Genomic DNA, 114204 nt, shown 5'->3' on the forward strand with positions numbered 1-114204 from the left:
TGCCCATTTCGCCACCGAGGGCTTGAACTTCCGCGAGGTCTTCGGCACCGGCCTGGAGGCCGGCGGCGTGCTCTTGCCCGAGCGATTTTACTCCCTGCTCAACCCCTTGAAGCTGGCCGGCGTGGCCGCCCTGATCCTGGTCCTGACCCTGCTGGTCAGCCTCATGCCGGCCGTCAAGTCCGGACGTCTCAAACCCATCGAAGCGATCCAACACCATGCCTGATTCCGCCATCTTCCAGGCCCAGGGCCTGCACAAGCGATTCCAGCAAGGCGATGTGCAGGTGCATGCCTTGCGCGGCATCGATCTGCGCATCGATGCCGGCGAGTTCGTCGTGATCGCCGGGCCCTCCGGCTCCGGCAAGTCAACCCTGCTCAATCTGCTGGGCCTGCTGGACTCACCCTCCGAAGGGCAGCTTCTGTTTGGCGGGCGCGATGTCTCGCGCCTGTCCTCGAGCGAGCTGTCCGTGCTGCGCCGGGATGCCCTGGGTTTTGTGTTCCAGGCTTACAACCTGATGCCGGTGCTGAGTGCGCTGGAGAACACCGAGATGGTGATGGAGTTCCAGGGCGTGCCCGCAGCCGAGCGCCGCCAGCGCAGCATGCAGTTGCTGCAGCAGCTGGGTCTGGCCGAGCAGATGCACCGTTATCCCGACCAGCTCAGCGGCGGCCAGCAACAGCGGGTGGCGGTGGCGCGCGCCATTGCCAGCCGGCCGCGGGTGGTGATCGCCGATGAACCCACGGCCAATCTCGACTCGGCCACCGCAACTGCGCTGATGGAGCTGATGCAGGGGCTGAACCGCGATCAGGGCGTGAGCTTTGTGTTCAGCTCCCATGACCCTCTGGTGATCCAGCGCGCACGGCGCGTGATCCTGCTGCGCGATGGCCAGCTGGTCTCCGACCAGGCCCAGGACGCGGTGGAGCCCGGGGGTCGCGCCGAAGGGCGCGAGCCGCCACGGCGCGCGGCCTCGCCCTCGCCCGCACTGGCCTGAGTGCGATGGTGATGTTCGTGTTGCTGCTCCTCCTGCTCCTGCTTGCGCCCGGGGCAAGTCGCGCCGCGCCCCCGACCGAGGCGGCCAGCCTGCCCCCGTTGGAGGTGTCGCAGGATCGCGAGATGGCCAGCGAGCGCGGCGCCTTGCTCTGGCTGCGCGCCATGCAGCTGCGTCCTGAACTCGGCGTCCTGCCCACAGAGCGGCAGCATCTGCTCAATGCCCAGCTGCGCCTGCATGCGCAAGGCGGCGCCGGCAGCGCCGCACAGCCGCGCTGGACCCTGCATCTCGATGCCGAGCACTGGCAGGCTGAGAAGCGTGAGGACTGGGCCTGGCTGCGCCCCTCGCCGGACGTGCGTGCACTGGGATCGCCGCGGGCCCGCCTGGGCGCTCGCCATGCCAGCCGCCTGCAGCTGGACTGGGCCTATCTCAGCGCACGTCAGGCCGGCTGGCAAGCCAGCCTGGGCCGGCAGCCGATCAGCCGCGGTCTGGGCCGCATCTGGTCGGTGCTGGATCTGCATGCGCCGTTTCAGCCTCTGGATCTGGAGCGACTCTACAAACCCGGCATCGATGCCCTGCTGTTCGAGCAGAGCTTGAGCGAAGGCTGGAGCAGCCAGAGCCTGATCAGCCTGCACCGAGAGCCCACGCCGGACGGCAGCAGTGCAGCGAAGCAGCGGGAATGGCATGTGCAGCAAGGCCTGGCCTGGAGCCGCAGCTCCGACCTGGGCCAGCTCTGGCTGGCGCGCCGCGGCGGCCGCACCGTGATCGGCCTCGGCGCCCAACGACTGGACTTGGCCGGCGGCGATTGGTACCTGGAACTGCTCGCCCACCGCGGCGGCGCGGCGAGCGCCCCGGGCTGGCAGCAGCGCGCCTTGCTGGGCAGCCAATACCGGCTGCGCCCGGGCTGGCTGCTGAACCTGGAGCTGCTGCGTCAGAGCGCGCCGCAGAGCCCCGGCCTGCCCGCCCTGGGCCGCGGCCGGCATTACCTCGCGGCCGCACTGAGCTGGGAGGCCCACCCCCTGCTGCAAGTCGACCTGATGGGCTTGCACCAACGCGAGGACGCCAGCGGCCAGCTGCTGCTGGGCCTGAAGTGGCAGGTGCGCGAAGCCATGGAGCTGCGCGCCCATTGGAGCCGGCCTTTGAGCGGCGCGGCCAGCAGCGAGTTCCGCCAGCTCGGCCAGGCTTTGCAGCTGAGCCTGCTGATGCACCACTGAACACAAGGATTGCGAATGAAACTGGCCACGCTGAAGAAGCTGATCTTTGAGAAAAACGTGCTGTCCTTTCTGCGCCTGGGCGGGGAAACCCAGAGCCTGTACCGCAGCGCCTTCGCCAGCGCTGCCGATGCCTCGGGCCTGCTGAGCCTGCTGCACGAGGCGCCACGCGACAGCCACAGCATCGCGCAAGCCCTGCGCGTGGGGCCGGAGCGCCATCACGCCCTGCTGGCCTGGCTGGACTGCGGCCTGGGCGTGGGCGAGCTGGCCCTGCGCGGCGGCCGCTACCACCTCAAGGGCAAGCTGTCGCGCCTGCTGGCACGGCCGCGCAATGATGTGACCGCCGCCATGTTCGCCGAAGTGACGCGTTATCACTTTGACGCCATTCTTGCTGCACCGACGCGGCTGCGCGAGGGTCGCGCCTACACCCTGGACGATCAGGACGGCGCCTTGATTGCCCGTTCCTCACGCATCCTGGAGCCCTTCGTCGAAGAAGCGATCGACTGGGCATTTGCCCAGGACCCGCAGCCGCCACAACGCGTGCTGGAGGTGGGCTGCGGCGCCGGGCACTACCTGAGCTACATGCTGCGGCAATGGCCGCAGATGCGCTTGAGCGCCATCGACATGCAGGCCGAGGTGGTGGCCAGCGCACGCGCCCACCTCAAGGCGCAAGGCCTGCTGGAGCGCGTGTCGCTGCAAGAGGCGCAGCTCTTCGAGCTGGCGCCGCCGCCGGCCGGGCAGGGCTTTGACCTGATCACCTTGCACAACAACTTCTACTACTTCAAGACGGACGAGCGCCGGGCCTTGCTGGACCATGTGGCCGGTCTGCTCGCCCCTGACGGCCGTCTGTTGATCACCAGCAGCTGCCAAGGTGGCAGCCCGGCGGTGGCCGCCCTGCACCTGTGGTGGACCTTGTCCGACATCGACGCCGGCCTCCCTCGGCGCGACCAGCTGCTGGGCCTGCTGCAAGAAGCCGGCTGGCGGGACGCCACGCACCGCCAGCTGCTGCCCGGCGAAAGCTACTACGGCTTTCTGGCCCGCCGCCCCGCCCAAGCGCAATGACGAGGAGACCCCGATGAAACTGGACAGCCCGCTCGATCTGAGCCCCCGCCACGGCGACGGCAGCCCTCACGCCAACCGCCACCCCGACAAGCGCTGGGCTTGGCGCTTCTCCGCCTGCCACCACCTCAACGCCCAGCGACTGGGCGGAAAAGGCGCCCAACTGGCCCGGCTGCATGCCCTGGGTCTGCCCGTGCCCGACGGGCTGTGCATTCCCATCGAAGCCATGGACGAGTACGCCCAGCACAACGGTCTGGATCTGGACCGTGCCCTGGGCAGCGGCGATGCAGCGGTCTGGGCCGAGATGGCGGACAAGCTGCGCCAGGGCGAGTTTCCGAGCCACGCGATCAGCGAACTGGCCCTGGCTTACGAAGGCCTGGGCGCCGTTGCCGTGGCCGTGCGCTCATCGGCCTGTGATGAAGACGGCCACAGCCTGTCCTTCGCGGGCCAGCACAGCAGCTATCTGCAGGTGCAAGGAGTGCCCGAACTCCTGCAACGCCTGCGCTGCTGCTGGGCGTCCTTGTTCAATGCCGCGGCGCTGAGCTACCGGCGCCAACATGCGCAGGCGCTGGCCGGCGCGCGCATGGGGGTGGTGATTCAACGCATGGTGCCGGCCACGGCCAGCAGCTGCGCCGGCGTGGGCTTTGCACGCGATCCGCTGGCACCCGAGCTGAAACAGATGCGCATCGAAGCCTGCCGCGGACTGGGTGAGGGTCTGGTCTCCGGGCGGGTGCCCAGCGATGGCTATACCCTGGCGCTCGACGATCTGCGAACTCTGGGCGAGGACCTGGCTCACAAGCACAGCGCCTTGCTCTGGTCGCCCGAACATGCGCAGCTGCAGGTGCACAGCCTGCCCCAGGATCTGGCCACCGCAGCGGCGCTGGATGAGCCGGCGCGCAAGGAAGTCGGCGCCTTGCTGCTGCGCTGCTCGCGCCTGCTCGGCCAGCCGCAGGACATCGAGTGGGCGCGCGATGAGCAGGGCCAGCTCTGGCTGCTGCAAAGCCGTGCGATCACGACCTTGCAGACACTCGCACCGGACGAGGGGCCACAGCAAGGGCAGGCCGATGCGGCGCTGACCGACACCGTGCTCTGGTCACGCATGGACATCGGCGAGATCTTCACGGGTCGCATGACCCCACTGGGCATCAGCTTCGCCAAGCACTACCAGTACCAGGTGCACCGCGCCTGCGGTGCCGGCATCGGCTTGCTGGATCTCGGCGACCCCGATCACTACATGGGCTACTACCGCGGCCATGTCTACCTCAATGTGGCCTACACCGCCTACCTGCTGTCGCAAACGCCGCCGGGAATGGACCAGGCGCCCTTCCTGCACCGCTTCAGCAGCGAGGAAGTGGTGCTGGACGGCTACCGCAACCCCTACGGCCAGCGCCTGGGCGCGAGCGCGTGGCGCCGCCTGCAGAGCACGGGCTACTGGCTGTACAAAACCGCGCGCGAGCTGCTGGGCGCCCAGCGACGTGCGCGCCGGATGGTGGCCAGCCGCCACCGCGAGTACGCACGCGCACAGCAGATGGACCTGAGCCGGCTCAGTCGGGGCGAGCTGAACCAGGAGCTGCAACATGCCCTGGCCTATTTCAAGTCCATGCACATGGGCTACCTGCCCTTCTACATCAATGCCTTCACCCTTTACGGCGCATTGGAGGAAATGTGCACCAGCTGGCTGCCCGGGCGCGGCCTGCATCTGCAGAACCGGCTCAAGGGCGATATGTCCAATCTGCGCACCGTGGAATCGGCGCGCGAGCTGTGGCAGCTGACCCAGGCCCTGCAGGCCTACCCGGAACTGCCCGCGCTCCTGGATCGCACACCGGCCGAGCTGGCCCTGAGCACCCTGGCCGAGCATGCCCAAGGCCAGGCATTCCTGCGCGCGGAGTACGCCGCCTTCATGCGCGAGAACGGCGTGCGAGGCCACGAAGAAATGGAGCTGACGCACCCGCGCTGGGTCGACGACCCGAGCTATGTCTTCCAGATGATCAAGATCTATATGCGCCAGGGCTTCAGCGTGGATGAGCGCCTGGCCAACAACGATCAACACCGCTCGGTCGACACCGAGGCCTTGCTGGCCGAACTCTCGCCCGGCCGCCGCTGGCTGCTGCGCCGTGTCAGCACCCTGTACTGCGCCTGCAGCCGCCTGCGCGAAGAGACCCGCATGAGCATGATCACCTCGATCTGGCTGGTCCGCCGGGTGCTGGTGGAGCTGTGCCGCCGCCTGCTGGAGCAAGGCCAGTTGCGAGATATGAGCGACATGGCCTGGATGGAGTTCGCCGACATCCAGGCCTATCTCGAGGGGCGCCTGAGCGCCGAGCAAGCCTTTCCCCCTGCCGTGCTGGAGGCGCGCCGGCGTCGCCAACAAGCCTGGCTGCGTGACGGCGAACCTCCACTGACCTTTGTGGGCCCCCCGCCAGTGCGCCCGGCCACCGTGGCCACCGTGCGCGGCGACCTGACCGGCCTGGGCACCTCGCGCGGCGTGTTGCGAGCACGCGCCCGTGTGATCCTGGACCTGAACCGCCAGGCGCCCGAGCTGCAAAGCGGCGAGGTCATCGTCACCCATTTCACCGACGCCTCCTGGACGCCGCTGTTTGCCCTGGCCGGTGCGGTGGTCACGGATGTAGGCTCCATGCTCTCGCACAGCTCCATCGTGGCGAGAGAATTCGGTATCCCATCGGTGGTGAACACGCAGTTCGCCACCTCCAGCATCCGCAGCGGTGACTGGCTGACCGTCGATGGCGAACGCGGCCTGGTGGCCATTGAACGCCAGCACACCCTCGCAGAGGAGACCCCACCATGCCCGTTCTGATCGACCGCATTCGCCTGAGGTCCATCGACCACCGCGCCGCCTTCATCCAATGGGTGCAGGAGGTGGACTATGCCGCCTGCCAGGATCTCCCCAGCGTGCAACGCTTTCGGGTGTTTGCCTGCCCCGGCGGTGACGGCCTGGATTTCTTCGAGATCGTGGAGATCAGCAGCCTCGATGCGTTTGCGGCCGACACCTCCAGCCCCCTGTTCCAGAGCCTGGTCGCGCGCTTCGTGGAACTGGCCGAGCTGGGCGAACAGTTCTCGGGCGATTTGCTGGAGCCGGGATTTGAACGCCTTGAACGCCTGGCCTGAATCGCCGACATGGCTGGCAGCAGCAAGCGAGCCGCAGCGGGACACGCCGACGAGCTGCGAGCTGCTGCTGCATGCGCTGCCCGAGCCGCCCGATGCTGCATGGCTGGCCGCCCGACTGCATCCGCAGGAGCTGCAACGCTGGCGCGGCATGGCCTGGCCCAAGCGTCGGCGCGAATGGCTGGCAGGCCGCTTGTGTGCCAAATCCGCCCTGCGCCCCTGGTTGAGCGCCTCGGAGGCGGCACCAGACCGCCTGCTGATTGGCTGCGATGCGCTGTCGCGCCCTTGTCTGCCTGGCAGCCCGCTGCACCTGAGCATCAGCCACAGCCGCCGCCGGGCCATGGCCGCAGCCGACTCCGCGCCGCTGGGACTGGACACCGAACTGCACGAGGCCGTGCGCGCCCAGTCTCTGGAGATGCTCATCTCCGCGGACGAAAGCGCGCTCACGGCACAGCAGCTGGGCCTGAGCATCCACGAAGCCCGCACCGTGGTGTGGTGTCTCAAGGAAGCACGATTCAAATGCCAGGGCCAGGGCAGCTTTGTGAGCCTGGCCCAGGGCTGGCGGCTGGAGGGCTGGAGCAGCGACGCCCAACCGCGCTGGCGCCGCCAGTCGGCCTGGCCGCCGGCCCCGGCCGGGCGTCACTGGCACGTCCGATTGCACATCAACGAACACGAAGCCTGCGCCCTGGTCCACACCCGGCCTGGTGCAGCGCCGTTTGAGGAGAGCCGCCATGCATGCTGAGAGCCTGAAGCTGGCAGCGCAGTGGGAGCAAGAACTGGGCGATCCGCGGCAGAGCGATGCGCTGCTGTGCTTTGCCGACACCTTGCGTGAGGATGAGGCCGAAGTCTTCCCCCAACACAGCCTGGAACAGCTGCGGCGCCTGGGTCTGTTCGATCAACTGGTGCCAAGCCGCCTGGGCGGTCAGCTCCAGGAACCCGAGCGCATTCTGACCTTGTCTCGCATCCTTTCGCGCCGCGACCTGAGCACCGTGATCGCCTTCGGCCAGACCTTGCTCGGTTCCTTGCCAATCTGGCTGGCGGGCAGCCCCGCCCAGCAAGCGGCCCATGCACGCAGCCTCAGGGCCGGTGGGCTGGCTTGCCTGGCCCTGACCGAGCGAGCCCATGGCAGCGACATCCTCTCGACCGAGTTCCGCGTCGAAGCCGAGGCGGACGGGCAGCACCTGCGCATCCAGGGCGAAAAATGGCTGATCAACAACGGCAGCCGCGGCGCTTCAGCCACGGTGCTGGCCTGCCAGCACCACGCGGACGGTCGCAAGGAACTTGTGCTGCTGCGCCTGAGCCGCCCCGAGCCTGATGCCGACCCCAGCTGGCACAGCCTGCCCAAGAACGCCACGCATGGCATCCGTGGGGCCGACATCAGCGGCTTTGCATTGCAGGACCACCGTTGCCTGGCCGCCGATGTCAGCCTGCCGCGCCAGGAACCGGCCCTGAACCTGGTGCTCAAGACCTTGCAGATCTCGCGCATCCTGTGCGCAGGCTTTTCGCTGGGCGCCACCGACACCTTGCTGCGTCTCACCCTGGAGTTTGCGAGCCAGCGGCAGCTCTACGGCAAGACCGTCACGCAGATTCCCCCCGCCCGAGCCAAGCTGGCCCACAGCTACGCGCGCTTGCTGTGCAACGATCTGCTGGCCCAGGCCTGCACGCGAGCGATCGCTCGTCTACCCGCTGAATTGAGCGTTCTGTCGCCCATCTGCAAATACCAGCTTCCCGTCAGCTGCGAAGCGGTGGCCCGCGAACTGGCCCAGGTGCTGGGCGCCCGGCACTATCTGCGCAGCCAGGATGCGCTGGGCATGTTTCAAAAGATGGCGCGCGATCTGCAGGTGGTCAGCCTGTTTGACGGCAGCACGCAGGTCAATCTGGGCCTGCTCGCCGCCCAGCTGCGCCAATTGCAACCCACCCTGCTGCAATGCTGGCAAGAAGGCTCAAGCGCCCGCGAAGCGCTGCTTGAGGATGCGCGCGCCTTGTTGCGCAGCGAGGCCGCGGCCTGCGACTGGCCGGACAGCAAGGACCTGCGCCTGAGCAGCCAGGGCCAGGACCGTCTGATGCAGGCCTACCTGGTTTGGCGCCGCGAACCCGGTGCTTGTGAGGGCGCGGTCTCCGAGGAAGGCACCGTGGCGTCCGCCTTGCACGCCCTCGACCAGCGGCTGCAGCAATGCCTGAGCGAGATCGAACAGCATTTCTGGGTGCAGCGCCTGCCCGTGGACAGCTGCGCAGCGCAGCAACTGGCCGTGGACTACGCCCGTCTCTGGTCCGCTTGTGCGCTGGCCCTGGCCTGGTCATTCGCTCAGGAGTCCTCATCCACCGTGGCTGCACCACGGCTGGACAGCGATCTGCTGCTCGAAGGCTTGCGCCAGACCTTGCCCGACTTGCGCATCCCAGCCTGCGAAGCCCGCGATCAACGCCTGCTCGAAGCTGCCTTGTCTTGCGTGAAACAGCGCCGCCTGTTCTCGCTCTCGCCGCTGCCGGCTGCCTGGTAATGCCTGGGCCCGGAAGCAATCTCCACCTCTCGTAGCCTCCCTCAACAAAGGAAACTGTCGATGCGAATTCAACACACCCTGGTCGCCCTGGCCGCCCTTCTCTCCCTGCCCAGCGCCCAGGCCGGCTGGGATCCGGTGGTCACCGGTGGCCAGTACATCGTCACCGTGGAATATGGCGGTGGCAGCGTCAGCGTCAGCGAAGGCCGCAACCAGTACGGCCCCCTGGCCCGAACCGCCGGTGAGCTGCGCGCGATACCGTTTCAGATGGAAAACGGTCTCAACAGCTTCATGCGCAGCTATGCCAGCAGCAATGGCGTGAACTTCCAACGTGGCGCGCTCAGCGGCGATCTGCGTCTGCAGATCAGCCCGCAAGGCAATGGCCTGATGCGCACCACCCTCAGCGGTGTGAGCTACAACGCATGGACCCAGTTCTCGGGCAAGAAGTGGGGCATCATCCGCTTCAACTGCGTCAGCCACCTGTCCCTGGCGAACATCTCGGTGGGCGCGAGCTACAACGTCAGCAATGGGCAGGTGCCCAGCAGCAGCATCATGCTCGATGGTCAGCCGAACTCATCCACCGACTGCGATTCCAACCTCAGCTGGATCCTGCCGGTGGTCGGCAACTTCATCATCCGCAAGGTCGAAGGTCAGATCGACCAGGCCGTGCTGCAGGGCCTGCAAGGCACGCTGGGGCAAGGCAACCAAGCTCTGTTCTACGGGCGTGACAATCTGCAGCTCACCGGCCTGACACGCCTGATCTCGGCCGATCGCCAGGTCACCTTGCCAAACGGTCAGCAGTTCCCCATCGGCCAGTATGTACACAACAACCTGGCATATCTGCTGGGCAATGCACAGGTCACCGTGCAGCTGGGCAAGGGGGCCATCGTGCCCGACACCCATTGGGGCGGCGGCGAACCGGGCTACTACCAGGTCCAAGGCGATCACCTGAATCTGCAGATCTCCGTGCCCGGCCTGAGCTTCAGCGTGCGCCTGCACGAGCAGGTTCAGTTGGAATGGAACTGGAACGGCCGTTGCGGTCCCAACTCGGACATGACCTGCCACATTCCCTGAGCGTCTTCAGCTCAGTTCAGCAAACCCAGCAAGGCCGCCTGCACCACCGCAGCGGTCTTGTTGCTGGCGCGCAGCTTGGCCATCGAGTTCTTGATGTGGAAGTTCACCGTGTTCTCGGACACGGTCAGGATGGTGGCGATCTCTCCCGAGGTCTTGCCATCCGCGCTCCACTTGAGCACTTCCAGCTCTCGTATGCTCAAGGCCGCTTCGCGCCCGGGAGCATGGCGACGCTTCAAAAGCCGAGACAGGCTTTGATGCGCGACGCAGACCAACCAGCGCAGCTTGACTTCCTCCTGGTCCAGCCAGCGCTGTGACAGCGGCTCTTCGCTGCGCGCCAGAGTCAGCATGCCACCCACGCCGAAGGCATCGAGGCTGGACTGGGCCCAGCCATGACGCAAGCCATGGTCCTGGGCATCACGCCAGAGTTTCAGGGCGTTCACGAACACCGCGTCAGCCCAGACCAGAGGCTGCAGGCTTTGCCGACAATGCAGCACGGTCGGATCGATCTTGAGGTAGTTCTCCTGAGCATAGTGCTGTTGCCAACGGGCCGGATAGTTGTTCAGCATCACCGTCTTGGGATTGCTGAAGGAACGGGGGATGCGCATGCCATAGGCGCAATAGTCGAAGCCCAGGTCACGCGCAGCACCACCCAGCCGTTGCAGCATCATGTGCTCGCAATCGGCGTCATGCGCCACACGCAACAGTTCCTCCTGCCAAACTTTCATCGCTCCCCCAAAGCTGCTTCAGACACCCAAAAAATGGCTGCCCCAGCATACCTGGGGGTCTGAGCCCATCGCCATGTAAACCCTTACAGTTGCCCTGCCCCTTTCGCAAGCAGACGTAACGGCTGGGTCCAGCGCGCACCCGACGAAACGGCGGTCCATGATCCGGACGACCTCTGCGTGCAAGACAGTCGCATGAAGGCACGCTCGGAACGGGCTCCTTGAGCGCGAGGCTTCCCCCTAGAACGGCAGCTCGGCCTGCCGACCGGGACGATCGGCGGTGGCTCTAGCCTCCAGGCGCAGAAGCGCCAGCTTGGTATGCAAGCCCCCATGGGCCGAAAAACCGCCGGCCGCACTGCCACTGGCCAGGACGCGGTGGCAGGGCACGATGGGCGCAAAAGGGTTGTGGCCCTCGGCCTGCCCCACGGCGCGCGCGGCACCGGGCTGGCCCAGCTGCGCAGCCAGCTCGCCGTAGCTCAAGGTCTGGCCCAGCGGGATCAGGCGCGTCTGCGCGAGCACCTGGCGCTGGAACTCGGGCAGCGCGCTGTCGTCCAGCACGATGGCCAACAACTCCTGATCGTCGTTCAGCTGCCCCGACAGCAGGCGCTGTACGGCCCGCACGGCCGCGGCGATCGGGGGCGGCAATTGATCGGTCTCACGCCCGGCAGGAAAACGCTGGCGCAGACGGTCGCGACTCAGGCTGGGCGTGGCTTCGGGCAGCTGGCTGCCACAAACCCCGTGCTCATTCCAGGCAATGCCGCAACGGCCCAGGGCGGTGTCGAAGCCATGCAGCCAGATCATCGAGGCTTCAGGCCGCGGTGGCGCTGACACCGGCCTCGGCCGCCAGCTTCTCGGCCGCCTTCTCAGCGACATGAGCCGCCACGCCGATGCGCGCCTGCGTGGCGATCTCAGCCACGGCGCGGGGCGCCAGGGATTTGTACTGATGGTCGGACCAAATCTGGCGCCAGCGGCGCGAACCGGCCTGGCCGTTCCACAAGCCCAGGGCGTGGCGCATGGCCTGGGGCCAGCTGGCATAGGGGGCCGACGCGACATGGCGCTCCAGATAGAGCAGCCAGTCGGCCTCGACCTGCTCGCGCGACAAGGCCGGGTTGGGCGTGCCGAAGAAGCGGCGGTCCCAGTCCACCATCTGCCAGGGTTCGTGGTAGGCCTGGCGGCCCACCATCACGCCGTCCACATGCTGGAGCTGCTCGGCAATCTCCTCATCGGTCTTGATGCCACCGTTGAGCACGAGGGTCAGCGCAGGGAAGTCGCGCTTGAGCTGGTGCACCAGTTCGTAGCGCAGCGGCGGGATCTCGCGGTTCTCTTTCGGCGACAGGCCTTGCAGCCAGGCGTTGCGGGCATGGACGATGAAGACCTCGCAGCCGGCCTCGGCGATCTGGCCGACGAAATCACGCACAAAGTCGTAACTCTCAATTCTGTCGATGCCAATGCGGTGCTTGACCGTCACCGGGATGCTCACCGCATCGCGCATGGCCTTGACGCCATCGGCCACCAGGGCCGGCTCGGCCATCAGGCAGGCGCCAAAAGCGCCGCGCTGCACCCGCTCGCTGGGGCAGCCGCAGTTGAGGTTGACTTCGTCATAACCCCATTGCTCGGCCAGCTTGGCGCAGGCGGCCAGATCGGCCGGCTCCGAGCCACCGAGCTGCAAAGCAACCGGATGCTCTTCGGGGTTGAAGTCGAGATGCCGCGCTTGATCGCCGTGAAGCAGGGCGCCGGTCGTCACCATCTCGGTGTAGAGCCGGGTCTGGCGGGTCAGCAGGCGATGGAAGGTCCGGCAATGCCGGTCCGTCCAATCGAGCATGGGGGCGACCGAGAGCCGCCAGGGGCTGATCGCGGATGAGTCGGTCGAGGCCGGGAAAGCGGCGGGAGCAAAAGTGGGCGCGGTATTCACCGACCGATTATCCCAAAGCCCGCCTCCCCGGCGCCGAGCACCCTCGCCTTCAGGGTGTGAAACTCACGTTCAGGCTCAAGCCCGAGTAGGCGGCGTAGGCGTACAGGCCGATGTAAACCCAACCAGCCACCGGGCTGGCGATGCTGCAGGTCTCGGTGTTGGTCGAGCCATTCTTGCGGCAGCTGTAGCTGCTCAGGCTGGGTTGGCTGCCGTTCTGGGTGTAGAGATCCATATCGCCGCTGCCGCCACTGCCCTTGACGACCAGATTGCGCGCACCGCTGGGGATGGCAAGCTTGTAGTAACGCCAACTGCCTCTGGCGCCGCTGAGGCCGCTGACCGTCTGGCCGTTGCTGAGCACTGGCACGTTGTCGGCGCTGAGCACCAGGGGCTTGCTCAAGCTGTTGCTCTTGCCCTCGTTGTCGGTCACCGTCAGGCTGACCGTGTAGCTGCCGGCCGTCGCGTAGGCATGGCTGGGGTTGGCGGCGCTGCTGGTGGCACCGTCGCCGAAGTTCCAGCTGCGCGAGGCGATGCTGCCATCGGCGTCGCTGCTGCGGTCGGTGAAGCTGACGTTGAGGCCGTTGATGCTGGTGTCAAAGGCAGCCACCGGCGCCGTGCCGCCGCTGCCATCGCTGATGTTCAGGAACACCGCGCTGAGAGCGCCCCAGTTGCCCGCCGCGTCGCGGCCGCGCACATAGACCAGGTGCTTGCCGGGCGCCAGGCCGGTGGTGTCGAGGCTGGCGCGCACGGCTTCGCTGCTGCTGTTGAAGCTGCCGTCGCTGGCCTGAAGCGCACGCGGCGTGGCACCGGCCACCCAAGGCGGGGTGTCGATGTAAGCCTCGGCAGCGGACACGGCCTGGGTCGGCTCGGCACCATTGCTGTTGTTGTAGCGGCTGTCGTCCACGGTGGCGCTGAGGGCCACCTGGGTGCCCGTCGGCACGCCGCTGCTGCTGGCGTTGCCGGCCAGAGCGAGGCTCAGCACATCAGGCCCGGCCGGGGTTTGATAGGGCGTGCGCACCACCTTGGCGGCATAGATCAGGGCCGGCAGATTGCCGGGCAGCACGGTGCTGTTGTAGTAGCTGCATTGCTCGAAGAAGGCCGTGCCCAGCTCGAAGGTGAAGGCCGCCACACCGAGCTCACCGTAGCTCGGGCCATCGCTGGTGCCATCGGTCTCGTACAGGCTCAGCGAGCGCTGCGGCGTGTGGTTGTTCCAGTAGGCGAACTTGCGCCCCAAGGTGGCCAGTTGCTTGTCGTTGCCGGCCACCACCCCATTGGTGCCCCAGGGCCAGAGCAAGAGGCGACCGTGGCTGTGGATGTCCAGATGGATGCCCGAGGTGTCCAGCGGTGCGGCATCGGCGCGGTTGGGGCCACGGCGATCGGGCCAGAGGCTGCGGATGTAGGCCTCCACGGCCTGGGTCTCAGGCTCGGAGGCCGCGCTGGGACCGCGGTAGGTTTCGTTGCAGGCGCTGCCGCTGGAGCCTGCGCCATTGGTGCTGTTCCACTGGAATGTGAAGTTGCGGTTCAGGTCAGCACCGCGGCTGTTGCTGGTGGCGCCGCAGTAGGCGGTGTTGGTGTTCTTGCGCCAGAGCAGGCCGCTTTCCGCCTTCTTGCGGCCATCGGGGTTGGTGGCCAGCAAGAGGTGGATCTCGTGGTGATCGAGGATCCAGGTCGCGTCGGCATCGACGCCGTAGCCATTGACCAGACGCTTGGCGAACTCCAGCACCAAGGGGGTGGTCGTGTACTCGCGGGCATGGATGCCGGCATTGACGAAGAGGCGCGGCTTGTTGGTCGGGCCGGCGCTGTTGCCGAGCTTGAGCACGCGCAGATCGTAGCCGCCGCTGGCGCGGGTCTTTTGCCAGCTGTCGCCGATGTCCACCCAGCGTGCCAGCTGAGGCTTGGCCGCGATCAAGGCGTCACCCTCGGCAAACACCTCTTCCACCGTGGGATAGCAGCTGTAGCTGGGAATGCCGGCGAAACTGGGCACCAGCTCCTTGCCAAGGCTGCGGCGCCGCTCGGCCAGCTCGGCGCTTTCACGCGCGGCCTGGGCCTGCTGTTCGGGCAGCCATTGTTCATCGACCTGAAGGCGGAAACCCAGGGCGCGCAGTTCACGCGCCTCGTTCGCATCGGCCAGCACGACCAAGTAGCCCAGCTCGTACTTGGATTCCAGGGTGTCGAAGCGGCTGTGGGCAATGCCCTGGGCCAGGCGCAGATCCTTGAAGTAGGCCCGATAGACCGTGCGAAGGTTCTCGGCTGCAGACGCTTTGGCCGACGCCGGACTGGCGGGTGCATCATGCGCCTGCACCATGAACGACGGCGAGAGCAGAAGGCCGCTGAACAGCGAGGTCAGCAGCCAGACCGAGGGGCGAATTGCAGGCATCGAGCTTCTCCTTCGCGAACTGCCCATCCATGGGCCATGGATGGGCAGTGTGCGCAGCCGGCTGGGCCAACGCGCAAGGAGAAACCCTCAAATCGGGCCGAGGCTGTAAGGCCTTACAGGTTCAAGCGTTGGCGGCTTGCGAGGCTCAGAACAAGCCGCTGATGCGCCCCTGAGCATCGACATCGATGCGCTCGGCCGAGGGCACTTTGGGCAGACCTGGCATGGTCATGATGTCGCCGCAGATGGCTACCACGAACTCGGCGCCTGCCGCCAGGCGCACTTCGCGCACGCGCAGCACATGACCCTCCGGCGCACCGCGCAAGCTGGCGTCGCTGCTGAAGGAATACTGGGTCTTGGCGATGCAGACCGGCAGCTGGCCCCAACCGGCGTTCTGCCAGTCCTGCAGCTGGGCGGCGGCCTTGGGCTCGAACACCACCTCGCCGGCCCGGTAGACCTTGCTGGCGATGGCGCGGATCTTGTCGGCCAGCGGCAGCGCATCCTCGTAGATGCTGGCGGCGCGCGCCCCAGCCTGCTCGCACTGGGCCACCACGGCACGGGCCAGCTCGGCCGCACCGGCGCCGCCCTCGGCCCAGTGGGTGGCCAGCACGCAGCGCACACTTCGGGCCTGGCAATAGGCCTCGATCAGGGCGATCTCCTCGGCCGTGTCGGCGTCAAAGTGGTTGATGGAGACGATGGCCGGCAGGCCGTAATGCTGCTGCACGTTTTCGATGTGGCGGCCGAGGTTGGCCAAACCAACTTCCAGCGCCTGCAGGGTGTCACTGCCCGGCTTCTTCGCATCGGCGCCGCCGTGGTACTTGAGCGCCCGCACGGTGGCCACGATGACGGCGCAGCTGGGCTGCAGGCCGGCCTTGCGGCACTTGATGTCCATGAACTTCTCGGCGCCGAGGTCGGCGCCAAATCCGGCCTCGGTGACCACATAGTCCGCCAGCTTCAGCGCCGTTTGCGTCGCGATCACCGAGTTGCAGCCATGGGCGATATTGGCAAAGGGGCCGCCATGCACAAATGCTAGATTGCCCTCCAGGGTCTGCACCAAATTCGGCGCCAACGCGTCCTTGAGCAAGGCGGCCATGGCGCCATCGGCCTTGAGTTCGCGCGCGGTGACCGGGCGCTTGTCGGCCGTGCTGCCGATGACGATATTGCCCAGGCGGCGCTTCAGATCCTCCAGCGAGGTGGCCAGGCACAAGATGGCCATGACCTCGGAAGCCACCACGATGTCAAAGCCATCCTGACGCGGATAGCCATTGCCCGGGCCGCCCAAGGCCACGGTGATGTCGCGCAGGGCGCGGTCGTTCATGTCCACCACACGGCGCCAGCTGATGCGGCGCACATCGATGCCGAGCGCATTGCCATGGTGGATGTGGTTGTCGATCAAGGCGGCCAGCAGGTTGTTGGCCAGGGCGATCGCGTGGAAGTCGCCGGTGAAGTGGAGGTTGATGTCCTCCATGGGCACGATCTGTGCGCGGCCACCTCCGGCCGCGCCGCCCTTCATGCCGAAGCAGGGGCCCAGCGAGGGCTCGCGCAGGCAGATCATGGCCTTCTTGCCGATGTGATTGAGGCCATCGCCCAGGCCCACCGTGGTGGTGGTCTTGCCCTCGCCTGGCGGTGTGGGCGAGATCGCGGTCACCAGGATCAGATGGCCATTCTTGCGGCTGGCCAGGGCGGGCAGATGCTCCAGGCCCAGCTTGGCCTTGTAGTGGCCGTAAGGGCTGAGCGCCTCTTCTGGCAGGTCCAGCGTGCGCTGGGCCAGGGGCAGGATTTTCTGCAGGGTGGCGGCTTGGGCGATCTCGATGTCGGTGGGCATCTGCGGGCTCTTCGGTTGTGGCTGGCTCGGGTGACGCGCCAGCGCAGGGGCCAATGAAAAACGGCAAGGTCCGGTGGGACCTTGCCGCGCAGATTATGGCCTTGCCCCAAGCAGGGATCGTCTGTGCCTCGCCCTCAGTTCAGACCGGCCAAGGGGTGCTGATCCGCCGCCCAGACCGGGGCAAAAAACGCCTGGACCTCAGCGGTCGTGACTTCTTCGCTGCGCGCATGGCGCCAGCGCGGCGCGTGGTCCTTGTCCACGGCCAGGGCACGGATGCCTTCCACGGTTTCGCTCTCGGCCGCCGGCCTCAGGTGGAAGCAATGGTGCACCATCTCGCGCTCCATGCGCAGCTCCGCACCCAGACCCATGCCACGCGCGCGGCGCAGCTGTTCCAGCGTGACGGCCAGCATCAGCGGCGAGCGTTTACGCAAGATGGCGGCCGTGTGTGCGGCCCATTCGTCATCGCGCTCCGCCTCCAGCGAGGCCAGGATGGACGGCACATCGGGTAAGGCGAAATGGCGGTCGATGCGGGCGCGCTGCTTCAGATGATCGGCCGCCGGTGCCAGATCCACCTTGTCCATGACGGTCGCCACCACATGCTCGGCGCTGCTTTGCTGGCCGTGGCGGAAGGCCTCGATCAAGGCCGGGAAGGCGCTGCTCTGAACAAACACATCGCCCAGGCCCAGCTCGATGGCATCGCCCGCAGCGATGCCATGGCCGGTCAGGGCCAGCCATTCGCCGACATGGCCGGGGCATTGGCTGAGAAAGTAGCCGCCGCCCACATCCGGGAACAGGCCGATATTGGTCTCGGGCATGGCCAGGCGCGAATGCTCGTTCAGCACGCGCAGCTTGGCGCCCTGGCTCAAGCCCATGCCGCCGCCCATGACCACGCCATCCATCAAGGCGATGTAGGGCTTTTTGTAGTGGTGGATCAGGTGGTTGAGCGCGTATTCCTCGGTGAAGAACGCAGCCAGTGCCGCGTCGCCGGCATGGGCCGCCTGGTGGAAGAAGCGGATGTCACCGCCGGCGCAAAAAGCAGCCGGCTTGCCCTCGCGCGCCGCGCCCAGGATCACCACCGCCTCGATCTCGGGCGATGTCGCCCAGGTCTGCAGCAGCAAGGTCAGATCGCGGATCATGGCCAGGGACAGGGCATTGAGTGCTTGCGCCCGATTCAGGGTGATCAGGCCCAGGCAGCCATTGACCTCGGCCAGAACCTGGCCGGCGGATTGCAGTTCGGGTAGCAAGGGCGGCTTCATGCCTGTCTCCTGGAAACGTTGATGTTCAAGTGCGCGATTATCGTTCGCGCTAACGGCGGCTTGCTGCGGCATGGCCGGCCTGCTCGCGCCAGGCCAGCAGCTCGTTGCCCACCAGGGCCGCAAGCACCAGCCCGCCACCGAGCAAGGCAGCCGACGAAGGCTGCTCGCCCGCCCACAGCCAGGCCCAGAGCACGCCAAAGATCACCTCCAGCTGGGCCAGCAAGGCCACCTCGGGGCCGGACAGCACCCGCGTCAGGTGCACCACCAGCAAGCAAGGCAGGGCCAGCTGAAACGCGCCCAAGCTGGCGAGCAATCCGACGTCATGCCACGATGCCTGCAGCGGCCAAGCGAGCGGCAGCATACACAAAGCCGAGATCAGCGCACCGATCAGCACCGCCAAGGGCATGTCCGAGGCCGTCGACGTGGCAGGCGCATCGCCCGCCACCTGGCGCCCGGCATGCTGCATCAGGGACCAGTTGATGGCCGAGGCCATGGGCACGCCCAAGGCCACCACGATGCCCAGCCAAGCCAGAGGTGCTGTGGCCTGAGGCCCATCGCCGCCCTGCCCCATTTCGTGGCCGAACATCCAGGCGATGCCGAGGCTGGCCACGAGAATGGCCAGCCAGGTCCGCGCCGGCAGCCGGTGGTGCAGAAACACCCGCGCCAGCAAGGCGGTCAGCAAAGGGCTGAGCGCCATGGTCACCAGCACATTAGCCACCGTGGTCAGGCTGAGCGCCAGCATGAAGGCAGTGAACATCACCGCCCAGCACAGGCCCGAGGCCCAGACCATGCGCGGCGCCTGGCGCAGCTGAGCCAACAGCGCGGGCCCACGCAGCCAAGCCAAGCCGATCAGCAAAGCCAGGGCATTGAAGGCACTGCGCCAGAAGGTCAGCTCGAAGCCACGCGCCGCCTCCAGATGGCGCGTGACCACCCCCCCCGTGCTCCACAGCAGGGTGACCAGCACCATCAGAACCACAGCCTTGCGATGTGTCACGGCAGATGAATTGAGAGCGCCCCTGAGAGGGGCGCGGGCAACAGACTGACTGGAGCCCTCCTCTCGGAGGAGGGCTGCGCCCGGACTGAAACAGTCCTGAGGACTGTTTCAGCCTGGCAAAGGCCAGGTTCTCTGGCCCTGGCTGGGAGGAGCACAGTGAACTCGCTGGAGCGAGCTTCTCGCGCTTAGGAGCGCGAAGCTCGCTTGCGCTCGTTCTCGGTCAGGAAGCGCTTGCGCAGGCGCACGCTCTTGGGCGTGATTTCGACCAGCTCGTCGTCGTCGATGAAGTCCACGCCGTATTCCAGGGTCAGGTCGATCGGCGGGGTGATCTTGATCGCGTCTTCCTTGCCGCTGACGCGGAAGTTGGTCAGCTGCTTGGTTCGGGTGGCGTTGACAACCAGGTCGTTGTCACGGCTGTGGATGCCGACGATCATGCCTTCGTAGACCGGATCGTTGGGCTTAACGAACATGCGGCCGCGATCATCCAGCTTACCCAGGGCGTAGGTGAAGATTTCGCCTTCGTCCATGGAGATCAGCACGCCGTTCTTGCGGCCACCGATTTCGCCCTTGTGAGCTTCGTAGCCGTCGAAGATCGAAGAGATCAGGCCCGAACCACGGGTCAAGTTCATGAACTCGTTGGAGAAACCGATCAGGCCACGGGCCGGGATACGGTATTCCAGGCGCACGCGGCCATGGCCGTCCGGCTCCATGTTCAGCATTTCACCCTTGCGCAGACCCAGGGCCTGCATCACGCCGCCTTGGTGGGCTTCTTCCACGTCGGCCGTCACCAGCTCCATCGGCTCGCACTTCACGCCGTCGATGTCCTGGAACATCACGCGCGGCTTGGACACGGCCAGCTCATAGCCTTCACGGCGCATGTTTTCCAGCAGGATGGTCAGGTGCAGTTCGCCGCGGCCACAGACTTCGAAGATGCCGTCTTCGTCGGTTTCCTTCACGCGCAGAGCCACGTTGTGCTGCAGTTCCTTCTGCAGGCGGTCCCAGATCTGGCGGCTGGTCACGAACTTGCCTTCACGGCCGGCCAGGGGCGAGGTGTTGACGCAGAAATTCATGGTCAGCGTCGGCTCGTCCACCTTCAGCATGGGCAGCGGGCTGGGGTTGGCCGGGTCGGTCACGGTCACGCCGATGCCGATGTCCTCGATGCCGTTGATCAGCACGATGTTGCCGGGGCCGGCTTCGGTCACTTGCACGCGGTCCAGACCTTGGAAGGTCAGCACCTGGTTGATGCGGCCGTTGACGGACTTGCCGTCCGGGCCTTCCATCACGGCCACTTGCATGCCGGGCTTGATGGTGCCTTGGCTGATGCGGCCCACGCCGATGCGGCCGACAAAGGTCGAGAAGTCCAGGGCCGAGATCTGCAGCTGCAGCGGGGCGGCCGGGTCACCCGATTGCGCGGGCACATGCTTGAGCACGGTGTTGAACAGGGCGGACATGTCCGGACCCCACTGCTCACCGGGCTTGCCCTCTTCCAGCGAGGTCCAGCCGTTGATGCCCGAGGCGTACACGACCGGGAAGTCCAACTGCTCATCGGTGGCGCCCAGCTTGTCGAACAGGTCGAAGGCAGCGTTGATCACGGCATCCGGCTTGGCTCCGGGCTTGTCCACCTTGTTGACCACGACGATGGGCTTCAGACCCAGGGCCAGGGCCTTCTTGGTCACGAAGCGGGTCTGGGGCATCGGGCCTTCTTGGGCGTCGATCAGCAGCACCACACCGTCCACCATGCTCAGTGCGCGCTCGACTTCACCGCCGAAGTCCGCGTGTCCGGGGGTGTCGACGATGTTGATGTGGGTGCCTTCCCAGGACACGGCGCAGTTCTTGGCCAGGATCGTGATGCCGCGCTCACGTTCGATGGCGTTGTTGTCCATCACCGTGTCGACGACTTTTTCGTGGTCGGCGAAGGTGCCGCTTTGGCGCAGCAATTGGTCGACCATGGTGGTTTTGCCATGGTCAACGTGGGCGATGATGGCGATGTTACGAATCTGCTTGCTCATACGACACTTTCAAAAAATTCTGGACTTCAGGCGGCTGGTGTACCCATGAGGCTTTGCACCTCGGCGGGACTCAGCAGCCGGTCGGCGATCAGCTCGCCGGCCTGGACATGGGCGCTGCCTAGAAAGGCTTGCGGCTCGGGGCCGTAGACCCGCACATGCGGGGCATCGGCAGCGGCAACGCGGCGCCGCAGACCGGTGAGAAAGCGGGCGGCTTCGTCGCTGCTCAAACGCAGCTCGGGCCAGTCCGCCAACAAAGAGTCGGGTGGGCGCAGCAAGGCCTCGCGCTCGCTTTCGGTCAGCGCTGCCAGGGCGTCCAGGCTGATGGCCTGTTCCACCGACACCGGCCCTGAAGCGGTGCGACGCAGCGCACTCAATCGCGCGCCACAACCCAGCAAGCGACCCAGGTCTTCCGCCAGGGTGCGCACATAGGTGCCCTTGCTGCAGCGCACGGCAATCACCAGTTCATCATCCTGCCAATGCAGGATGTCGAGCGCGTGAATGGTGACCTGACGCGATGGGCGCTCGATGGTGATGCCGGCGCGGGCGTACTCGTACAGGGGCCGGCCTTCATGCTTGAGGGCCGAGTACATCGGCGGCACCTGGGTGATCTCGCCGCGCAGTTGGGCGCAAGCGGCCTCGATCTGTTCGCGGCTCAGCTTCACCGGGTGGCGCTCCAGCACCTCGCCTTCACCGTCGCCGGTGGTGGTGATCTCACCGAGCTTGAGGGTGGCGGTGTAGGCCTTGTCGGCATCCAGGCTGACCTGGCTGAACTTGGTGCCGGCACCGAAGCACAGCGGCAGCAGGCCGGTGGCCAGCGGGTCCAGCGTGCCGGTATGGCCGGCCTTTTCCGCCCGCAGCAGCCATTTGGCCTTTTGCAGCGCGTCGTTGCTGGACAGACCCAGCGGCTTGTCAAGCAGCAGCACGCCGTGCAGGGCACGGCGCGGTGTCTTGACGCGCTGGGGACGGGTGTTCATGGTGGACAAAGAATCAGGGCTTCTCGAAGTTCACTCGGCGCGGTCGGTGGGCTTGCTCGCTTCCGCGGCAGCGTCGCCCTCAGCGGGCGCCTCGTCATCGAGGGCGCGCGTGGCATTGGCCTTGTGGATCAGCGCGCTCAACTCGGCCGCGCGCTCGATGCTGCGGTCGTAGTGGAAGTGCAAGCTGGGCACGGTGTGGATCTGCAGGCGCTTGAACAGGCCGTTGCGCAGAAAACCGGCGGCTTCGTTCAAGGCTTCCGCGGTTTCGGTCGGATCGCCGACCAGCACCGAGAAGAACACCTTCGCATGCGCGTAGTCGGGCGTCACCTCGACGGCATTGACCGTGGCCATGCCGATACGGGGATCCTTGAGCTCGCGGATCAGCTCGGCCAGATCGCGCTGGATCTGGTCGGCCACGCGGAAGCTGCGGTTGGGGATGACTCGTTTGTGTCGCATCTCGGACTGCTCCTGTGCTGAGACTGCAGGCGGCGCCCCTCACAAACACAAACCCCGCCACTCTCGGGAGGGCGGGGTTTGCGCCGGTTGGGGCAACTCCGCTTTACAGCGTTCGCGCCACTTCCTTGACCTCGAAGAATTCCAGCTGATCGCCCTCGGCGATGTCGCTGTAGTTCTTCAGCTTGATACCGCACTCGAAGCCTTCGCGGACTTCGCGCACATCGTCCTTCATGCGCTTGAGCGTGTCGATCTCGCCGGTGTAGATCACCACGTTGTCGCGCAGCAGGCGGAAGCGTGCCGAACGGTTGACCACGCCCGAGGTGACCATACAGCCGGCAATGGTGCCGATCTTGGTCGCCACGAACACGGTGCGGATCTCGGCCATGCCGATGACTTCCTCGCGCTGCTCAGGAGCCAGCATGCCGGTCATCGCTGCCTTCACCTCATCCACGGCGTCGTAAATGATGTTGTAGTAGCGCAGATCGACGGCATTGCCTTCGGCCAGCTTGCGCGCACCGGCATCAGCCCGCACGTTGAAGCCAATGATGACGGCCTTGGAGGCGATCGCCAGGTTGACGTCCGACTCGCTGATGCCACCGACGGCGGCGTGCACGATCTGCACCTTGACTTCGGCGGTCGACAGCTTGAGCAGCGAAGAAGCCAGGGCTTCCTGCGAACCTTGCACATCGCTCTTGATGATGATGCCCAGGGTCTGCACATCGCCGGCACCCATGTTCTCGAACATGTTTTCCAGCTTGGCGGCTTGCTGACGCGACAGCTTGACGTCACGGTACTTGCCCGAACGGAAGGTGGCGATTTCACGGGCACGGCGTTCATCCGACAGCACCATGAACTCATCACCGGCCTGCGGCACTTCGGTCAGGCCCTGAATTTCCACCGGGATGGAAGGACCGGCTTCGGTCGCTGCCTTGCCGTCTTCGTCCAGCATAGCGCGCACGCGGCCATAGGTCGAACCGGCCAGCACCACATCGCCACGCTTGAGCGTACCGCTCTGCACCAGCACCGTGGCCACAGGGCCGCGGCCCTTGTCCAGCTTGGCTTCGATCACCAGACCCTTGGCCATGGAGGCCACCGGGGCCTTGAGTTCCAGCACTTCGGCTTGCAGCAGCACTTGCTCCAGCAGGCTGTCCATGCCCTCGCCCGTCTTGGCCGAGACCGGCACAAAGGGGGTGTCGCCGCCGAAGTCTTCCGGCACGACGCCTTCGGCCACCAGCTCGCCCTTCAGGCGTTCGATGTTGGCGCCTTGCTTGTCGATCTTGTTCATGGCCACGACCATGGGCACGCCCGCAGCCTTGGCATGGTGGATCGCTTCCTTGGTCTGGGGCATCACGCCGTCGTCCGCCGCCACCACCAGGATGACGATGTCGGTGGCGGTGGCGCCACGGGCACGCATGGCCGTGAAGGCCGCGTGACCCGGGGTGTCCAGGAAGGTGATCACGCCGCGCGGGGTTTCCACGTGGTAGGCACCGATGTGCTGCGTGATGCCGCCGGCTTCACCCGCGGCCACACGGGCACGGCGGATGTAGTCCAGCAGCGAGGTCTTGCCGTGGTCGACGTGACCCATGACGGTGACCACCGGTGCGCGGGGCAGCGCTTCGTGCTGCTGCTCGGCGCCAGCGCCCTCTTCTTCCAGGAAGGCATCGGGATCGTCCAGCTTGGCGGCAAAGGCCTTGTGGCCCATTTCTTCCACCAAGATCATGGCGGTTTCCTGATCCAGCTGCTGGTTGATGGTGACCATCTGGCCCAGCTTCATCAACTGTTTGATGACCTCAGAGGCCTTGATGGACATCTTGTGCGCCAGATCGGCCACCGAGATGGTTTCCGGCACATGCACCTCTTGCACCACCTGCTCCGCCGGGGCGACGAAGGTCGAGGTGCTGCTGCCACGGCGATCGGCGCCGCGGTCATTGCCGCGACGGCCAGCCGGGCCGCTGCGACCCGGCGCACGCCAGGCCGAGGACGGACGCGCACCGCCCGGAGCGGCCGGGCCGCTGGGCTTGGCGCCACGCTTCTTGGCATCGTCGGCCCAGCTGGACGACAGCTTTTCCGACTTGACCGACTTCTTGTCGCCCGGCTTGGCAGCACCGGCCGTGGCGGCGCCCGGCGCGGCAGGCGCGCCCGGGGTGCCCGGCTTCTTGTGGATGGTGCCCTTGATGCCTTCCTTGCTGGCTTCGACCGGCTTGGGCTCTTCCTTCTTCGCGACCATCACCTTCTTCGGTGCATTCATCATCGCGCGGATGGCAGCCGCCTCGGCCTCGGCGGCCTTGCGGCGGCGCTCCAGATCGACCTGTTTTTGCTTCTCTTCGGCGCCGACGTCCACGGCCTTGACCACGCGCAGGGCGGGCTTGGGCGCTTCAGCGGGAGCGGCTGGTGCAGCGGCGGCGACCGGGGCAGCCGCAGGGGCCTCCACCGGCGCTGCAGCGACCGGAGCCGGTGCGGGTGCAGCCACCGGAGCGGGTGCCGGCGCACGAGCAGCGGCAGCGGCGCGGTTGATGGCGGCAGCTTCCTTGGCAGCGGCTTCGGCCGTCTGGCGCGGGGCCTTGGCCTTGGCAGCCAGCTTGGCGGCCGCGGCTTCTTCAGCAGCGCGGGCGGCGGCTTCTTCAGCGGCACGGGCTTCTGCTGCAGCTTGTTCGGCCTTTTCCTTGCGGCGTTGCTCTTCGGCTTCGCGGGCGCGGGCTTCGGCTTCTTCGCGTTCCTTCACGCGGGCAGCCAGCTCCTGCTCTTGCTGGCGCAGGGCGGCAGCTTGAGCTTGGGCTTCTTCCTCGCGGCGGTGCAGTTCCGCTTCCTCGGCGGCAGCCGTGGCGGCGTCATCGACACCGGTGGCGTCGTCGCGCTTGACGAAGGTGCGCTTCTTGCGCACTTCGACCTGGATGGTGCGGGCTTTGCCGCTGGCATCGGCCTGCTTGATTTCGCTGGTCGACTTGCGGGTCAGCGTGATCTTCTTGCGATCGGCGCCGCCGGTACCGTGCGCGGTGCGCAGGTAATCGAGCAGACGTTCCTTGTCGGCTTCATTGAGCGCGTCATCGGGAGAAGACGTCTTGACGCCCGCAGCTTGCAGCTGCTCAAGCAGCGTGCTCGCAGGCCTATTAAGCTCTGCGGCGAACTGGGCGACGGTAGTCACAGCCATTGTTGGATCCTTAACTTATGCGTTCGGTGCTGGGCGAATGATTGGGCAATGCCGAGAGGCTGAATCGCCTCAGGCGTTGAACCAATGTTCGCGGGCCTTCATGATCAGAGCGCGGGCCGCACCCTCATCCATACCGGCCAATTCAACGAGCTCGTCGACGGCCAGGTCGGCCAGGTCGTCGCGAGTGTGGATGTCGCCATCCGCGAGCTTGGCGACCAGATCGGGCGTCATGCCTTCCAGGTCGCGCAGGTCTTGGGAAACTTCCTCGACCTTTTCTTCGCGGGCGATTTCCATGGTCAACAAGGCATCCTTGGCCCGGGTGCGCAATTCATTGACCGTGTCCTCGTCGAAGGCCTCAACTTCCAGCATTTCCTGCATAGGCACGTAGGCCACTTCTTCCAGGCTGGTAAAACCCTCGGCGATCAAAATATCGGCCACTTCGGCATCGACATCGAGCTTCTCGATGAAGAGCTTGCGGACCGATTCCGATTCCTGCTCATGCTTCACAGCCGATTCCTCGGCCGACATGATGTTGATGCGCCAGCCGGTCAGCTCGGAAGCGAGCCGCACGTTCTGGCCGCCACGGCCGATGGCGATGGCGAGATTTTCCTCGTCGACCACCACGTCCATGGCATGACGTTCTTCGTCCACCACAATGGACTGCACATTGGCTGGTGCCAGAGCACCGATCACAAACTGAGCCGGATCTTCCGACCACAGCACGATGTCCACGCGCTCGCCGGCCAGCTCATTGGTCACGCCGTTGACGCGCGAACCGCGCACGCCGACGCAGGTACCGATGGGGTCGACACGCTTGTCGTGCGAGAGCACGGCCAGCTTGGCGCGCGAGCCGGCGTCACGCGCGCAGCTCTTGATCTCCAGCAGGCCTTGTTCGATCTCAGGCACTTCCTGGGCGAACAATTCCTTCATGAACTCGGGGCTCGAGCGCGACAGCATGATCTGCGGGCCGCGCTGGGTCGGGTCCACGCCCAGGATCACGGCACGCACGCGGTCCCCGGTGCGCAGGTTTTCCTTGGGGATCATTTCCGAGCGCTTCAGGCGGCCTTCGATGCGGCCCGACTCGGCAATGATGTCGCCCTTGTCCAGGCGCTTGACGGTGCCAACGAAGATCTGCTCGCCGCGAGCCAGGAAGTCGTTCAGCAGCTGTTCACGCTCGGCGTCACGGATCTTCTGCAGGATGACCTGCTTGGCCGCTTGCGCACCGATACGGCCGATGGGCACGGATTCGATGGGCTCTTCGATATGGTCTTCCACCTCGATGTCAGGGATTTGCTCCTGGGCTTCGAACAGCAGGATTTCCGCATCGGGGTTTTGCAGGCCGGCCTCGTTGGGCACGACGTGCCAACGGCGGAATGTCTCGTACGCGCCGGAATCCCGGTCAATCGAAACGCGAATGTCGGCCTCGCCGCCACACAGCTTCTTGGTGGCCGAAGCCAGGGCGGCCTCGACCGCACCAAACACCACATCGAGCTCCACGCTCTTCTCGCGCGAAATCGCGTCCACCAGCATCAACAGTTCGCGGTTCATTGATCAGGACCTCCGTCAACCTTGTCATCCTTGCGTGCGGGCTTGGCGCGCGGCGGCTTCTTGGCCGGCGCGGGCTTCACACCACGACCCTTGAAGCTCACCACGGGCACCAGGCGGGCCTCGCGCACTTCTTCAAGAGAAAAATCCAGTGCCTGTTCGGCACCACCTTCACTGAACACCAGACGCCAGGCCTGGGTGTCGGCAAATGCAGCCAGCACGGCCAACGCTGCTGCCGGCTCGATCACGGCCACGCCATCAGGCGCAACCAGGGGGAACGGGTGGGCCAGCGGCTCGCCACCCTCGACCGGCTGCTGGGTCAGCACACCCTTGTATTTCTTGCGGCCTTGGAAAGGCATGCGCAGCGTGATTTCGATTTCCTCGCCGAGGAAGCGCGCATAGTCTTGCGGCTTCTTCAGGGGTCGATCGAGACCGGGCGATGACACTTCCAGGCGTTCGTAGGCGCAGCCTTCCACTTCCAGCAAATACTGCAATTGGCGCGTCACACGCTCGCAGTCATCCACGCTGATCAAGGCACCGGTCAGCGCCTCGGCGGGCAGTTTGTCGATGTACACGCGCAGCAAGCCCCCCGGACTGCGCTCGCAGTCCACCAGGTCGTAACCCAAACCGGTCACGGTTTTCTCAACAGCGTCTTGCCAATTCATGCGTGGTCTATCTTCGTTTCTCTCGCGGAGGCTGATCCGTACGGCGATTTCAAAAAGGACACGGAACGATCAAGCAAAAAAAATGGGCTGGATGAATCCGCCCATGTTCTTACAGCGCTGAAAACCGGCCTGCACTCCCTCACGAAGCACCCGCCTGTCGCACTGCCCGACCAGCTTATGAGATCCGGATCCGCCCCACTTGAACCACGCCTCATGACGTCGCCGCAAGCTGCCGCACCACAAACCCCCAGCTCGCCAGCCTCGCACTGTGCCTGCACTTGAAGCCAAGTCGCAAGCCGGTGTTTTTGCTAACAAACCGTCCGCCGTGTCCAACAGCGAAGCCGGGATTGTACTATGCAAGCACCATGCCTACAAGCGCGCAGCTTGCGAAGAGGCATTGGCATGCGAAAATCCCACGCTGATTTCAAACCTAGGAGCCACACATGGGATTTCTCGCAGGCAAGCGATTGCTGATCACGGGCGTGCTGTCCAACCGATCCATCGCTTATGGCATTGCAAAAGCCTGCCACCGGGAGGGTGCGGAACTGGCCTTCAGTTACCAAGGCGAGCGTTTCAAGGACCGCATCACCGAGTTTGCCGCCGAGTTTGATTCCAAACTGGTGTTTGATTGCGATGTATCCGACGACGCACAAATTGAAGCCCTGTTCAATCAATTGGGCGAGGCCTGGCCCGAGTTTGACGGCTTTGTGCATTCCATCGGTTTTGCCCCGCGCGAAGCGATCGCCGGCGATTTTCTCGATGGCCTGACGCGCGAGAATTTCCGCATCGCCCACGACATCTCGGCCTACAGCTTCCCGGCCATGGCCAAGCTGGCCGCCCCGCGCCTGCGCCCCGGCGCTGCGCTGCTGACCCTGTCCTACCTGGGTGCCGCACGCTTTGTGCCCAACTACAACACCATGGGCCTGGCCAAGGCCTCGCTGGAAGCCAGCGTGCGCTACCTGGCCCACTCCCTGGGCGCCAAGGGCGTGCGGGTCAACGGCATCTCGGCCGGCCCAATCAAGACCCTGGCCGCCTCCGGTATCAAGGACTTCGGCAAGCTGCTCAGCCAATTCGCCGCCAGCACCCCGATCCGCCGCAATGTGACGATCGAGGATGTCGGCAATGTGGCCGCCTTCCTGCTATCCGACCTGGCCGCCGGCGTCAGCGCCGAAATCACCTATGTGGACGGCGGCTTCAGCCATGTGGCGCTGAGCGAAGGCTGAGCCCTTCTCTCGGCAGCACGTGCCGGCCGAGCTCTCGGCTGGCAGCCGCAAGATAAAAAAACGGGACCCGCGGGTCCCGTTTTTTGTGCGTCGCCGCCGGATCAGCCCGCCGCCACGCAGTCCACGTAATAGCGCGAACGACCGTCTTCGCCCTTGTCTTCCACCAGGCCGTGCACATCGGTGGCAAAGCCGGGGAACTTGGCGTTGAAGTCGCGGGTGAACTTCAGATAGTCCACGATCTTCTTGTTGAAGCGCTCGCCCGGGATCAAGAGCGGAATGCCCGGCGGGTACGGGGTCAGCAACGAGGTGGTCACGCGGCCTTCCAGCTGATCGATCTCGACCCGCTCGGTGCGGCGGTGGGCGATGTGCGCAAAGGCATCGCTAGGCTTCATGGCCGGCTCGAGATCAGACAGATAGACCTCGGTGGTCAGACGCGCGATGTCGCCCTTGGCATAGGCCTCATGGATGCTCTGGCAGAGGTCACGCAAGCCCATGCGCTCGTAGCGCGGCTGGGCGGCGCAGAACTCCGGCAGGATGCGCCACAGCGGCGCGTTCTTGTCGTAGTCGTCCTTGAACTGCTGCAGCGCGGTCAGCAGCGTGTTCCAGCGGCCCTTGGTGATGCCGATGGTGAACAGGATGAAGAAGCTATACAGGCCCGTCTTCTCTACCACCACACCGTGCTCAGCGAGGAACTTGGTGACGATGGAAGCAGGAATGCCGGTCTCGGCAAACTTGCCGCTCATGTCCATGCCGGGGGTGATGATGGTGGACTTGATCGGGTCCAGCATATTGAAGCCGGCGGCGATTTCGCCGAAACCGTGCCAGGCTTCGTTGGCGCCCAGCATCCAGTCGGCCGGCTTGCCGTAGCCCTCTTCGGCCAGCTGATCCGGGCCCCAGACCTTGAACCACCAGTCCTGGTCGTACTCTTCGTCCACCTTGCGCATGGCGCGACGGAAGTCCAGCGCCTCAGAGATGCTCTCGGCCACCAGGGCCGTGCCGCCCGGGGGCTCCATCATGGCCGCCGCCACATCGCAGCTGGCGATGATGGAGTACTGCGGGCTGGTCGAGGTGTGCATGAGATACGCCTCGTTGAACAAATGCTTGTCCAGCTTGACGTTCTGAGAGTCCTGCACCAAGACCTGCGAAGCCTGGCTCAAACCGGCCAGCAGCTTGTGGGTGGACTGGGTCGCGTAGACCATTGCGGTCTTGGGGCGCACCCGGTTCTTTCCCATGGCATGGTAGGAGCCATAGAAGTTATGGAAAGCCGCATGCGGCAACCAGGCTTCGTCGAAATGCAGGGTGTCGATCCAGCCATCGAGCTTTTGCTTGATGGTCTCGGTGTTGTAGAGCACGCCGTCGTAGGTGCTCTGGGTCAGCGTCATGATGCGCGGCTTGACCGTCTCGGGGTCCACGCCCTTGAGTAGCGGATTCTTGGCGATCTTCTTCTTGATGGTCTCGGGCGAGAACTCGCTCTCGGGGATGGGTCCGATGATGCCGTAGTGGTTGCGCGTCGGCGTCATGAAGACCGGCACCGCGCCGGTCATGATGATGGAGTGCAAGATGCTCTTGTGGCAGTTGCGGTCCACCACCACCACATCGCCGGGCGCCACCGTGTGGTGCCAGACCATCTTGTTGGAGGTGCTGGTGCCATTGGTGACGAAGAAGCAGTGGTCGGCATTGAAGATGCGCGCGGCATTCTTCTCGGACGCAGCCACCGGGCCGGTGTGATCCAGCAGTTGGCCGAGTTCCTCGACCGCATTGCAGACGTCGGCGCGCAGCATGTTCTCGCCGAAGAACTGGTGGAACATCTGGCCCACGGGGCTCTTCAGGAAGGCCACGCCACCCGAGTGACCCGGGCAGTGCCAGCTGTAGGAGCCGTCTTGCGCGTAGTCCATCAGCGCCTTGAAGAAGGGCGGCGCCAGGCCATCAAGGTAGCTCTTGGCTTCGCGGATGATGTGGCGGGCCACGAACTCCGGCGTGTCCTCGAACATATGAATGAAGCCGTGCAACTCACGCAGGATGTCGTTGGGCAGATGCTGCGAAGTGCGCGTCTCGCCGTAGATGTAGATGGGGATGTCGGCGTTCTTGAAGCGGATTTCTTCGATGAACTTGCGCAGGCTCAGCACGGCCGGGTCCAGCTCGGGGCCGGGCGTGAACTCCTCGTCGTCGATGGACAGGATGAAGGCGCTGGCGCGGCTTTGCTGCTGCGCAAACTGACTCAGGTCGCCATAGCTCGTGGCGCCCAGGACTTCAAAGCCCTCTTTCTGGATCGCGTCGGCCAGGGCGCGGATGCCCAAACCCGAGGTGTTCTCGGAGCGATAGTCCTCGTCGATGATGACGATGGGAAAGCGAAAGCGCAGCATGTGAAAGCCTCCAGGGCCTGGGACAGAAAAACGAAAGGCGCGAAGTGTAGGGCCAAGCCAAGCCAGTGTGCGCCGCACGCCGGCCTTTGTCGCACAAACAGGACGCCCGCGGGCGCTTCCCGGTGTCTTTTGGCATCCCGACATGGGCCGTGGAAACTCAATTCGTCCGGGTCGGCGCCCTGCTCAGCAGGAGACATCCGCCGCCGTACACTCAGCGCGAAACACAGGCCCCACTTGCACCGCCAAACATGCCCCGAGCAAGCAAGCGTGGCCCCGATCATGGAGAGGGAGTGATGACATGGCTGTGAATTGGGCCACCGCCTGGTGGATTGCCTGCGGCGCGCTGGTCGCCGTGGAGCTGGCCACCGGCACGTTCTACCTGCTGATGCTTGCCCTGGGCTGCGCCGCCGGCGCCCTGGCCGCCCACCTGGGCTGGAGCGGCAGCGCGCAGATGATCTCGGCCGCCGCACTCGGCGGTACGGCCGTGGTGCTCTGGCACCTCAAGCGCTCGCGCAGCCCCAGCCCACCACCCATCAATGCCAACCCCGATGCGCATCTGGACATCGGTCAGGCGGTGGATGTTGCATCCTGGAACGCCCAGGGCCAAGCTCAGGTGCGCTACCGCGGCGCCGAATGGCAGGCCCGCTTCAGCGGCAAGGGCGAGCCTCTGCCAGGCCGGCACACCATCCGCGCCATCGAAGGCAGCTGCCTCTTGCTGGACCGCTGAACGATCCGCCTGCAGCGGCCGCTGCTGAGCTGTTTTCGTTTCCTTTCACTCTTTTTTCCTTCACATCGAGGCATTCATGGAAATCGCCCTGCTCCTGCTGGTCATCGCCGCCGTCTTCATCGTCCAGTCGATCAAGGTCGTGCCGCAACAAAACGCCTGGGTCATCGAGCGCCTGGGCAAGTACCACGGCACCCTCACCCCCGGCCTGAACTTTCTCGTTCCCTTTGTTGATCGCCTGGCCTACAAGCATTCGCTCAAGGAAATCCCGCTCGATGTGCCCAGCCAGGTCTGCATCACCAAGGACAACACCCAGCTGACGGTGGACGGCATCCTCTACTTCCAGGTGACCGATGCCATGCGCGCCAGCTATGGCTCCAGCAACTACATCGTCGCCATCACCCAGCTGGCCCAGACCACGCTGCGCAGCGTGATCGGCCGCATGGAGCTGGACCGCACCTTCGAAGAGCGCGATGTGATCAACAGCTCGGTCGTGCAAGCGCTCGACGAAGCCGCGCTCAACTGGGGCGTCAAGGTGCTGCGCTACGAGATCAAGGATCTGACGCCGCCGCCGGCCATCCTGCACTCCATGCAGGCGCAGATCACCGCAGAGCGCGAGAAGCGCGCCCTGATCGCAGCCTCCGAGGGCCGCCGCCAGGAACAGATCAACATCGCCACCGGCGAGCGCGAGGCCGCCATTGCCCGCTCCGAGGGTGAAAAGCAGGCCGAGATCAACAAGGCCGCCGGTACCGCGGCCGCCATCACGGCCGTTGCCGACGCCACCGCCGACGCCATCGGCAAGATCGCCGCCGCCATCCAGCAACCGGGCGGCGACCAGGCCGTGCAGCTCAAGGTCGCCGAGAAAGCCGTGGACGCCTACGCCCAGCTGGCCCAGAAGAACAACACCATGATCGTGCCGGGCAATATGAGCGAGGTCTCCGGCCTGATCGGCACGGCCATGGCCTTGCTCAAAGGCTCGAACGCAAAAAATTGAAGGCCAGCCGCCAGAAAACTCGAGCTTTTCGATTTTGGCTCTGAAAACTGCGCTATGATGGCGGGCTTCGGAGAGGTGGATGAGCGGTTTAAGTCGCACGCCTGGAAAGCGTGTGTGGGTTAATCCCCACCGCGGGTTCGAATCCCGCCCTCTCCGCCAGAAAGTCAGCAAAAACGGGCCCAAGCGGCCCGTTTTTCATTTCTGGCCGCCCGATGTGCAAACTCACTCATCGCTGTAGCTCCCCCCGCTTGAACATCCGCGACTTGCGAGCCCTCATGTTCGCTGCCGCAAACCTCACGCATCTCCCACTAACGCCCCGTCGGAACCAGGTCGGGGATGTAGATCGACGCGATGTTGTCGATGAACCTTTCCGGCGAAGCGCCCATCAGGTTGGTCAGCACGAGCACCGTCAGCTCATCCCGGGGGTAGATGAACACAGCGGCACGTGCGCCGCCGACCGGCGTCAGCGCAGGATGGGCGTCGCGCCGCGCCGAAGGCCAACCCAAACCGTAGCCATTGACGAGGGCATTGAAGCCGCGGATGGTGCCGTCCTTCTGCGCCTGCGGCTTCCAGAGCTGATCCAAGCTGTTGGCGCTGACCAGCTTCGTGCGCTGCAAGGCGATCACCCACTTGGCCAGGTCCGTCGCCGTTGACTTGACCCCGCCGGCCGCGTCCAGATAGGCCGTCATGGGCTCATGTCGCAGCAAAGGGACCTTGCTTCGCTCGACGCCGACCGTCTTCATCCCCTGAATTTGCAGCGCCAGGAAGCTGTAGAGCGAAGCCGCATCGGGCTCACCATCGATAGAAAAGTGGGTCCGCGTTAAACCAGCGGCCATGAACTGCCGTTCCCGAACGAAGTCAGCATACGACCGCTTCGTCAGCGTCTCGATCACCTTGCCGATCACCACATAGTTGGTCTGCGTGTAGCCAAACCGGGTCCCGGGCGGTGCGTCCAAGGGCCGGCTTTGCACCTTCTGCCAGGCCAGCTCCGGCGCGGCGCCGTCAATCGCTCGGAGGTTGTCATCGACGATCTCTGGAAGGCCCGACATGTGGGTGAGTGCATGCCGAACGGTCACCGCGCCCCAGGCACTTGGCAGCGACTCGAGGTAGGTCTTCAAGGGCGCGTCCAGATCCAGCTTTCCGGCTTCGACGAGCTGCATCACCGCCACACCCGCCAGGGCCTTGCTGATCGAATTGATCGGGAAGACGGTCTGCGGAGTCACCGGGACGGCACATTCCAGGGTGGCCAGGCCAAAGGCGCCGGTGAAGATGATGTTTTGGTTCTGGACGATGGCCACCTGAGCCCCAGGGATGCCACGGGCAGCCATCTCCGCCTGAATCAGACTCGAAACGGCGCGGGCCTTGTCGGCGGCTTCCTCCGTCGGTGATGAACGAGCAGTCGCACTGAAAAACAGCCCACACAAGGCCACGAGCAAGCCAACTACCGCGGAGTTTCTGGGCATCATGATCGAGGGGTTCCGTTCTTGTTGAAGTCGGCCAAAGGCAAGGGTTCGCGATCCGCTCGGTCAAGCATCTCGCGACATCTGCGGCTCGGCATGCCTCAATCCGACCAGATGCTCAAACAGCCGCCTGAACGGCGCCCAAGCCAACAGGGTCGAATGAAGCCGACCATGGCGCGGTGCTGGCGCGAGGCACATGGTTCCACCCCTACTCGTCACAGCGCCTGTGCCGGGCCGCTGTCGGCGGCGTCGCAAGGCCTGCGGGCGAAAGCCCCACCCTGTTGCGCGTCTAGCTTGGTACTTCCCGATGAAGTGCACCAGCGAGCCGTTCTGTCGGGACCTGCCTGTGCCCATGGCTTGCCAGCGCATGCGAGCACATCGCGTGAGCTTCACGATCCGCCGCCATCACGCCGCCATCACACCGGCGTGCTGCACGGCACCTGAGGCAGCTCGCAGTCCACCTGGACTTGAAAATGGCCCTTGGAGCAAGCCTCCACCCTCGCCTGCACCCCGTACACCCTCGCCAAGTTGGCCGGCGTGATGGCGTCGGCGGGCGCACCTGCCGCAACGGTCTGCCCCTCTTGTAGCAGCACCGCACCAGTGCAATGGCGCATCGCCACATTGAGATCGTGAAGCACGATCAGTACGGCCATATCGCGCTCAACAGCCAGAGAAGCGAGCAACTCCATCGTGCGCAGTTGATGGCGCAGATCCAAGGCAGAGAGCGGCTCATCCAGCAGCAACACCCGAGGCTGGCGCACCAGCGCTTGGGCCAAACCCACGAGTTGGCGCTGGCCACCCGACAAGGCATCCAAGTGCTGCAAGGCCAGAGTTTCGCAACCGAGTCTTCGCAGCACAGCCTCGACACGCTCCAGATCGTCGCTGCGGGCCACTCCATCAGCGCGCAGTGCCGTGAGCACCGCCTCCAACACGCGCAAATGCACGCCCCGCGGCAGCGCTTGCGGCAAGTAAGCCATCCGCGCCATGCGCTGCGCAAGCCCAAGCCGACGCAGTTCGACACCCTCCAGCTCGATCTGCCCCTGATAGCCCAGCAAACCAGCCAGCGCCTTCAACAAGGTGGACTTGCCGCTGCCGTTGGGACCTAGCAATGCGGTCAGGCTGCCTCCACCCAAGCGGGGCAGACTGACACCGCGCAACACAGGCCGCCCTCGGTAGCCCGCGCTGAGGTTCCGAACGTCCAGACTCATGCCACACCTCCACGTCGCAAGACGATGGCCAGAAAGAAGGGAACGCCCACCAGCGCAGTGACCACCCCCACAGGCAATGAAGCCCCCGGCAGGATCTGTTTGGCAGCAATCGCAGCGGCGGACAGCACCAGCGCCCCCACCAGGGCGCTGATAGGCAGGTAGAAGCGGTGGTCTTCCCCACACAGACGGCGCGCGATATGAGGCGCCACCAGACCGATGAACCCAATGGTTCCCACACAAGACACTGCAGACCCCGCCAGCAGAGCCACGCGAAACAGGCTGCCGCGACGCAGCCGCTGCACATCGATGCCCAGACTGGCCGCACGGTCCTCACCCAGACGCAGGGCGGTCAGCTTCCAGGCATCGCGCAGTGCCAAGGGCAAGCACAAGAGCAAAACCGCGGTGAGCCCCGCCACCTTGGGCCAATCCGCCCGCGCCAAGCTGCCCATGATCCAGAACACGATGGCCTGCAGGGTTTCAGGGGATGCCATGTATTGCAACAGCCATAACAGCGCATTGAAGCTGAACACCAGAGCAATGCCGAACAAGACAACACTGCCGGCGCTCATGCTCAGTCGTATCGCCACCTGATCCAACAACAGGGCGGCCAGCAAGGCGAACGCAAAGGCCGAGGCCGCCACCGACCAGGCGCTGCCCGCGCCCAGCACCAGAGCCAAGGCCGCGCCGAAGGCGGCGGCTTCCGACAAACCCAGGGTGAACGGGCTGGCCAAGGGGTTGTCCAACACGGTTTGCATCTCCGCGCCTGCCAGCCCCAGAGCGGCGCCCACGACCACCGCCATCAAGGCTTGCGGCAACCTGATGTCCCACACGATGACATGCTCGGCGTCCAAAACTGCGGCGCCCTGGATCGGCGCCATCAGAAGCTCAAGCAGGCGCGAAGCGCTCAGACCAGACGGGCCTGTCGTCAAGTCCCAGACAAAGCTCGCCACAATGGCCAGCACGATCCAGACGGCCATGCCTAGACGGCGCCGCAGCAGGATGGCATACGCGCCCCTCATGCCGAGATCCAGTACTGGCCGGTCGGCGCCATGCCCAAGAACTCGCGGTGCATCTGCTGCCAGGTGGCGCGCGCATCGACGGCAGCAAGCCGCTGGGGATGCAGCCATGCAGCCATGGCCTGCAGCATCACGACATGGTAGGGCGTGTTGTAGAAGTGATGCCAAACGCCATAAATACGCCCCGATCGCACAGCCGGCAGGCTGGCGATCTCGGGGCGGCGTCGCGCCACTTGCAGCAAGGACTCACGGGCCAAGGCTTCACTGACTTGGGCCCCCATGCGCAAACCCGGGGCGCTGGTCCCGGGATGCTGGTAGCCCGTAGCGACATACACCTCGGGCTTGCATGCAATCACCGCTTCCAGGCTGGCTTCACCCAGCGGCGTGGGGATGAGATCCGCACCGGCGTTGATGCCGCCGGCCATCTCGATCAGCTCGCCCAAACTGCCCCGGCCCGCCGTCAGCACGCCCGCTGAATCACCCGCGCGGGCGTCCAGCAAGACGCGTGGACGAAAGGCACTTCCAATGCCAGCCGTGAGCTCGGTAACACGGCGCGTCTGTGCCTCGTAGAAGGCGATGAACTTCTCCGCCCTCGCCTCGCGTCCCAATGCCTGGCCCAGCAAGCGCAAGCTCGGAATGGTATGGGCCAGAGGATGCTCGCGAAAGTCGATGAAGATCACGGGCACGCCGATCTTCTGCAGCTGTTCGACCAAGGGGTTGCGGCGCCCCGGACCATGGCCACTGATGCTGAAGATGGCCAGATCGGGGCGCAGCGACAACACCTTTTCAGGGCTGACACTGGCTTCGCTGGTTCCACCGATCTTGGCGATGCCGTCGATCTGAGGGAATCGCGCGCGGTACTGCTGGTAGGTCTGCGGATCGAAAGTTGACATATCGCCCTGCCAACCGATGACACGGGCCAGGGGTGGGTCTTCCAGCAGGGCCAGCGTGTAGAGCTGACGGCCTTCACCGAGCACAATTCGCTCGACCCTTTTGGGCAGCTCAACCTTGCGACCGGCGATATCGGTCACAAGCTGCGCGCGGACACATGCCGGCGCCATCAGGGTGGCCAGCAGCAGCTGGCGGCGAGAAATTTCAATGTTCATGGTCATGATCTGAAGCGCCGCGCTTCCAGTAGCCAGCGGCATACATCTGCTCACGCGGCCAGCCGCGTTCACTCAAAAGGTGTTGTCGCAAACCCCGCATCTGCGCGGACTCGCAAGCGATCCAGGCAAAGCCCTCTGACAAGTCAAGGCGACGAAGCTCCGCCAACAGCGCGCAGCCCTCGGGCTGACTTCGACGCTGCAGCCAGACCAGATCGAGCCCTTCATGCGCAGGCAGCTGAATGCGATCTTCCGCACGTCCGACCTCGATGCGCACGGTGACCCGTGCTTGCTGAGGCAGCCATTCCAGCCAGCGCGCAATCGCGGGCAAGGCGGTTTCGTCGCCGAGCAAGAGCCAATGCGCGTGGGCATTGGGGTCCAACACATGCGAGGCACGAGGCCCGGCCACGCCGACCTGATCACCCGGCTTTGCAGAAGCAGCCCAGGTGCAGGCAGGTCCGTCGCCATGCAGGACAAAGTCCAAGGTCAAGGTATGCCGCTGCAGGTCGAATGCGCGCGGCGTGTAGTCGCGCGCGACCGGGCGGACCGCACCGTCGGGAAAGGTCGCCCCCTTGTCGCTGAAGGTCGGCAAGACGGGCAGGGTCTCGCCTGGCGCCGGGAGCAGCAGCTTCACATGGTCATCAGGCATGGGGCTGACGAAGCCCTCGAGCTCAGGACCGCCCAAGGTGATGCGCCGCAGACGCGATGAGAGCGCCTCCACGGACAACACCTGCAACAGGCGCGCGCGCAGAGGGTGGTAGATCAGTTGGCTCATGGCGCCCCCAACAGTGCGATCAATCCCTCGGCCAGTTCGCTGCGCCAGTTCACATAGTCGTGCCCACCGGCAAACTCCCGGTAGATCACGCGATGACCGCGAGCCATGAGGACATCGCGCAGATGCCGATTGGTTTCGAGAATTCCGGGGCCGTCGGACGGGGCGCTTCGCTCCAGCAAGCCAGGTGACAGGTAGAAGACGACATCGCTGCGCGGGGCGGCGACATACTGGCGGGTCAGCCACTCGCCTTCCGCCGCATCGTCGAGCCCGCCAGCCACAAAGCCGGGCGGCCGCGCAGGAGCCCACCAGAACGAGCCCGACAAGCTCAGGACCCGGCCAAAGCGTTCTGGATGGCGAAGCGCCAACCAGGCCGAGGCCAGCCCGCCGTAGCTGGAACCGGCCACCACAGTGCGGCCGGCCTCGCGGGTGACGGGATAGCGCGCAGCCAGCCAGGGCAGCAACTCGCCGGCCATCATGTCTGCAAAGCGTGGATTGCAAGGCAGTTCTTCGGAGCGTGACTCGCGGGTCGGATTGCCCACCAACACGGCCATCAGCGGAGGAATGCGGCCCGATGAGATCAGGTTGTCCAGGATGGTCGTCGTGGGCACCCGTGTCACATATGCATCCTCATCGAACAGCAGCAGCAAGGGCAGTGCTTCGGCCGACTTTTGTGCCGGCAGATAGACCGTCAAGCGGCGCTCGTTGCCGAGCTGCTGGCTTTGAAAACGCAGATGCTCCACGCGCCCGCGAGGCACCTCGGCACGCGGCTCCAACCAAGGCTCTGGCGGTGCTCCAGGCAACTCCAGCAGCGAATGCTCCGCCTGGATGTTGTCAAAGCCTCCCAGCGCTGGCGTGCCGGCCGCCCAGCGACGCAGATTCAATGGGTCGGCCTGGACGCGCGCCAGAATGGCTCGGCGCTGCGCCTGCCGCCCCGCGCCTTTGAGCTGTGGCACATCGGGAGCCAGTTGATAGGCCAGCCGCGTTCCCGAATGCAATCGCACGCTGTAATGCCAGACATCCGTTCCAGGAAGGCGTGCGAAGCGCTCTTGATCGCCTTGACGCACCGGCCAGAACAGACGAACGCTGCGCGTGCTCGCATCCCCTCGCCACAAGAAGCTGACCTGCCACGATTGCGGATGGTCGGGGATGGGCTCAATCCACGGAGCGCCCGAGGCCTGGACGGCAGCCCAGAACGCAGGCGTTCCGGCACCCAGCTCATTGGCCAAGGCGCGCAACTTGGGGCTGGCCAGTGGCGCCTCAGGTGCGGCGACCTCAGGCAGCTGCGCTTCCAGCGGGCGTTGCTCAGTCAGCCAGACTCGTCCTTGCGATTGCGGACTGGCCAGCCCGGCTCGGTAGCGCCCCGACTGGAGAGCCACAAAGCGGAACTCCGACTCACCGGCCGGCGCCGCCTGGCGACGCAGCAGTTGTCCATCTGGAGACTGCAACTCCAGCACACCGGCCTCGGGGAGCTGGAGTGCGCCCACGATGTAGTCGCCCTTCACGGCATCAACGGGCAGTTGCTGGGCAGACACCGGCAGCACAGCGGCGAGCAGCAAAAGAATCAAGCAGGCCTTCATCAGAAGCGCACCGTGGCCGAGAGGTAGAAGCGGCGCCCGTCTTCGTTGAACTCGTTGCTGTTCTCCCGGTCCACGGTCGTATTGGCCAGATTCAACACGCCCACCCGCACCACCAGCGACGGGTTCATCGTCCAGCTGACGCTGCCATCCACGATGGCGTACGCCGCGGCTTGCTGCAGGTTCTGACCGTTGGCGGGTACGCTGATGTATTGCTTTCCGTTGAAGCGAGCAGACAGGCTCAGCGCCAGCGCAGGCAAAGCCTGCCAATCTGCGCCCAGATTGGCCACGTGTCTGGAACGGTAGGTCAGCGGCAGCGCGCTGACACCGCTGGTGTTCTTGGCGTCGGTGTAGCTGTAGTTGGCGCGGATATCCAGTGCCGAGCTGACTTTGAGTCGGCCGCTCAGCTCCGCACCTCGGCTGCGGACACTGGCAATGTTCTGGTAGCGGAACATGGGTCGGCCATCGGGCAGGAAACCGATGAAGTTGGCGTAGCTCGGGGCCAGCGTCTTGTTCGAGGTCCGGTTGGTGATGTCCAACATGTTCTTCAGCTGGGTGTCGTAAACCGTCAGGCCCAGATGCCAGCGGCCGCCATCAAAGGCTGCCCCAAGCTCCTTGCTCATACTGGTCTCCGGCTTCAGATCCCGGCTGCCGGTGATGTAGCAACCCGCGGTGGCGCTTCCACAAGACGGCGACCCCCAATCGGGGCTGTTGATCAACAACGTCGGGGCTCGGAACGCACGCGCCCAGCCACCACGAACGGTCCATCCTTTCGCCGGATGCCACACGCCATAGACACGCGGGCTGTGGTGCCCGCCGAAGTTCTCGTGGTCGTCGTATCGATCACCCAGCGTCAGGGTCAGCCCGGGCAGCACCGTGATCTCGTCCTCGAAGAACACCGCCTTCTGGCGCACGGCCGTGGAGGGGTTTGCGCGCGGCGAGCTGCCGGGAGCGCCGGCCAAGTTGGTGGGATCCCAAAGCTGCTCGTGACGCAGTTCAGCACCCAAGGTCAGGTTCTGTTCCCACAAGTCCAGCGGCAGGCTGAACTTGCCATCCAGCACCTTCACCTTGGACTTGTTGGGGTTGATCTGGCCCGTCACCGTGCCAGTCAAATTCTTGGAGTGGTCGCTGTAGAAGCGCAGCTCGCTGCGGCCGAACTCATAGCGGCCTTGGTGACGCAGCGACAAGGCGTCGCGTTCAAGCTCAAACCCCGCATGATCTCGGTGGCTGGTGTCCAGGTCCAGCGTCACCTGATGCAGCTCGCTGGGGCTCCACGCCAGTTGCCCGCTGATGTAGCGATTCTTCAGGCCCGGCAAGCCACTTTGGCGCACGCCATTGCCGGCGGCGGGGTTGAGTGCCGCATCGTCGGCCTCGCGCTTGTCGGCACCGCCCGAGAGCTTCACACCCAGCTGCTTGGCCATCAAGGGGCCGCCGACCGAGAAGCTGGCAATTCGGCTGTCGCCCGCCAGCCGGTTTTGCTGCTGGATCGCATCCAGCCGCGCACTGCCGCGCCACTGCGCACCGACCTTGCGCGTGATGACGTTCACCACACCGCCAATGGCATCGGAACCGTACAGCGATGACATCGGCCCGCGCACCACCTCGATGCGCTCAACCTCCTCAGCGGGCACCCAGCCCAGGTCGTAGTCATTGCCACGGAACACCGCCGAGCTCGAGTTGACGCGGCGCCCATCCACCAGGATGAGCGTGTAGGCATTGCCCAGCCCACGGATCTGTACGCCGGGCACACCGTTGCCGCCGCGTGTCAACGTGACGCCAGGCACGGAGCCGAGCAGCTCGGCCAGCTCGTGCACCGGGCGACGCTCCAGATCTGCGCGCGTCAAGATGGAGATGCTGGCCGGCGCTTCCTCCAGGCGCTTCTCAAGGGCAGATCCGGTGACCACCACCTCGGGGAGCTGGGTCGGCGCAGTCTGGGCGCAGGTCAGACTTGAGAGGGCCACGAGGGCAAGGGGACTGAGACGAAAAGTGGGCTTGAATGAGGTCATGAAAGAAGACGTGGCAAACTTGCGAATGAAAACGATTCTCATCCGCAATTATCCAAGCACCCCATGTCTGCAACCTTTGCGAGCACGCCTGATTTCTCTGCACCGCGGTCAAAACGCGGCGCACCCAACCGCGATCAGAGGAACGACCGCACCAGAGGCGCCCCATGGGTCACCGGACTGGTGGAACGTCGGGAACTCAGTTCGGGGCTGATTCTTCAGCGCATGCGCGTGAGAGATCTGGACGACCGTGAAACCCACGGCACGGTGCAACCCGGGCTCAAGATCGGCCTGGTCGTCGGCGGGCAGTCCGACTTCTCGCTGGGCCACCAGGACTTCCGGCTCGGCCCACAAACGGCCACGCCTTCCGGCGGCATGCTGGTCGCCATTGCCGAGCCCGACACCTATCTTCGTCGCGCCCATCAAGGTCAAGACGAACACAAACTGGTCTTGACCTTGATGCCGGAGTGCTGGGTCATGCAGGGCGAGGGCGACACCCAGATGCAGGCGCGCCTGCGCGCTTTTCAGTCCAGCCACCTGGCTCGACTGGATTGGCATCCATCGCCGCGAGCCCTGGGGCTGGCGCAGCAAATCGTGCACGCGCCGGAACATGCCGGCTTGATCGAGCGTCTGCAGCAGGAAGCGCGGGTCATGGAGATCCTGGCCGAGGCCTTGGCCACCGTGGGCGGCCAGGCACCGGCGAAGGTGGCCTTGAGCCCGCGCGACCATCGACGCCTTCGCGAACTGCAAGCTCGCGTTGATGCCGGAGAGTTTGACACCAGCAATCTGGGTGACATCGCCCTCACCGTGGGCATGAGCCCCAGCAGCCTGCAGCGCGCCTTCAAGGCCTTTGTCGGCGAAAGCCTGTTCGAGTACATGCGCGGCCGCCGCCTGGAGGCCGCACGGCTCTCGCTGGTGCACGAGGGGCTGAATGTCAGCCAGGCAGCCACACGAGCCGGCTACGGCAGCGCCGGCAACTTCGCCACGGCTTTCAAGAAGCGTTTTGGATACAGCCCCAAGACAGCGCGATCCAGATAGCCCCCCCTGCAATACCAGGGACAGACAAGTGGACGAGGCAGGATCGCCACAACGCAGGCCCACACACGCCTCAAGCCACGGGCAACGGCCACGCCAGCTCCTACGGCCGCGCGAGATCAGGCACAAAACAGGCTGTCGCTCCAACGAACGACAGGAAGCCCTGACACACGCGCCTGATTCCTAGTTTTCTGCGTCATTTCGCCCGGCAAGCCACTCAGGCTCTGCGTCGCAGAAGTACTTCCGACACATCCAAAAGCAAGCGCCACTGCCGCCACAATGGGCGCCCGACTTGTGCGAGCAAGACAGCTCCCCCCCTTTCCCCGCCCCGCCTCACTTCGCCTCACTTCGCCTGACTTCGCCTCGCCCCTCCCCGCCCTTGCCACCAACCGCCTGATGCAATCCTCCCCCACGTCGACCTCTCCACGCGCTGCAACGCCTTGGCTGGCCTACGCCTGCCTGGCCCTGAGCACCAGCCTGGTGGGCAGTTATGTAGGCCTGTCCAAAGTTCTCTTGCTGAGCTTTCCTGTGTTTCTTCTGGCCTGGCTGCGCTTCGGCCTCGCGGCCGTGCTGATGCTGCCCTGGCTGCGCCGCGGGCCCGGCGAGGCACCGCTCGACGGTCGGCACCGGCGCCTGCTGTTCCTGGAATCCTTTCTCGGCAACTTCCTGTTTTCCATCTGCCTGCTGTTCGGCCTGCAGCACAGCTCGGCCGTGGTGGCCGGCGTGATCCTGGCAGGCATCCCGGCCGCCGTGGCCCTGCTCAGCCGTGTGTTGCTGAAGGAACGTCAAACGGCGCGCGTCTGGGCCGGCATCGCGCTGGGCGTCGCCGGCATCGCCTTGGTGGCGCTGGAGCGTGCGACGGCCGGCAGCCCGGCGGCCAGCTCCTGGCTGGGCATCGGCCTGCTGCTGGGCGCGGTGTTCTGCGAGGCCAGCTATGTGGTGATCGGCAAAAAGCTCACGGCCCAGGTGTCGGCCAAGCGCATCAGTGCCTTGATCAACCTCTGGGGCCTGGCCCTGGTCACGCCGCTCGGCCTGTGGCAGGCGACCCGCTTTGATTTCAGCCAACCCACGCTGCCGATCTGGGTCCTGCTGCTGTTCTACGCGGCAGCCGCCAGCATGGTGACGGTGTGGTTGTGGATGAGCGGGCTGCGCAAGGTGCCGGCTGGCCAGGCGGGTGTCTTCATGGTCTTTCTGCCGGTGGCCACGGCCCTGGTCGGCCTGCTGCTCGGCGAGCACTTGAGCGGCGGGCAGGCCTGGGCCTACGGCCTGGCCCTGGCCGGCGTGCTGCTGGCCACCCTGCCCGGCCGCAGGCAGGGCTGAAACCAGCGCCGCAAGACCACAGGCCTGCTGGCACGTCAGCCCTGGGCTACAGTGCCCGGCATGAGCTCATCTTCTCCTTCCCTACGCATCGACTTCATCTCCGACGTGTCCTGCCCCTGGTGCGCGATCGGCCTCAAATCGCTGGAGCAGGCCGTGCAAAGCCTGCCGGAGTTGCAGGTGGATCTGCACTTTCAGCCCTTCGAGCTGAACCCGCAGATGGCGCCCGAGGGTGAGGAGATCAACGCCCACCTGGCGCGCAAATACGGCGCGGCGCCGGCCCAGCTGGAGCAAACCCGCGAAACCATCCGCCAGCGCGGCGCCGAGCTGGGCTTCACCTTCACCAAGGGCGCCCGTGACCGCATCTACAACACCTTTGACGCTCACCGCCTGCTGCACTGGGCCGGTTTGCAAGGCGGCCAGGCGCAGCGCGATCTCAAGCTGGCGCTGCTGAGTGCCTACTTCACCGAGGGCCAGAACCCCGGTGACCACGCGGTGCTGCGGCGCGCCGCCGAAGGCGTGGGGCTGGACGGCGAGGCCGCCGCCGCCGTGCTGGCCAGCGAGCAGTTCAGCACCGAGGTGCGTCAGCTTGAAGCCGAATGGCAGGCCGCCGGCATCAACTCCGTGCCCGCCATCGTCATCAACCAACGCCACCTGATTCAAGGCGGCCAGCCGCCCGAGGTCTTCGCCCAGGCCCTGCGCCAAATCGCCGCCACCGCCGAAGGAAGCCCCCGCTCATGAGCCACGACATCATCTTGCAGCAATGGCGTGCCGACGAAGCAGCGGTGCGCGCCCGCATTCGCCCGGAGAACGCCGGCATTGCCCGCCCGGAGCAGGTGCAGAGCCTGAGCGGCCTGCAAATCCTGCACGCGATGCTGGACGGCGAGCTGCCACCCCCGCCCATCTGCGACACCCTGGATTTCATGCTGGTATCCGGCGCTTTTGGCGAGGCAGTGTTCCAGGGCCAACCGAAGCGGCGCCACTACAACCCGCTGGGCACGGTGCACGGCGGCTGGTTTGCCACCTTGCTGGACTCGGCCCTGGGCTGCGCGGTCCACACCACCATGCCGGTGGGCCGGGCCTACACCACGCTGGAGTTCAAGGTGAATATGGTGCGCGCCCTGACCGAGCAGGTGCCCCTGGTGCGCGCCGTCGGCCGGGTGCTGCACAGCGGCCGCCAAGTGGCCACGGCCGAGGCCACACTGGTCGGCCATGACGGGCGCTTGTACGCCCATGCCAGCACGACCTGCCTGGTGTTTGAACGTCCGGCCTGAGTTTCAGGCTCAGGCTCAGGCGCGCAGCGCGGCAGCCTCGGCCGCCAGGCGCGTGATGCGCGCCCAATCGCCGGCATCGACCGCGTCCTGCGGGGTCAGCCAGGAGCCGCCGCAGACCTTCACATTGGGCAGGCTCAGAAACTGCGGCGCGGTCTCCAGGCTGATGCCGCCGGTGGGGCAGAACGCCACATCGGGGAAAGGTCCGCCCAGGGCCTTGAGCAAGTTCACGCCGCCCACGGCCACGGCCGGGAACAGCTTCAAAAAGCTGTAGCCGGCCGCATTGGCCTGCATCACCTCACTCGCGGTGGACACGCCGGGCAACAGGGGCAAGCCATGCTGCTGGCAGGCGGCGCCAATGGCCTCGGTGAAACCGGGGCTGACGCCGAACTGGCAGCCGGCGTTCTTGGCTGCCTGCACATCGGCCGCCGTGCGCAGCGTGCCGGCGCCGACGATGGCCTCAGGCACGGCGCGCGCCATGGCTTCCATGGCCTGCAGGGCGACCGGCGTGCGCAGCGTCACCTCCAGCACGCGCACGCCACCGGCCACCAGGGCCTGGGCCAGGGGCACGGCGTCTTCCAGGCGCTGGATCACGATGACGGGAATGACGGGGCCGTGCGCGGCCAGGGCCAGGGTGTTGGAGATGCTCATGGGCTAGAACCTTGTGGGGAATCGATACAAAAGGCGAGGCGGCAAGAAGTGGCGGATCAGAGCCAGCTGACGGCGCCCTCTTCCGCCGTGCGCACATTGCGGCGCAGGCCGGCGAACAGCTCACGGCCCAGGCCTTGGCCGTTCTGCGCAGCGTGCTCGGGCGTGATCTGGGCCTGCTCGCGGGCGGCCCATTCGGCCTCAGGCACCATGGCCAGGAGTTCGCCCGTGACGGCATCCAGACGCACCAAGTCACCATCGCGCAGCTTGCCCAGCGGGCCACCGGCCAGAGCTTCGGGCGAGACGTGGATGGCGGCCGGCACCTTGCCCGACGCACCACTCATGCGGCCATCGGTGACCAGGGCGACCTTGAAACCGCGACCTTGCAAGACGGCGAGCGGCGGCGTCAGCTTGTGCAGCTCGGGCATGCCATTGGCTTGCGGGCCCTGGAAGCGCACGACCACGACGACGTCACGCTCCAATTCGCCGGCCTTGAAGGCCGCCAGCATGGACTCCTGGTCGGCAAAGATGCGGGCCGGCGCTTCGACGATGTGACGGTCTTCCGGCACGGCCGAGACCTTGATCACGGCACGGCCCAGATTGCCCTGCAGCAGCTTCAGCCCACCGCTGGCGCTGAAGGGCGCACTTGCTCGGCGCACCACGCTCTCGTCGCCGCTCTCGGGGGCCAGATCGTGCCACTGCACGGCCTGGTTTTCGGCCAGATGCGGCTGGCGAGCGAAGGGGCGCAGCGAGTTGCCGGCCACGCTCAGCACATCCTCGTGCATCAAGCCGGCATCGAGCAGCTCGCGGATCACAAAACTGGGGCCACCAGCAGCCTGGAACTGGTTCACATCGGCCGCGCCGTTGGGGTAGACACGGCTGAGCAGAGGCACCACGGCGGACAGTTCGGAGAAATCGCTCCAGTCGATCAAGATGCCGGCCGAACGGGCTACCGCCACCCAGTGGATCAGGTGGTTGGTCGAGCCGCCGGTGGCCAGCAAGGCCACCATGGCATTGACGATGCAGCGCTCGTCCACCAGGCGGCCGATGGGCGTGTAGCGGGCCTTGGCGGTGATGGACAGGGCCGTGCGCACCGCCTCGCGGGTCAGGGCTTCGCGAAGCGGCTCATGCGGATGAACAAAGGCTGCTCCCGGCACATGCAAGCCCATGGCTTCCAGCAGCATCTGGTTGCTGTTGGCCGTGCCGTAGAAGGTGCAGGTGCCGGCGCCGTGGTAGGCGGCGGACTCGGCCTTGAGCAGCTCATCGCGGCCGACCAGGCCTTGCGCGAACTGCTCGCGCACCTTGGCTTTTTCATTGTTGGGCAGGCCGCTGCTCATCGGCCCGGCCGGCACAAAGACACAGGGCAGATGGCCGAAATGCAAGGCTCCGATCAGCAGACCCGGCACGATCTTGTCGCAGATGCCCAGCAGCAAGGCGGCATCGAAGACGTCGTGGCTCAGCGACACGGCCGTGGCCATAGCGATGGTGTCGCGCGAGAACAGGCTCAGCTCCATGCCGGGCAGGCCTTGGGTCACGCCGTCGCACATGGCGGGCACACCGCCGGCCACCTGCACCGTGGCGCCCTGGGCATGGGCTTCGGCGCGGAGCAGATTCGGGTAAGCCTCGTAAGGCTGGTGGGCCGACAACATGTCGTTGTAGGCCGTGACGATGGCCAGATGCGGCGCCTTCTCGGCCACGATGCGCAGCTTGTCGTTGGCCGGCATGGCCGCCACGGCATGGGCCACATTGGCGCAACCCATGCGCTCGATGCCGCGCTTGCGGCCCGCCAGTCGGTCGACACCGTCGAGGTAGGCGGCGCGGCTGGCAGCGCTGCGCGCGCGGATGCGTTCGGTGACGGCGATCAGGGTCTTGTTCATACAGTCGGCCGGTGTAACTCGGCGGCTTGAAAGTTGGTAACCATATTACAAGAACAAGGCGACCCGTGGGTTACATGCGAGGTACGGAACGCGAGCTTTCTCGCCGCCCCACCCGAGCCGCGCCCCTAAAGAAAAACGGCGCGCCACCCGAAGGCGACGCGCCGCGAAGAAGGCGAGTGGGCGCGACGGATCGCCCCCACATCGACATGCTTACCAGCCGATGTCTTGCAGCAGCTTGAAGGTGAGATCCTGCGGCACCATGGGCGACTGGGTCAGGTCGGCGCTGATGGCCGGTTCCATCAACAGATTGCGGGTGGCCGATGTATCAAAGTGAGACACCGACGAGCCGCCCTGGAAAGGATTCGGCGCGAACATCAGCAGACGGCCTGCAGCGTCGGTACCGGCGTAACGAGTCATGTCCAGAGCCAGCGAGGCGTACACGGCCGAAGTCGTGCGGGTGCGCTTGCTCAGTGCAGCCAAGAGAGCGGCACCGTCGGCTTGCGTGATGCGCACCGAGGGGATGGTGACCGTCGGGTCACTGCCGCCCAGGCCCGTGACGGTGCCGGGTGCGTTGTCGGCCACCAGCACGGCCTTGGCACCTGCGTTCTGCAGGTTCTTCACCTTGACGGTGAAACCGCAGGTACCGCGGCTGACCAGGGCGATGTTGTTGCGCACGGCGATGGCGTTCAGGCCCGTCACCGGTTCGCAGGCCAGATCCAGCGCACCCGTCGCGGTCACCACCGGCATGATCGCGCCCGTGATCGGGGTGGCGGTCAGGGCGGGGCCGAAGGAGGCTTCACCGACGGGATGGGCACCCGCGGTAGCGCCGGCTTGCGAGCCGCTCACATTGAGTGCGGGCACGCCAGCGCGCAGCACCTGAGGCGCAGCCGCGTTGGTCAGCGGACCGGTCCAGACCAGCTTGTCGCCGCTCAGGGCCGAAGCTTGACGCTCCGCATTGGTCATGTCCTTCCACAGCTTGCCGGTGGCCGTACCCATCAGGTAATGGTCCCAGATGGCCGGGAAGCCGCCGTTCTGCGCACCGGTGGAGCCGTTGGTGAAGGTTTGGAAACCGACGCCATGGCCCATTTCATGCAGCAGGGTCACGACGAAGTCGATGTTCGTGCCGTGATTGCTGTCCAGGCCCAGGTAGAAGAAGGTGCCGTCCAGGCAACCCGTCTTGCCCAGCTTGGCATTGAAGTTGGCGTTGATCTGAGCCGCACCGGCGGTGCCCTGGTAGGCGCCGGCAATCTTGTTGGCCAGCGCGTACGAATACCAGGTGTTGGCCTTCGGTGCGTTGGGGAAGTTGCGGAAGATCGAGGTGGCGCCAGCGCTGCCCAAGGTCGCCGAAGTGGCCGTGCAGGCCAGGTCGGTGAACTGCGCATTGATGACGATGGGCTGATTGCTGGTCAGCGTCGCACCCCAGATGTTGGCGGCATGCGTGAAGGCGATCAGGCGCTGCTCACCCAGGGTGGTGCCGGTGTTGCCACCGACCGGGTCAACCGGCGTCGGGTCATTGAAGCCCACACCCGGCGCATTCATGTTGTTGATGGTGATGATGGCCGCGGCTTGCGCTTGCAGGCTGGCACCCAGGAGGCCGGCGGCGATCAGCAGCGCGCCAGTGGCGAACTTGCCGCCGATGAATTTATTTGTGCTCATGTGCATGCACCTTTGCTGTCTTGCTGATGGACTTCTTGCCCTTGACGATGGCCTGTGCGGCTTCGGCGCCGGTCACACAGGCGGTCTCGATGGTGCCGTCCGGATTGCGCACGGCCACCGAGAAGGACTGGCTGCTTTCATCCAGCTCTTGCTCGACCGTGCCGTCGCGGTGGTACACCGGCGCCGGGTTGATCTTGCCGGTCAGCAGGCCGCGCGGTTGGCTGGCAGCGTTGCTCACGCGGCCGGCGGCGGCCTTGCCGCGCAGGGCCTGGGCTTCGGCGGCGGTCGGTGCACGCAGAGCGCCGGTCTCGGGGTCTTTGGCGACAGTCTGACTGGCCGCTTGGGCCAGACCAGCCACGGCCATCAAGGCCGCGGCGCTTGCAAGCCGCAGGGCTTGCTGGGTTTTCTTTTCAATCATGGCAATGTCCTTGTGTGGAGAGCCGAATCTGTGTTTCCGAGCTTGGGCAGCGAACGCTTGCGCCGGAGGCAGCGTTGCGGCCCCGGCGTTCTCAGTCTTGGCGGCGGCGCAGGAAAGCCAGGCCCAGCACGCCCAGACCCATCAGGGCGAAGCTGGCGGGTTCCGGCACGGCGCTGACGCTGACGCTGTCGATCGCAGCCAAATTGGCCGTGGCGGCGTCGCTGACGGCGTATTCGAAGGCAATGCGGCCGGTGGCAGCGCTCGGCAGGGCGAAGGTGTACTGCGTCCAGCCCGAGGTGCTCAGGGTCACGGTGCCCAGCAGACTGGTGAAGCTGGAGGTGGCGGCGTCCGCGCCTGCGTTGAAGTAGACCTTGACCGTGTCGGAGAAGCCTTCGACAGCTTCCGTGCGAGCAAAGAAGCTCACGGTGTTGGCGCCACCCAGGGTCAGCTCGGGGCTGATCAACCAGTTGGAAATGCTGCCGGCACCGGCGGCCGCGCTCAGGAAGTTGGCGGCGGCATAAGAGCCGTTGCCACCCGACTGGGCCGCGAAATACTCGGGCACGCCCTGGAACCAAGCCTGACCGGCGGGGCTGCTGTTGTTGGTCAAGGTCCAGCCGGAGGCGGCCAGGTTGTCAAAACCCTCGGTGTAGGTGTCAGCTTGCGCAGCAAGGGCCAGCGTCGCGCCGGCCAATCCCAACAAGCATTTTTTAGCTAGTTTCATAGGTTCCTCGTCTTCCCCTCGAAAGAGGTGTTGATCAGCCCTCGGCAGCAACACTGCTTGCGCGAGCGTTACAACCGAAGAACGTGATGGCAGCGTAGAACCCCGGTGATATTTCACATATGCGTACAAAGCCCTAAGCCCCCTCAGCCATGGGGGATGGGAAAACACGGAGGCAGGAATGGAAAAGGCAGCCGCTAGCGGCTGCCTTCGAAAGCAAGACCTGACCCTGTCTTGCGGTTGAAGCGGGTCCGGATGTGGCGGAGCTCACTCGCCCGCTTCACTCCCCCAGATACGCGGCACGCACCTTGGGGTCATTGAGCAAGGACTGACCCTCGCCCGTCATCGTCACCAGGCCCGACTCCATCACATAGCCCCGGTTGGCCAGCTGCAGCGCCCGGCTGGCGTTCTGCTCCACCAGCAGCACCGTCACGCCTTGCTTGTGGATGTCGTTCACCACTTCGAAGATCTTGTCCACCATGATGGGGGACAGGCCCATGCTGGGCTCGTCCAGCAGCAGCACTTTCGGCTTGGCCATCAACGCCCGGCCCATGGCCAGCATTTGCTGCTCGCCGCCGCTCATGGTGCCGGCGAGCTGGGCGCGGCGCTCCTTCAGGCGCGGGAAGATGCCGAAGATGCGCTCGATGTCGGCCTCGATGCCGGCCTTGTCGCTGCGCAGGTAGGCGCCCATCTGCAGGTTTTCGGTGATGGTCATGCGGGTGAAGGTGCCCCGCCCTTCCGGCACCATGACCAGGCCTTGCTTGACCAGGTCCCAGGGGCCTTGGCCCTTGATGCTCTGGCCCAGGTACTTCACGTCGCCGTCGGCCACCGGCTGCAGCCCGGTCACGGCTTTGAGCGTGGTGGTCTTGCCCGCGCCGTTGGCGCCGATCAGGCTGACGAGTTCGCCTTGGCGCACTTCGAAGTGCACGCCTTTGACGGCCTGGATGCCGCCGTAGGCGACCTTGAGTCCGCTGACTTCGAGCAGGATGTCTTGTTGTGGGTTCATGTGGGTGTCGCCTTGTTGCTGGTGATCCTGGGGCCGCGATCAGTGGGCTGCATGCCCGGCGCCCAGATAGGCTTCGATCACTTTCTCGTTGCGCTGCACGTCATACGGCGTGCCTTCGGCAATCTGCTTGCCGTAGTCCAGCACCGTGACGCGGTCGCACAGACCCATCACCAGCTTCACATCGTGTTCGATCAGGAGGATGGTGCGGCCGTCCTTGCGGATGCGGTCGATCAGCTCGCGCAGCACCACCTTCTCGGTGGCGTTCATGCCGGCGGCGGGCTCGTCCAGGGCGATCAGCTTGGGGTCGGTGGCCAGGGCGCGCGCGATCTCCAGCCGGCGCTGGTCGCCGTAGCTGAGCGTGCGGGCCTTGTATTCGGCGTACTTGCCGATGCCCACGTAATCGAGCAGTTCCTGGGCACGCTTGGCGATCGCCGCCTCCTCGGCCTTGAAGCCGGGGGTGCGGAAGATGGCGCCGATCAGGCCCGAGCCAGAGCGCACATGGCGCCCCACCATCACGTTCTCCAGCGCCGTCATTTCAGCGAAGAGGCGGATGTTCTGGAAGGTGCGCGCGATGCCGGTCTTGGCCACTTCGTGCACGGCGGTCGGGGCATAGGGCTTGCCGCCGAGCTCGAAGGTGCCGCCGTCCGGGGTGTACAGGCCCGTGATGACGTTGAAGAAGGTGGTCTTGCCCGCGCCGTTGGGGCCGATCAGGCCGTAGACCTGGCCTTTGTTGATCTGGATGCCCACGTCGGAGAGGGCTTGCAGGCCGCCGAAGCGCTTGGACACACCGGCGACTTTGAGCACCACATCTGCGTTGCTGTTGTTGTTGCTTGTCATGGCTTGTTTTCCTTTGCAGACCCGGTGTTCACTTCTGCGGCACCGGCGCGGCGCGGCCGTGCTCGGGCGCCGGCCACAGGCCGCGCGGACGCACCAGCATGATGCCGATCATGGCCAGGGCCACCAGCAGCTGGCGCAGGATGGAGGCGTCCAGACGCCCGCCCGTCATCTCCTGCAGCGGGCCGGCCGCGTAGCGCAGCACCTCGGGCAGGGCCGACAGCAGCAGCGCGCCCAGGATCACGCCAGGGATGTGGCCGATGCCGCCCAGCACCACCATGGCCACGATCATCACGCTCTCTTGCAGGCTGAAGGACTCGGGGCTCACAAAGCCCTGGAAGGCGCCGAACATGGAGCCCGACACCCCGCCGAAGGTGGCGCCCATGCCGAAGGCCAGCAGCTTCAGGTTGCGGGTGTTGATGCCCATGGCCTTGGCGGCGATCTCGTCCTCACGGATGGCCATCCAGGCGCGGCCGATGCGGCTGTTCTCCAGGCGATAGCAGATCAGCACACTGAACACCACCAGCACCAGGAAGAGGTAGTAGTACAGCGTCACCGAGGGGATGGCAAAGCCGAACAGCTCGGTGCCCTTGCCCAGGTCCAGGCCGAAGAAGTGGAAGGAGTCGATCTGGCCGATGCCGCGCGGGCCGTTGGTGATGTTGACCGGGTACTCCAGGTTGTTCAGGAACACGCGGATGATTTCACCGAAGCCCAGGGTCACGATGGCCAGGTAGTCGCCCCGCAGCTTCAGCGTGGGCGCGCCCAGCATGACGCCGAAGAAGGCCGCCAGCCCCGCCGCCAACGGGATCACCAGCCACAGCGGCGAGTGCAGCCCGTTGGGGAAGGCCATGCGGAAGGCCTCGAAGTTCTCGCTCAGGTGCGGGCTCGACAGCAGCGCGAACATGTAGGCGCCCACCGCGTAGAACGCGACATAGCCCAGGTCCAGCAGACCGGCGTAGCCCACCACGATGTTCAGGCCCAGGGCCAGCATCACGTACAGCAGCGCCAGGTCGATGATGCGCACCGGCCCGTTGCCGAACTGCTGCGCAATCAGCGGCACCACCAGCAGGCCCAGGGCCGAGAGCAGGAAGACGAAGAGTTTGTTTTGTTGTTGCATGGTCTGTGTCTCCTTGGGGCCTCAAGCCCGATCCGCCACGCGCTCGCCCAGCAGGCCCGAGGGCCGCAGCGTCAGCACCAGGATCAGCGCAATGAAGGCAAAGATGTCGGCATAGTGGCTGCCCAGCACGCCGCCGGTCAGGTCACCCAGATAGCCCGCACCGATGGCCTCGATCAGGCCCAGCAGCACGCCGCCCACCATGGCCCCGGCCAGGTTGCCAATGCCACCCAGCACCGCCGCCGTGAAGGCCTTCAGCCCCGGCATGAAGCCCATGGTGTGCTGCACCGTGCCGTAGTTGGCCGCCCACATCAGGCCGGCCACCGCGGCCAGCGCCGCACCGATCACAAAGGTGGTCGAGATGATGAAGTCGGGCTTCACGCCCATCAGGCCCGCCACCTTGGGGTTCTCGGCCGTGGCCCGCATCGCGCGGCCCAGCTTCGTGTGATTCACCAGCCACATCAGCGTGGCCAGAATCATCACCGTGGCGCCCAGGATCACACACTGCGTCACCGTGATCACCGGCCCGCCCAGATCGATCGGCGTGGTCGGCAGCAGCAGCGGGAAGGGCTTGGGATTGGGCTTCCAGATGATCATGGCCAGCGTCTGCAGCAGCAGCGACATGCCCATGGCCGTGATCAGCGGTGCCAGGCGCGGCGCATTGCGCAGCGGCCGGTAGGCAATCTTCTCCACCAAAAAGTTCAGCGTCGTGCACACCAGCACCGCACAGCCCAGCGCGATCAGCATCAGCGCCCAGCCCGGCAGCCCAGAGCCCGCCAGCGCGCTGATCACCGTCCAGCTCACCAGCGCCCCCACCATCAAAATCTCACCGTGCGCAAAATTGATCAGGTTGATGATGCCGTACACCATCGTGTACCCCAGCGCCACCAGCGCATACATGCTCCCGAGCACCAGCCCGTTGATGATTTGCTGGAAAAAAGTTTCCATAGATGTCGTCCTTTTTTTGTGTCGACTGTGGCGTCGAACTGGGCAGGAGGTTTGCAAGCGACATGCCAAAAATCACGATTTGCGGGTATTCACCGAGGGCCTCCCATGAAGCGGGAGGAGCCCGCAGACCGGGCGGCAAGCGCCCTCGGGCGGAATCCGACACCGGCTGCCGCCAGCCAGGGCGGAAATCCGCACAAGACCTGCTTGAACGCCGCGCCCCAGTGAGAACTCGGCGCCACAAGCCGCGGCCTTCGAGCTCCAAGTGGGCTCGCAAATTGGGCACACTACGCAGCCCGCAGGCTGCCACGCATGAATCCGCCCTCCTCGCTTCCCTTCCCCGCCTCCGCTGCCAGCACTGCAGCCAGCCCGGCCGCACGCCGCCGGCTGCAGCCCTGGGTGCTGGCCTGCGCCGGCCTGGCCCTGGCGGTGCTCGGCGCAGCCCTGGGCCAACGCCTGAGTGAGCGCGCCGGATTGGCCCAGCTGGCGGCGGTGGCCAATGAGCGTCTGGAACTCTACGCCGCGGGCCTGGAGGCCGAGCTGGGCCGGCATGCCTATCTGCCGGGCCTGCTCAGTGTCGACACCGATGTGCAGGCCTTGCTGGCCCGCCCCGACAGCGAGGCCTTGCGGGTGCAGACCCGGATCAAGCTGGCCCGTGTGCGGGTGCGCTCGGGCCTGAGCCTGGCCTTCATCAGCGATGCCCAGGGCCGGGTGCTGGCCTCCAGCAACAACTACAGCCCGCAGGGCTCGAGCGCCGACACAGAGACGGCCCAGGAGCCAGATGCCGAGGCGCGCCGCCTGGCGCTGCGCCTGGGCGAGCGCCTGCTCAGCGGGCCGGGTCAGTTTTTTGCCGCACATGAAGACAACGGCAGCAGCGACTACTTCCTCGTCCAGCCGCTGCGGCGCGCCGGCCAGCGCTGGGGTCAGATCGTGCTCAAGCTCAATCTCGCGCCGCTGGAGGCCACTTGGGTGGACCAAGGCCTGCGTTCGCAGGGCGAAAAGCTGCTGGTGGTCGATGGCCAGGGCGTGGTCATCATGTCCTCGGTGCCGACCTGGAAGTACCACATGCTGGGAAGTTCCGGTGCCGAGCAACGCGCCACCCTGCGCGCCAGCGGCCATTACGCGGGCACGCTGGAAGACACGCTGGGCCTGGACATGGAGGCGCTGAGCCAGCAGCAGAACGCCCTGGTGCAGCTCCCGTCCTGGGACCCGGCACGACCGCAGCAGCGCCACCGCCTGCTGGCGCAGGAGCTGGCTGTCGTGCCCCTGGGCTTGCGCCTGGTCACCCTGTCGGACCCCGCTGAAGTCTGGCGCCAGGCCCGCTTTGTCGCCTGGGGCGGCGCGGCCCTGGGCGCGGCGCTCAGCCTGCTGGCGCTCTATCTGCTGGCGCGACGGCGCGCCCATGCTGAGCTGGAGCGCCAGGTGAGCGAGCGCACGGCCGAGCTGCAGCTCAGCAATGCCGAACTCAAACGCCAGATCGCCCAGCGCCTGCAAGCCGAGGACGAGCTGATGCAGGCGGCCAAGCTGGCCGTGCTGGGCCAGATGTCGGCCGGCATCTCGCATGAGATCAATCAGCCCCTGACCGCCTTGCGCGCGCTCTCGCGCAACAGCTTGCTGCTGCTCGACAAGGGCCGCTACACCACCGTGGGCGAAAACCTGGGCGCGATTGACGCCATGGTCGAGCGCATGAGCCAGATCACCCGGCAGCTCAAGAGCTTTGCCCGCAAGGCGCAAAGCGCCAGCGCACCGGTTTCACTGGCCGCCGCGGTGGAAGGCGCGCGCGTGCTGCTGGGCCACCGCATCGAGGCCGAGCAGGTGCGGCTGGAGCTGGCCATCGCGCCGGAGCTGCGCGTCAACTGCGAAGCGAACCGCTTGGAGCAGGTGCTGATCAATCTGATGGCCAATGCCCTGGACGCCATGGCCGAACTGCCGCTCGCCGAAGACGGCAAGCCGCGGCCCCGCCATCTGCGCCTGAGCACCGCGCCGTTTGAGGACGAGAGCAAGAGCCCGGGTGAACGCCCGGGCCGCATCTGGGTGCGCGTCTGCGACAGCGGAGCCGGCATGGCGCCCGAGCAGATGGCGCGTTTGTTCGAACCCTTTTTCACCACCAAGCCGCCGGGCCAGGGCCTGGGCCTGGGCCTGGTGATTTCCGCCAAGATCGTGCACGAGTTTGGCGGCACGCTGCGCGCACGGCCGGCCGGCCGCAGCGATGATGTGGGCAGCCTGCCCGGCATGTGTTTCGAGTTCGACCTCGAGCTGGCGCCGGCCGACTACCGCTGACGCGCTCACCCATTCACCCGTTCACCTCTTCACCCGGAAAGCTACCTATCCATGTTCGAGGGATTCAAAGTCCTCTTTGTCGAAGACGATCCGCCGGTGCGGGCCAGCCTGAGCCAGACCCTGGAGCTGGAGGGCCTGGAGGTGCAGGCCTGTGCCAGCGCCGAAGAGGCCCTGCCCCATATCCAGGCCGGGGCGCAGCTGATCGTGGTCACCGATGTGCGCCTGCCCGGCATGGACGGCCTGGGCCTGCTCGACCATGTCATGGCCACCGACCCCGAGATCCCGGTGGTGCTGGTCACCGCCCACGGCGATGTGGCCATGGCCGTGCGGGCCATGCGCACGGGCGCCTACGATTTCATCGAGAAGCCCTTTGCGCCCGAACGTTTCCTTGACGCGGTGCGCCGTGCCCTGGACAAGCGCGTGCTGCGCGTGGCGGTGGACGAGCTGCGCGGCCAGCTGCAGCGGCGCAGCGGCATGGAGGCGGTGCTGCTGGGCAATTCGGCCGCCATGCAGCAGGTGCGGCGCCAGGTGCTGAACCTGGCCGACACCTCGGCCGATGTGATGATTCTGGGCGAGACCGGCACCGGCAAGGAGCTGGTGGCGCGCTGCCTGCACGACGAGAGCCGGCGCCGCGACCGCAACTTCGTCGCCATCAACTGTGGCGGCCTGCCCGAGGCGCTTTTTGAGAGCGAGTTGTTCGGCCATGAGCCGGGCGCTTTCACCTCATCGTCCAAGCGCCGCATCGGCAAGATCGAGCATGCCAACGGCGGCACCTTGCTGCTGGACGAGATCGAGACCATGCCCATGCTGCTGCAGATCAAGCTGCTGCGCGTGCTGCAGGAGCGGCGCGTCGAGCGCCTGGGCTCGAACGAGGAGCTGCCCATCAATGTGCGCGTGATCGCCGCCACCAAGGCCGATCTGCGCGCCCTGAGCGAACAGCAGCTGTTCCGCGGCGACCTCTACTACCGGCTCAATGTCGCCACCCTCTCACTGCCGCCGCTGCGCGAGCGGCGCGAGGACATTCCGCTGCTGTTCCAGCACTTCGTCAACCAGGCCTGCGCCCGCTACGAGCGCAGCGCGCCCGAGCTGAGCCCGCAACGCCTGCGCGAGCTGATGGCCCATGACTGGCCCGGCAATGTGCGCGAGGTGCGCAATGCGGCCGACCGCTTTGTGCTGGACATTGGCGGGTTCGAGGGCACCAGTGCACCCACGCCCGAACCGCAAGCCACCCTGGCCCAGCAGATGGACCAGGTGGAGAAGGCACTCATCGAGCAGGCCCTGCAACGCTGCCAGGGCAAGGTGCCGGCGGCCATGGAGCTGCTGGGCACGGCCAAGAAGACGCTGTACGACAAGCTGCACCGCCACGGAATCGACCTGGAACGCTTCAGATCGAACTGAAACGCTGACGGGCAAACTCAGCGGTACTGCGCCGGGTCCGGCGAATCGCTGGGCTGCTCAATCAGGCGCTGAAACGCAGGGCTCATAGGCAGGCGCAGATTCACTCCCGAGCCCGGCAGCGGGCTCTCGAACCAGCGCTGGTAGATGCGGCGGATCTCGCCGCTGCGGAACAAGGCCCGCAGAACCTCATCGACCAGCTGCTTGAAGCCCGGATCGCCCTGCGCCAAGCCCAGGGCATAGGGCTCGATCGAAAAAGACGCCTCGGAGATCAGGTAGTCCTGGGGCCGGCCGCTGCCGGCCAGCCAGGTGCGCAGCAGCACATCGTCCATGGCATAGGCCACGGCACGGCCGGTCTGCAGCAGGCGGAAGGCGTCCTTGTCGTCCTGGCCGACCAGGATCTTCATGTCCAGCTCGCGGGTCTGGTTGAGCTGGTGCAGGAACTGGATGCTGGTGGTGGCGATGGTGGACGCCACCGGCTGGCCGCGCAAATCTTCCACACTGCGGATCGGCTGCTGGCGCTTGGACAGCAGGCGGGTCTCGGCCACAAAAGTGGTCAGAGAAAACGCCTGGATGCGCTGGCGCTCGGCCGTGTGGGTGGTGATGCCGCACTCCAGATCGACCGCACCATTGGCCACCATGGGCATGCGGGTGGCCGAGCTGACGCTAACCATCTTGGCTTCCAGCTCCGGCAGCTGCAATCGCTTACGCACCGCCTGGACCACCCGCTCGCACAACTCGATCGAGTAACCCACCGGCTTGAGATCGGCATCGAGGTAGGAAAACGGCGCCGAGGCCACGCGGTAGCCCAGCACGATCACGCCCGTATCGCGGATCTTGCGCAGCGTGGGTGAACTCAGGGGCTCGGCCGCCCGCGCCGTCAGCAGCGACAGGCCGATCAGCAGGAGCAGAGCGAAAGACCGGAAAGGGAAGTTGGACATGAGGCGAAGTCGGAACAGAGGCCGCGGCAAGCTGCTGCGGAAAAGCTGCCGCGATTGTCACAGCTGCCGCGCGCGGCGCGAGGCTGTGGCAGGATGACTGCCCTGATGAGCCCTCACTTGCCTTCCCCCGATGCCGCCGCCCGTGATGCGGCATGGCGCGAAGTCCTGCCCCTGGAGCAGGCCCTGGCCGCCCTGCCCGCTCACAGCCAAGACTTGCTGCAAGAGGCGCGCAAAACGTGGTGCCGCGAACAAGGCCTGCTGCTCTTCGCCTACGGCTCGCTGATCTGGCGCCCGGGCTTTGAAGCGGCCGAGCAATGGCCGGCGCGGGTCCAGGGCTACCACCGCGCGCTGCGCCTGCGCAGCCTGTCCAACCGTGGCAATCGCGAACAACCCGGCCTGGTGCTGACCCTGCTGCCCGGCGGCAGCTGCCGCGGCCTGGTCTACCGGGTGGCGCCCGAGCACAGCGCGCGGGTCCTGGACGAGCTCTGGGTGCGCGAGATGGTGGTGGGCTCGTACACGCCGCGTTGGCTGCATTGCCACACAAAGGCCGGCCCCCGTTTGGCGCTGAGCTTCACGCTCAAGCGCAACAGCCCGGCCCGGGTCGGCCCGCTGGACGATGCCGCCTTGCTGCATATCCTGCGCCATGCTCGCGGCCGTTACGGCAGCACCCTGGACTATCTGCAGCGCTGCGTGCTGGGCCTGCGCGCGCACGGCATCCATGACCGCGAACTTGAGCGGCAGCTGCATCTGGCCGCCACCCACGGCCTGTGCGAAACCCTGGCGCGGATCAGGCGCTGACCTGGGCCTTGACCCGCTGCAAATCGGCCACGGTGTCGACATCGAGCAGCACACCGGGATCGTCTACATCCACCGCCTGCGAGGGGTACCGCGCCATGATGCGGCGCGCGCCCTCGTCGCCATGCAGATCAACCAGCTCGGAGAACAGCTCGGCACTGAAGCCCACCGGGTGGCCCTGGCGGCCGCGGTACTGGGCGTAGGCGACGGGATAACTGCTCAGCGCAACGGCCACCGCAGTCATGGTCTCAGGCCGCAGCAGGGGCATGTCGGCCGGCACAATCAACCAGCCTTCGGAATCGCCGCTGGCACTGACGCCGGCCGCAATCGAGTGGCCCATGCCCACGGGACTGGGGCGGCCTTGGCTGTCCAGCTCCGGCAGCACCACGACATCGCGCTCGGCCACCAGCTGCTCCAGGCTGCCGGCCAGGGCCGGTGTGGTCACCACCACCACCCGCAGCTCGGTCGCCAAGGCATGCGCCACGGTGCGGGCCAGCACCGTATCCAGCAGCGGGTCTTGGCCGGCACCCAGGCGCTGCGCCAGCTTGTGCCCTTGGCCGGTGAATCTCATGCCGCGTCCTGCCGCGAGCACGACGACAGCCGGTCGCCGATGTGTCATCAGATCAAATCCTTCAAAAAGCCCCTCGGCTCGGGCGCTGCCCGATCGACACGCCGGGCTGCACAGTGCCGCAAGCATGCCGCCCGGGCCCGGCTGTGCGCAATGGGGCCATCACTTAAGGTGTTCTACCGTCAGAGCAAGTACCAGCGCCCGCTCTGGGCCGATACTCTGCGCATGAACAGCAGCAACCACAGCAAACCCGAATCCCTGGCCGACCTGCGCAAGAGCTACGAGCAAGGCGAGCTTGACGAGGCCATGGCCGCGAACGAGCCCCTGAGCCAGTTCAAGCAATGGCTGGATCACGCCCTGGCCAGCCAGGTGCCCGAACCCAATGCCATGACCGTGGCCACGGTGGGCGCCGACGGCCGCCCATCCACCCGCATCGTGCTCATCAAGAGTTATGACGAGCGCGGCATCGTCTGGTTCACCAACTACCAAAGCCGCAAAGGCCAGGAGCTGGCAATCCACCCCTTTGCCGCCCTGCAGTTCCACTGGGTGGAGCTGGAGCGGGTGGTGCGCATCGAGGGCCGGGTCGAGAAGGTCAGCGACGAGGAATCGGACGCCTACTTCCACTCCCGCCCGTTGGACTCACGCCTGGGCGCCTGGGCCTCGCCACAAAGCCAGGTGATCAGCTCGCGCGGCGTACTGGTGGCCAACGCCGCCAAGGCCGCCGTGCAGCACGGCCTGAACCCCGCCCGCCCACCGCACTGGGGCGGCTACCGCCTGGTGCCCGAGCGTTGGGAGTTCTGGCAGGGGCGCAAATCGCGCCTGCATGACCGCCTCAGCTACCGCCTGCAGTCCGACGGTCAGTGGCTCAAGGAGCGCCTGGCCCCCTGAGCCCCTGCCACCTTAACAAGCTCGAGGCGGCGCTCGCTCAGAAGCGCAGCTGCAAGCCGGTGTGCAGGCTGCGGCCCGGCAAGGGGCTGAGCTCGCGGATGGTGGCCACCGAACTGGCGCTGTAGGCCAGTTGATTGCCCAGATTGTCGAGCTTCAGATACCAGAGCGCCTCGTTGTTGCCGATGCGCAGCTGGCGTGACAGGCTCAGCTTGAGCACACCGTAACCGGCCGTGGCATGGTCCAGGGCCGGCACACGGTTCTGCCGCGCACTCAAGCGCCACTCTGCGCGGGCCGTCCACGGGCCCTGGTTGGCGTCCAGCGCCAGGCTGGCGCGCAACGGCGCCAGACGAGGCAAGGCTTCACCAGTCTGCCGGTTGTGACCGCGCACGCCATCCAGCGTGGCCGAGACCGCGAACTGCGTGCCCGGCAGCAGCTGGGCCGGCAAATGCCAGTGACCTTCCAGCTCAAAGCCGGTCAGCACGGCCGGAACCGATTTGAAGGCATAGACCGGGAAGCGCTCGCCTTCGTCTTCAAACTCCTCACCCGTGGCGTCGAGGGCGATATAGCTGGCAAAGCGCGTGCGGTACAGGTTCAAGCGCACAAAGTTTTCGGCCTGCTTCCATTCCAGGCCAAAGTCCACACCCTTGGCACGTTCCAGCCCGAGATTGACGTCACCGCGCTCGTAGGCGCCGCTGGCCACATGCACGCCTTGCGCATGCAACTCATAGAACATGGGGGCGCGCTGGCTGCTGTTGACCTGGGCATTGAGGCTGAAGGCCTCGCTCAGGCGATAGCTGCCGCTCAAGCTCAGGCTGCGTGGCTTGAAGCGCTGGCTGCTGGCAGCGCCAAAGCGTGGCTCTTCGGCATCGGCCGCATCGCCAGCCGAGTTGACGCGCACCGTTTCCGCACGCGCGCCCGCCTCCAGGGTCAGCGGGCCGGCTGAGTATTGCTCCAGCAAGAAGACCGCACTGCTGCGCGTCTGCGAGCTGGGCACCAGGGCTTCAGCGCCGATGGCAGAGAAGTCGCTGCGCTCCATCTGCAGGCCCAGCATGCCCTTGACGGCAGCACTTGCGCCCCAGGGCGCATGCTCCAGCTCCAGGCGCAGGTCCTTGCCGCGGTTCTTGAACACCGTGCCCACCTCACCCGAGCCTTCCACCTCCTGATGTTGGTAGCGGCTGCTGCTGGCGTTCCAGCTCACCCGGCGAAACAGTTCGGCCGCGCCGCTGCCCGGGGCGAAACGCCATTCGCCGGCCGTGGCCGCGCGCTGGCGTTGCATCTGGATCTGCACATCGGGCTCGACCGTCACGCCGTAGTCGTTGTGATAGTCCTCCAGCGACAGCCCGGCATAGCCCTGGGCGAAGATGTAGGAACCGCCCACCGCGCCGCCGTGGCTGCGCGCCGCGGAGTTGCGCACCTCGGTGGCGCTTTCACCCTCGGCGGTGAAGCGCGGGGCGCTTTGGTTGGAGGCCCGACGGCCGGCCAGGTCGGCATGCCAGGCCCAGCCTTGGCTGCCCGAGCCGACACCACCGTCCAGCACCACGGCGCCGTTGCGCTCTTGCGCCGGGCCGCCGAAGCGCACTTCCGCCGCACCGCTCAAGCCGGGCTGCATGGCCTTGGGGATGCGGTTGTCCAGGGTGTTGACCACACCGCCGATGGCATTGCCGCCGTAGAGCAAGGCGGCCGCACCGCGCAACACCTCGACCCGGTCGATGACCAAGGGGTCGGTCGGCACGGCATGGTCAAAACTCAGGCTGGAGGCATCGACCGAGGCGCCGGAGTTGTTCAGCATGCGCACCCGGTCGCCATCCAGGCCACGGATGGTGGGCCGGTTGCTGTTGGGGCCGAAGTAGCTGGCCGAGACGCCGGGCAGGCCATCGAGGGTCTCGCCCAGCGAGGAGGCTCGGCGCAGGCTCAGCACATCGCCGCTGAGCGCGCTGTTGGCTTGGGTCAGCTGCTGGCTGCGCAAGGGGTTGCCGGTCAGTTGGACACGGCCCAGGTGCTCGGTGCTGCCGGCTGCGGACGGCGCAGCGGCCAGCGCGGCAGCGGGACCCGCCGTGACTGCAGTCTGAGATGGAGCGATCGAGGCTGTTTGGGCCTGGCTGGACAGACTCAGACACAGGAGTGCGGCTCCCAGGGCCAAGGGCCGCGGGGCAAAAACGGAAGCGGTGCTCATGATCGGAAAACTTTCTGGCGCTCGTGCCGGCGGTCCGCCTGCACGCGGACTCGTGGACACAAAACATGACCGGAGGAACGGGGCTCGGACAAACCCAGATGGGATGCGCGCGAAGCCCATCTCGATCCGAACGCAGGTCACAAAGACGGTCGCCGCTGAACACAGCGGCCAACACGCGGAACCTTGCGCGGTCGAGGCGAAAAAGGGAGTTCGCTCAGGCCACCGAAGGCGGGCCGCGGGCGGCGCGCTTCCAGTACGCCGCCAGGTGCAAGGACGCCACCGGAGCCGCATCGGGCCTCGCGAACACAGCGTCTTGAAGCGCCACCGCGGGCAAGGCCAGGGGCGCGTGGTCGTGGCTGAGCTGGTCAAGCAGCAAGCAAATCAGCTCGCCGCGTGTGTGACCCCAGCCCTCGCCGGACGTCATCCGGGCGGTCTGGGCATCCGACACAGCGCTGGCCGGCGCCAGCGAAGCCAGCGGCACCAGGGCTCGCGCGAAGCCGGCGCTGTGCAGCACCCGGTGCGATTGCCCCAGGCCCTGGAAGGCCAGCATCAAGGCCAGCAGCGCCCAGACCCGCCAGGCCTGCGCCTGCAGCCAGCGCAGCGCTGCGGCGCTGCGTGGTGGGGTCTGGGAGCTTCGGCTCATGGATTCAGTCGATGAAGTCCGGGCAGGCGCTCAGGGCGCGCCCAGCCCTTGGCCGCCGTTGATGCGGTAGAACAGGCCGTAAGGGTCGTCGCTGAGCACGGCCAGCACCCCTTCGACCAGCACCGGCTCCAGGGTGTAGCGCACCGGCTGCTGGGTGAAGACTTCAATCAAGCCCTCGGCACCGGCCGGCACGCAAAACGAGCAGGAGGTCGGCACCGATGACAACAAAAAGTGGCGCTGCTTGTCGCCCGGCTCCAGCGGCATCATGAATCCCTGAACCTTGACCTTCTTCTGGTTCAGCGCCTGCACCGGAGCGGGAAAGGTCGGCACCAGCCGGTTTTTCTCCGCCTTGGTGCTCACCGAGGACAGCAGGCTCCAGGACAGCACACCTTCGCGCTCCTGCAAAGGCTTGAAGGGACTGCGCGGGTCGTGGTAGCCCGGGCCTTGCCCGATGGCTGGCGCCTGCGCCTGCACCCCAGCGCAGCACAAGGCCAAGCCCAGCATCACAAGATGACGGCGGGCAGCAAGCGCAAAGCGGGATGGGCGGTTCACAAGCAGAACAGTTCGGTTCATGGCGATTCGGATCGAGTGCGGCATTGTGCCTGCAGCGGCATCGCTTCAGCGCGGCGCCTGCAGCAATTCACTGACATCCAGCCGGTAAGCGCGCCAGGCCGGCCAGGCCGAGGCCAGCAGGGCCAGCGCCGCGGCAAGCAGGGGCAGGCTCCACTCCCAGCTTGAGAACCAGGCGCCGGTCAGGCGCAGGCTCTGGCGCTCGGCCAGCACCCGGCCCAGGATCTCGCACAGACCATGCCCCAGGCCAAGGCCGATGACACAGGCCAGTGCCGCCAGAATCGCCGCCTCCAGCCCCACCAGCACCGCCACCCGCCACGGTGGCGCGCCCAGCATGCGCATCATGGCCAGATCCGCCTGCCGGGCCCGGACGGCATTGAGCAAGGCCACGAACACCGACAAGCCCGCCGCCAGCAGCAGCACCCACGCAAAGCCGCGCAAGACCTCGGTGCCCGCCCCCACCATGCGCAGCAAGCGCGCGGTTTCCAGCGCCGGCGCTGCCGCCTGCAGGCCCGGCTGGGCATTGACCCAGCGCGGCAGGCTGATGGCCGCCAGCGGGCTGCGATAGCTGAGCAGGATCAAGGTGACCTCCCGCTGGGCCTCATTCCTGTCCTCCGCCTCATGCGCCTCATGCGCCTCGCCATGGTGGGCCTCGTGAACCTGCCAGACGGAGGCCAGATCGGTCAGCACCAGGCGGTCGATCACGGTGCCTGTGGGTTTCAGGATGCCGGTCACGATGTAGCCGCTGCCCTCGTGCGCATCCCCCTGCTCGCCCAGGCCGTGGCTGCCGGCAAACGATGCGCCCAGGCCCAGGCCGGTGCGCTGTGCGACCTCGGCACCGAGCACGGCCTGCATCGGCCCGTTCCACGCCTGCCCCTGAGCCAGGCTGGCGCCGTACAGATCCAGATAGCTGCGCTCCGTGCCCACGATGCGAAAGCCACGCAGGCTGTCACCCAACGACAGGGGCACGGCGCGTGCGACCAGGGGCTGCGCACGCAAGGTCTTGAGTGTGGCCAGCGGAATGTTGCCGGTGGGCACATCGAGATGAAACACGCCCGAAAGCATGATCTGCATGGGGCTGCCTTTGGCGCCGACCACCAGATCGATGCCGGCCAGATCACGGCGCACACCCGCCTCGATCTGCTCGCTGACCAGGAGCACAAAGCTGATCGCCGCCAGGCCCAGGCTCAAGAGCAAGAGATTCAGGCCGGCCGTCAGTGGCTGCGCCCAGAGATACCGCCAGGCCAGGCGAATCAGGGCGCTCATGCCTGCACCTCGCCTGCGCGGCCCGCCGCCAAATCCAGCAGCGACCAATCCGCCCTGCCCGCCAGCGGCTGGACCAGACGGCCGTCGTGCGTGGCCAGGATCAAGCTGACGCCCTGCGCCGCAGCGACCTCGAGCAGCAAGTGCAAGACCTGCTGCGCATGGGCATCGTCCAGACTGGCGCTGGGCTCATCGGCCAGCAAGAGCGCCGGCTGCCGCATCAAGGCCCGCGCCAGGGCGACCCGCTGCGCCTGCCCCACGCTCAGCTGGTGCGGCAGGCGCGCGGCCAGGCCTTGCAAACCCAGCTGCTGCATCAAAGCCAAGGCACGCTCAGGCTGGGGCGGCAAGCCAGCGCTGATGAAGGGCAGAGCCAGGTTGTCGAGTACGCTGAGGCTGGCGCTGAGGTGCAGGCGCTGAGGCACAAAGCCGAGCTGCGCGCCGCGCCAGGCATCGCGCTGGCGCGCGCTCAAGGTGCTCAGCTCGGTACCGGCCATCTGGATGCGGCCCGCGCTCGGCGTCAGCAGACCGGCTATCAGGGCCAGCAAAGTGGATTTGCCGCTGCCCGAGGGGCCTCGCAGCAGCAAATGCCGTCCGGTCGGCAGCGAAAAATCAGGAAAAACGACGGGGCTGCCGCCACCCGCGTAGTGGTGGCTGAGCCCGGACCATTGAATGCTCATCGACGCCAAGCGCTCCGCAGGTGTTTGTGCACGTGATGCGTCAATCGGCCGGGCGCAGCAGGCGCGCAAAGGTCTTGCGGAACTTTTCGACCTTGCCGGCCACGACAAAGGCGCAGTAACCCTGGTCGGGGTTGCGGGCGTAGTAATGCTGGTGATAAGACTCGGCCGGCCAGTAGTTCTGCTCGGGCAGCAGTTCCGTCACCACCCGCCCATGGTGGGCGGCCTGGGCTTCGTCCCATACCTGGCGGGCTTGCGCCGCCTGCTCAGCTGAATGGGTGTAGATGCCCGATCGGTACTGCGTGCCGACATCGGCGCCCTGGCGATTGAGCGAGGTCGGGTCATGGATGACAAAGAACACCTCCAGCAACTCGCGCAGGCTGACGACAGACGGATCGAAATCGACGCGCACCACTTCCGCATGGCCCGTCTGGCCAGAGCAGACCTGCTCGTAGGACGGGTTCTCGACCGGGCCATTGCAATAGCCCGACTGCACCGCATGCACGCCGCGCACCTGCTCAAACACGGCCTCAGTGCACCAGAAACAGCCGCCACCGAGGGTGATGCGTTGCAAGGAGGTAGGAATGGGGCTGTTCATGGTGTCAGGTCGCGTCACAGCGAAGGTATGGGGGAGACAAACGAGTCGGCGCGAGCATAGCCGAGCCGACCCGCACTTGCCGACGACGGGCTCATGCCCACATGCAGCGATGATGCGCACCGGCGAAACAGAATCAATTCGACAACAGGTGTGGAAATCGAGGTGGAGCGAAGGTGGATTGGAGCTTGTTGACCCCAAACTTGAAGCCGCTGGCCATGAGCCTGGTGCAGGCACCCATGGTGTTCATGGCCCTGGCCATCGCAGGCGGCTGGCAGTTGCAAAAAGGACGCCGGCGTCGTGGCTGGCTGCTCCTGTTCGCGACCGTGATCGCGGTCTGGCTCAGTGGTTGCGAAGGCTTCGGACGTTTTTTGAGCCAGCAATTGCTGAACACCCCGCCCGCCCTGGACAGGGCGGAGATCGCCCGATTGCGCCAGCTGCAAGCCAAGGACGGCGGCGTGGCCGTGCTGGTGCTCGGCGGCGGTGCACGCCAGTGGGCGCCGGAATACCAGGGCCCCTCGCTCAATGAGCACAGCCAGCCCCGGCTGAGGCTGGGCATCTGGCTGTCACGGCAGATCCAGGCGCCGCTGGGCTTTTCGGGCGGCATCGGCTGGCAGGCGCGCGACCAGCTGCTCAGCGAAGGCCAGATCGCCCGCCGCGTCGCTTCCGATGAATTTCAACACCCCCTGTCCTGGATCGAAGACCGCTCGCGCGACACCCGCGAGAACGCCCGCTTCAGCTTCGACTATCTGCAGCAGCGCCAGATCCGCACCCTGGTGCTGGTCACGCATGAGCAGCATCTGCCGCGCGCGCTGCGCGCTTTTCGCGAAGCCATGAATGACAAGGGCGTGCCGGGCTCCATCACCCTGATCCCTGCCCCAGCCGGCTTGCGTCCGGACGGCCCATGGCGACTGAGCACCTGGTTGCCATCCAGCGAGGGCTATGCCCGGGTGCGCTATGTCATCTACGAGGCCATTGCCCTGGCCGCGGGCCACTGAAGCGGCGACGCCCAGCGGAAAACGTCAAGCCCAGAAGTAGAAACCCCTTCCAGGCCTGAACCGGGAAGGGGTGTGGTGGCTGACGCCACCGATGGGGCTCTCGGGGGATGTGCCCGAGGGCTCCTGGCGCGCAATGATTGCGCCAGAGGTTGTGCCTGAGACAGGCCTCCCAACACTAGGTGAGGCCCGGCTCGCTTTCAAGCCATCAAGCCCCGGACAAACCCGGGGCTGAGGATGTGAACAGGGTTTCAAACAGCTGATCGGCGCGCGCTTGCACCTCGGGCGTCATGACGATGCCCCGGCCCCACTCGCGGCTGGTCTCACCCGGCCATTTGTTGGTGGCATCCAGGCCCATCTTGCCGCCCAGACCGCTGACCGGCGAGGCGAAATCGAGGTAGTCGATCGGCGTGCTGTCCACCAGGGTGGTGTCACGCACCGGGTCCATGCGTGTGGTGATGGCCCAGACCACTTCCTTCCAGTCGCGGATGTTGATGTCCTCATCCACCACGACGATGAACTTGGTGTACATGAACTGCCGCAAAAAGCTCCAGAGCCCGAACATCAGCCGCTTGGCATGGCCGGGATAGGCTTTGCGAATCGAGATCACCGCCATGCGGTAGCTGCAGCCTTCGGGCGGCAGATAGAAATCAACGATCTCGGTGAACTGCTTTTGCAGAATCGGCACGAACACTTCATTCAGCGCCACACCCAGAATGGCCGGCTCATCGGGCGGCTTGCCGGTGTAGGTCGAGTGGTAGATCGGCTGCTCGCGCCTTGTCAGGCGGCTGACTTCAAACACCGGGAACCAATCCTGCTCGTTGTAATAACCGGTGTGGTCGCCGTACGGCCCCTCCAGCGCGTGCAGGTAGCCGCCCTTTTCTTTCAGCGGCACGCCGTCCTCGCTGGCACCGGTGAAGCCCGCAGCCGCCGGCGGGATATGCCCCTCCAGCACGATCTCGGCGCTGGCAGGCACTTGCAACATGCGGCCGGCTTCACCCACGCCGCTGTCCACCAGTTCGGTGCGTGAGCCCCGCAACAGTCCGGCGAACTGGTACTCCGACAAGCTGTCGGGCACCGGCGTGACGGCGCCCAAGATGGTGGCGGGATCGGCGCCCAGCGCCACCGCAATCGGAAACGGCTGCCCCGGATTGGCCAGCGCAAACTCGCGGAAATCCAAGGCGCCGCCGCGATGGGCCAGCCAGCGCATGATGAGCTGGCGCCGTCCGATCAGTTGCTGGCGGTAGATCCCCAAGTTCTGGCGCGCTCGCGGCTTGGGCACCGACTGCGGCCCCCGGGTGATGACCAAGCCCCAGGTGATCAGAGGGCCAATATCACCCGGCCAGCACGTCTGGATCGGGATGTCCTTGAGGTTGATGTCGGCGCCCTGAATCTGCACCTCCTGGCAAGCCGCGCGGCGCACCGTCTGAGGCTTCATGTCCCAGACTGCTTTCATCATCTGCAGCAAACGGCCGACGTCCTTGACGCCCTTGGGCGGTTCGGGCTCTTTCAGATTGGCCAGCACATGGCCGACCTGGCGCAAATCATCGAGGCTGTCGGCCCCCATGCCCAGGGCCACACGACGCGGTGTGCCAAACAAATTGCTGAGCACCGGCATGGTGTGACCGGTGGGTTGCTCGAACAAGAGCGCTGGTCCCTCGGCGCGCAAAACCCGGTCGCTGAGGGCCGTCATCTCCAAGACAGGGGAGACCGGCTGGCTCACCCGTTTGAGCTCACCCATGCCCTCCAAACCGCCAATAAAGTCGCGCAGGTCACGATACTTCATAACATCCAGTAATATAAAAACCAGTTAACAAGCTTGACGGGTTATTTTTGACCCTTAAAATCCGCCTACCCTGAACGTTCAGGGTTAACCCGTGTCTTCGCCTTCGGGAGGGTGAAGACGCCCCGCTGCCGATGGACGTCAGCCCCGGCGAAGGCCTGCAATCCGCAAGCCCCGCCACCTGGGCCGGCCCATTATCACTGCCACCTCTTGAGCCCCTGGCACCAGCCGGGATGCTTAATTCGTGGAAGAGAAGAAAGGAGTCGCATGACAGCGCGTCGTGATCTTTTATCCCTGACCCGCAGCACCGGAGCCGCTGCGTCCTTGTTCATCAAGGACATCGGCCAAGGCCTGCTGGTCGTCAGCCACAACACCCTGGCCCTGGTTGGCCTGGCCGTGGTGGCTGTGCTCCTGACCTTTGCCAGCCAGGCGGAACTGCGCCAGCAACTCGAAGGCCAGGCCCGTGGTTGGCTCCATGCCCGCCAAGAAGCCCGCAATATCGCCGATGGCAACACCTTGATCGGCAACGAAGAACCGGATGCGATCGCCCGCGCCACGGCGGTCGACCCCAAGGACCTACCTCGCCAGCAGGCCGCCATCGCCCAATGGGTGGCACGGCGCTACAAGGTTGCACCGGAACCCATCAGTCGCCTGGTTCAAGAAGCCTACGCGGTCGGCCAGCGCGCTCGGGTGGAACCGACCCTGATTCTGGCCATCATGGCCATCGAGTCGGCCTTCAACCCATTTGCACAAAGCACGGTGGGCGCCCAGGGTCTGATGCAGGTGATGACCCAAGTGCACAACGACAAGTACGAGGCGTTCGGCGGCAATTTCGCGGCCTTCGATCCGATCACCAATATGCGTGTCGGTGTTCAAGTGCTGAAAGAGTGCATCCAGCGAGCCGGCACGGTGGAGGAAGGCTTGCGCTACTACGTGGGTGCAGCCAATTTGCCCGACGAAGGCAACTACACCAGCCGAGTCTTGGCCATGCAGGAGCAACTCAAGGCCGTGGCCGCGGGCCGACCTGTACCCGCTCGCCCAGCCAGCACACCAATGGCTGTACCCAAGCTGCCGAGCGGCCCGGCCACGGTCGAGGACGAGCGCGTCGCCCAGCTGCACTGAGCGCAGCCTGCCCTGTGCTTTGGCGAAGCCGGCTTCCTCGGGAGCCCCTGGCGCTGCGGCTACACTGCAGCCTTCGCGCGACTGGCGATCAAGGAGGGCCAGGTGACCGAGCGTCACCGGCAGCCTGAGGTGGTGGACCACCGGGAAGCGCGAACGTCGATGGGCTGAACCCCACGCCGACTTCAGCCGTTCGCCTGGGCAGCTTGGTCTCGCTGATGCACCTGTTTCTTCAAATCGGTGCCCAGCCGGACGGGCACTCCACCTCTAGAGCACTGCCACCCCTATGTTTGACCGTAGCACTTCCACCCTCGCCCAAGTCGATCCGGATCTCTGGGCTGCCGTCCAGAACGAAAACCGTCGCCAAGAAGATCACATCGAGCTGATCGCCTCGGAAAACTACACCTCGCCCGCCGTGATGCAGGCGCAGGGCAGCCAGCTGACCAACAAGTACGCCGAAGGCTATCCCGGCAAGCGCTACTACGGTGGCTGCGAGTACGTGGACGTGGTCGAACAGCTTGCCATTGACCGCCTGAAAGAGCTCTTCGGCGCCAACTTCGCCAATGTGCAGCCCAACTCCGGCTCGCAAGCCAACCAAGGCGTGTTCTTCGCATTGCTGCAGCCGGGCGACACCATCATGGGCATGAGCCTGGCCGAAGGCGGCCACCTGACCCACGGCATGGCCCTGAACATGAGCGGCAAGTGGTTCAACGTCATCTCCTACGGCCTGAACGCCAAGGAAGAGATCGACTACGACGCCATGGAGGCCCTGGCCCGGGAGAAAAAGCCCAAGCTGATCATCGCGGGCGCTTCAGCCTACAGCCTGCGTATCGATTTCGAGCGCTTCGGCAAGATCGCCAAGGAAATCGGCGCCTACTTCATGGTGGACATGGCCCACTACGCCGGCCTGATCGCAGCGGGTGTCTACCCCAACCCGGTTCCGCACGCCGATGTGGTGACCTCCACCACCCACAAGAGCCTGCGCGGCCCACGTGGCGGCATCATCCTGTGCAATGACGAAGCCATTGCCAAGAAGATCAACTCCGCCATCTTCCCCGGCATCCAGGGCGGCCCGCTGATGCACGTCATCGCCGGCAAGGCCGTGGCCTTCAAGGAAGCGCTGACGCCCGAGTTCAAGGCCTACCAGGCTCAGGTGGTCAAGAACGCAAAGGTCCTGGCCGACACCTTGATCGAGCGCGGCCTGCGCATCGTCTCGGGCGGCACCGAGAGCCACGTCATGCTGGTGGACCTGCGCCCCAAAAACCTGACCGGCAAGGAAGCCGAGGCCATCCTGGGCGCCGCCCACATGACCTGCAACAAGAACGGCATCCCCAACGACCCGCAAAAACCCATGGTCACCAGCGGCATCCGCCTGGGCACGCCGGCCATGACCACGCGTGGATTCAAGGAAGAACAGGTGCGCGCCACCGCTCACCTGATCGCCGACGTACTGGACAAGCCGCATGACGAGGCCAACCTCGCCACCGTGCGCGAAAAGGTCGCCGCCCTGACGCGCGACTTCCCGGTCTACCGCTGAGCCTGATCCAGGCACGACACGCCGATGCGCTGCCCCTTTTGCAATCATGGAGAAACCCAGGTCGCCGAGACCCGGGAATCGGATGAAGGCGATGTGGTGCGCCGTCGGCGTCGCTGCCTGGGTTGCGACAAGCGATTCACCACTTACGAACGGGCAGAAATTGCCCTGCCCGTGGTGGTCAAGAAAGACGGCACGCGCGCGGACTTTGATTCCCGCAAGGTTCGCGCGTCCATGCAACTGGCCCTGCGCAAGCGCCCGGTCAGCATTGAGCAAATCGACGCCGCCTTGCTGCGCATCGAAGAAGCCCTGCTGACCAGCGGCGCCCGCGAATTGCCCTCAACCAAGCTCGGCGAGCTGGTCATGCGCGAACTCAAGCGCATCGACAAGGTGGCCTATGTCCGCTTCGCGTCCGTGTACCGCAGCTTTGAAGATGTGGACGAGTTCCGCCAGCTGATCCGCGAGATCTGAGCCGCTTTTTTGCCGCTATTAGCGCCTCGCGGCCTCACAACACCATCCCCCACCAAAGAGGGGGGGCACTCCCACCTCGGAGTGACAGAGATTCAGACCTGTACCTCCTAGATTGTGTCTATCGCGGCACATCAAGGAGTGACAAATGAACCGTCTGAATCAAAGCACCGGCATTCGAGGCGTATCCCTGATTGAAGCCTGCGTCACCCTCTCGATCGTCTCGACATTGACAGCGGTAGCTTTGCCGTCCCTGCAATCCAGCAAACGTGTTCAATCCCTCAAAGCTCTGTCGCAAACCCTCATGACGGACTTGCAGCAAGCCCGAGGAGACACCGTCTTGCTCGGCGCCTCCACGCATTTCAAGACCTCTTCGACAGCAGCGGGAAGTTGCTATGTCCTCTACGCTGGAGACGTCAGCGCCTGTGGCTGCAACGCGGACGGTCAAGCCTCCTGCACCACCGCCGGGCGACTGATTCGATCCCAGTGGGTTCAACGAAGCAGTGGCTTGACCATGCAAGCCAATGTCACGACTCTCAGCTTTCACAGCAGACAAGGCACCGTAACAAGCACAGGCCACATCGACGTGAGCAGCCAGCAAGGCGAAACTCTTCGCCATGTCATAGCCATCACAGGTCGTATTCGGACATGCTCGCCGAACGGTTCAATTGCCGGTAGCCCCACCTGTGCTTGAGCCCCCCCCCCTCAAGTGAGGGTCTGCAGACAAGCGGTTCAGCTCCCAGGACAAGCGGCAAAGTAGCGCCTTATTGCGCCTCTTGCGGTTTTCATAATGCACGCATGAGAACACCGCGCCGAAAAAGCCCAGCATTGCTAAGCCTTAGACGGCTCCAGACGGCCGGCTTTACCTTGATCGAGCTGATGCTGACTGTGGTCATCATTGCCATCTTGGCGGCTGTTGCACTACCCAGTTACAAAGAGTACGCGACTCGCAGCCGCCGATCGGAGGCGATCACCGCAATTTCAGCGGTGGTCCAAGCCCAGGAAAGATGGCGAGCCAATCGATCGTCCTATTCAAACTCCGTGACGGACCTGGTGGGATCACTTCAGATCCAACACTACGAGTTGACCTTGGAGGGGATTGGCGAAACGGGCAGCTACGCGACGGGGTATGTCGTGAAAGCTACGGCCAAATCCCGCGGTCTACAAAACAATGATTCCGATTGCCCGGTCATGATGGCAACAATGACAGGCGGGCAATTGACCTACTCCGCTCAAGCCGGACAAGTCAACACAACAAGCAAATGCTGGCCCAAATGAAGCACAAGCGCAACGGAGTGACGCTGGTTGAATTGATGGTGGTGCTCGTGATCCTCGGGGTCCTGGCCGCCCTGGCAGCTCCATCCATGGCCGATATGTGGAACAGGCGCCGAGTGGCTGCGGTTGCCGACGAAATTGCGAACGATTTGGCCTTTGCACGCTCTGAGGCGGTCGCGAAGGGCACCAACGTCCAAATCCATTACAAGAAATCGACAGACCTCAGTTGCTACACGGTCAACTATCGAGGCACTGTGGGTTTTTGCAACTGCCTTTCGACCACTGCCCCGGCTTGTGACCCCATCGACACAACGGCCACCGAAGTCAAGACAGTACAGATCCCCGGCAGCTTAGGTGTGACTTTCGAATCAACGGGCGCGACGGGTATCGGCGCCAATCGAATTGAGTTCACCTTTCCGCAGTTCACGCCCAACCCGGCTGACTTTTCAGTCCTGGTCAGTGGACGAAGGGGCGTCAGCTTGAAAGTTCAAGTGAACGCCATGGGTCGCATCAAGACGTGCTCACCCAATGGAACCATGCCCGGGGTTGCATCATGCTAGGTCGAAATCGAGCTTCAATTCGTAGCCGGCAACTTGGTCTCAGTCTGATTGAACTGATGGTCGGGGTCACCGTTGGCATGATCGTGATTGCTGGGGCCGGCATGATGATGACCAGCCAATTGGCGGATCACCGACGCCTTGTGCTGGAAACTCAAATTCAACAAGATCTTCGGGCTGCAGCAGACTTGATGCTCAGGGAGATTCGTCGTTCAGGGGCATGGACCATTCCGCAGAACGGCATCTGGGCGCCTGGCATGAGTTCAAGCCCGATTGAAAATCGGTATGCAGCATCACTGCGTGTGACCGGTGAAGACAATTCGCGAGTCTTGACTTACGCCTACGCCAAGCACAAGGAACGTACGGGCATTCCATCCGACCCGGCCGAAGACAACGCAGTTGATGACGACACAGAATCCTTCGGCTTCAAACTCGAAGGCGGTATGTTGCGCATGCGGCTCGGAGGCCGATGGCAGCCGATGACAGACTCCAACACCTTGTTGGTCTCTTCTTTCAATGTCAGCAGCAACGAGCAGACGGTCAGCCTGATCGACAGCTGCCCCGATCGCTGCGAGGGTGCGAGTGTCAACTGCCCGCCTCGTCAAATTCAAAGGCTCATCACCATCACATTGACGGGACAAGCGGCTCATGACAGCAATGTCGTGAGACAAGTGACCGTGAGCGGCAAAGCCCGCAACGATGAAATCACTGGGACTTGCTCATGAGGTCCATTTCAAACAAGCAACATGGCGCGGCGACTCTGGTCGTCGTGATGGTCTTGTTCTTGATCATGGCAATGATGGCTGCGTATGCCAATCGAAACATGGTCTTTGAGCAGCGAATTGCCAGCAACTACTATCGAGCCAATGTTGCAGTTGAAGCTGCAGAGGCTGGCATTGAGTGGACCTTGGGCATGCTCAATGGCATCAACATTGACGCAGCTTGCCGAAGCAGTGCAACTGCCACGACCAGTTTCCGGGATCGTTACCTGACTTCGATTCAGCCCGAAACCCGCGAAATCAACGTACTCGATTCAACAGGTGCTGTCGGGCATGCTGCCTGCGTTCGCAACAACGCAACGGGTACATGGACTTGCCAGTGCGCAAGCACAATGGTCTCTTTGACAGCATTCCCTTCAGTCACTGAGGCGGACAGCCTGCAACCAACGTTTTATGTCAGACTGGACCGGCGACCTGCCAACAGCGCGACACCGCCCCCACCCCCAAAACCAGGCACGATGCGCTTGCGAGCCATTGGCTGCAGTGGCAGCTCAATTCCCACCTGCGCCGATGTGCAAGCCAGCGCCCTCGCCATGCAGGGCCGATCTACGGTCGAGGCAGATATTGCCCTCGTCAGTGCGCTCAAGAACGCTCCCGCCAGCCCATTGACTGTGAAAGGCACGCTCACGGTCGACGCAGAGAGTCTCGGTTTGCACAATAGTGACCCACGTGCCAACGGCATGCTTTTGGTGACCGGCGAAGCCCGACCAAGCAGTCCGGCCTTACGCACGGACCGAATGAGCAGCCTGCCAGGCTCTGACCCCACAACGGCCATTTTGGACAATGACCTGAGCCTGAAGAATGCGCCTACGGGTCGCATGTTCTCCAGATATTTCGGCATGACGCTGCAGCAGTACCTGGATCAACCGGCCATGCGAAAGATCACCTGCCCGGAAGCAGACTGTGGGAGCGCCTTGGTCACCGCCTACGCGCGCGGCGTTCGCATGGCCTGGGTTGACGGCCCCGTCACCATTGCCAGCAACGTCACCTTGGGCAGCGTGGCCATGCCGATGGTGATCGTGGCGAAAGGCACGCTGACACTCGAGGGTCCCATGCAACTTACCGGGCTCATCTACGCTACGGGACAAGGACGCTGGGCCGGATCCAGTACTCAGCCCTCTCTGATCACGGGCTTGCTCATGCTAGAGGGCGGCCTCGAAGTCACTGGTCGGGCAGATATCTGGTATCACCCTTCGGTCGTCAATCAACTGAAAAATGCGACCGGCAGCTTTGTGCGCATGCCCGGAAGCTGGTGGAACTACTGATATGGGCGCACCGCATCATCATTCAAAGCCCACTCATTGGGCTCGACTCGTGAGGCCAGTCCAAGCCCCACCAGGTTCTTCTCAGTTCGGGGTGGCTTTGATTGAGGCCTTGGTGGCACTTCTCATCATGGCCTTCGGCATGGTTGCATTGATCGGCCTGCAAGGAACCATGCGCAGGGCTTCTGATTTGTCAAAGCAACGCAGCGAAGCCATGCGGATCGCCCAATCAGAGCTGGAACGTTTGCGCGACTTCTCCGTCGCAACCATCAACGCAAGCTCACCTGCTGGTACACGTGACTTTGCCAGCATCCAGAGCTTGAATGCATGCACCGGTGAAGAAGGCGAAGGCGCCTGCCTCCAATCGATCAATGTTGGAAACGCGAGCTACTCCATCAGCCGAACCGTCGGCGACTGGACAGAAGCGCTATCGGGTCAGACCCAGGCCCTCCCTCCCATGCGTAATGTTCAGGTCCGCGTGAGTTGGGTTGATCGCGCCGCTGGCGCACAGTTCGTGCAATTGGACAGCTTTATCTCCAAGGCAGAGACCTTTCTGAGTGGCTCATTGGTTGCTGCTCCTTCTGCCGGAGCGCTTCGCAGGCCAGGTGAGCGTGAAGCCAGCATCCCGGCCCAAGCCAAAGACCTCGGCAACAAGACCAGCGTGTTTGTGCCCGGCCCCACGGCGACGGTGGCTTGGGTGTTCAACAACCTGACCGGCGTGATCACCGGGCGTTGCACGGTGGCCATGGGCACATCGTCGAGCAGCCTGACCTTGCAAGACGTCGAGTCTTGTTCGAACAACACGGTGGGCTATTTGCTGAGTGGCACCATTCGTTTCTCGAACAGCCTCCGCCCGGACCCGGCCCATCCGGAAGGCTTTGCCTTGCCGCTGGATGTGGTGATCACCAACAGCCGGCTTGCCGACGCGATTGCGGCCCCGACCGTGCAGCAATGCTTCGACGATGCGCCGACCAGCCCCTCCTCGACCATGCCCTTCGTGAGCTACAACTGCTTCATCGAGCCCAACAACGGCACACCGAGAATCTGGTCCGGCCGGGCAGAACTCAGCGGCATCGAATTGACGGGAGCCAATGCCCGCAAGGTCTGCCGCTACAGCGCCGATTACGACGGCAATGGCAGCATCAGCAATGCGGAGCACCCGGAAAACTACGACGCCGTGAGCTCCTCGCTGGCGCGGCAGAACTTCCTGGTCATCAATGCCAGCGTGAGCCGCTGCCCGACTGGCGCAGCCGTCGATCCGGACAACGGCGTGTTCGTCAACAGCAACACCGAGCTCCAACAAGCGGCGCCCGCGCAACCCTGATCGAGAACCGCGCCCGTCTCTCGTCCTCGGCCATCGGCCTGAGTGACAATCACGTTTTGGTCGCGCGCCCTCAGGCGGCGGCCGCGCACGTGAGACAAGAGCAAGGACTGCAGTGTTCAAGAATTTGATGGTGTACCGCATCGGTGCGGATTGGCAGATCACGGTAGAGCAGATCGAGGAAAGCCTGGCGAAGTCCGTTTTCGTCGAGTGCGGCGCCACCCAGGCGCAGTCGCTGGGCTGGGCTTCGCCCCGCGGCGTTCCCCACGCCCCCCTGGTGGAAGACATTGGCGGCCACTGGCTGTTGAAGCTGGTGCTGGAGCAGCGCGTGCTGCCCGGCTCGGTGGTGCGCAAGCGCACCGATGAGCTGGCAGCCCGCGTCGAGCAGGAAACCGGCCGCAAGCCCGGCAAAAAGCAGACCAAGGACCTCAAGGAGCAGGCCACTCTGGAACTGCTGCCCCAGGCTTTCACCAAACAATCTTCCATCCGGGTCTGGATCGCGCCGGCTCAGCAGCTCCTGATGATTGACGCCGGCAGTGCCAGCCGGGCCGAAGAGGTGGTCACCTTGCTGGTCAAGGCACTCGACGGCCTGAACCTTCACCTGATCCAGACCGCCGAATCGCCCGCCATCTGCATGGCCGCCTGGTTGATGGACGGTGTGCCGCCCGAGGGCTTCACCATCGACCGCGAGTGCGAACTCAAGAGCGGCGACGAGATGAAATCCGTGGTGCGCTACGCCCGCCATGCGCTGGACATTGAAGAGGTGCGCCAGCATCTTCAAAGCGGCAAGGCCCCCACCCGCCTGGCCATGAGCTGGAAGGACCGTGTGTCCTTCATGCTCACCGACACCTTGCAAATCAAGAAGATCAGCTTCCTTGACCTCGCCTTCGAAGGCCGCGACACACCCGAGAAGGACGAGGCTTTTGATGCCGACGCCGCCCTGGCCACCGGCGAGCTGTGCAAGCTCATTCCCGAGCTGATCGACGGCCTCGGTGGCGAGCATGACTTCTTTGCCGCGGGTGCTGCATTGGCCGCCCTGCCCGCAAGCGCAAGCCCGAGCACCGACCCGACCGGCAGCGCATCTGCCAGCCAGACGCTCGAAACTGCGCCCTGGGACTGAGTGTTGAGCCACAGTGCCGCCCTGCCCCGCCCGACTCACCTGGCCTCAGCGCAGGACGCCATGCGCCATGCGCTGAGCCTGGCCGAGCATGCGATCGGCTTGACCGACCCCAACCCGCGGGTCGGCTGCGTCATCGTCGCGGCCGATGGGCGCCTGCTCGGCCAAGGCCACACCCAGGCTGCCGGCCAGGCCCATGCCGAGGTGATGGCCCTGCGCGATGCACACGCACGCGGCGAATCGGTCCTGGGCGCGACAGCCTACGTCACGCTTGAGCCCTGCGCCCACCACGGGCGCACGCCGCCCTGCTGTGATGCCTTGATCGCCGCCGGCCTGGGCCGCGTGGTCGCCGCCCTGGAAGACAGCAACCCGCAGGTGGCCGGCCAGGGCATGGCGCGGCTGCGCGCCGCTGGCGTGCAAGCCGAATGGGTAGAGGACGCCGCTCTCAGCACGGCAGCGCGCGAGCTGAACCTCGGTTTTCTCTCCCGCATGCAACGCGGCCGGCCCTTTGTGCGCATGAAGATGGCCGCCTCCCTGGACGGCCGCACAGCCCTGGAGAACGGCGTCAGCCAATGGATCACCGGCCCGGCCGCCCGCCAGGATGGCCATGCCTGGCGCAAGCGCGCGGGCGCCGTGCTCAGCGGAATCGGCACCGTGCGCGATGACGACCCGCGGCTCGATGTGCGCCTGGTCGACACCGTCTTGCAACCGATGCGCGTCATCGTTGACTCCCGGCTTGAAATATCGCCCGCGGCCCGATTGCTGCCGCCACCGGGTCAGGTCTTGCTCTGCCACGCGCTTGAATCGCTGGAAGGGCATGCAACGGCCGCTGCACTGCGCGAGAAAGGCGCCGAGTTGATCAGCCTTCCGGGCCCGGGTGGCAAGGTCGATCTGCCCGCCTTGCTCGACGAACTGGGCCGGCGCGGCATCAATGAACTGCATGTCGAAGCCGGGCACAAGCTCAACGGCTCCCTGCTGCGCGCTGGCTTGGTGGACGAACTCCTGGTCTACCTGGCCCCCCTGCTGCTGGGCCCGGGGCGCGAGCTGGCTGCCCTGCCCGCCCTGAACCAGCTCGACCAGGCCCAGCGCTGGCAATGGCAAGAATGCACGCCGATCGGCGAGGATCTGCGCCTGCGGGCCCGGCCGCTGCGCGATTGATGACCCCGCTCCAGTTGGAGCGGCCCTGCCCCGCCTACAATCGGGTTTATGCCCATATCTCCCGTCCCCGAGTTGGTGGCCGAGCTTGCAGCCGGCCGTATGGTGATCCTGGTTGACGAAGAAGACCGCGAAAACGAGGGTGACCTCGTGCTGGCGGCCGACCATGTCACGCCAGAGGCGATCAACTTCATGGCCAAGTACGGCCGTGGCCTGATCTGCCTGACCCTCACCCGCGAGCGCTGCGAGCGCCTACAGCTGCCGCCCATGGCCAGCCGCAACGGCACCAAGCACGCCACCGCCTTCACCGTCTCCATCGAGGCCGCCACCGGCGTCACCACCGGCATCTCGGCCGCTGACCGTGCGCGCACGGTTCAGGCCGCCGTGGCCCGCGGTGCCGAGGCGCGCGACCTGGTGCAGCCCGGCCACATCTTCCCGCTGCAAGCCCAGGATGGCGGCGTGCTGATGCGCGCCGGTCACACCGAAGCCGGCTGCGACTTTGCCCAGATGGCCGGCCTGACGCCCGCCGCGGTGATTTGCGAAATCATGAAGGACGACGGCACCATGGCCCGTCTGCCCGACCTGATCGAGTTCGCCAAGGAGCATGGGCTCAAGATCGGCACCATTGCCGACCTGATCGAATACCGCAGCCGCAACGAAACCTTGATCAGCCGCGTGGCCCAGCGCAAGCTGCAGACCGCCCAGGGCGAGTTCGATTGCAGCGTCTACACCGACCGAACCGGCGCCACCCACCTGGCCCTGAGCAAGGGACAGTGGTCGGCCAGCGACGAGGTGCTGGTGCGCGTGCACGAGCCCCTGTCGGTGCTCGACCTGCTGGACACCGGCTCCTGCGGCCACTCGTGGCCGCTTCCCGCCGCTCTGGCCGAGCTGCAAGCCGCCCCCTGCGGCGTGGCCGTGCTGCTGAATTGCGGCGAAGAAGCCGGCAGCCTGCTGGCACGCCTGCAAGCCACTGAGCCCGCCCAGCCACCGCGCACGGTGATGGATCTGCGCACCTACGGCGTGGGCGCGCAAATCCTGCGTGAACTCGGCGTGCACAAGATGCGCCTGCTCGGCAGCCCGCGCCGCATGCCCAGCATGACCGGCTACGGCCTGGAAGTCACCGGCTTCAAAGCCGCCACCCCTAACTCCTGAGAAGAGCGCACACCATGCAAGGATCGGACAAAGGCCACGCCGCGGCTCAAGCCTCGCTGAACGGGCAAGACTTGCGCATCGGCATCGTGCAGGCCCGCTTCAACCACGCCATCACCAGCCGCCTGGCGGATGCCTGCGTGGCCGAGCTCAAGGCCCTGGGCGTGGACGAAAAGCACATCCGCCACGTCACCGTGCCGGGCGCCCTGGAAGTACCCATCGCCCTCAATGCCATGGCCGACAGCCAAGACTACAGCGCCCTGGTGGCCCTGGGCTGCATCATCCGTGGTGAGACCTACCACTTCGAGCTGGTCGCCAACGAGAGTGGCGCGGCCATCACGCGCGTGGGCCTGGACAACCAGATCGCCATCGCCAACGCGATCCTGACGGTCGAGAACGAAGAACAAGCCTGGGCACGCGCCGAGGAAAAAGGCCGCGACGCGGCCCGTGTGGCGGTCGAGATGGCCAATTTGATGGAAGACCTGCAGTGAACACGAACAACAAGAGCGCGACAGCCGCCACCCCGAGCCCCAGCAAAAGCGCCAGCGCCCCGCGCAAGCGCGTGCAGCCCAAGTCAGCACGCCGCCGCTCGCGCGAAGCGGCGCTGCAAGGCCTGTATCAGTGGCTGATCACCGGCGATGACGTCGGCACCATCGACGCCCACATGCGCGAACAGCAAGACTTCGACAAGGCCGACCGCGCCCATTTCGATGCCCTGCTGAACGGATGCATCCTGGAAGCTCCCGATCTCGACGGCGTGCTGGCGCGCCATGTGGACCGCAAGACCACCGAGCTCTCGCCCATCGAGCACGCCGTGCTGATGATTGGCGCCTACGAGCTCAAGCACTGCATCGACATCCCCTACAAGGTGGCCATCAACGAAGCAGTGGAGCTGGCCAAGGCCTTTGGCGGCACCGATGGTCACAAGTACGTGAACGGCGTGCTGGACCGCGCCGCCGGTGATCTGCGCCCGCTGGAAGTGAGCGCGCGTGGCAAGTCCGGCAGCGGGAGTTCCGCTTCGAAATGAAGCTGGCCGGCCGACTCGACCACATCGAGCCTTTCTATGTGATGGAGTGCAGCAAGGCTGCCGCCGAGCTGGCGCGCAGCCCCATCTGCGACCCGGCGCAGGGCGGCCGCCCCATGGTCTTTCTGAACATCGGCGAGCCCGACTTTGGCGCGCCCGCGGCCGTGCAAGCAGCGGCGCAGGCGTGCATCAGCGCCGGCCGCACCCAATACACCCCGGCCACCGGCCTGCCCGCGCTGCGTCAGGCCCTGTCCGATTGGTATGGCCAGCGATGGGGTCTGACGATCGCGCCCGAGCGCATCGTCATCACCGCCGGTGCTTCGGCGGGCTTGCAGCTGGTCTGCCAGGCCTTGTTCGAGGCGGACGATCAGGTACTGATGCCCGACCCCTGCTACCCCTGCAACCGGCATTTCGTCGCTGCGGTGGACGCTGAGGCGGTGCTGCTACCCGCCGGGCCCGAGCAACGTTTTCAGCCCAGCCCGGCCCAGGTGCGAGACGCCTGGACCGCGCAGACCCGAGGCGTGCTGCTGGCCTCGCCCAGCAATCCAACTGGCACCTCGATCGAACCCGAAGCCTTGCGCGAGATCGTGGCCACCGTGCGCGCGCGCGGCGGCGTGACCATCGTCGATGAGATCTATCTCGGCCTCAGCCAGGACGCTCGCTTCGAGCACAGCGCACTGGCGCTGGGCGAGGACGTGATCTCGGTCAACAGCTTCTCCAAATACTTCAGCATGACCGGCTGGCGCCTGGGCTGGTTGGTGCTGCCGCCCGAACTGGTAGCACCGATCGAGAAACTGGCGCAGAACCTCTTCATCTGCCCCAGCAGCATTGCCCAACATGCCGCCCTGGCATGCTTCGAGCCCGACAGCCTGGCGATCTATGAACAACGCCGCGCGGCCTTCCGCGAACGGCGCGATTACATCGTGCCGGCGCTGCAAGCCCTGGGCCTGCGCGTGCCGGTGATGCCGGACGGCGCTTTCTACGTCTGGATGGATGCCTCGGACTTCTGCTCGGAAAACTGCAGCAGCTGGGAGCTGGCCTTTGATCTGATGCGCAGCGCCCAGATCGCCCTGACGCCCGGCCGCGACTTCGGCCGCAGCGGCAGCGAACATTGGCTGCGCCTGTCCTACGCCAGCAGCATGGACGATCTGCGCGAGGCCGTGGCCCGGCTGGCCGAGCAACTGCCGCGTTACCGGATCGCATCCGCATGAGCTCGAAGGACATGAACCCTGACGCAGGCGCCGTTGCACCCGTTTTTGAACATGGCCTGCGCGTGTACTGGGAAGACACTGATGCCGGTGGCGTGGTGTTCTATGCCAATTACCTGAAGTTTTTCGAACGCGCCCGCACCGAATGGCTGCGTCGCCTGGGCTTTGGCCAGGAGGCCATGCGCCATGAATCGGGCGTGATGTTCGTGGTCGGCCAGACCTCGGTGCGCTATCTTCGCCCGGCGCGGCTGGATGACTGGCTGTTCGTCACCGTCGAGCCACGCGAGCTCGGTCGTGCGAGCATGCTGGTCTTTCAGCAGGCCTTCATTGAAGGACCAGAGGGCCGCCGCCTGCTTGCCGAAGGCGAGATCCGCATTGGCTGCGTGGCCTCCCAGCTGTCCGCCGAGCGCGGCATCGCCGAATTCAAACCCTGCCGTATTCCTGCCTCGGTGATCGAGGCGCTCCAAAAACCTGTTGTGGCTCTATGAACCAAGACCTTTCCATCGTCGCCCTGATCATGCACGCCAGCCTGGCGGTGCAGCTGGTGATTGCTGCCTTGCTGACCGTGTCGCTGGCCAGCTGGAGCGTGATCTTCAGCAAGCTGATCTCGCTCTCGCGCATCAAGAAGGGCAATGAGGATTTCGAGCAGGAGTTCTGGTCGGGCAAGAACCTCAACGAGCTCTACACCGCCGTCAACGGCAAGACCGGTGGCGCGCCGCTGGAGCGCATCTTCGCCTCGGGCATGCGCGAGTTTCTGAAGCTGCGTGAGCGTCGCGTGGTCGAACCCACTGCCCTGCTCGACGGCTCGCGCCGCGCCATGCGCGCCAGCTTCCAGCGCGAGATGGACACCATGGAGAGCAACCTCTCCTTCCTGGCCTCGGTCGGCTCGGTCTCTCCCTACGTCGGTCTTTTTGGCACCATCTGGGGCATCATGCACGCCTTCGTCGGCCTGTCGAATGTGCAGCAGGTGACACTGGCCACGGTGGCGCCCGGCATTGCTGAAGCCCTGGTGGCCACGGCCATCGGCCTGTTCGCTGCCATCCCTGCCGTGCTGGCCTACAACCGCTTCGCGCGCCAGATCGACCGCAGCGCCATCACCCTGGAATCCTTCATCGAAGAGTTCTCCAACATCCTGCAGCGCAACGCCACCCTGCCCGCCCAGCCGGCCGGCCCGGCGCGCTGAGCACGCGGAGCCCGCCACCATGGCCGCCGTCTCCTCGCGCAGCGGATCTCGCCGCCGCACCATCAATGAAATCAATATGGTGCCCTTCATCGACGTGATGCTGGTGCTGCTGATCATCTTCATGGTCAGCGCGCCGCTGATCACCACCGGTGTGGTGGACCTGCCCAGCGTGGGCAAGAGCCGCCAGCAACCCGAGCATGTGATCCACGTCATCGTCGGCCCGGACGAAAAGCTCAAGCTCAAGCTGGACCAGGAAGAGCCGCAAGCCCTGACCCTCAAGCAACTGCCCGAACGCGCACGGCAAGCCCAGGGCGCCCAGAGCAACACGCCGGTCGTGATTTCGGCTGACAAGAACGTCAAGTACGAAGCCGTGGTCAAGGTGATGGATGTGCTGCAAAGCGCCGGCATCCAGCGCGTGGGCCTGGCCGTGCGCAATGGCGGCAATAACAGCAGCAGCGGGAACCCTTGATTCGGCCATGAGCAGCCTGCCCCTGGGTGCCCGCCACCTGCATGATCCCCTGCGCCCGCCGGCCCCGCCCGGCATGGGCCGCGGTTTTGCCTTCGCCCTGATCGCCCACGCGGCCCTGCTGGCCGCGCTCAGCGCGGGCGTCAGCTGGCGCACGCAGGACCCGCCGGCCTTTGAGGCGGAGCTGTGGTCCGCCGTGCCGCAAGCCGCCGCGCCCAAGCTGGTCGAGCCGGAGCCGGAACCCGAGCCGCCCAAGCCTGAACCCAAGCCCGAGCCCAAGGTCCAACAGCCCAGCCCCGAAGAACTCCAGGCCGAACGCGATGCCGAGATCGCCATCGCCAAGGCCAAGGAGAAAAAGAAGCTGGAGGCCGAACGGCAGCGCCTGGCCGAACTGGAAGCCGAGCGCAAAAAGCAGTTGGCCCTGAAGGAAAAGGAAAAGCTCGAACGCGAGCGCGAGAAGCAGCTGCAGGCCAAGCGCGAAGCCGAAGACAAGCTCAAGAAAGAGAAGCTCGACAAGCAGCTCAAAGACAAGCAAGCCAAGGCCGAAGAAGCCAAACGCGAAGCCAAGCTGGAGGCGCAGCGCCAGGAGAACCTGCGCCGTATCCAAGGCATGGCCGGCGCCAGCGGCGGCCCCAGCGCCACGGGCACCGCGCTCAAGAGCTCCGGCCCCTCAGCCAGTTATGGCGGCCGCATCAAGGCGCGCGTGCGCCCCAACATCATCTACACCGACGCCCCGAGCGGCAACCCAGTGGCCGAGGTGGAGGTGCGCACCGCCCCCGATGGCACCATCATCGCCCGCAAGCTGCTCAAGCCCAGCGGCGATGCCGAGTGGGACAAAGCCGTGCTGCGCGCCATCGACAAGACCGAGACCTTGCCGCGCGACACCGACGGCCGCGTGCCGCCGGTTCTGGTGATCAGTTTCCAGCCGCGCGAATGAGGGGGTGGGTGATGGTTCAGGCGCGCGCCACCCGGCGTGCACCCAACCAGGCGTCCAGCGACCAGGGGCCGGCGCCCCAAAGCGCCAGCATCAGCAACAAGGCGCCCCAGAGCTGATGGCCCAGCAGCGCGGCCGGAGCGATCTCGCTGAGGCTGAGCACGGCCATCACATTGACCACGCTCAGGCCCAGGGCGGCGAATCGGCCGCCCAAACCGAGCACCAGCAACACGGGCAAAGCCAGCTCACCCGCCGTGCCCAGGTAGGCTGCCAGCTCCGGCGGCAGGAGCGGCACCTGGTACTCGTCCTCGAACAGCGCCAAGGTCACCGACCAATCGCGGAGCTTGGTCAAGCCCGAGAGGAAAAACACCTGTGCAACATAGAGTCGGGCCAAGAGACTGGCCAGGCCCTGGGCCTGAAACTCAATGCCGTACAACAGTACGTTGACACGGTCGGGCTGCCCGGTCGCGGCCGGCACGCGCCGCGGACCGGCATCCATCAAGAAACACAAGGCCGAACGCAGGCCATCCATCCACTGAGTCGCCATGAGCGCCTCCTTTCGGGAAAAAAATGAGGGTCGTGTTCGAGCGCGATGGCTCGCCTTAAGGTCGAGCCAGTAAACGCACCGAACTGAGGCAGTGGCGTTCCAAGGCCCGCTGCAACCAGACCGTAAAGTCAAAGCATGGGTCCGCCGCTTGCGCAGCCTCCAGCGCCTGCTCCAGGCTGCACGCCTGCAAAAGCGCGCGCGTGAATGCCGCTTCGGCCACACTCAGAACTTGCGCCTCAACACGCCAAAAGGGCCGCCACAACAAAACCGGCGTGGGCGTGGCGTCGACAGACCCGTCATTTGGAACAGGCCCACCCTGCCATGCGTTCCAAGCAGCCGCACTCAAGTCCAGGAGCCGGGAGCCGGCTCGCAGGACCACCGTGTAGTCAGCGGGCGATTCGGTGGCCATCAGCTGCAAGGACTCTGCATCCAAGCCGTCATCAGGCCCTCGCTCCAAACCGTGGGCCGCCCACTCCAGCTGCGCCAATTCCAAGAGCGAGGCGTCCATGCCCTCCTGCTCGGCCAGGAAGTCAGGCAAGACCTGACCCCACTCGCCGAGATCACCCCGTTGCGGCGGGCGCTGGCGCCAGCATTCCCAAGCCATGGCCGCAAACGAAGACTCGCCCAACACTTCGCGCAGGCGTGGAAAGGCTTGGGCCAGCACCTTGTCGGCCATGACCTGGGCATTGAGTTGATAGGCCAGCAGGCCCCGATCGACGCCGCCTTTCAAACCCGGCGGCGCCGCCAGACTCTCGGGCAATGCGCGAGCGGCCAGGGATGGCGGCGCGGTCAAAGCCTGCAGCAAGGCCTGCTGACGCTGTAGAAGCTGATCGAGACTCATGGACACAAGATCCGCATTTCCTGACGCGCGCGCGCTACCTCGCCCAGCAAGACGGACAAGTCAGGAATGTCGTTGTCCCATTCCACCAGGCTGGGCACCGGTCCAAAACGCTCGATGGCCGCGCGGTACACCTGCCAGACTGCTTCAGAGACGCGACTGCCATGGTCATCGATGACCACGTCAGGCAGCTCCAAATGACCCGCCAGGTGAATCTCGCCGACCGCATCGACAGCAATCTCCTGCACCCAGGCAATGGCGCGCCGTGCCGCTTCGTCCGGCGGGGCGCCACTGTTGCGGGCATTGACCACCAGATTGTTGACATCCAGCAGCATCCTGCAGCCGCTGCGCCGGCACAGCTCATTGAAAAACTCGGGCTCGGACAGCGCCGATGCGCCGTCTGCCTGCCAGGCCAGATAGGCACTGAGGTTCTCGACCAGAATCGGCCGGCGCAAGCGCTCCTGCACTTGCTGCACATGGCCGATCATCAAGTCCAGGCTGACGCGATCGAAGGGAATGGGCAGCAGATCGGCTGCATGCATCAGGCCTTGCTGCGCGCCATTCCAAGGCGCCCGGGTGAAGGCTGCATGGTCAGACACCAGAAGGGGATCGACCCGCTCCACCAGATCGGCCAAGCGATCGAGGTGCCAAGGGTCCAGCCCACACGCCGAACCCAGCCCCAAGCCCACCCCGTGCAGACTGAGGGGCAGGCGTTCCCGGCCGGCCAGCAAGACCTGCAGGCTCGCGCCGCCCTCGGCAAAAAAATTCTCGGAATGGACCTCAAGAAAATCCACGTCCGAGGCGCCGACCTCACCCGCCAGTACGGCATCGTAATGAGGCTGTCGCCAGCCCATGCCCACGGTGCCATGCTTCATCTTGACAAGAAGGCGGGTGCTGCCGGACAAGTTGCCGACTGAATCACTTCTTCAGCTTGGCCTTGGCCTCCTCGGCACTGAGGCCGTTCTGGGACTTGCAGCTGCCCTTGGCCACGTACTTCCACTCCTCCACGGCCATGTCGACCTTGGACTGACCCGCACAGGAATGTGAGCCACTGAGGTTGGCGCAGTCGTTTTCTCCGGCTTTGGCAATGCCGTAGCACTTTTCCTTGGCGGCCTTTTCCTGCGCGGCCGCCTGGCCGACCAAACCCACGGCGAACACGGCGGCCAAGGCGGCGGATACCACTTGCTTGCTTTGCATAAGAAGAACTCCTGAAGACTGAGATGAATGAAACCGAACGAGACCGCAGTGCGGACTCAGCGGCATCTTGCCTGCCGCCCACGTCTGTCGCAAGCAAGGGATCCAGGATTACAGCCCCGAGCAGAAATAAATCAGGCGATGCTGCCGGCGCTGACATGCAGGTCTTGACTCACATGCAGGGCCGCCTGCAATGCCAGGCGCAAGCCCTGCTCCATGGTGGCCAGGCTCATGCTGGGCATGGGGCTGTGCCGAGCCGCCTGTTCCGGCAGCATGGGGATGTGCATGAAGCCGCTGCGCACGGGATGGCCCGCCAAGGCATGCTGCAAGCCGAAGAAGACGTGGTTGCAGACAAACGTGCCGGCGGTTTGCGAAACCCCGGCCGGCACGCCGGCTTCGCGCAGGGCGGCACACATGGCCTTGATGGGCAGGGTTGAAAAGTAGGCGGCAGGTGCGCCGGGGATCACGGGCTCGTCGATGGGCTGCGCGCCCGCATTGTCGGGAATGCGGGCATCGTCGACATTGATGGCCACGCGCTCCAGCGACAACTCGGCCCGGCCTGCGGCCTGTCCGAGTGCCAGCACCAGGCTGGGCTGAAGCTCGTCCAGCGCTTGCTGAAGTTCGCGCAAGGCCTCGCCAAACACACAGGGCAGACGACGCGAGACCACCCGGTGGCCCGAGAGCAGCGCTCCGTCCAGGGTCTGGGCCAGCAGCCAGGAGGGGTTGATGGACTCGCCACCAAAGGCATCAAAGCCAGTCAGAAGAATGCAGGGATGGCTCGGCGGAAGGTGGGGCATGAAACAAATCCGTGGCATGGATGGCGATCTGGGCAGGGATTGTGAGGCCTTGTGTGAAGCGCGCCGCACAGGACACTGAAACCGCTCGGTGCCCCAGCGTCGAAGCGAGCGGGAGGAAAAAACAAAGAGAATGTGGCAGGCTGGGCTAATCGCGGCTTGCCGACCAAGCCAGCGGCTTTAGCATTCAAGGCGCGCGCAGCGCGTCTCGCGTCAGCGGACGCGCCCTGACTCGCACCTAGCCCTCATTGGAGAGTTTTCAGCATGACCGATCTGTCCACCCCACTGCCCTGGCCCCATGAGAGGGCCGGCTCCAGTGCGGGCGAGGGCTTGGCGCCCCAGCGCCCCCAAGGCCGGGCCGCCGATGGTTTCGCATGGCCGATGCCGCCTTATGCCGCCTACCCTCAGGCCACGCCGCAGTTGTCGGCCGAACCCTGCGAGATCCTGGGGCTGAACAACAGCCGCACCGCCGGCCATGTGATCCTTGTGGCGCCGCATGAGCGCCTGGCGCAGATCAATGTGCCGCCGGCACGCAGCGCCATGCCGCTGAAGTTCAGCCAGTTCCGGGCCATCAAGCTGCTGCGGCCCATCACCGTGCCGCCGCGCTCGCAGACCACCGAGGATGTGCTGCGGCTGGACCACCGCCCGCGCAGCGAGTTCAAGCTGCACTTCGTCGGCGGAGGCGAGTTGCGCGGCATCACCATCGGCCATGGCCATGATGACCTGGGCCTCTTTCTCTTTCCGCCGCTGAGCGACAGCGACGACTCGGTGCTGCGCGTCTTCATCCCACGCGAGGCGCTGGAGCACTTCGAGATCGGCGAGCGCATCGGTGACCTGCTGATCAAGGAACAACTGGCCACCTCCGATCAGGTGGAGGAAGCCGTCAACGAGCAAAGCCATCTGCGCTCGCGCCGCGTCGGCGACATCCTGGTGGCCCAGCAGATCGTCACCGCCGACCAGCTGATCCAAGCCATCGACCAGCAAGCCCGCATGCCCATGGTGCGCATCGGTGAGGCCCTGCTGGCCCTGGACCTGATCACACAAGACCAGTTGGAACAGGCCCTGCTGCAACAACGCGATGACCGTTCGGTGCCGCTGGGCGAACTGCTGGTGCGCAAGGGCGTGGTCACACGGCAGGCCTTGCAGTCGGCCCTGGCACGCAAGATGGGCTATCCGCTGGTGGACGTGACCAACTTCGCGTTCGAGCCCGATGCCATCGTCAAACTGCCCTATGCAGTGGCGAAACGCCTGGAGGTGCTGCCCCTGCTGCTGCGCGACGGCCGCCTGATCGTGGCCATGGAAGACCCCACCCGGCGCGATGCGCTGGACGAGGTGGAGTTCATCTCCCAGCTCAAGGTCACGCCCACCCTGGCCAAGGTCGGATCGCTGAGCTTTGCCATCCACCAGGCCTACGAGCGCTACGGCTCTGAGTCCCTGGGCCGCGCCACCGATGCGGGGCCAGGCGGGTTCCAGATCGACTTCAGCCTGGACAAGGCTGACAAGCTGATCGAAACCCTGGAGCGGGAGGGCCAGGAGCGCAATGTCCGCGAAGACGAGCAACCGATCGAGCAAAGCGACAACTCCCTGGTGCGCCTGATCAACACCATGATCCTCGACGCCAGCAACCAGGGCGTGTCCGACATCCACATCGAAACCCACCCGGGCAGCGAGAAGGTCAAGATCCGCTTCCGCCGCGACGGTGTGCTGCACCCCTATCTGGAGCTGCCGCACACCTACCGCAATGCCATGATCGCCCGCATCAAGATCATGTGTGAGCTCGACATCTCCGAGCGCCGCAAGCCGCAGGACGGCAAGATCAACTTCGGCCGCTTCATGCCGCAGTCCAAGCTGGAGCTGCGCGTGGCCACCATCCCGACCAACAACAATCTGGAAGACGTGGTCATGCGACTGCTCTCGTCTTCCAAGCCCCTGCCCCTGGCCAAGCTGGGCCTGAGCGAATCCAACCTCAAGAACCTGCAGGAAGCGGTGGCCCGACCCTACGGCATGGTGCTGTGCGTGGGCCCGACCGGCTCCGGCAAGACCACCACCTTGCACTCGGCCCTGGCCCACATCAACACGCCCGAACGCAAGATCTGGACGGCCGAGGACCCGATCGAAATCACCCAGGCCGGCCTGCGCCAGGTGCAGGTCAACCCGCGCATTGATTGGACCTTTGCCAAGGCCTTGCGCGCCTTCCTGCGCGCCGACCCGGACGTGATCATGGTCGGCGAGATCCGCGACCACGAAACCGCCGAGATCGCGGTCGAAGCTTCGTTGACCGGCCATATGGTCATGTCCACCTTGCACACCAACAGCGCGGCCGAGACCATCACCCGCCTGCTGGACATGGGCATGGACCCCTTCAACTTTGCCGACTCCCTGCTGGCCGTGCTGGCCCAGCGCTTGGTGCGGCGGCTGTGCCCGTCTTGCCGTGTGGGCGAGCCCTTGAGCAGCAGCGACCAGGAAGAGTGGCTGGACGATTACCTCCACGTCTTTTCGCCGGAGCAGCGCCCCGACCGGGCCGCTCTGCTGGCTGACTGGCAGGCCCGCTTCGGCATTGGCGGAGAACTGCTGCATTTCCACAGCCCGGGCTGCGAAAAATGCGACTTCAGCGGCTTCAAGGGGCGCGCGGGGCTGCACGAATTGCTGGTCGTCAGCAAACCGATCCGGCGCCTGATCCAGACCGGTGCACGCGCCGAAGAACTGTTCCAGGCCGCATTGAACGAAGGCCTGCGTTCGCTGCGCCAGGATGGCATTCTGAAAGTGTTGCAAGGCACCACCACAATGGGCGAAGTGCGCGCAACCAGTAACGCCTGACATACGTTTTTCAAATATTGTTACTTCAAATTGGGGGGCTGAGCCTGCTTACCCAATCTTCCCCGCTTGTCAGCCCCTGACGCTTGGACCATAGTCGACCGTCAAATAATGCACACAGGGGTAGGTTTTGTTTTCATCCCAAATCGCGCGGGGCACCGCCTCCGCGCACAGCCAGGCTCTACACCACAGCACCATTCAAAGCTCGCACGAACGCTGCCAGATGTTCGGTCTGCAGCCCCAGCAAGCCCCCGATCTCCACCGCATTGAAGGCAGCCGGCTGAACGAGCTGCTGCATCGCAATGCCCGGCTCTGCGCCCAGGCCTTGCCGCTGATGGAGATGCTGTACGAGCAGCTCAGCCATGCACAAAGCATGGTGCTGCTGACCGACGCAAGTGGCGTGGTGCTGCATTCGCTGGGCGACCCCGGTTTTCTGGCCCGTGCCCAGCAAGTGGCCCTGGCGCCGGGTGCGCAATGGGCCGAGGCCACGCAAGGCACCAATGCGGTCGGCACCACCTTGATGACCGAGCGCCCCACCCTGGTCAATGGCGCCGAGCATTACCTGCGCTCCTTGCAGTTCCTGACCTGCTCGGCCGCGCCCATCTTCGACCACAAGGGCGCCTTGCTGGGCGTGATCGACGTCTCGAGCGACCGCCGCAGCTACCACCCCCACACCCTGGCGCTGGCCCGCATCTCGGCGCGCATGATCGAGAACCAGTGGTTCAATGACAAGTTCAGCCAGAACCTGCGCCTGCACCTGCATGCCAGCCCACAGCGACTGGGCACCCTCAACGAGGGCGTGCTGGCCTTGGGCGACGACGGGCAACTGCTGGGAGCCAACCGGCGCGCCCTCGACCTGCTCAACCTGCCCTCAACCGCCTTGCGCCGCCTCGATCTGCAACAGCTCTTCGGCCTGAGCCTGGGCGAGCTGTTCGAGCTGAGCCGCCGCCAGGCCGAGCCGGCCATGAGCCTGATGCTGCACCCTGCGGCGGGTGTCAAGGAAGGCTCGGCCTTGCTCTACGGGCGCCTGAGTCCCGGCGCCAACGGAGCTGCGTCACCGATGCAGTTCGCGGGCACTCCCGCTGCCGTGGTCCCCGTGGGCGCCCACCCGACGCCAGTGGTCCTTGCCGGCGATGCCATGGCCGTCCGGCAGGCCTCGGCCTTGCCACCGGCCGCCGAGGGACACAGCGGCTTCGAGAGCGACACCGCCTTCAGCCCTTTGCTCAGCGACGGCGCCTCAGTCTCTGGCATGGTGCCGGCCGATGCACTGACGCTGCGCGAGTCAGAGATGCGCATGATTCTCCAAACGGTGCAGAACTGCCAGGGCAATATGGCGCTGGCAGCACGTCAGCTGGGCATCGGCCGCAGCACGCTCTACCGCAAGCTCAAAGGCGTGAGCACCGATCTGCGCCCTGGGCTCTGAGAAGCTGAAGGCCGGAGCTCCTGCCCCCCGGCCTCGCGCGCGCGAGCCTCGGTCGCTCGGGCTCCGTGCCGCCAGACCAACACGCCATGGGTGGCCGGATGGGCCTGTGACCGCACAGCAGGCCGCTGAGGTGCGGGCAGGGACACCACGAAGGGGTCGCTCACGAAGGCCTTCCGCCGTGTACAGACGTCTCGATGGAGTCGCCAGACCTGCCCTCAGCGCGAAAGCTCACATGGCCTTGAACAAATGCACATAGGCCCGGCTCACCGGCAGCTCGCGCGCCTGACCCTTGATGCGCACGAACAGGCGACTGACCTCGTCACGCCGGGTGCCGGCCAGATGCCGCAAATTGATGATGGTCGAGCGGTGAACCTGCCAGAACTGCTCAGGGTCGAGCTGCTCAGCCAGCTCGACGATGGGCGTGCGGATCAGATGCTCGGCCTCGGCCGTCTGCACGACGGTGTACTTGTCATCGGCATGGAAGAACAGCACTTCTTCAACCGGAACCTGGTGCATCAACTCCCCTTGCCCAGCCCGCACATAACGCAATCGCGGGGCGGGCACAGCGCCGGCTGAGCCCCCCTCGCTGCGGACCATCAGCTGGCGCAGCACGCCGGCCAAACCGGCATCCGTCAGTGGCTCGGCCGCAGCAGCAGCGGCTGCGTCTTGCGCCAAGCCCGCCCGCACGCGCTCCAGAGTGCGGGCCAGGCGCTCGGACTTGAGGGGCTTGAGCAGGTAGTCGAGCGCGGCATGCTCAAACGCCTCGACGGCGTACTCGTCGTAAGCCGTGACAAACACCACCCGGGTCTTGCCCTCGATGCCTTGCGCCACCTCCAGACCCGTCAAGCCCGGCATCTGAATGTCGAGAAACGCGAGCTCAGGCTGCAGGGTTTCAATCAGGCGGGCGGCCTCGCGTCCGGTGCGTGCAAGCGCCAGAACCTCCAGCTCCGGCCAGAGCCGGCTCAGTTCGGACTTCAGGTGTTCGGCCAGATGAATTTCGTCGTCCGCGATGATGGCGCGCAGGCTCATGCTGCTGATCCTTGATCTTTAGGCTGGATGGGGAGGGAGAGCAAGGCGCGGCAGCCGGCCTCGTCGATATGCAGATCCAAACTGGCGCGCGCGCCATGGCGGGCCGCCAGCCGTTCACGTACGTTCTTGAGGGCGATGCCATGCCCTTGCTGGCTGCGGCGGGGCTTGGCCAGCAGGCCGAGACCATCGTCCTGCACCAGCACCTTGAGGCTTGTTCCCTCGATCCAGGCGCGCAGTCGCACCTCGCCGCCTTCATCCTTGGGTTCGATGCCGTGGACGATGGCGTTCTCGACCAGGGGCTGAAGCAGCAGCGGAGGCAGGCGCAACTGCTCGGCCGCGGGCTCGGCCTCCACCACAAAGCGCAGGCGGTCGCCCATGCGGATCTGCATCAGGGCCAGATAGCTGCGCACGGCTTGCAACTCGGTGCCCAGCAGGCAACTGTCCTCACGCAGGGCGGCAAGGCTGGCACGCAAATGGTCGGTGAAGTGTTCCAACATGGCCAGGGCCTGGTCCGGCGCCGGCTTGATCAGGCTTTGAACCGCCGCCAGGCTGTTGAACAAAAAATGCGGTTCGATCTGCGCTTGCAGGTGCAGCAGGCGGGCCTCGGTGGCCTGCAACTCCAGGGCCTGGCGGCGGCGCACCTGGTGGTCAATCGCCCAGCCAATCAAGACGCCCACCAGCGAGACGAAAAGAAACTGGCTCAGGCCACGGGTGCTTTCCAGCGGCGTCGAGACCTGCAACTGCATCCACCAGCCCAGGCCCTGGGCGAACAGCACCATGCCCAAAAGAATACAGGCCACCGGGATCAGACTGAAGAACAGCCCCGCCCGCCAGCCCCCTTGTTGGATTGCATCGAGCCGGGCTTGCGGCTGCGTCAGTTCGATGAGCCGGTACACGCCGTGGATCAAGAAGGCGATGCACAAGCCATTGAGCCAGCTGAAAGCCAAGTTCGGCGCGCTGACTGTGGCGCTGCCAAACAGCACGGCCAGAATCAGGAAGAGACTGGGGAAAGCCAGGCCTATGCCGGTTGTGATCAAAGCCCGGGCCCAGCCGGCTTCGTCACGCTGCTTGTAAAGACGGAAGTAGCGACGGGCGGCATAGCGCAGCTCTGCGCTGAAGGAATTGGTTTTCATGGAGGGACGGTTCAGCTTGAACATGCGCTGAAGCTTAGGGCGCGAGTGTCCCCCAAAAGCCTTTCCTGCGATGAGTGGCAAGACAGGCCGCCGAACGGCAAGCCGGGGCCGTCAATGGTCGCGGCGCAGGCTTGCCCTTCCCCACTGGCCCGGCTTGCACTCACATCGCCTTGAACAGATGCACATAGGCCCGGCTCACGGGCAGCTCGCGCTCATGGCCGCGCATCTTTAGCAAAAGCCGCGCGTTGTCGTCACGGCGGGTGGACAGCAGGTGGTCCACATTGATCAGCGTGCCGCGATGCACCTGCCAGAAACGCTGCGGGTCCAGCTGGCTGGCCAGCTCCATGATCGAGCTGCGGATCAGGTACTCGTGCGCTGCGGTGCGAACCAGGGTGTATTTCTCGTCGGACTGCAGGTACAGGATGTCCTCGACCGGGATGATGTGCGTGCTGCTGCCGTGACTGGCTCGCAGATGGCGCAGCGTCGGCTGAACAGGGCGAGCGCTGGGCATCAGTTGAGCCAGCAGCTTGGCCAGTTGAGCGGCATCGGCTTGCGACGAAGGCGCCGGCATGCCACCTTCGTCGCCTACAGGCCAAGGCGCGCCCGGACGGCCCGCCAAGGCACGGCGCAAGCGGTCCACCGTCAGCTGCAGCCGCTCAGCCCGAACCGGCTTGAGCACGTAGTCCACTGCTTCGTGCTCGAACGCGTTCAGCGCGTGTTCGTCATAAGCGGTCACGAACACGACGCGGGTCGCGCCTTCGATACCCTGGGCCACCTCCAAGCCGGTCAGCCCGGGCATCTGGATGTCCAGGAAGGCGATGTCGGGCTGCAGCCGTTCAATCTGCTCGGCCGCAGCAAGACCATGCTGGACCGCGGCCACAATCTCCAGCTCAGGCCACAGCTCATGCAGCCGATCCTGCAGCACGCGCAGCAGATGAGGTTCGTCGTCGGCAAGCAGGGCGCGAGGGCGAGTCATGGCGTCAATGTTCATCGGATTCAGCTCAATCTCGGGGTCATCAGATGGCGGGCGCCGATTGAGGGTGCAGACGGGGCAAGTTCAGGCGCACCTGCGTGCCATGTCCGTCCGTTCTCGCCTGCAGTTGCAAACTGGCCCCAGGGCCGTAGGTGGCCCGCAGCCGCTCACGGATATTCTTCAGGGCCACGCCGCTGCCTCGGCGCTGACGCTGCTGCGCAGCAGCAAGGCCGATGCCATCGTCATCGATCTCGAGGCACAAACCCGAGCCGTCCATGCGGGCGCGCAAGCAAAGCTGGCCTCCATCAATCTGCGGTTCCAAGCCGTGGTGAATGGCGTTTTCAATCAAGGGCTGCAAAAGCAGAGGCGGGATGCGGGCGGTGCGCACCTCGGCCGGTATGTCCAGCTGCCAACGCAGGCGTGTACCCATGCGGCACTGCATCACGGTCAGATAGCTTTGCACCAGGTCGAGTTCCTCGCCCAGGCTGACGTCTTCGGCGCGCATCTGCAGCAGGCTGGCGCGCAGATAGTCGGTAAACGCATCCAGCATGCGCTTGGCCAAGGCCGGCTCATAGTCGATCAAGCCCTGCACATTGGCCAAGGTATTGAATAGAAAGTGTGGCTCGATCTGAGCCTGCAAAAGCCGCAGCTGCGCCTCGGTCATCTGCTGGCGAACCTTGTGAGCCTGCAGTTGGGCGCGCAATCGCCACCAGCTCAGGCCGGCCAGCAAGGTCCCGCAGATCAGGAAGGTGATCACCAGACCGAAGTTGGGCCATCGAGGTCGGGCCAGGCTGCCCTTGGCCACGGAACGCATCAGGACATCGAGCAGAATCAGACCGAGCAAGCTGCACAGCGCAGGCAAGCCGATGTAGACCAGCCAGCGCGATCGGCCCACGCCGTCACGCCACTGTCGGAGTCGCTCAGACGGAATGAGCCAGCCCAAAGCGATGAAGCTGCCCTGCAACAGCCCCATGATGATGCTGCCCGTGAGCATGGACCACAAAAAATTGGGCGACCACCACCCCATGCGCAGCAGATTGCCGCTGAACAAGGCTGCCAAAAGAACGATCAAGCCCCCCACGCTGGCACCCGTGAGGGCGATCAGTGGCCAATGGACGTACCCGGGCAAACGGCGAGGTGCGCCGATGTGCCAAAGGTCGTCAAAAGCGGTGCTGACCGTGTGCCGCCACGCATTGCTCAGTGGATTCATGCACGGCAGTTTAGGCAAGAGGCGATCATAGGCGGGCCGGCGTGCGATCGGTGGTTTCAAACCGGAACGAATCGACGAGCCGGCGTCTCGAACGCAGGCCCGCGTGCGAAGCGTTCTGTTGCCGGAAGAGCCGACATCAAGCCTGCCTACAATCCACCCTCCACGCGACGCTTGGCGCCGCTGGCACCCACGCAATTCCGGCGTACCGCGCTCAGCGCTCGCCCATCTCCCGCCCGTCAACTTCAGGCAGAAGCACAACACATGCAAGTTCACGCATCCATCTTCAAGGCTTACGACATCCGTGGCGTCGTCGGCACCTCCTTGAACGAAGACCTGGCCGAACATCTGGGCCGCGCCTTCGGCACCGAGGCGCGCAAGCTGGGCGAAAAAGCCGTGGCCGTAGGCCGTGACGGCCGCCTGTCCGGCCCCAGCTTGGTGGCCGCCTTGATCCGTGGTCTGCAGTCCACCGGCCTCGATGTGGTGGACCTGGGCGCCGTCACCACGCCCATGCTGTATTACGTGGCCGCCACCCGCAGCAAGCATGGTTGCAGCTCCGGCATCATGGTCACCGGCAGCCACAACCCCAAGGATTACAACGGCTTCAAGATGGTGCTCAAGGGCGCCGCCGTCTACGGCGAGCAGATCCAGGGCCTGCGCCGCCGCATCGAGGCCGAGGACTACACGGTCGGCCAGGGCCGGGTCGGCCAGATGGACATCATCCCCGAGTACAGCCACCGCATCGTGCGCGATGCCAAGCTCAAGCGCCCGATGAAGATCGTGGTCGATTCCGGCAACGGCATCCCCGGCGCCTCGGCCCCGGCCATCTTGCGCGCCCTGGGCTGCGAGGTGATCGACATCTACTCCAAGGTCGATGGTGACTTCCCCAACCACCATCCCGATCCCTCGCGCCCGGAAAACCTGGACGACTTGAAGCGCATCGTCCACGCCACCGATGCCGAACTGGGCCTGGCCTTCGACGGCGATGGCGACCGCCTGGGCGTGGTCACCAAGGACGGCACCATGATCATGCCGGACCGCCAGATCATGCTCTTCGCCGCCGAAATCCTCGGCCGCAAGCCCGGCTCCGAGATCATCTTCGACGTCAAATGCACCCAGCGCCTGGCGCCCTGGATCCGTGAGCATGGCGGCCGCCCGCTGATGTGGATGACCGGGCACTCCCTGGCCAAGGCCAAGCTCAAGGAAACCGGTGCGCCGCTGGCCGGCGAGCTCTCGGGCCACATCTTCTTCAAGGACCGCTGGTACGGTTTTGACGACGCCATGTACACGGCTGCCCGCCTGCTGGAGATCCTGTCCAAGGTGGCCGACCCCAGCGCCGTGCTGAACGGCCTGCCGAACAGCTTCAACACCCCCGAGATCAATGTGCCCTGCGCCGAAGGCGAGCACCACGAGGTGGTCAAGAAGCTGCTGGAAGTGGCCGAGTTCCCCGGCTCCAAGGAGATCGTCACCATCGACGGCCTGCGCGTGGAGTACGAAGACGGCTTCGGCCTGGTTCGCCCCAGCAACACCACGCCGGTGCTGGTGCTGCGCTTCGAAGGCCAGACGCCCGAAGCCCTGGCCCGCATCGAGCATGACGTGCTGGCCCAGCTCAAGCGCGTCAAGCCCGACGCCACCTTCGCCGCCGGCCATTGACCCAGGGTTTGGGTTCCCCCGAGGCTGCGCGCTTGGAAGCCACCCTGGCCGCTCGCCTGGCGCTGTGGCTGTACGGCGGCGTGATGCGCCTGCTCACGCCGGCCTACCTGCTGCGCCTGTGGCTGCGTGGCCGGGCCGAGCCGCTTTACCGGCGCTTTCTGCGCCAGCGTCTGGGCATCTACCCTGCCCATGAGCATCCCCGCCCCGGCTGGGTCTGGGTGCATGCCGTCTCGCTGGGCGAAACCCGGGCCGCGGCGGCCCTGATCGACGCCCTGCGCCGCGCCCAGCCGGGGCTGCGCCTGCTGCTCAGCCACAGCACGGCCACCGGCCGCGAAGCCGGTGTGGAGCTGCTGCGCAATGGCGACGCCCAGGTCTGGCTGCCTTTTGACACACCGGGGTCGGTGCGCCGTTTCCTTCAGCACTGGCAGCCCGGCGTCGGCGTGCTGATGGAAACAGAAATCTGGCCTTGCCTGCAGGCCGAGGCGACACGGCGCGGCCTGCCCATGGTGCTGGCCAATGCCAGGCTGTCGGCTCGCAGCCAGCGGCGCGGCGAGCGCCTGCGCGCCCTGCTCCACCCGGCCGCTCAGCGCCTGAGCCTGGCCCTGGCCCAGACCGAGGCCGATGCCGAGCGCCTGCGTGCCAGCGGCGTGCCGCGCGTGCAGGTGGCCGGCAATCTCAAATTCGACATGACCGTGGACGCTGTGCTGCTGGCCCGCGGCCAGGGCTGGCACGAGGCCCTCGGTCGGCCGGTGATTCTGGCCGCCGTCACCCGCGAGGGCGAAGAAGCCCTGCTGCTGAAGGCCTGGCAGTCCCAGAGCGCCGCACTGAAGGCGGCCGGCCGCCCCCTGCTGCTGATCGTGCCCCGTCACCCGCAGCGTTTTGATGAGGTGGCCCAGGCCATCGGCAACGCCGGCCTGCGCCTGGCGCGGCGCAGCCAATGGGCCGATGCGCCCGGCCCGGAGGCGCTGGCGGCCGATGCCTGGCTGGGTGATTCCATGCGTGAGATGGCGCTCTACTACGGCCTGGCCGATGTGGCCTTGCTGGGCGGCAGCTTTGCGCCTCTCGGCGGCCAGAACCTGATCGAAGCCGCCGCCTGCGGCTGCCCCTTGCTGATGGGCCCGCACACCTTCAATTTCGCTCAGGCGGCCGAGTTGGCCGAGGCGGCCGGCGCGGCCCGTCGCCAGCCCGACCTGGCCCAGGCCTTGAGTGCTGCGCTGCACCTGTGCCAACAGCCCGACGATGCCGCGGCCATGCGGCAGCGCGCGCTGGCATTTGCGCAAGGCCACCGCGGCGCCGCCACACGCATGGCCGCCGACATCTTGGCACTCGAGCCTGCACCTTTGGCCTGAAAGGCGAGCGCCCCCGTTTGCTGTGCTTGATCGGCGCCGACCCGTTGCCGGATGTGCGCTTCGTCATGCCGGCGTCAGCCGCTTTGGCCTACATTTGTGTTCCGCACTCGCAGACGAAACATGAGGCGGGCGGCAAGGGAGCACAATGCGATCCACACCTGGGCAGGGCCACCCCCACTCCGATTCGCTGAAAGCGCCGGCCACCGCTGGTGGCCCGGCAGGCCTGCAGCGACCGCCCGCCCCGTTGTCGCCCCCAGCCCCCCCAGCCCCCCCAGCGGCCCCCAACAGCCAATTCCGCCTGACCCGCTACTTCTCCCTGGTCTCGCTCGGCCTGATCGCTGCCGTCGGCCTGCTGCTCACCTTGAGCATGCGTGCACAAATGCAACGCGAGCTGATCCACATGGCCGAGCGCCGCAACGAGGCGATGACGGCCGTGTTCATCAACGCCCTCGGTGCGCAGCTGAGCCCTCTGCTGGCGGCAGACTTGCCCGCCGACCCAGATAGCCTGCGCACCATGATCGAGGCCCATGGTCTGCACGCACAGGCCCGCGCCCTGATGCGCAATGCCGACATCATCAAAATCAAGCTCTACAACCGCGCCGGCCTGACGGTCTATTCCAGCAGCGCCGCTCAGATCGGCGAGAACAAGCGCGACAACGGCGGCTTTCAGTCGGCCCTGGCCGGCCGCACGGCCAGCGCGCTGGTTCATCGCGACAGCTTCGACGCCTTCGAGGGGCAGCGCGCCCAGGTCGACCTGATCAGCAGCTACATGCCCATACCGCCCGCGCCTGGCCAAAGCGCGCCACAGGGCGTGATCGAGCTCTACCAGGACGTCACGCCCTTCGTAGAGCGCCTGGCCGCCCTGCACCGCCGCCTGGTGCTGTTCGGTTTCGGGCTGATGCTGGGCCTCTACGGCCTGCAGCTGCTGCTGGTGCAGCGGGCGCAGGGGATTCTGCGCCGCCAGGCGCAGGCGCTGGAGGACGCCAACCGGGTGCTGGACCAGCGCGTGCAAGACCGCACCGAAGAGCTGCGCGCCGCCCTGGCCCGGCTGGAACACCTGGCCCACCACGACCCGCTGACCGGTCTGCCCAACCGCCTGCTGTGCCATGAACACCTGCGTTATGCCATCGCCAAGGCGCAGCGCCAGCAGCGGCAGCTGGCCGTGCTCTTCCTCGATCTGGATCGCTTCAAGGAAGTCAACGACATGCTGGGCCACTCTGTCGGTGACGACCTGCTGATCGAGGTGTCGCGACGCCTGGGCGCCCTGGTGCGCAGCAGCGATCTGCTGGCCCGACTGGGAGGGGACGAGTTCGTCTGCGTGCTCGAAAGCGAGGACGCGCTGCTGGACGCCCCGGTGGTGGCCGACAAGCTGATCCAGACCCTGTGTCGACCGATGGAGCTGCAAGGCCATGAGGTGCAGGTCTCGGCCAGCATCGGCATCGCCCTCTTCCCCAGCGATGGCACCACGGGCGAGGAGCTGGCCCGCGCCGCCGACACCGCCATGTACGAAGCCAAGCGCGCCGGCCGCAACCGCTTCCATTTCTACCGCCCCGAGCTGACCCAGGCCGCGCTGGCCCGCGCTCATATGGAACGCCTGCTGCGCCGCAGCCTGGAGGGCGGCGAGATGAGCGTGCATTACCAAAGCAAGTTCCTGGCACAGGCTTCCGACGGTGTTGACGAAGCAGGCCCCTGCTGCGGGGTCGAGGCCCTGGCACGCTGGCACAGCTCGGAGCTGGGCGCGGTGCCGCCGGGCCGCTTCATCGCCCTGGCCGAGGAGAGCGGTTTCATCAACGAGCTGGGCGCTTGGGTGCTGCGCCGCGCCTGCGAGGACATGATGGCCTGGCGCGCCGCCGGCCTGGTGCTGGACCATGCGTCCGTCAATGTCTCGGTGCGGCAGCTGGAGCGCGGCGATTTTGTCGAGCTGGTGCGCGAGACCCTGGCCACCACCGGCTTGCCGCCCCGGGCGCTGGAGCTGGAGATCACCGAATCGGTGATCATGAATGCCGACAACGCCCTGGCCACGCTGAACGATCTGCATGCGCTGGGCGTGCAGCTGTCCATCGACGACTTTGGCACGGGCTATTCCTCGCTGGCCTACCTCAAGCTGCTGCCGATCCAGACGCTCAAGATCGACCGCTCCTTCGTGGCCGGCATCGCTCAGGCCGGTGCGCAAGCAGGCGACAGCGCCATCATCGAAGCCGTGATCGGCCTGGCGCGCAGCCTGGGCCTGAACACCGTGGCCGAAGGCGTGGAAACCCCCGAGCAGCTGGCTGCCCTGCAAGCTCTGGACTGCGCCCAGGTGCAGGGCTTTTTGTTCAGCCGCCCGGTCAGCGCCGAGCAGCTGCAAAGCCAGCTGCAAGGCCGCAGCGCTAGCGCCGGCAGCCCCAGCCCCGCCAGAACCGCCTCAGTCTGAGCGGGTCGGCTCGCCTGCCGGCGAGGCTTGCAGCAAGGCCTGCAGGCCCGCCTCGTCCAGCACCGTCACCCCGAGCTCTCGCGCCTTGTCCAGCTTGGAGCCGGCCTCTTCACCTGCGACCACGTAGTGGGTCTTCTTGGACACCGAGCCGCTGACCTTGCCGCCTGCGGCTTCGATCAAGTCCTTGGCCGCGTCGCGCGACAGGGTCGGCAAGGTGCCGGTCAGTACCAGGGTCTTGCCGGCAAGAGGCTGCGGGCCGGCCTGGGCGGCCGCACCCTCGCCCTCGTCCCAGCTGAGGCCGGCCGCGCGCAGCTGCTCGACCACCTCGCGGTTGTGCGGCTGGGCAAAGAAGGTGTGGATGCTCTGCGCCACGATAGGGCCGACATCGCGCACCTGCAGCAGCTGCTCGACGCTGGCATCCATCAAGGCGTCGATGCGGCCGAAATGACGGGCCAGGTCCTTGGCCGTGGTCTCGCCGACCTGGCGGATGCCCAGGCCGAACAGAAAGCGCGCCAGGGTCGTGCGCTTGCTTTTCTCCAGCGCGTCGACGATGTTCTGGGCGCTCTTCTCGGCCATGCGTTCCAGGGCGGCCAGCTTGGCCACGCCGAGCTTGTACAGGCCCGGCAGGCTCAGCACGATGCCGGCATCGACGAGCTGGTCGACCAGCTTGTCGCCCAGGCCCTCGATGTCCACCGCACGCCGGCTGGCGAAATGCAGCAGGGCCTGCTTGCGCTGGGCCGGGCAGGAAATGCCGCCGCTGCAGCGGTAGTCCATGCCACCGCGCTCGCGCAGCGCTTCGCTGCCGCAGACCGGGCAGCTGCGTGGCATGCGGAAGTTGGGCACATAACTGGCGCGGGCCTGGGCCAGACGACCGACCACCTCGGGGATCACATCGCCGGCGCGGCGCACGATCACCTGGTCGCCGATGCGCACACCCTTGCGCCGCAGCTCGAAGACGTTGTGCAAGGTCGCGTTGGACACCGTGGTGCCCCCCACGAACACCGGCTCCAGCTTGGCCACCGGGGTGAGCTTGCCGGTGCGGCCGACCTGGATCTCGATGTCGTTCAGCCGCGTCAGCTGCTCCTGCGCCGGGTATTTGTGGGCCACGGCCCAGCGCGGCTCGCGGCTGACAAAGCCCAGGCGCTGCTGAAGCTCCAGGCTGTTGATCTTGTAGACCACGCCGTCGATGTCGAAAGGCAGGGCATCGCGCTTGGCGCCCATGGCTTGATGAAAGGCCACCAGGCCTTCGGCGCCCTGCACCACCGCCCGGTCGGCGCAGACCGGCAAGCCCATCTCGGCCAGGGCGGCCAGCAAGCCGCTGTGCGTGGGCGGCAGGGCCCAGCCCTGCACCTCGCCCAGGCCGTAGGCAAAAAAGCTCAGCGGCCGCTGCGCCGCCAGGGCCGGGTCGAGCTGGCGCACCGCACCGGCAGCGGTGTTGCGCGGGTTGACGAAGGTCTTGTCACCGGCGGCGCGCTGGCGCTCGTTCAAGGCCTCGAAGTCGTCGCGGCGCATGTACACCTCGCCGCGCACCTCCAGCACCGGCGCCGTGATGCCACGCAGGCGCAGCGGGATCTGGGCCACGGTGCGGATGTTCTGGGTCACGTCCTCGCCGGTCTCGCCGTCGCCGCGCGTGGCTGCCTGCACCAGCAGGCCCTGCTCGTAGCGCAGATTGATGGCCAGGCCGTCGAACTTCAGCTCGGCCGCGTACTCGACCGGCGCGGCCGCCTCGTCGAGCTCAAGCTGCTTGCGCACGCGCTGGTCGAAGCTGAGCGCGCCCGAGGCCTCCGTGTCGGTCTCGGTGCGGATGGAGAGCATGGGCACGGCATGGCGCACCGGCGCAAAACCATCCAGCACCTGGCCGATCACGCGCTGTGTGGGTGAATCGGGCGTCAGCAGCTCGGGGTGGGCCGCCTCCAGCGCCTGCAGCTCCTGGAACAGCTTGTCGTACTCGGCATCGGGCAAGGCCGGCGCATCGAGCACGTAGTAGAGGTGGGCATGGTGGTTCAGCGTGTCGCGCAGTTCAGCAGCGCGGGCGGCCGCTGCATTGACAGCAGCGGCGGGGCTGGCCGCCTCGGCGGACAGCGGGGAAAACAAATCGTGGGGCGTGGAACTCATGGTGTGGATTGTGGCTGAGCGAGGCCTGCCTCTCCGCCTGGTCGTGCAGCGCCCTGCCGCAGATGTTCGGCCACCACCCTGGCCAACCAGTCCATCACCACGCGCACCCGAGCCGGCAACTGGCGCCGGTGGGCGTAGAGCAGGGTCAGCGGCATGTCCGGCGCACGGTAGCCGGGCAGGACTTCACGCAGCAGGCCCTGATCCAGCAAGGCCTGCACGCCCACACGCGGCGCCTGAATCAGGCCCAGGCCGGCCAGGCAGGCGGCCTGGTAGGCCTCGGCGTTGTTGACCGTGAGTGCGCCCGCCATGGCCTGGCGCTGCAGTTGGCCGCCGGCGTCCAGGTACTCAAAACCACTGCTGCGCGCGCCCAGCACCGAGACGTAATGGACCAGACGGTGCTGGCGCAGATCGTCCAGACCCTCGGGCTCGCCGTGGCGGGCCAGATAGGCAGGGCTCAGGCAGTTGACCATCGTCAGCAGGCCCAGCGGACGCGCCTGCAGCCCCGCCTCGGCTTGGCCCAGCGGGCCGACGCGCAGGACGCAATCAAAACCTTCACGGACCAGATCGACACGGCGCTCGGTGCTGCCGAACTCGATCTCCAGCTCCGGGTGAAGCGCCAGCAGCTCGGGCAGGCGTGGCATCACGATCTGGCGCGCCATGCCGGTGGACATGTCCAGGCGCAAGCGGCCACGCAGCGATTGCGGACTCGCCTGGCGAAACATGCCGTCCAGCTCGTCCAGATCGGCCAGCACATCCTTGGCCCGCTCGTAAAAGAGCTGGCCGTCCTGGCTCAGCTGCACGCGGCGTGTGCTGCGATGCAGCAGCCGCGTGCCCAGCCGCGCCTCCAGCTGCTGGACCGCGGCCGACACGCTGGCCTTGGCCAGACCCAGGCTGGCCGCAGCCTGGGTGAAGCTGCCGGTCTCCACCACACGGCTGAAGACCTGCATTTGCTCCATCGGATTCATCGCGGGGCCCCTTGCATTGTCTTTGTTTGGCGAACAGTCATTCCTCAGAAGAGCAGTTTATCGAAGTCAGGGCTTTCAATAAGCTTCGCTCACGCTCTGTTCTGGCAGCAAGCCGCAGCGGCAGCAGCACCAGCAGCAGCGACAAAGAGCCCGACCGGGCATTCGACCATTCACCGAGACGCATCCATGCACACCCGCACCCCTTCCCCCCGCCCGCCCATCACCCTGATCACCGGCGGCAGCCGAGGACTGGGCCGCAGCAGCGCCCTGCACCTGGCCGCTCAGGGCCACGACATCATCCTCAGCTACCACAGCCGGGCCGACGAAGCGGCCCGCGCCGTGGCCGAGATCGAGGCGCTGGGCCGCCGCGCTGTGGCTTTGCAGCTGGACACCGGCCGCAGCGAAAGTTTTGCCAGCTTCGCCGCCGCCGTGCAGACGGTGCTGGCCCAGACCTGGCAGCGCGAGCACTTCGACCACCTGATCAACAACGCCGGCATGGGCGTCTACGCCAGCCTGATGGACACCACCGAGGACCAGTTCGACGAGCTGTTCCGCGTGCATTTCAAGGGTGTGTTCCTGCTCAGCCAGACGCTGCTGCCGCTGATCCGGGACGGCGGCCGCATCCTCAACATCTCCAGCGGCCTGACCCGTTTCGCCCTGCCCGGCTATGGCGCCTACGCCGCGATGAAGGGCGCAGTGGAAGTGCTGAGCCGCTACATGGCCAAGGAGCTGGGCCTGCGCGGCATCGCCGTCAATGTGCTGGCGCCCGGCGCCATCGAGACCGATTTCGGCGGCGGCGTGGTGCGCGACAACGCCGATGTCAATGACTTCATCGCAGCGCAGACGGCCCTGGGCCGGGTCGGCCTGCCCGACGATATTGGCGGCGCGATCACCGCCCTGCTGAGCGAAGGCAGCGGCTGGATCAACGGCCAGCGCATCGAAGCCTCAGGTGGCATGTTTCTCTGAATGAGGCGCGCTGCGCGCCCAGCCGGGGCGGACCGAGCGCAAGATACGGGTGGGCCGGCGCCGGCCAGCCCCTATCATGCCGGCTCGCTGGCCCGTCGCCGGCCATGGAAAACACCGGCACGAGATGATGAAGCCCAAGGATTTGATCGAACTGAGCCTCTTGGCCGCCATCTGGGGCGCCTCGTTTTTGTTTATGCGGCTCGGTGCGCATGAGTTCGGCCCGGTACCCATGGCCACCATGCGGGTGCTGGGCGCCAGCCTCTTTCTGCTGCCGCTGCTGACCTTTCGTGTCGGCCTGGCGGAGCTGCGCCAGCACTGGCGGCCGCTGATGGTGGTGGGCCTGCTGAACGGCGCCCTGCCCTTTGCGCTTTACGCCTACGCGGCGCTGTCGATCACGGCCGGCCTGTCCAGCATCCTCAACGCCACCACGCCGCTCTGGGGGGCGATGGTGGCCTGGGTGTGGCTGGGTCAGCGCCTGGATTTCAGCCGCCTCTGCGGCCTGGCCCTGGGCTTTGCGGGCGTGGTGTTCCTGGCCTGGGATCAAGCCAGCTTCAAGCCGGGCGGCAGCGGCTGGGCCATCCTGGCCTGCCTGCTGGCCACCCTGTGCTACGGCATCGTCGCCAACTTCAGCAAACGCTATCTGAACGGCCTGAACCCCTTGACCGTCGCCACCGGCAGCCAGCTCACCGCTTCGGCCATGCTGCTGCTGCCCGCGCTGTTCACCTGGCCAGAGCGCATGCCCAGCGGCCAGGCCTGGCTCAGCGTGGCCATGCTGGCGGTGCTGTGCTCTGGCGTGGCCTACATCCTCTACTTCCGCCTGATGCAGCGCGTGGGGCCCACCAACACCATCGCCGTGACCTTTTTGATCCCGGTGTTCGCGGTGATCTGGGGCTATGTCTTCCTGGCCGAGGCCTTCACCCTGCACATGGCCATGGGCTGCGCGATCGTGCTGCTGGGCACGGCGCTGGCGGTGGGACTGATCCAGCTGGGCCGCAAAGCTGCCCCGGCCGCGGGCTGAGCGACCCTCATCGAAGCGGCTGAATCAGCCGCCGCTCTCGATCGCCGGCACCGGCGGCACGCGCGCGATCATGACCTGGTCGACTCGGTGGCTGTCCACATCGACCACCTCGAAGCGCCAGCCGGCCCAGAGCACCTGGTCGGTGCGCTTGGGGATGCGGCGCAGCATCACCATCAGGAAACCGGCCAAGGTGTCGTACTGGCCGGCATGGGGCAGGATGTCCAGCTCCAGCGCACGTTGCACCTCGGTGATGGGGGTGATGCCGTCGGCCAGGAAGGAGCCATCCTCGCGGCGCACGATCTGCTCCTCGTCGTAGGAGGTGACCAGGCTGCCCATGACCGTGCTCATCACATCGTTGAGCGTGATCACGCCCACCACCAGGCTGTATTCGTTGACGATGACGGCAAAGTCCTCGTGCTTTTCGCGGAACTGCATCAACACCTCGGACAGGGTCAGGCGGTCCGGCACGATCAGCACCTTCTTGACCAGGCCTTCCGCGCGCAGGGCGATGGGCTCGTCGCGCAGCACGCGCTGGAACAGATCGGTGGCGTCCACATAACCCACCACCTGGTCGATCTCGCTCTCGCAGACCAGATAGGTCGAGTGCGGATCATCGGCAATGCGGTTGCGGATCAGGGTGTCATCGTCGTTGATCGAGAAGAACACCACCCGCTCGCGCGTGGTCATGGCACTCTCGACCGTGCGGGTGTCCAGCTCGAACACGTTCTCGATCACCTGCTGCTCGGCGTCCGCCACCACACCGGCCTGGTTGCCGGCCTCGGCCAGGGCCAGGATGTCGGCATGGGTGATGCTGTTGTCGCGCGCAGCCGGCAGGCCCATCACGCGGATCAGGCCCTCGGTCAGCACGCTGAAGACCCAGGCCAGGGGCTTGAACAAGGCCACCAGCCACTGCATGGGGCCGATCACCGCCACCGCCATGCGCTCGGGCTCGTTCATGGACAGGCGCTTGGGCACCAGATCGGCCAGCACGATGAAGAGCGAGGTGATGGACGCAAACGAGAGGCCAAAGCCCAAGGTCTGGGCCAGCTCGGGCGCCACCAGATAGCCCAGCATGGCGGCGAAATGCGGGGTCAAGGCCCCTTCGCCGACAATGCCGCCGAGGATGGCCACGGTGTTGATGCCGATCTGCACCACCGTGAAGTAGTGGCCCGGCTGCTCCTGCACCGCCAGCACCTGCTCCGCACGCCCATCGCCCTCATCGGCCAGCTGACGCAGCTTCATCCGCCGCGAGGCGGCGAGCGCCATTTCGGCCACCGAGAAAAAAGCGCTGGCGGCGATCAGGGCGGCGATGAAAAGCAGGTTGCTGAGCAAATTGGGATCCTTGGGTCGGGGTTGGCGATGGGCTGCGCTGGGCGGCGCTGCGCTCGAAGCCTAGCTGAACAGACGGCGCGCCGCCAGCGTGCCAGCCGCCAGATCACGCGAAGCCAGGGCACGGTAGAGGGTGCTGAGCTCCTGGCCGATGCTGGCGAAGGCGTGCAGATTGAGGATGTGGCCGCGGTCATCGCAGACATCGGCCTCGATGTCGCGGGCCAGGCCGCGTGCAGCTTCCTGCCAGCTGGCGAAGGGTTCCAGCGCTTCCGGCGTCTGCGGCACATCGAGCGACAGGGCCAGGTCGCGCAGCGAGGACTGCTGCGGATCTTCGGCCAGCGCAGCCTGGGAATCAAAGCTCAGCGAGAGGATGGGCGGCGCGCCCTCTTCCGCCGCCGGCAGCACCAGGCGCCCGGGCATGGCGCCCGGCACAAAGCCGTGGCGCAAGGCCATCTGCTGCACATAACCGAGGGTCCAGGCGGCATTGCGGGCGCGCAGGACCACGGCCAGCTGGGCATCATGGGCGCTGGCAAACTGGTCCAGCTCGCGCGCGCGGCTGACCACATCGAGCATGTCGGGGAACTGCACAAAGGCCCCAATGCCATCGGCGAAACCCTGGACCTTCTGCACAAACTCCGAATACTCGATCTCGTTCATCGCGCCGTTGCGGTTGGCCATCTGCACGCCGGCCTGGAACTCGCCGTAGCGCTGGCCGGCCAGGGGCAGCTCCCACTCGCCGCTTTCGGCGTTCAAGCCCTCGATGTGAAAGGGCTTGGTGCCCGCGCGGCGGCTGCCCGGCAGGTGGGAGGTGGCCATCTCGCCGCTGATGGGTGCGTCCAGGGTGATGGTGGCGATGGCGTCGATCAAGGCATCGATGCGGGCCGAGGGCTTGCGCGGCGGGCGGCTGACGGTCGGCAAGGCCTCATCCAGGCCCGCCCCCGAGGGCTCGGCCGCGGCGGCGCCGTCCAGGCCAGGCTCCTGGCGCTGGCCGTCCATGACCGGCTCTTTCTGCGGCTCGGCGCGGCGCGGGCCGGCCTTGCGGGCGCTCCAGGCGCCGTGGCCCACCACACCGGCCAGCACCAGGCCGCCGAGGATGGCCAGCATTTCGGTCAGGCTCATGCGCAGGCTCCCCGCTCAGCGCGCCAGCCCGCAAGCTGCGCCCGCATCCAGTTCTTCGTCACAGTTGTCGCTTTCTGCTGCTGCATCTTCTCGCTGCTCATCCTCTTCAGGCCTCGGCCATGGCCAGGGCCTTGTCCATGTCCACCGCCACGATGCGGGACACGCCTTGTTCCTGCATGGTCACGCCGATCAGTTGCTCGGCCATTTCCATTGCAATCTTGTTGTGCGAGATGAAGAGGAACTGGGTTCCGCTGCTCATCTCGGCCACCAGCTTGGCATAACGCTCGGTGTTGGCGTCATCGAGCGGCGCATCCACCTCGTCCAGCAGGCAGAACGGCGCCGGGTTGAGCTGGAAGATCGCAAACACCAGGGCGATCGCCGTCAGCGCCTTTTCGCCACCCGACAGAAGGTGGATGGTGCTGTTCTTCTTGCCCGGCGGCTGGGCCATGACCTGCACGCCGGCGTCGAGGATTTCATCGCCCGTCATCACCAGCTTGGCCTGGCCGCCGCCGAACAGGGTCGGGAACATGCGGCCGAAATGGTGGTTGACCTGATCAAACGTGGCGCCCAGCAGATCGCGGGTCTCCAGGTCGATCTTGTGGATGGCGTCTTCCAGGGTCTTCATGGCCGACATCAGGTCGGCGCATTGCGAATCGAGGAAGGTCTTGCGCTCGCGCGCCGACGTCAACTCATCGAGGGCAGCCAGGTTGACGGCACCGAGCGAGGCAATCTCGCGGTTGATGCGGTCGATCTCGCCCTGCAGGCCGTAGAGCTTGACCTGGCCTTGCTCGATGCCCTGGGCCAGGGCCTCCAGGTCCACCTCGGCCGCGACCAGTTGCTCCATGAACTGGGCACCGCCGAGCTGGGCTGCCTGTTCCTCCAGCTGCAGCTTGGTGATGCGGTCGCGCAGCGGGTCCAGGCTGCGCTCGAAGGTCAGGCGCTGCTCGTCTGCCTTGCGCAGGCGCAGGCTCAGGTCGTCGTAGTTGCTGCGCACGGCGGCCAGGGCCTGCTCGCGCTCCATCTTCAAAGCCAGCGCATCCTGCAGACCAGCCTGTGCGGCGGCATCGTTGAGCGTGTCCATCTCGCGCTGCAGGCTCTCGGCCGAGGCGGTGTTGGTGTGCACCTGTTGCTGGGCGGTTTCGATGGCGCGCTGCAGCTCGGCCCGGCGCGAAGCGAGGGCGCGGGCGCTGTACTGAGATTCCTGCGCGCGGCGCTCCAGCGCCCGCAGCTGCTCACGCGCCTCGCCGAGGCGGCGTTCGGCCAGGATCACCGCCTCGTCCAGCTCGGCATGGCGCTCCTGCGTGGTGGCCAGCTGCATGTCCAGCTCTTCGAAGCGAGCTTCGCCGGTGACACGGCGTTCCTGCAACTCCTCGGCCTGGGCATCGATCTCGGCCAGCTCGCCTTCCAGCTGGCCGCGCCGGGCGCTGGCCGCCTCGCTTTGCTGGGTCAGGCGCAGCAGCTCGACGTGGAGCTGGTGGGCGCGATTCTGCGCCTCGCCGGCCTCGCGGCGCAGCAGCACCAGGCGCTGCGAGCCTTCGGTGTAGGCGGCTTCGGCGCGCACCAGGGCGCTCTTGGCCTCTTCGGCAATCAGGGTCTGGGCGCGCAGTTCCAACTGCAGCTGCTCGATTTCCTGCGCACGGGCCAGCATGCCGGCCTGCTCGGAATCGGGCGCGTAGAAGCTGACCGCAAACTGGCTGACCGCATGGCCGGCCGGGGTCATGATCAGCTCGCCATGGGTCAGGCGGGCGCGCTGGGCCAGGGCCTCTTCCAGGCCGGCCGCGGTGTAGACACCCTCCAGCCAGTCGTTGAGCAAGGCCTTGAGGCCGGCGTCGTCCAGGCGCAGCAGATCGCTGAGGCGCGCCAGGGTTTCGTGGGTGTTGGCAATGGCAGCGGCCGGCGGCGAGTAAAAGGCCAGCCGGGCCGGGGGCGCATCGGCGGCAAAAGCCTGCACCGTTTCCAGGCGGCCGACCTGCAGGGCGCTCATGCGCTCGCGCAACGCGGCCTCCAGGGCGTTCTCCCAGCCCGCTTGAATATGGAGTTTGGTCCACAGTCCTTGCAGGCCATCCAGGCCATGCTTGGCCAGCCAGGGCTTGAGCTTGCCCTCGGTCTG

General features: G+C 65.7%; 100 protein-coding genes, 1 tRNA gene and 1 riboswitch (2 of these 102 cut by a window edge). Of the genes, 48 read left to right on the forward strand and 53 right to left on the reverse strand.

The features are described 5' to 3' along the window. The 9 genes in view from OOB33_RS16995 to OOB33_RS17035 are tightly spaced (at most 60 nt apart) and all read left to right on the forward strand, a layout consistent with a single transcriptional unit that may run on beyond the window. On the forward strand, positions 1 to 223 hold the final stretch of the coding sequence (locus OOB33_RS16995; protein WP_102769463.1) for an ABC transporter permease. It extends 1067 nt beyond the left edge of the window; 223 of the gene's 1290 nt are visible here — the last part of the coding sequence; its start codon lies off the left edge, out of view; it ends in the stop codon at positions 221 to 223. Then, positions 216 to 986 (forward strand): ABC transporter ATP-binding protein, encoded by a 771-nt coding sequence (locus OOB33_RS17000; RefSeq protein WP_102766777.1) that lies wholly within the window; start codon positions 216 to 218, stop codon positions 984 to 986. Before OOB33_RS16995 ends, OOB33_RS17000 begins: the two co-directional genes overlap by 8 nt. A gap of 17 nt (positions 987 to 1003) precedes the next feature. Next, entirely contained in the window at positions 1004 to 2197 is a 1194-nt protein-coding gene (locus tag OOB33_RS17005) for a hypothetical protein (RefSeq protein WP_133155103.1), read from the forward strand. 15 nt (positions 2198 to 2212) lie between these two features. Beyond that, positions 2213 to 3256, forward strand: a complete 1044-nt coding sequence (locus OOB33_RS17010; RefSeq protein ID WP_102766779.1) for a class I SAM-dependent methyltransferase — start codon at positions 2213 to 2215, stop codon at positions 3254 to 3256. Between the two features lie 13 nt (positions 3257 to 3269). Further along, positions 3270 to 6065 (forward strand): PEP/pyruvate-binding domain-containing protein, encoded by a 2796-nt coding sequence (locus tag OOB33_RS17015; protein ID WP_102766780.1) that lies wholly within the window; start codon positions 3270 to 3272, stop codon positions 6063 to 6065. Next, on the forward strand, positions 6053 to 6376 hold the full coding sequence (locus tag OOB33_RS17020) for a hypothetical protein (RefSeq protein WP_271009541.1): 324 nt from the start codon (positions 6053 to 6055) through the stop codon (positions 6374 to 6376). The genes OOB33_RS17015 and OOB33_RS17020 overlap by 13 nt, the downstream gene beginning before the upstream one ends. After that, complete coding sequence (locus OOB33_RS17025) at positions 6360 to 7115, forward strand: 4'-phosphopantetheinyl transferase family protein (RefSeq protein WP_271009542.1); 756 nt, start codon at positions 6360 to 6362, stop codon at positions 7113 to 7115. The genes OOB33_RS17020 and OOB33_RS17025 overlap by 17 nt, the downstream gene beginning before the upstream one ends. Next, a complete protein-coding gene (locus tag OOB33_RS17030; RefSeq protein WP_271009543.1) occupies positions 7105 to 8871 on the forward strand; it encodes an acyl-CoA dehydrogenase family protein in 1767 nt (588 codons plus the stop codon). The genes OOB33_RS17025 and OOB33_RS17030 overlap by 11 nt, the downstream gene beginning before the upstream one ends. A gap of 60 nt (positions 8872 to 8931) precedes the next feature. Next, on the forward strand, positions 8932 to 9942 hold the full coding sequence (locus tag OOB33_RS17035; protein ID WP_271009544.1) for a hypothetical protein: 1011 nt from the start codon (positions 8932 to 8934) through the stop codon (positions 9940 to 9942). Positions 9943 to 9953: 11 nt separating this feature from the next. Here the strand turns inward: OOB33_RS17035 and OOB33_RS17040 are convergent, their stop codons facing one another. The 13 genes from OOB33_RS17040 to rimP form a co-directional block, all read right to left on the reverse strand. Next, the gene (locus tag OOB33_RS17040; protein ID WP_271009545.1) at positions 9954 to 10667 is read right to left on the reverse strand and encodes an autoinducer binding domain-containing protein; all 714 of its coding nucleotides are present in this window, start codon (positions 10665 to 10667) and stop codon (positions 9954 to 9956) included. 237 nt (positions 10668 to 10904) lie between these two features. Beyond that, a complete protein-coding gene (locus OOB33_RS17045; RefSeq protein WP_271009546.1) occupies positions 10905 to 11465 on the reverse strand; it encodes a methylated-DNA--[protein]-cysteine S-methyltransferase in 561 nt (186 codons plus the stop codon). A 7-nt stretch (positions 11466 to 11472) separates the two neighbouring features. Further along, on the reverse strand, positions 11473 to 12486 hold the full coding sequence (gene dusA, locus OOB33_RS17050; protein ID WP_442953048.1) for a tRNA dihydrouridine(20/20a) synthase DusA: 1014 nt from the start codon (positions 12484 to 12486) through the stop codon (positions 11473 to 11475). 139 nt (positions 12487 to 12625) lie between these two features. Then, a complete protein-coding gene (locus tag OOB33_RS17055) occupies positions 12626 to 14950 on the reverse strand; it encodes a M14 family zinc carboxypeptidase (protein ID WP_271009547.1) in 2325 nt (774 codons plus the stop codon). A 145-nt stretch (positions 14951 to 15095) separates the two neighbouring features. After that, on the reverse strand, positions 15096 to 16772 hold the full coding sequence (locus OOB33_RS17060; protein ID WP_271009548.1) for a formate--tetrahydrofolate ligase: 1677 nt from the start codon (positions 16770 to 16772) through the stop codon (positions 15096 to 15098). Between the two features lie 134 nt (positions 16773 to 16906). Then, positions 16907 to 18028, reverse strand: coding sequence for an enoyl-CoA hydratase/isomerase family protein (locus OOB33_RS17065; RefSeq protein WP_271009549.1), 1122 nt, complete (start codon positions 18026 to 18028; stop codon positions 16907 to 16909). Positions 18029 to 18077: 49 nt separating this feature from the next. Beyond that, complete coding sequence (locus OOB33_RS17070) at positions 18078 to 19022, reverse strand: DMT family transporter (RefSeq protein WP_271009550.1); 945 nt, start codon at positions 19020 to 19022, stop codon at positions 18078 to 18080. Positions 19023 to 19207: 185 nt separating this feature from the next. Further along, positions 19208 to 21031: a translational GTPase TypA gene (gene typA, locus OOB33_RS17075; protein WP_271009551.1), complete on the reverse strand. Its 1824-nt coding sequence runs from the start codon at positions 21029 to 21031 to the stop codon at positions 19208 to 19210. Between the two features lie 26 nt (positions 21032 to 21057). After that, complete coding sequence (gene truB / locus OOB33_RS17080) at positions 21058 to 22005, reverse strand: tRNA pseudouridine(55) synthase TruB (protein WP_171828834.1); 948 nt, start codon at positions 22003 to 22005, stop codon at positions 21058 to 21060. Positions 22006 to 22035: 30 nt separating this feature from the next. Beyond that, positions 22036 to 22461 (reverse strand): 30S ribosome-binding factor RbfA, encoded by a 426-nt coding sequence (gene rbfA, locus OOB33_RS17085; protein WP_102766793.1) that lies wholly within the window; start codon positions 22459 to 22461, stop codon positions 22036 to 22038. Positions 22462 to 22564: 103 nt separating this feature from the next. Next, positions 22565 to 25609, reverse strand: coding sequence for a translation initiation factor IF-2 (gene infB / locus OOB33_RS17090; RefSeq protein WP_102766794.1), 3045 nt, complete (start codon positions 25607 to 25609; stop codon positions 22565 to 22567). Positions 25610 to 25678: 69 nt separating this feature from the next. Beyond that, positions 25679 to 27157 (reverse strand): transcription termination factor NusA, encoded by a 1479-nt coding sequence (nusA, locus tag OOB33_RS17095; protein WP_102766795.1) that lies wholly within the window; start codon positions 27155 to 27157, stop codon positions 25679 to 25681. Then, positions 27154 to 27819 carry a ribosome maturation factor RimP gene (gene rimP, locus OOB33_RS17100; RefSeq protein ID WP_271009552.1) on the reverse strand — a complete coding sequence of 222 codons (666 nt, stop codon included), beginning with the start codon at positions 27817 to 27819 and terminating at the stop codon, positions 27154 to 27156. Before rimP ends, nusA begins: the two co-directional genes overlap by 4 nt. Before the next feature lie 443 nt (positions 27820 to 28262). Here rimP and fabI point away from each other — a divergent pair, with 443 nt between their 5' ends. Then, positions 28263 to 29042, forward strand: coding sequence for an enoyl-ACP reductase FabI (fabI, locus tag OOB33_RS17105; protein WP_171828832.1), 780 nt, complete (start codon positions 28263 to 28265; stop codon positions 29040 to 29042). A gap of 101 nt (positions 29043 to 29143) precedes the next feature. Here the strand turns inward: fabI and OOB33_RS17110 are convergent, their stop codons facing one another. Beyond that, complete coding sequence (locus tag OOB33_RS17110) at positions 29144 to 31405, reverse strand: arginine/lysine/ornithine decarboxylase (RefSeq protein WP_271009553.1); 2262 nt, start codon at positions 31403 to 31405, stop codon at positions 29144 to 29146. A 298-nt stretch (positions 31406 to 31703) separates the two neighbouring features. Here OOB33_RS17110 and OOB33_RS17115 point away from each other — a divergent pair, with 298 nt between their 5' ends. The 3 genes from OOB33_RS17115 (at position 31704) to OOB33_RS17125 (ending at position 33282) form a co-directional block, all read left to right on the forward strand. Next, entirely contained in the window at positions 31704 to 32132 is a 429-nt protein-coding gene (locus tag OOB33_RS17115) for an NfeD family protein (RefSeq protein WP_271009554.1), read from the forward strand. Positions 32133 to 32208: 76 nt separating this feature from the next. Then, positions 32209 to 33123: an SPFH domain-containing protein gene (locus tag OOB33_RS17120; protein WP_102766800.1), complete on the forward strand. Its 915-nt coding sequence runs from the start codon at positions 32209 to 32211 to the stop codon at positions 33121 to 33123. A gap of 69 nt (positions 33124 to 33192) precedes the next feature. After that, positions 33193 to 33282, forward strand: a tRNA-Ser gene (locus OOB33_RS17125). Positions 33283 to 33431: 149 nt separating this feature from the next. Here OOB33_RS17125 and OOB33_RS17130 read toward each other — a convergent pair. The 7 genes from OOB33_RS17130 to OOB33_RS17160 all read right to left on the reverse strand — a co-directional run bounded on the left by OOB33_RS17130 (position 33432) and on the right by OOB33_RS17160 (position 42220). Continuing rightward, positions 33432 to 34589: a serine hydrolase domain-containing protein gene (locus OOB33_RS17130; RefSeq protein ID WP_271009555.1), complete on the reverse strand. Its 1158-nt coding sequence runs from the start codon at positions 34587 to 34589 to the stop codon at positions 33432 to 33434. 410 nt (positions 34590 to 34999) lie between these two features. Then, entirely contained in the window at positions 35000 to 35791 is a 792-nt protein-coding gene (locus OOB33_RS17135; protein WP_271009556.1) for an ABC transporter ATP-binding protein, read from the reverse strand. Next, positions 35788 to 36810 (reverse strand): FecCD family ABC transporter permease, encoded by a 1023-nt coding sequence (locus OOB33_RS17140; protein ID WP_271009557.1) that lies wholly within the window; start codon positions 36808 to 36810, stop codon positions 35788 to 35790. Before OOB33_RS17140 ends, OOB33_RS17135 begins: the two co-directional genes overlap by 4 nt. Beyond that, positions 36807 to 37913, reverse strand: a complete 1107-nt coding sequence (locus OOB33_RS17145) for an ABC transporter substrate-binding protein (protein ID WP_271009558.1) — start codon at positions 37911 to 37913, stop codon at positions 36807 to 36809. The genes OOB33_RS17140 and OOB33_RS17145 overlap by 4 nt, the downstream gene beginning before the upstream one ends. After that, the gene (locus tag OOB33_RS17150) at positions 37903 to 38685 is read right to left on the reverse strand and encodes a siderophore-interacting protein (protein ID WP_271009559.1); all 783 of its coding nucleotides are present in this window, start codon (positions 38683 to 38685) and stop codon (positions 37903 to 37905) included. The genes OOB33_RS17145 and OOB33_RS17150 overlap by 11 nt, the downstream gene beginning before the upstream one ends. Then, on the reverse strand, positions 38682 to 40250 hold the full coding sequence (gene fes / locus OOB33_RS17155) for an enterochelin esterase (RefSeq protein WP_271009560.1): 1569 nt from the start codon (positions 40248 to 40250) through the stop codon (positions 38682 to 38684). The genes OOB33_RS17150 and fes overlap by 4 nt, the downstream gene beginning before the upstream one ends. An 11-nt stretch (positions 40251 to 40261) precedes the next feature. Then, positions 40262 to 42220, reverse strand: a complete 1959-nt coding sequence (locus tag OOB33_RS17160; RefSeq protein WP_271009561.1) for a TonB-dependent receptor domain-containing protein — start codon at positions 42218 to 42220, stop codon at positions 40262 to 40264. A gap of 693 nt (positions 42221 to 42913) precedes the next feature. Here OOB33_RS17160 and OOB33_RS24600 point away from each other — a divergent pair. The 4 genes from OOB33_RS24600 to OOB33_RS17180 all read left to right on the forward strand — a co-directional run bounded on the left by OOB33_RS24600 (position 42914) and on the right by OOB33_RS17180 (position 45888). Then, positions 42914 to 43300, forward strand: a complete 387-nt coding sequence (locus OOB33_RS24600) for a helix-turn-helix transcriptional regulator (protein WP_442953049.1) — start codon at positions 42914 to 42916, stop codon at positions 43298 to 43300. A 393-nt stretch (positions 43301 to 43693) separates the two neighbouring features. Beyond that, entirely contained in the window at positions 43694 to 44617 is a 924-nt protein-coding gene (locus tag OOB33_RS17170; RefSeq protein WP_271009563.1) for a DMT family transporter, read from the forward strand. Between the two features lie 60 nt (positions 44618 to 44677). Then, positions 44678 to 45355, forward strand: coding sequence for a DsbA family oxidoreductase (locus OOB33_RS17175; protein ID WP_271009564.1), 678 nt, complete (start codon positions 44678 to 44680; stop codon positions 45353 to 45355). Continuing rightward, positions 45352 to 45888: a PaaI family thioesterase gene (locus OOB33_RS17180; RefSeq protein ID WP_102766811.1), complete on the forward strand. Its 537-nt coding sequence runs from the start codon at positions 45352 to 45354 to the stop codon at positions 45886 to 45888. Before OOB33_RS17175 ends, OOB33_RS17180 begins: the two co-directional genes overlap by 4 nt. A gap of 15 nt (positions 45889 to 45903) precedes the next feature. On the opposite strand, the gene eda is transcribed toward OOB33_RS17180, so the two are convergent. The 9 genes from eda to OOB33_RS17225 all read right to left on the reverse strand — a co-directional run bounded on the left by eda (position 45904) and on the right by OOB33_RS17225 (position 55104). Then, a complete protein-coding gene (gene eda / locus OOB33_RS17185; protein ID WP_271009565.1) occupies positions 45904 to 46536 on the reverse strand; it encodes a bifunctional 4-hydroxy-2-oxoglutarate aldolase/2-dehydro-3-deoxy-phosphogluconate aldolase in 633 nt (210 codons plus the stop codon). 56 nt (positions 46537 to 46592) lie between these two features. Continuing rightward, the gene (gene edd, locus OOB33_RS17190; protein WP_271009566.1) at positions 46593 to 48410 is read right to left on the reverse strand and encodes a phosphogluconate dehydratase; all 1818 of its coding nucleotides are present in this window, start codon (positions 48408 to 48410) and stop codon (positions 46593 to 46595) included. 210 nt (positions 48411 to 48620) lie between these two features. Further along, positions 48621 to 50066: a PA domain-containing protein gene (locus tag OOB33_RS17195; RefSeq protein ID WP_102766814.1), complete on the reverse strand. Its 1446-nt coding sequence runs from the start codon at positions 50064 to 50066 to the stop codon at positions 48621 to 48623. Next, a complete protein-coding gene (locus OOB33_RS17200; protein ID WP_102766815.1) occupies positions 50053 to 50484 on the reverse strand; it encodes a post-PEP-CTERM-1 domain-containing protein in 432 nt (143 codons plus the stop codon). Before OOB33_RS17200 ends, OOB33_RS17195 begins: the two co-directional genes overlap by 14 nt. A gap of 91 nt (positions 50485 to 50575) precedes the next feature. After that, positions 50576 to 51205 (reverse strand): choice-of-anchor J family PEP-CTERM protein, encoded by a 630-nt coding sequence (locus OOB33_RS17205; protein WP_171828815.1) that lies wholly within the window; start codon positions 51203 to 51205, stop codon positions 50576 to 50578. Positions 51206 to 51482: 277 nt separating this feature from the next. Further along, positions 51483 to 52208, reverse strand: coding sequence for an ABC transporter ATP-binding protein (locus OOB33_RS17210; RefSeq protein WP_102766817.1), 726 nt, complete (start codon positions 52206 to 52208; stop codon positions 51483 to 51485). Between the two features lie 39 nt (positions 52209 to 52247). After that, a complete protein-coding gene (locus tag OOB33_RS17215) occupies positions 52248 to 53045 on the reverse strand; it encodes an ABC transporter ATP-binding protein (RefSeq protein WP_102766818.1) in 798 nt (265 codons plus the stop codon). A gap of 28 nt (positions 53046 to 53073) precedes the next feature. Beyond that, complete coding sequence (locus tag OOB33_RS17220; protein ID WP_271009567.1) at positions 53074 to 54159, reverse strand: ABC transporter permease subunit; 1086 nt, start codon at positions 54157 to 54159, stop codon at positions 53074 to 53076. A 21-nt stretch (positions 54160 to 54180) separates the two neighbouring features. Then, positions 54181 to 55104 carry a branched-chain amino acid ABC transporter permease gene (locus OOB33_RS17225; protein ID WP_102766820.1) on the reverse strand — a complete coding sequence of 308 codons (924 nt, stop codon included), beginning with the start codon at positions 55102 to 55104 and terminating at the stop codon, positions 54181 to 54183. A gap of 309 nt (positions 55105 to 55413) precedes the next feature. Here OOB33_RS17225 and OOB33_RS17230 point away from each other — a divergent pair, with 309 nt between their 5' ends. Together OOB33_RS17230 and OOB33_RS17235 are read left to right on the forward strand one after the other, a co-directional pair. Beyond that, positions 55414 to 57381 (forward strand): sensor histidine kinase, encoded by a 1968-nt coding sequence (locus OOB33_RS17230; RefSeq protein WP_271009568.1) that lies wholly within the window; start codon positions 55414 to 55416, stop codon positions 57379 to 57381. A gap of 51 nt (positions 57382 to 57432) precedes the next feature. After that, the gene (locus OOB33_RS17235) at positions 57433 to 58779 is read left to right on the forward strand and encodes a sigma-54-dependent transcriptional regulator (RefSeq protein WP_102766822.1); all 1347 of its coding nucleotides are present in this window, start codon (positions 57433 to 57435) and stop codon (positions 58777 to 58779) included. A gap of 17 nt (positions 58780 to 58796) precedes the next feature. Here the strand turns inward: OOB33_RS17235 and OOB33_RS17240 are convergent, their stop codons facing one another. Further along, complete coding sequence (locus OOB33_RS17240; RefSeq protein WP_271009569.1) at positions 58797 to 59717, reverse strand: amino acid ABC transporter substrate-binding protein; 921 nt, start codon at positions 59715 to 59717, stop codon at positions 58797 to 58799. Positions 59718 to 59822: 105 nt separating this feature from the next. On the opposite strand from OOB33_RS17240, the gene OOB33_RS17245 reads away from it, so the two are divergent. Then, entirely contained in the window at positions 59823 to 60515 is a 693-nt protein-coding gene (locus OOB33_RS17245; protein ID WP_271009570.1) for a gamma-glutamylcyclotransferase, read from the forward strand. Here the strand turns inward: OOB33_RS17245 and OOB33_RS17250 are convergent. After that, the gene (locus OOB33_RS17250; RefSeq protein ID WP_243392706.1) at positions 60505 to 61083 is read right to left on the reverse strand and encodes a nucleotidyltransferase family protein; all 579 of its coding nucleotides are present in this window, start codon (positions 61081 to 61083) and stop codon (positions 60505 to 60507) included. The two genes, OOB33_RS17245 and OOB33_RS17250, sit on opposite strands and share 11 nt — an antisense overlap. Before the next feature lie 222 nt (positions 61084 to 61305). Between OOB33_RS17250 and pdxH the strand changes: the two genes are divergently transcribed. Beyond that, complete coding sequence (gene pdxH / locus OOB33_RS17255) at positions 61306 to 61968, forward strand: pyridoxamine 5'-phosphate oxidase (RefSeq protein ID WP_271009571.1); 663 nt, start codon at positions 61306 to 61308, stop codon at positions 61966 to 61968. A gap of 37 nt (positions 61969 to 62005) precedes the next feature. On the opposite strand, the gene OOB33_RS17260 is transcribed toward pdxH, so the two are convergent. The 6 genes from OOB33_RS17260 to msrA form a co-directional block, all read right to left on the reverse strand. Then, positions 62006 to 64141: a TonB-dependent receptor gene (locus OOB33_RS17260; protein ID WP_271009572.1), complete on the reverse strand. Its 2136-nt coding sequence runs from the start codon at positions 64139 to 64141 to the stop codon at positions 62006 to 62008. Positions 64142 to 64355: 214 nt separating this feature from the next. Continuing rightward, positions 64356 to 64784, reverse strand: a complete 429-nt coding sequence (locus OOB33_RS17265) for a hypothetical protein (RefSeq protein WP_271009573.1) — start codon at positions 64782 to 64784, stop codon at positions 64356 to 64358. A gap of 30 nt (positions 64785 to 64814) precedes the next feature. Further along, entirely contained in the window at positions 64815 to 65357 is a 543-nt protein-coding gene (locus OOB33_RS17270; protein WP_271009574.1) for a DUF3299 domain-containing protein, read from the reverse strand. A 45-nt stretch (positions 65358 to 65402) separates the two neighbouring features. Further along, entirely contained in the window at positions 65403 to 66620 is a 1218-nt protein-coding gene (locus tag OOB33_RS17275; RefSeq protein ID WP_271009575.1) for an FtsX-like permease family protein, read from the reverse strand. After that, complete coding sequence (locus tag OOB33_RS17280) at positions 66617 to 67294, reverse strand: ABC transporter ATP-binding protein (protein WP_271009576.1); 678 nt, start codon at positions 67292 to 67294, stop codon at positions 66617 to 66619. Before OOB33_RS17280 ends, OOB33_RS17275 begins: the two co-directional genes overlap by 4 nt. A 40-nt stretch (positions 67295 to 67334) precedes the next feature. Next, on the reverse strand, positions 67335 to 67889 hold the full coding sequence (msrA, locus tag OOB33_RS17285; RefSeq protein ID WP_271009577.1) for a peptide-methionine (S)-S-oxide reductase MsrA: 555 nt from the start codon (positions 67887 to 67889) through the stop codon (positions 67335 to 67337). Between the two features lie 185 nt (positions 67890 to 68074). Between msrA and OOB33_RS17290 the strand changes: the two genes are divergently transcribed. Next, positions 68075 to 68884 (forward strand): YdcF family protein, encoded by an 810-nt coding sequence (locus OOB33_RS17290; protein ID WP_271009578.1) that lies wholly within the window; start codon positions 68075 to 68077, stop codon positions 68882 to 68884. A gap of 205 nt (positions 68885 to 69089) precedes the next feature. Here OOB33_RS17290 and OOB33_RS17295 read toward each other — a convergent pair whose 3' ends face one another. Then, the gene (locus OOB33_RS17295; protein ID WP_271009579.1) at positions 69090 to 70667 is read right to left on the reverse strand and encodes a UbiD family decarboxylase; all 1578 of its coding nucleotides are present in this window, start codon (positions 70665 to 70667) and stop codon (positions 69090 to 69092) included. 264 nt (positions 70668 to 70931) lie between these two features. Between OOB33_RS17295 and OOB33_RS17300 the strand changes: the two genes are divergently transcribed. The 19 genes from OOB33_RS17300 to tolA all read left to right on the forward strand — a co-directional run bounded on the left by OOB33_RS17300 (position 70932) and on the right by tolA (position 87218). Beyond that, positions 70932 to 71786 carry a lytic transglycosylase domain-containing protein gene (locus tag OOB33_RS17300; protein WP_271009580.1) on the forward strand — a complete coding sequence of 285 codons (855 nt, stop codon included), beginning with the start codon at positions 70932 to 70934 and terminating at the stop codon, positions 71784 to 71786. Positions 71787 to 71853: 67 nt separating this feature from the next. Further along, positions 71854 to 71993, forward strand: a riboswitch (ZMP/ZTP riboswitch). A gap of 76 nt (positions 71994 to 72069) precedes the next feature. Then, positions 72070 to 73320: a serine hydroxymethyltransferase gene (glyA, locus tag OOB33_RS17305; RefSeq protein ID WP_171828788.1), complete on the forward strand. Its 1251-nt coding sequence runs from the start codon at positions 72070 to 72072 to the stop codon at positions 73318 to 73320. 24 nt (positions 73321 to 73344) lie between these two features. Beyond that, positions 73345 to 73788 (forward strand): transcriptional regulator NrdR, encoded by a 444-nt coding sequence (gene nrdR / locus OOB33_RS17310; RefSeq protein ID WP_102766835.1) that lies wholly within the window; start codon positions 73345 to 73347, stop codon positions 73786 to 73788. A 145-nt stretch (positions 73789 to 73933) separates the two neighbouring features. Then, positions 73934 to 74479, forward strand: coding sequence for a GspH/FimT family pseudopilin (locus OOB33_RS17315; RefSeq protein WP_271009581.1), 546 nt, complete (start codon positions 73934 to 73936; stop codon positions 74477 to 74479). A 104-nt stretch (positions 74480 to 74583) separates the two neighbouring features. Beyond that, entirely contained in the window at positions 74584 to 75063 is a 480-nt protein-coding gene (locus tag OOB33_RS17320; RefSeq protein WP_271009582.1) for a type IV pilin protein, read from the forward strand. Further along, a complete protein-coding gene (locus OOB33_RS17325) occupies positions 75060 to 75620 on the forward strand; it encodes a GspH/FimT family pseudopilin (protein ID WP_271009583.1) in 561 nt (186 codons plus the stop codon). Before OOB33_RS17320 ends, OOB33_RS17325 begins: the two co-directional genes overlap by 4 nt. After that, positions 75578 to 76342 (forward strand): prepilin-type N-terminal cleavage/methylation domain-containing protein, encoded by a 765-nt coding sequence (locus OOB33_RS17330; RefSeq protein ID WP_271009584.1) that lies wholly within the window; start codon positions 75578 to 75580, stop codon positions 76340 to 76342. The genes OOB33_RS17325 and OOB33_RS17330 overlap by 43 nt, the downstream gene beginning before the upstream one ends. Next, complete coding sequence (locus OOB33_RS17335) at positions 76339 to 77661, forward strand: PilX N-terminal domain-containing pilus assembly protein (RefSeq protein ID WP_271009585.1); 1323 nt, start codon at positions 76339 to 76341, stop codon at positions 77659 to 77661. Before OOB33_RS17330 ends, OOB33_RS17335 begins: the two co-directional genes overlap by 4 nt. A gap of 112 nt (positions 77662 to 77773) precedes the next feature. After that, the gene (locus OOB33_RS17340) at positions 77774 to 78982 is read left to right on the forward strand and encodes a type IV pilus modification PilV family protein (protein WP_271009586.1); all 1209 of its coding nucleotides are present in this window, start codon (positions 77774 to 77776) and stop codon (positions 78980 to 78982) included. A 112-nt stretch (positions 78983 to 79094) separates the two neighbouring features. Then, a complete protein-coding gene (locus OOB33_RS17345) occupies positions 79095 to 80099 on the forward strand; it encodes a recombination-associated protein RdgC (protein WP_271009587.1) in 1005 nt (334 codons plus the stop codon). Between the two features lie 60 nt (positions 80100 to 80159). After that, the gene (gene ribD / locus OOB33_RS17350; protein ID WP_271010075.1) at positions 80160 to 81254 is read left to right on the forward strand and encodes a bifunctional diaminohydroxyphosphoribosylaminopyrimidine deaminase/5-amino-6-(5-phosphoribosylamino)uracil reductase RibD; all 1095 of its coding nucleotides are present in this window, start codon (positions 80160 to 80162) and stop codon (positions 81252 to 81254) included. 48 nt (positions 81255 to 81302) lie between these two features. Next, on the forward strand, positions 81303 to 82403 hold the full coding sequence (ribBA, locus tag OOB33_RS17355) for a bifunctional 3,4-dihydroxy-2-butanone-4-phosphate synthase/GTP cyclohydrolase II (protein ID WP_271009588.1): 1101 nt from the start codon (positions 81303 to 81305) through the stop codon (positions 82401 to 82403). A gap of 14 nt (positions 82404 to 82417) precedes the next feature. After that, the gene (gene ribH, locus OOB33_RS17360) at positions 82418 to 82891 is read left to right on the forward strand and encodes a 6,7-dimethyl-8-ribityllumazine synthase (RefSeq protein WP_271009589.1); all 474 of its coding nucleotides are present in this window, start codon (positions 82418 to 82420) and stop codon (positions 82889 to 82891) included. Further along, positions 82888 to 83427 carry a transcription antitermination factor NusB gene (gene nusB / locus OOB33_RS17365; protein ID WP_102766845.1) on the forward strand — a complete coding sequence of 180 codons (540 nt, stop codon included), beginning with the start codon at positions 82888 to 82890 and terminating at the stop codon, positions 83425 to 83427. Before ribH ends, nusB begins: the two co-directional genes overlap by 4 nt. Further along, complete coding sequence (locus OOB33_RS17370; protein WP_271009590.1) at positions 83424 to 84635, forward strand: pyridoxal phosphate-dependent aminotransferase; 1212 nt, start codon at positions 83424 to 83426, stop codon at positions 84633 to 84635. Before nusB ends, OOB33_RS17370 begins: the two co-directional genes overlap by 4 nt. Next, positions 84632 to 85120, forward strand: coding sequence for a YbgC/FadM family acyl-CoA thioesterase (locus tag OOB33_RS17375; RefSeq protein ID WP_271009591.1), 489 nt, complete (start codon positions 84632 to 84634; stop codon positions 85118 to 85120). Before OOB33_RS17370 ends, OOB33_RS17375 begins: the two co-directional genes overlap by 4 nt. Further along, on the forward strand, positions 85117 to 85815 hold the full coding sequence (tolQ, locus tag OOB33_RS17380; protein ID WP_102766848.1) for a protein TolQ: 699 nt from the start codon (positions 85117 to 85119) through the stop codon (positions 85813 to 85815). The genes OOB33_RS17375 and tolQ overlap by 4 nt, the downstream gene beginning before the upstream one ends. A gap of 19 nt (positions 85816 to 85834) precedes the next feature. After that, on the forward strand, positions 85835 to 86284 hold the full coding sequence (gene tolR / locus OOB33_RS17385) for a protein TolR (RefSeq protein ID WP_271009592.1): 450 nt from the start codon (positions 85835 to 85837) through the stop codon (positions 86282 to 86284). 7 nt (positions 86285 to 86291) lie between these two features. Continuing rightward, the gene (tolA, locus tag OOB33_RS17390) at positions 86292 to 87218 is read left to right on the forward strand and encodes a cell envelope integrity protein TolA (RefSeq protein WP_271009593.1); all 927 of its coding nucleotides are present in this window, start codon (positions 86292 to 86294) and stop codon (positions 87216 to 87218) included. A 16-nt stretch (positions 87219 to 87234) separates the two neighbouring features. Here the strand turns inward: tolA and OOB33_RS17395 are convergent, their stop codons facing one another. The 5 genes from OOB33_RS17395 to pcp all read right to left on the reverse strand — a co-directional run bounded on the left by OOB33_RS17395 (position 87235) and on the right by pcp (position 90591). Continuing rightward, entirely contained in the window at positions 87235 to 87762 is a 528-nt protein-coding gene (locus tag OOB33_RS17395) for a DoxX family protein (protein WP_243392708.1), read from the reverse strand. 55 nt (positions 87763 to 87817) lie between these two features. Continuing rightward, positions 87818 to 88603, reverse strand: a complete 786-nt coding sequence (locus OOB33_RS17400) for an HvfC/BufC family peptide modification chaperone (protein ID WP_271009594.1) — start codon at positions 88601 to 88603, stop codon at positions 87818 to 87820. Beyond that, positions 88600 to 89505: a DUF692 domain-containing protein gene (locus OOB33_RS17405; RefSeq protein ID WP_271009595.1), complete on the reverse strand. Its 906-nt coding sequence runs from the start codon at positions 89503 to 89505 to the stop codon at positions 88600 to 88602. Before OOB33_RS17405 ends, OOB33_RS17400 begins: the two co-directional genes overlap by 4 nt. A gap of 13 nt (positions 89506 to 89518) precedes the next feature. Next, a complete protein-coding gene (locus tag OOB33_RS17410) occupies positions 89519 to 89797 on the reverse strand; it encodes a BufA1 family periplasmic bufferin-type metallophore (protein ID WP_102766852.1) in 279 nt (92 codons plus the stop codon). 131 nt (positions 89798 to 89928) lie between these two features. Then, entirely contained in the window at positions 89929 to 90591 is a 663-nt protein-coding gene (pcp, locus tag OOB33_RS17415) for a pyroglutamyl-peptidase I (protein WP_271009596.1), read from the reverse strand. Positions 90592 to 90852: 261 nt separating this feature from the next. Between pcp and OOB33_RS17420 the strand changes: the two genes are divergently transcribed. Both OOB33_RS17420 and OOB33_RS17425 read left to right on the forward strand, forming a co-directional pair. Then, a complete protein-coding gene (locus tag OOB33_RS17420) occupies positions 90853 to 93405 on the forward strand; it encodes a GspE/PulE family protein (protein ID WP_271009597.1) in 2553 nt (850 codons plus the stop codon). 220 nt (positions 93406 to 93625) lie between these two features. Further along, on the forward strand, positions 93626 to 94825 hold the full coding sequence (locus tag OOB33_RS17425; protein ID WP_102766855.1) for a helix-turn-helix domain-containing protein: 1200 nt from the start codon (positions 93626 to 93628) through the stop codon (positions 94823 to 94825). 228 nt (positions 94826 to 95053) lie between these two features. Here the strand turns inward: OOB33_RS17425 and OOB33_RS17430 are convergent, their stop codons facing one another. The 4 genes from OOB33_RS17430 to OOB33_RS17445 form a co-directional block, all read right to left on the reverse strand. Further along, positions 95054 to 95854 (reverse strand): LytR/AlgR family response regulator transcription factor, encoded by an 801-nt coding sequence (locus OOB33_RS17430; protein ID WP_271009598.1) that lies wholly within the window; start codon positions 95852 to 95854, stop codon positions 95054 to 95056. Next, entirely contained in the window at positions 95851 to 96987 is a 1137-nt protein-coding gene (locus OOB33_RS17435) for a sensor histidine kinase (RefSeq protein ID WP_271009599.1), read from the reverse strand. Before OOB33_RS17435 ends, OOB33_RS17430 begins: the two co-directional genes overlap by 4 nt. Before the next feature lie 160 nt (positions 96988 to 97147). Further along, positions 97148 to 97963 (reverse strand): LytR/AlgR family response regulator transcription factor, encoded by an 816-nt coding sequence (locus OOB33_RS17440; protein ID WP_271009600.1) that lies wholly within the window; start codon positions 97961 to 97963, stop codon positions 97148 to 97150. Between the two features lie 40 nt (positions 97964 to 98003). Beyond that, positions 98004 to 99443: a sensor histidine kinase gene (locus tag OOB33_RS17445; RefSeq protein WP_271009601.1), complete on the reverse strand. Its 1440-nt coding sequence runs from the start codon at positions 99441 to 99443 to the stop codon at positions 98004 to 98006. Here OOB33_RS17445 and OOB33_RS17450 point away from each other — a divergent pair. The 3 genes from OOB33_RS17450 (at position 99432) to OOB33_RS17460 (ending at position 104582) form a co-directional block, all read left to right on the forward strand. Further along, a complete protein-coding gene (locus tag OOB33_RS17450; protein WP_271009602.1) occupies positions 99432 to 100820 on the forward strand; it encodes a phosphomannomutase/phosphoglucomutase in 1389 nt (462 codons plus the stop codon). The genes OOB33_RS17445 and OOB33_RS17450 overlap by 12 nt on opposite strands. An 83-nt stretch (positions 100821 to 100903) precedes the next feature. After that, positions 100904 to 102169, forward strand: a complete 1266-nt coding sequence (locus OOB33_RS17455; RefSeq protein ID WP_442953050.1) for a 3-deoxy-D-manno-octulosonic acid transferase — start codon at positions 100904 to 100906, stop codon at positions 102167 to 102169. A gap of 244 nt (positions 102170 to 102413) precedes the next feature. Further along, positions 102414 to 104582, forward strand: coding sequence for a putative bifunctional diguanylate cyclase/phosphodiesterase (locus OOB33_RS17460; RefSeq protein ID WP_271009604.1), 2169 nt, complete (start codon positions 102414 to 102416; stop codon positions 104580 to 104582). Here OOB33_RS17460 and ligA read toward each other — a convergent pair. Beyond that, positions 104574 to 106697, reverse strand: coding sequence for an NAD-dependent DNA ligase LigA (gene ligA, locus OOB33_RS17465; protein ID WP_271009605.1), 2124 nt, complete (start codon positions 106695 to 106697; stop codon positions 104574 to 104576). The genes OOB33_RS17460 and ligA overlap by 9 nt on opposite strands. Then, positions 106694 to 107662: a LysR family transcriptional regulator gene (locus tag OOB33_RS17470; RefSeq protein WP_271009606.1), complete on the reverse strand. Its 969-nt coding sequence runs from the start codon at positions 107660 to 107662 to the stop codon at positions 106694 to 106696. Before OOB33_RS17470 ends, ligA begins: the two co-directional genes overlap by 4 nt. 186 nt (positions 107663 to 107848) lie before the next feature. Here OOB33_RS17470 and OOB33_RS17475 point away from each other — a divergent pair, with 186 nt between their 5' ends. Both OOB33_RS17475 and OOB33_RS17480 read left to right on the forward strand, forming a co-directional pair. Next, the gene (locus OOB33_RS17475) at positions 107849 to 108628 is read left to right on the forward strand and encodes an SDR family NAD(P)-dependent oxidoreductase (protein WP_271009607.1); all 780 of its coding nucleotides are present in this window, start codon (positions 107849 to 107851) and stop codon (positions 108626 to 108628) included. Between the two features lie 124 nt (positions 108629 to 108752). Continuing rightward, a complete protein-coding gene (locus OOB33_RS17480; RefSeq protein WP_333780337.1) occupies positions 108753 to 109646 on the forward strand; it encodes a DMT family transporter in 894 nt (297 codons plus the stop codon). A 24-nt stretch (positions 109647 to 109670) separates the two neighbouring features. Here the strand turns inward: OOB33_RS17480 and OOB33_RS17485 are convergent, their stop codons facing one another. The 3 genes from OOB33_RS17485 to smc all read right to left on the reverse strand — a co-directional run. Continuing rightward, positions 109671 to 110978, reverse strand: a complete 1308-nt coding sequence (locus OOB33_RS17485) for a hemolysin family protein (protein ID WP_271009608.1) — start codon at positions 110976 to 110978, stop codon at positions 109671 to 109673. A 60-nt stretch (positions 110979 to 111038) separates the two neighbouring features. Further along, positions 111039 to 112094 carry a cell division protein ZipA C-terminal FtsZ-binding domain-containing protein gene (locus OOB33_RS17490; protein ID WP_102766872.1) on the reverse strand — a complete coding sequence of 352 codons (1056 nt, stop codon included), beginning with the start codon at positions 112092 to 112094 and terminating at the stop codon, positions 111039 to 111041. A gap of 106 nt (positions 112095 to 112200) precedes the next feature. Next, on the reverse strand, positions 112201 to 114204 hold the 3' portion of the coding sequence (gene smc, locus OOB33_RS17495) for a chromosome segregation protein SMC (protein ID WP_271009609.1). Its footprint extends 1509 nt past the window's final position; 2004 of the gene's 3513 nt are visible here — the last part of the coding sequence; the start codon falls outside the window, past its right edge; it ends in the stop codon at positions 112201 to 112203.

This window comes from Paucibacter sp. B51 (genome assembly GCF_027863535.1).
Taxonomy (GTDB): Bacteria; Pseudomonadota; Gammaproteobacteria; order Burkholderiales; family Burkholderiaceae_C; genus Paucibacter_A; species Paucibacter_A aquatilis.

Excerpts from the sequence above, each read along its gene's own strand:
- OOB33_RS17000 (WP_102766777.1), top strand. The coding sequence starts at position 216 with ATGCCTGATTCCGCCATCTTCCAGGCCCAGGGCCTGCACAAGCGATTC.
- OOB33_RS17010 (WP_102766779.1), top strand. The coding sequence starts at position 2,213 with ATGAAACTGGCCACGCTGAAGAAGCTGATCTTTGAGAAAAACGTGCTG.
- OOB33_RS17015 (WP_102766780.1), top strand. The coding sequence starts at position 3,270 with ATGAAACTGGACAGCCCGCTCGATCTGAGCCCCCGCCACGGCGACGGC.
- OOB33_RS17020 (WP_271009541.1), top strand. The coding sequence starts at position 6,053 with ATGCCCGTTCTGATCGACCGCATTCGCCTGAGGTCCATCGACCACCGC.
- OOB33_RS17030 (WP_271009543.1), top strand. The coding sequence starts at position 7,105 with ATGCATGCTGAGAGCCTGAAGCTGGCAGCGCAGTGGGAGCAAGAACTG.
- OOB33_RS17035 (WP_271009544.1), top strand. The coding sequence starts at position 8,932 with ATGCGAATTCAACACACCCTGGTCGCCCTGGCCGCCCTTCTCTCCCTG.
- OOB33_RS17040 (WP_271009545.1), bottom strand. The coding sequence starts at position 10,667 with ATGAAAGTTTGGCAGGAGGAACTGTTGCGTGTGGCGCATGACGCCGAT.
- OOB33_RS17045 (WP_271009546.1), bottom strand. The coding sequence starts at position 11,465 with ATGATCTGGCTGCATGGCTTCGACACCGCCCTGGGCCGTTGCGGCATT.
- dusA (WP_442953048.1), bottom strand. The coding sequence starts at position 12,486 with ATGCTCGATTGGACGGACCGGCATTGCCGGACCTTCCATCGCCTGCTG.
- OOB33_RS17055 (WP_271009547.1), bottom strand. The coding sequence starts at position 14,950 with ATGCCTGCAATTCGCCCCTCGGTCTGGCTGCTGACCTCGCTGTTCAGC.
- OOB33_RS17060 (WP_271009548.1), bottom strand. The coding sequence starts at position 16,772 with ATGCCCACCGACATCGAGATCGCCCAAGCCGCCACCCTGCAGAAAATC.
- OOB33_RS17065 (WP_271009549.1), bottom strand. The coding sequence starts at position 18,028 with ATGAAGCCGCCCTTGCTACCCGAACTGCAATCCGCCGGCCAGGTTCTG.
- typA (WP_271009551.1), bottom strand. The coding sequence starts at position 21,031 with ATGAGCAAGCAGATTCGTAACATCGCCATCATCGCCCACGTTGACCAT.
- truB (WP_171828834.1), bottom strand. The coding sequence starts at position 22,005 with ATGAACACCCGTCCCCAGCGCGTCAAGACACCGCGCCGTGCCCTGCAC.
- rbfA (WP_102766793.1), bottom strand. The coding sequence starts at position 22,461 with ATGCGACACAAACGAGTCATCCCCAACCGCAGCTTCCGCGTGGCCGAC.
- infB (WP_102766794.1), bottom strand. The coding sequence starts at position 25,609 with ATGGCTGTGACTACCGTCGCCCAGTTCGCCGCAGAGCTTAATAGGCCT.
- nusA (WP_102766795.1), bottom strand. The coding sequence starts at position 27,157 with ATGAACCGCGAACTGTTGATGCTGGTGGACGCGATTTCGCGCGAGAAG.
- rimP (WP_271009552.1), bottom strand. The coding sequence starts at position 27,819 with ATGAATTGGCAAGACGCTGTTGAGAAAACCGTGACCGGTTTGGGTTAC.
- fabI (WP_171828832.1), top strand. The coding sequence starts at position 28,263 with ATGGGATTTCTCGCAGGCAAGCGATTGCTGATCACGGGCGTGCTGTCC.
- OOB33_RS17110 (WP_271009553.1), bottom strand. The coding sequence starts at position 31,405 with ATGCTGCGCTTTCGCTTTCCCATCGTCATCATCGACGAGGACTATCGC.
- OOB33_RS17115 (WP_271009554.1), top strand. The coding sequence starts at position 31,704 with ATGGCTGTGAATTGGGCCACCGCCTGGTGGATTGCCTGCGGCGCGCTG.
- OOB33_RS17120 (WP_102766800.1), top strand. The coding sequence starts at position 32,209 with ATGGAAATCGCCCTGCTCCTGCTGGTCATCGCCGCCGTCTTCATCGTC.
- OOB33_RS17130 (WP_271009555.1), bottom strand. The coding sequence starts at position 34,589 with ATGATGCCCAGAAACTCCGCGGTAGTTGGCTTGCTCGTGGCCTTGTGT.
- OOB33_RS17135 (WP_271009556.1), bottom strand. The coding sequence starts at position 35,791 with ATGAGTCTGGACGTTCGGAACCTCAGCGCGGGCTACCGAGGGCGGCCT.
- OOB33_RS17140 (WP_271009557.1), bottom strand. The coding sequence starts at position 36,810 with ATGAGGGGCGCGTATGCCATCCTGCTGCGGCGCCGTCTAGGCATGGCC.
- OOB33_RS17145 (WP_271009558.1), bottom strand. The coding sequence starts at position 37,913 with ATGAACATTGAAATTTCTCGCCGCCAGCTGCTGCTGGCCACCCTGATG.
- OOB33_RS17150 (WP_271009559.1), bottom strand. The coding sequence starts at position 38,685 with ATGAGCCAACTGATCTACCACCCTCTGCGCGCGCGCCTGTTGCAGGTG.
- OOB33_RS24600 (WP_442953049.1), top strand. The coding sequence starts at position 42,914 with ATGGAGATCCTGGCCGAGGCCTTGGCCACCGTGGGCGGCCAGGCACCG.
- OOB33_RS17170 (WP_271009563.1), top strand. The coding sequence starts at position 43,694 with ATGCAATCCTCCCCCACGTCGACCTCTCCACGCGCTGCAACGCCTTGG.
- OOB33_RS17175 (WP_271009564.1), top strand. The coding sequence starts at position 44,678 with ATGAGCTCATCTTCTCCTTCCCTACGCATCGACTTCATCTCCGACGTG.
- OOB33_RS17180 (WP_102766811.1), top strand. The coding sequence starts at position 45,352 with ATGAGCCACGACATCATCTTGCAGCAATGGCGTGCCGACGAAGCAGCG.
- eda (WP_271009565.1), bottom strand. The coding sequence starts at position 46,536 with ATGAGCATCTCCAACACCCTGGCCCTGGCCGCGCACGGCCCCGTCATT.
- edd (WP_271009566.1), bottom strand. The coding sequence starts at position 48,410 with ATGAACAAGACCCTGATCGCCGTCACCGAACGCATCCGCGCGCGCAGC.
- OOB33_RS17195 (WP_102766814.1), bottom strand. The coding sequence starts at position 50,066 with ATGAGCACAAATAAATTCATCGGCGGCAAGTTCGCCACTGGCGCGCTG.
- OOB33_RS17200 (WP_102766815.1), bottom strand. The coding sequence starts at position 50,484 with ATGATTGAAAAGAAAACCCAGCAAGCCCTGCGGCTTGCAAGCGCCGCG.
- OOB33_RS17205 (WP_171828815.1), bottom strand. The coding sequence starts at position 51,205 with ATGAAACTAGCTAAAAAATGCTTGTTGGGATTGGCCGGCGCGACGCTG.
- OOB33_RS17210 (WP_102766817.1), bottom strand. The coding sequence starts at position 52,208 with ATGAACCCACAACAAGACATCCTGCTCGAAGTCAGCGGACTCAAGGTC.
- OOB33_RS17215 (WP_102766818.1), bottom strand. The coding sequence starts at position 53,045 with ATGACAAGCAACAACAACAGCAACGCAGATGTGGTGCTCAAAGTCGCC.
- OOB33_RS17220 (WP_271009567.1), bottom strand. The coding sequence starts at position 54,159 with ATGCAACAACAAAACAAACTCTTCGTCTTCCTGCTCTCGGCCCTGGGC.
- OOB33_RS17225 (WP_102766820.1), bottom strand. The coding sequence starts at position 55,104 with ATGGAAACTTTTTTCCAGCAAATCATCAACGGGCTGGTGCTCGGGAGC.
- OOB33_RS17230 (WP_271009568.1), top strand. The coding sequence starts at position 55,414 with ATGAATCCGCCCTCCTCGCTTCCCTTCCCCGCCTCCGCTGCCAGCACT.
- OOB33_RS17235 (WP_102766822.1), top strand. The coding sequence starts at position 57,433 with ATGTTCGAGGGATTCAAAGTCCTCTTTGTCGAAGACGATCCGCCGGTG.
- OOB33_RS17240 (WP_271009569.1), bottom strand. The coding sequence starts at position 59,717 with ATGTCCAACTTCCCTTTCCGGTCTTTCGCTCTGCTCCTGCTGATCGGC.
- OOB33_RS17245 (WP_271009570.1), top strand. The coding sequence starts at position 59,823 with ATGAGCCCTCACTTGCCTTCCCCCGATGCCGCCGCCCGTGATGCGGCA.
- OOB33_RS17250 (WP_243392706.1), bottom strand. The coding sequence starts at position 61,083 with ATGAGATTCACCGGCCAAGGGCACAAGCTGGCGCAGCGCCTGGGTGCC.
- pdxH (WP_271009571.1), top strand. The coding sequence starts at position 61,306 with ATGAACAGCAGCAACCACAGCAAACCCGAATCCCTGGCCGACCTGCGC.
- OOB33_RS17260 (WP_271009572.1), bottom strand. The coding sequence starts at position 64,141 with ATGAGCACCGCTTCCGTTTTTGCCCCGCGGCCCTTGGCCCTGGGAGCC.
- OOB33_RS17265 (WP_271009573.1), bottom strand. The coding sequence starts at position 64,784 with ATGAGCCGAAGCTCCCAGACCCCACCACGCAGCGCCGCAGCGCTGCGC.
- OOB33_RS17270 (WP_271009574.1), bottom strand. The coding sequence starts at position 65,357 with ATGAACCGAACTGTTCTGCTTGTGAACCGCCCATCCCGCTTTGCGCTT.
- OOB33_RS17275 (WP_271009575.1), bottom strand. The coding sequence starts at position 66,620 with ATGAGCGCCCTGATTCGCCTGGCCTGGCGGTATCTCTGGGCGCAGCCA.
- OOB33_RS17280 (WP_271009576.1), bottom strand. The coding sequence starts at position 67,294 with ATGAGCATTCAATGGTCCGGGCTCAGCCACCACTACGCGGGTGGCGGC.
- msrA (WP_271009577.1), bottom strand. The coding sequence starts at position 67,889 with ATGAACAGCCCCATTCCTACCTCCTTGCAACGCATCACCCTCGGTGGC.
- OOB33_RS17295 (WP_271009579.1), bottom strand. The coding sequence starts at position 70,667 with ATGAAGTATCGTGACCTGCGCGACTTTATTGGCGGTTTGGAGGGCATG.
- OOB33_RS17300 (WP_271009580.1), top strand. The coding sequence starts at position 70,932 with ATGACAGCGCGTCGTGATCTTTTATCCCTGACCCGCAGCACCGGAGCC.
- glyA (WP_171828788.1), top strand. The coding sequence starts at position 72,070 with ATGTTTGACCGTAGCACTTCCACCCTCGCCCAAGTCGATCCGGATCTC.
- nrdR (WP_102766835.1), top strand. The coding sequence starts at position 73,345 with ATGCGCTGCCCCTTTTGCAATCATGGAGAAACCCAGGTCGCCGAGACC.
- OOB33_RS17315 (WP_271009581.1), top strand. The coding sequence starts at position 73,934 with ATGAACCGTCTGAATCAAAGCACCGGCATTCGAGGCGTATCCCTGATT.
- OOB33_RS17320 (WP_271009582.1), top strand. The coding sequence starts at position 74,584 with ATGAGAACACCGCGCCGAAAAAGCCCAGCATTGCTAAGCCTTAGACGG.
- OOB33_RS17325 (WP_271009583.1), top strand. The coding sequence starts at position 75,060 with ATGAAGCACAAGCGCAACGGAGTGACGCTGGTTGAATTGATGGTGGTG.
- OOB33_RS17335 (WP_271009585.1), top strand. The coding sequence starts at position 76,339 with ATGAGGTCCATTTCAAACAAGCAACATGGCGCGGCGACTCTGGTCGTC.
- ribD (WP_271010075.1), top strand. The coding sequence starts at position 80,160 with ATGCGCCATGCGCTGAGCCTGGCCGAGCATGCGATCGGCTTGACCGAC.
- ribBA (WP_271009588.1), top strand. The coding sequence starts at position 81,303 with ATGCCCATATCTCCCGTCCCCGAGTTGGTGGCCGAGCTTGCAGCCGGC.
- ribH (WP_271009589.1), top strand. The coding sequence starts at position 82,418 with ATGCAAGGATCGGACAAAGGCCACGCCGCGGCTCAAGCCTCGCTGAAC.
- OOB33_RS17370 (WP_271009590.1), top strand. The coding sequence starts at position 83,424 with ATGAAGCTGGCCGGCCGACTCGACCACATCGAGCCTTTCTATGTGATG.
- OOB33_RS17375 (WP_271009591.1), top strand. The coding sequence starts at position 84,632 with ATGAGCTCGAAGGACATGAACCCTGACGCAGGCGCCGTTGCACCCGTT.
- tolQ (WP_102766848.1), top strand. The coding sequence starts at position 85,117 with ATGAACCAAGACCTTTCCATCGTCGCCCTGATCATGCACGCCAGCCTG.
- tolR (WP_271009592.1), top strand. The coding sequence starts at position 85,835 with ATGGCCGCCGTCTCCTCGCGCAGCGGATCTCGCCGCCGCACCATCAAT.
- tolA (WP_271009593.1), top strand. The coding sequence starts at position 86,292 with ATGAGCAGCCTGCCCCTGGGTGCCCGCCACCTGCATGATCCCCTGCGC.
- OOB33_RS17395 (WP_243392708.1), bottom strand. The coding sequence starts at position 87,762 with ATGGCGACTCAGTGGATGGATGGCCTGCGTTCGGCCTTGTGTTTCTTG.
- OOB33_RS17400 (WP_271009594.1), bottom strand. The coding sequence starts at position 88,603 with ATGAGTCTCGATCAGCTTCTACAGCGTCAGCAGGCCTTGCTGCAGGCT.
- OOB33_RS17410 (WP_102766852.1), bottom strand. The coding sequence starts at position 89,797 with ATGCAAAGCAAGCAAGTGGTATCCGCCGCCTTGGCCGCCGTGTTCGCC.
- pcp (WP_271009596.1), bottom strand. The coding sequence starts at position 90,591 with ATGCCCCACCTTCCGCCGAGCCATCCCTGCATTCTTCTGACTGGCTTT.
- OOB33_RS17420 (WP_271009597.1), top strand. The coding sequence starts at position 90,853 with ATGACCGATCTGTCCACCCCACTGCCCTGGCCCCATGAGAGGGCCGGC.
- OOB33_RS17425 (WP_102766855.1), top strand. The coding sequence starts at position 93,626 with ATGTTCGGTCTGCAGCCCCAGCAAGCCCCCGATCTCCACCGCATTGAA.
- OOB33_RS17430 (WP_271009598.1), bottom strand. The coding sequence starts at position 95,854 with ATGAGCCTGCGCGCCATCATCGCGGACGACGAAATTCATCTGGCCGAA.
- OOB33_RS17435 (WP_271009599.1), bottom strand. The coding sequence starts at position 96,987 with ATGAAAACCAATTCCTTCAGCGCAGAGCTGCGCTATGCCGCCCGTCGC.
- OOB33_RS17440 (WP_271009600.1), bottom strand. The coding sequence starts at position 97,963 with ATGACTCGCCCTCGCGCCCTGCTTGCCGACGACGAACCTCATCTGCTG.
- OOB33_RS17450 (WP_271009602.1), top strand. The coding sequence starts at position 99,432 with ATGCAAGTTCACGCATCCATCTTCAAGGCTTACGACATCCGTGGCGTC.
- OOB33_RS17455 (WP_442953050.1), top strand. The coding sequence starts at position 100,904 with ATGCGCCTGCTCACGCCGGCCTACCTGCTGCGCCTGTGGCTGCGTGGC.
- ligA (WP_271009605.1), bottom strand. The coding sequence starts at position 106,697 with ATGAGTTCCACGCCCCACGATTTGTTTTCCCCGCTGTCCGCCGAGGCG.
- OOB33_RS17470 (WP_271009606.1), bottom strand. The coding sequence starts at position 107,662 with ATGAATCCGATGGAGCAAATGCAGGTCTTCAGCCGTGTGGTGGAGACC.
- OOB33_RS17475 (WP_271009607.1), top strand. The coding sequence starts at position 107,849 with ATGCACACCCGCACCCCTTCCCCCCGCCCGCCCATCACCCTGATCACC.
- OOB33_RS17480 (WP_333780337.1), top strand. The coding sequence starts at position 108,753 with ATGATGAAGCCCAAGGATTTGATCGAACTGAGCCTCTTGGCCGCCATC.
- OOB33_RS17490 (WP_102766872.1), bottom strand. The coding sequence starts at position 112,094 with ATGAGCCTGACCGAAATGCTGGCCATCCTCGGCGGCCTGGTGCTGGCC.